Annotated in this window: 109 protein-coding genes and 1 tRNA gene (2 of these 110 cut by a window edge); 28 read left to right on the forward strand and 82 right to left on the reverse strand. The window is 69.8% G+C overall.

The genetic code is table 11. The annotated features are described in order from the left end of the window. Positions 1-1,195, reverse strand: partial view of a dipeptidase gene (locus H7694_RS09615; protein ID WP_193596308.1) — the 5' portion only. 221 nt of this gene lie to the left of the window's left edge; the window shows 1,195 of its 1,416 coding nt (coding positions 1-1,195); its start codon is at positions 1,193-1,195; its stop codon lies beyond the left edge, outside the window. A gap of 44 nt (positions 1,196-1,239) precedes the next feature. On the opposite strand from H7694_RS09615, the gene H7694_RS09620 reads away from it, so the two are divergent. Continuing rightward, complete coding sequence (locus H7694_RS09620; protein WP_193596309.1) at positions 1,240-1,800, forward strand: DUF3043 domain-containing protein; 561 nt, start codon at positions 1,240-1,242, stop codon at positions 1,798-1,800. A 74-nt stretch (positions 1,801-1,874) separates the two neighbouring features. Here the strand turns inward: H7694_RS09620 and H7694_RS09625 are convergent, their stop codons facing one another. The 5 genes from H7694_RS09625 to dnaE form a co-directional block, all read right to left on the reverse strand. Then, complete coding sequence (locus H7694_RS09625; protein WP_193596310.1) at positions 1,875-2,897, reverse strand: quinone-dependent dihydroorotate dehydrogenase; 1,023 nt, start codon at positions 2,895-2,897, stop codon at positions 1,875-1,877. Between the two features lie 10 nt (positions 2,898-2,907). Continuing rightward, positions 2,908-3,384, reverse strand: coding sequence for a transcriptional regulator NrdR (gene nrdR / locus H7694_RS09630; RefSeq protein WP_193596311.1), 477 nt, complete (start codon positions 3,382-3,384; stop codon positions 2,908-2,910). Positions 3,385-3,395: 11 nt separating this feature from the next. Further along, the gene (gene hisD / locus H7694_RS09635; RefSeq protein ID WP_227468054.1) at positions 3,396-4,727 is read right to left on the reverse strand and encodes a histidinol dehydrogenase; all 1,332 of its coding nucleotides are present in this window, start codon (positions 4,725-4,727) and stop codon (positions 3,396-3,398) included. Between the two features lie 4 nt (positions 4,728-4,731). Then, positions 4,732-6,060: a hypothetical protein gene (locus H7694_RS09640; protein ID WP_193596313.1), complete on the reverse strand. Its 1,329-nt coding sequence runs from the start codon at positions 6,058-6,060 to the stop codon at positions 4,732-4,734. Between the two features lie 100 nt (positions 6,061-6,160). Further along, a complete protein-coding gene (gene dnaE / locus H7694_RS09645) occupies positions 6,161-9,679 on the reverse strand; it encodes a DNA polymerase III subunit alpha (protein ID WP_193596314.1) in 3,519 nt (1,172 codons plus the stop codon). A 92-nt stretch (positions 9,680-9,771) separates the two neighbouring features. Between dnaE and H7694_RS09650 the strand changes: the two genes are divergently transcribed. Next, on the forward strand, positions 9,772-10,254 hold the full coding sequence (locus tag H7694_RS09650; protein ID WP_193596315.1) for an NUDIX hydrolase: 483 nt from the start codon (positions 9,772-9,774) through the stop codon (positions 10,252-10,254). Positions 10,255-10,257: 3 nt separating this feature from the next. Here H7694_RS09650 and H7694_RS09655 read toward each other — a convergent pair whose 3' ends face one another. The 20 genes from H7694_RS09655 to H7694_RS09750 form a co-directional block, all read right to left on the reverse strand. After that, on the reverse strand, positions 10,258-10,833 hold the full coding sequence (locus H7694_RS09655; protein ID WP_193596316.1) for a GNAT family N-acetyltransferase: 576 nt from the start codon (positions 10,831-10,833) through the stop codon (positions 10,258-10,260). 46 nt (positions 10,834-10,879) lie between these two features. Next, positions 10,880-11,812, reverse strand: a complete 933-nt coding sequence (locus tag H7694_RS09660; protein ID WP_193596317.1) for an RluA family pseudouridine synthase — start codon at positions 11,810-11,812, stop codon at positions 10,880-10,882. Between the two features lie 2 nt (positions 11,813-11,814). Continuing rightward, a complete protein-coding gene (gene lspA, locus H7694_RS09665; protein WP_193596318.1) occupies positions 11,815-12,390 on the reverse strand; it encodes a signal peptidase II in 576 nt (191 codons plus the stop codon). A gap of 7 nt (positions 12,391-12,397) precedes the next feature. Next, positions 12,398-12,976, reverse strand: coding sequence for a DivIVA domain-containing protein (locus tag H7694_RS09670; RefSeq protein ID WP_193596319.1), 579 nt, complete (start codon positions 12,974-12,976; stop codon positions 12,398-12,400). A 144-nt stretch (positions 12,977-13,120) separates the two neighbouring features. Continuing rightward, on the reverse strand, positions 13,121-13,420 hold the full coding sequence (locus H7694_RS09675) for a YggT family protein (RefSeq protein ID WP_227468055.1): 300 nt from the start codon (positions 13,418-13,420) through the stop codon (positions 13,121-13,123). Positions 13,421-13,422: 2 nt separating this feature from the next. Continuing rightward, on the reverse strand, positions 13,423-13,896 hold the full coding sequence (locus H7694_RS09680) for a cell division protein SepF (protein ID WP_193596320.1): 474 nt from the start codon (positions 13,894-13,896) through the stop codon (positions 13,423-13,425). Between the two features lie 44 nt (positions 13,897-13,940). Further along, positions 13,941-14,636 (reverse strand): YggS family pyridoxal phosphate-dependent enzyme, encoded by a 696-nt coding sequence (locus H7694_RS09685; protein ID WP_193596321.1) that lies wholly within the window; start codon positions 14,634-14,636, stop codon positions 13,941-13,943. After that, the gene (gene ftsZ / locus H7694_RS09690) at positions 14,633-15,772 is read right to left on the reverse strand and encodes a cell division protein FtsZ (RefSeq protein ID WP_193596322.1); all 1,140 of its coding nucleotides are present in this window, start codon (positions 15,770-15,772) and stop codon (positions 14,633-14,635) included. The genes H7694_RS09685 and ftsZ overlap by 4 nt, the downstream gene beginning before the upstream one ends. Positions 15,773-16,001: 229 nt before the next feature. Beyond that, a complete protein-coding gene (locus H7694_RS09695) occupies positions 16,002-17,018 on the reverse strand; it encodes an FtsQ-type POTRA domain-containing protein (protein WP_193596323.1) in 1,017 nt (338 codons plus the stop codon). Positions 17,019-17,020: 2 nt separating this feature from the next. Next, a complete protein-coding gene (gene murC, locus H7694_RS09700) occupies positions 17,021-18,421 on the reverse strand; it encodes a UDP-N-acetylmuramate--L-alanine ligase (protein ID WP_193596324.1) in 1,401 nt (466 codons plus the stop codon). A 12-nt stretch (positions 18,422-18,433) separates the two neighbouring features. Beyond that, complete coding sequence (locus H7694_RS09705) at positions 18,434-19,507, reverse strand: UDP-N-acetylglucosamine--N-acetylmuramyl-(pentapeptide) pyrophosphoryl-undecaprenol N-acetylglucosamine transferase (protein WP_193596325.1); 1,074 nt, start codon at positions 19,505-19,507, stop codon at positions 18,434-18,436. Then, complete coding sequence (locus H7694_RS09710) at positions 19,504-20,721, reverse strand: putative peptidoglycan glycosyltransferase FtsW (protein ID WP_193596326.1); 1,218 nt, start codon at positions 20,719-20,721, stop codon at positions 19,504-19,506. Before H7694_RS09710 ends, H7694_RS09705 begins: the two co-directional genes overlap by 4 nt. Beyond that, complete coding sequence (gene murD / locus H7694_RS09715; RefSeq protein ID WP_193596327.1) at positions 20,687-22,225, reverse strand: UDP-N-acetylmuramoyl-L-alanine--D-glutamate ligase; 1,539 nt, start codon at positions 22,223-22,225, stop codon at positions 20,687-20,689. The genes H7694_RS09710 and murD overlap by 35 nt, the downstream gene beginning before the upstream one ends. Positions 22,226-22,230: 5 nt before the next feature. Next, entirely contained in the window at positions 22,231-23,340 is a 1,110-nt protein-coding gene (mraY, locus tag H7694_RS09720; protein WP_193596328.1) for a phospho-N-acetylmuramoyl-pentapeptide-transferase, read from the reverse strand. Continuing rightward, positions 23,337-24,749: a UDP-N-acetylmuramoyl-tripeptide--D-alanyl-D-alanine ligase gene (locus H7694_RS09725; RefSeq protein ID WP_193596329.1), complete on the reverse strand. Its 1,413-nt coding sequence runs from the start codon at positions 24,747-24,749 to the stop codon at positions 23,337-23,339. The genes mraY and H7694_RS09725 overlap by 4 nt, the downstream gene beginning before the upstream one ends. Before the next feature lie 30 nt (positions 24,750-24,779). After that, a complete protein-coding gene (locus H7694_RS09730) occupies positions 24,780-26,558 on the reverse strand; it encodes a peptidoglycan D,D-transpeptidase FtsI family protein (RefSeq protein ID WP_193596330.1) in 1,779 nt (592 codons plus the stop codon). Positions 26,559-26,582: 24 nt separating this feature from the next. After that, the gene (locus H7694_RS09735; protein ID WP_193596331.1) at positions 26,583-27,155 is read right to left on the reverse strand and encodes a hypothetical protein; all 573 of its coding nucleotides are present in this window, start codon (positions 27,153-27,155) and stop codon (positions 26,583-26,585) included. Further along, on the reverse strand, positions 27,152-28,090 hold the full coding sequence (gene rsmH / locus H7694_RS09740) for a 16S rRNA (cytosine(1402)-N(4))-methyltransferase RsmH (RefSeq protein ID WP_193596332.1): 939 nt from the start codon (positions 28,088-28,090) through the stop codon (positions 27,152-27,154). Before rsmH ends, H7694_RS09735 begins: the two co-directional genes overlap by 4 nt. 98 nt (positions 28,091-28,188) lie before the next feature. Continuing rightward, positions 28,189-28,620 (reverse strand): division/cell wall cluster transcriptional repressor MraZ, encoded by a 432-nt coding sequence (mraZ, locus tag H7694_RS09745; RefSeq protein ID WP_193596333.1) that lies wholly within the window; start codon positions 28,618-28,620, stop codon positions 28,189-28,191. Positions 28,621-28,862: 242 nt separating this feature from the next. Continuing rightward, positions 28,863-29,249, reverse strand: a complete 387-nt coding sequence (locus tag H7694_RS09750; RefSeq protein ID WP_193596334.1) for a DUF3040 domain-containing protein — start codon at positions 29,247-29,249, stop codon at positions 28,863-28,865. A 95-nt stretch (positions 29,250-29,344) separates the two neighbouring features. Here H7694_RS09750 and H7694_RS09755 point away from each other — a divergent pair, with 95 nt between their 5' ends. Beyond that, positions 29,345-30,433 carry a polyprenyl synthetase family protein gene (locus H7694_RS09755; RefSeq protein WP_227468056.1) on the forward strand — a complete coding sequence of 363 codons (1,089 nt, stop codon included), beginning with the start codon at positions 29,345-29,347 and terminating at the stop codon, positions 30,431-30,433. A 57-nt stretch (positions 30,434-30,490) separates the two neighbouring features. Here H7694_RS09755 and H7694_RS09760 read toward each other — a convergent pair whose 3' ends face one another. Continuing rightward, complete coding sequence (locus H7694_RS09760) at positions 30,491-30,832, reverse strand: Rv2175c family DNA-binding protein (RefSeq protein ID WP_227468057.1); 342 nt, start codon at positions 30,830-30,832, stop codon at positions 30,491-30,493. Between the two features lie 170 nt (positions 30,833-31,002). Here H7694_RS09760 and H7694_RS09765 point away from each other — a divergent pair, with 170 nt between their 5' ends. Together H7694_RS09765 and pknB are read left to right on the forward strand one after the other, a co-directional pair. Beyond that, a complete protein-coding gene (locus H7694_RS09765; RefSeq protein ID WP_193596335.1) occupies positions 31,003-32,190 on the forward strand; it encodes a LysM peptidoglycan-binding domain-containing protein in 1,188 nt (395 codons plus the stop codon). 82 nt (positions 32,191-32,272) lie between these two features. Then, the gene (pknB, locus tag H7694_RS09770) at positions 32,273-34,216 is read left to right on the forward strand and encodes a Stk1 family PASTA domain-containing Ser/Thr kinase (RefSeq protein ID WP_193596336.1); all 1,944 of its coding nucleotides are present in this window, start codon (positions 32,273-32,275) and stop codon (positions 34,214-34,216) included. A 90-nt stretch (positions 34,217-34,306) separates the two neighbouring features. Here pknB and H7694_RS09775 read toward each other — a convergent pair whose 3' ends face one another. After that, on the reverse strand, positions 34,307-35,644 hold the full coding sequence (locus H7694_RS09775; RefSeq protein WP_193596337.1) for a class II 3-deoxy-7-phosphoheptulonate synthase: 1,338 nt from the start codon (positions 35,642-35,644) through the stop codon (positions 34,307-34,309). Positions 35,645-35,718: 74 nt separating this feature from the next. Continuing rightward, positions 35,719-36,417 (reverse strand): lysophospholipid acyltransferase family protein, encoded by a 699-nt coding sequence (locus tag H7694_RS09780; protein ID WP_193596338.1) that lies wholly within the window; start codon positions 36,415-36,417, stop codon positions 35,719-35,721. A 116-nt stretch (positions 36,418-36,533) separates the two neighbouring features. Here H7694_RS09780 and H7694_RS09785 point away from each other — a divergent pair, with 116 nt between their 5' ends. Continuing rightward, on the forward strand, positions 36,534-38,360 hold the full coding sequence (locus tag H7694_RS09785) for an AMP-dependent synthetase/ligase (RefSeq protein WP_193596339.1): 1,827 nt from the start codon (positions 36,534-36,536) through the stop codon (positions 38,358-38,360). A gap of 78 nt (positions 38,361-38,438) precedes the next feature. Here H7694_RS09785 and H7694_RS09790 read toward each other — a convergent pair whose 3' ends face one another. Genes H7694_RS09790 through H7694_RS09800 form a run of 3 tightly spaced genes read right to left on the reverse strand, consistent with a single transcriptional unit; the run spans position 38,439 to position 44,461 of the window. Then, positions 38,439-38,930, reverse strand: a complete 492-nt coding sequence (locus H7694_RS09790) for a peptide deformylase (RefSeq protein WP_193596340.1) — start codon at positions 38,928-38,930, stop codon at positions 38,439-38,441. Then, entirely contained in the window at positions 38,930-41,008 is a 2,079-nt protein-coding gene (locus tag H7694_RS17680; RefSeq protein WP_227468058.1) for a MinD/ParA family protein, read from the reverse strand. The genes H7694_RS09790 and H7694_RS17680 overlap by 1 nt, the downstream gene beginning before the upstream one ends. Positions 41,009-41,053: 45 nt before the next feature. After that, on the reverse strand, positions 41,054-44,461 hold the full coding sequence (locus tag H7694_RS09800; RefSeq protein WP_193596341.1) for a pyruvate carboxylase: 3,408 nt from the start codon (positions 44,459-44,461) through the stop codon (positions 41,054-41,056). Between the two features lie 93 nt (positions 44,462-44,554). Between H7694_RS09800 and H7694_RS09805 the strand changes: the two genes are divergently transcribed. Next, a complete protein-coding gene (locus tag H7694_RS09805) occupies positions 44,555-45,367 on the forward strand; it encodes a ParA family protein (RefSeq protein WP_193596342.1) in 813 nt (270 codons plus the stop codon). Between the two features lie 138 nt (positions 45,368-45,505). Here the strand turns inward: H7694_RS09805 and H7694_RS09810 are convergent, their stop codons facing one another. The 3 genes from H7694_RS09810 to H7694_RS09820 form a co-directional block, all read right to left on the reverse strand. Further along, the gene (locus tag H7694_RS09810) at positions 45,506-46,051 is read right to left on the reverse strand and encodes a MerR family transcriptional regulator (RefSeq protein WP_193596343.1); all 546 of its coding nucleotides are present in this window, start codon (positions 46,049-46,051) and stop codon (positions 45,506-45,508) included. A 100-nt stretch (positions 46,052-46,151) separates the two neighbouring features. Then, complete coding sequence (locus tag H7694_RS09815; protein ID WP_193596344.1) at positions 46,152-46,841, reverse strand: MerR family transcriptional regulator; 690 nt, start codon at positions 46,839-46,841, stop codon at positions 46,152-46,154. Next, entirely contained in the window at positions 46,841-47,305 is a 465-nt protein-coding gene (locus H7694_RS09820) for an FHA domain-containing protein (RefSeq protein ID WP_227468387.1), read from the reverse strand. The genes H7694_RS09815 and H7694_RS09820 overlap by 1 nt, the downstream gene beginning before the upstream one ends. A 142-nt stretch (positions 47,306-47,447) precedes the next feature. On the opposite strand from H7694_RS09820, the gene lpdA reads away from it, so the two are divergent. Further along, the gene (gene lpdA, locus H7694_RS09825; RefSeq protein WP_193596346.1) at positions 47,448-48,845 is read left to right on the forward strand and encodes a dihydrolipoyl dehydrogenase; all 1,398 of its coding nucleotides are present in this window, start codon (positions 47,448-47,450) and stop codon (positions 48,843-48,845) included. 85 nt (positions 48,846-48,930) lie between these two features. Here the strand turns inward: lpdA and H7694_RS09830 are convergent, their stop codons facing one another. The 7 genes from H7694_RS09830 to H7694_RS09860 form a co-directional block, all read right to left on the reverse strand. Further along, on the reverse strand, positions 48,931-50,037 hold the full coding sequence (locus H7694_RS09830; RefSeq protein ID WP_227468059.1) for an FAD-dependent oxidoreductase: 1,107 nt from the start codon (positions 50,035-50,037) through the stop codon (positions 48,931-48,933). After that, complete coding sequence (locus H7694_RS09835; RefSeq protein ID WP_193596348.1) at positions 50,024-50,785, reverse strand: methyltransferase domain-containing protein; 762 nt, start codon at positions 50,783-50,785, stop codon at positions 50,024-50,026. Before H7694_RS09835 ends, H7694_RS09830 begins: the two co-directional genes overlap by 14 nt. After that, positions 50,775-51,938, reverse strand: coding sequence for a type III polyketide synthase (locus H7694_RS09840; RefSeq protein WP_193596349.1), 1,164 nt, complete (start codon positions 51,936-51,938; stop codon positions 50,775-50,777). The genes H7694_RS09835 and H7694_RS09840 overlap by 11 nt, the downstream gene beginning before the upstream one ends. Positions 51,939-52,055: 117 nt before the next feature. Next, the gene (locus tag H7694_RS09845; protein WP_193596350.1) at positions 52,056-52,688 is read right to left on the reverse strand and encodes a CYTH domain-containing protein; all 633 of its coding nucleotides are present in this window, start codon (positions 52,686-52,688) and stop codon (positions 52,056-52,058) included. Between the two features lie 4 nt (positions 52,689-52,692). Further along, positions 52,693-52,923, reverse strand: a complete 231-nt coding sequence (locus H7694_RS09850) for a response regulator (RefSeq protein ID WP_193596351.1) — start codon at positions 52,921-52,923, stop codon at positions 52,693-52,695. A gap of 54 nt (positions 52,924-52,977) precedes the next feature. Next, positions 52,978-53,448, reverse strand: coding sequence for a prepilin peptidase (locus tag H7694_RS09855; protein ID WP_193596352.1), 471 nt, complete (start codon positions 53,446-53,448; stop codon positions 52,978-52,980). A gap of 51 nt (positions 53,449-53,499) precedes the next feature. Further along, positions 53,500-53,790, reverse strand: a complete 291-nt coding sequence (locus H7694_RS09860) for a DUF1905 domain-containing protein (RefSeq protein WP_193596353.1) — start codon at positions 53,788-53,790, stop codon at positions 53,500-53,502. A 103-nt stretch (positions 53,791-53,893) separates the two neighbouring features. Here H7694_RS09860 and H7694_RS09865 point away from each other — a divergent pair, with 103 nt between their 5' ends. From H7694_RS09865 to H7694_RS09880, 4 genes are all read left to right on the forward strand, one after another. After that, positions 53,894-54,649 carry a hypothetical protein gene (locus H7694_RS09865; protein ID WP_227468060.1) on the forward strand — a complete coding sequence of 252 codons (756 nt, stop codon included), beginning with the start codon at positions 53,894-53,896 and terminating at the stop codon, positions 54,647-54,649. After that, a complete protein-coding gene (locus H7694_RS09870; protein ID WP_193599164.1) occupies positions 54,649-56,241 on the forward strand; it encodes a DNA polymerase Y family protein in 1,593 nt (530 codons plus the stop codon). The genes H7694_RS09865 and H7694_RS09870 overlap by 1 nt, the downstream gene beginning before the upstream one ends. Next, the gene (locus tag H7694_RS09875; RefSeq protein ID WP_193596354.1) at positions 56,241-59,756 is read left to right on the forward strand and encodes an error-prone DNA polymerase; all 3,516 of its coding nucleotides are present in this window, start codon (positions 56,241-56,243) and stop codon (positions 59,754-59,756) included. The genes H7694_RS09870 and H7694_RS09875 overlap by 1 nt, the downstream gene beginning before the upstream one ends. A 129-nt stretch (positions 59,757-59,885) precedes the next feature. Then, a complete protein-coding gene (locus H7694_RS09880; RefSeq protein WP_193596355.1) occupies positions 59,886-61,553 on the forward strand; it encodes a GspE/PulE family protein in 1,668 nt (555 codons plus the stop codon). A 6-nt stretch (positions 61,554-61,559) separates the two neighbouring features. Here H7694_RS09880 and H7694_RS09885 read toward each other — a convergent pair whose 3' ends face one another. The 11 genes from H7694_RS09885 to H7694_RS09935 form a co-directional block, all read right to left on the reverse strand. Beyond that, on the reverse strand, positions 61,560-62,795 hold the full coding sequence (locus H7694_RS09885) for a type II secretion system F family protein (protein ID WP_193596356.1): 1,236 nt from the start codon (positions 62,793-62,795) through the stop codon (positions 61,560-61,562). A 2-nt stretch (positions 62,796-62,797) separates the two neighbouring features. Next, the gene (locus H7694_RS09890) at positions 62,798-63,913 is read right to left on the reverse strand and encodes a type IV pilus twitching motility protein PilT (protein ID WP_319805249.1); all 1,116 of its coding nucleotides are present in this window, start codon (positions 63,911-63,913) and stop codon (positions 62,798-62,800) included. Next, positions 63,913-64,626 carry a hypothetical protein gene (locus tag H7694_RS09895; protein WP_193596357.1) on the reverse strand — a complete coding sequence of 238 codons (714 nt, stop codon included), beginning with the start codon at positions 64,624-64,626 and terminating at the stop codon, positions 63,913-63,915. Before H7694_RS09895 ends, H7694_RS09890 begins: the two co-directional genes overlap by 1 nt. Continuing rightward, positions 64,623-65,294, reverse strand: coding sequence for a hypothetical protein (locus H7694_RS09900; RefSeq protein ID WP_193596358.1), 672 nt, complete (start codon positions 65,292-65,294; stop codon positions 64,623-64,625). The genes H7694_RS09895 and H7694_RS09900 overlap by 4 nt, the downstream gene beginning before the upstream one ends. Next, complete coding sequence (gene pilM, locus H7694_RS09905) at positions 65,291-66,322, reverse strand: type IV pilus biogenesis protein PilM (RefSeq protein WP_193596359.1); 1,032 nt, start codon at positions 66,320-66,322, stop codon at positions 65,291-65,293. The genes H7694_RS09900 and pilM overlap by 4 nt, the downstream gene beginning before the upstream one ends. A gap of 64 nt (positions 66,323-66,386) precedes the next feature. Next, a complete protein-coding gene (locus H7694_RS09910; RefSeq protein ID WP_193596360.1) occupies positions 66,387-67,262 on the reverse strand; it encodes a prepilin peptidase in 876 nt (291 codons plus the stop codon). 3 nt (positions 67,263-67,265) lie between these two features. Then, on the reverse strand, positions 67,266-68,801 hold the full coding sequence (locus H7694_RS09915; RefSeq protein WP_193596361.1) for a hypothetical protein: 1,536 nt from the start codon (positions 68,799-68,801) through the stop codon (positions 67,266-67,268). Continuing rightward, positions 68,798-69,331, reverse strand: coding sequence for a PilW family protein (locus H7694_RS09920; RefSeq protein ID WP_193596362.1), 534 nt, complete (start codon positions 69,329-69,331; stop codon positions 68,798-68,800). The genes H7694_RS09915 and H7694_RS09920 overlap by 4 nt, the downstream gene beginning before the upstream one ends. Beyond that, positions 69,328-69,699, reverse strand: coding sequence for a type II secretion system protein (locus tag H7694_RS09925; protein ID WP_193596363.1), 372 nt, complete (start codon positions 69,697-69,699; stop codon positions 69,328-69,330). The genes H7694_RS09920 and H7694_RS09925 overlap by 4 nt, the downstream gene beginning before the upstream one ends. 86 nt (positions 69,700-69,785) lie before the next feature. Then, positions 69,786-70,226, reverse strand: a complete 441-nt coding sequence (locus tag H7694_RS17845; RefSeq protein WP_319805250.1) for a type IV pilin protein — start codon at positions 70,224-70,226, stop codon at positions 69,786-69,788. A gap of 183 nt (positions 70,227-70,409) precedes the next feature. Beyond that, positions 70,410-70,778, reverse strand: coding sequence for a hypothetical protein (locus H7694_RS09935; RefSeq protein WP_193596364.1), 369 nt, complete (start codon positions 70,776-70,778; stop codon positions 70,410-70,412). A gap of 127 nt (positions 70,779-70,905) precedes the next feature. Between H7694_RS09935 and H7694_RS09940 the strand changes: the two genes are divergently transcribed. From H7694_RS09940 to H7694_RS09955, 4 genes are all read left to right on the forward strand, one after another. Next, positions 70,906-73,149 (forward strand): MMPL family transporter, encoded by a 2,244-nt coding sequence (locus tag H7694_RS09940; RefSeq protein WP_193596365.1) that lies wholly within the window; start codon positions 70,906-70,908, stop codon positions 73,147-73,149. Between the two features lie 10 nt (positions 73,150-73,159). Continuing rightward, positions 73,160-73,597 (forward strand): pyrimidine dimer DNA glycosylase/endonuclease V, encoded by a 438-nt coding sequence (locus H7694_RS09945; RefSeq protein ID WP_193596366.1) that lies wholly within the window; start codon positions 73,160-73,162, stop codon positions 73,595-73,597. 43 nt (positions 73,598-73,640) lie between these two features. Beyond that, complete coding sequence (locus H7694_RS09950) at positions 73,641-74,075, forward strand: pyridoxamine 5'-phosphate oxidase family protein (RefSeq protein WP_193596367.1); 435 nt, start codon at positions 73,641-73,643, stop codon at positions 74,073-74,075. Between the two features lie 100 nt (positions 74,076-74,175). Then, on the forward strand, positions 74,176-74,436 hold the full coding sequence (locus tag H7694_RS09955) for a Rho termination factor N-terminal domain-containing protein (protein WP_193596368.1): 261 nt from the start codon (positions 74,176-74,178) through the stop codon (positions 74,434-74,436). Positions 74,437-74,515: 79 nt separating this feature from the next. On the opposite strand, the gene H7694_RS09960 is transcribed toward H7694_RS09955, so the two are convergent. Then, positions 74,516-75,115 carry an NADPH-dependent FMN reductase gene (locus H7694_RS09960; protein ID WP_193596369.1) on the reverse strand — a complete coding sequence of 200 codons (600 nt, stop codon included), beginning with the start codon at positions 75,113-75,115 and terminating at the stop codon, positions 74,516-74,518. Between the two features lie 97 nt (positions 75,116-75,212). Here H7694_RS09960 and H7694_RS09965 point away from each other — a divergent pair, with 97 nt between their 5' ends. After that, a complete protein-coding gene (locus tag H7694_RS09965) occupies positions 75,213-75,923 on the forward strand; it encodes an NADPH-dependent F420 reductase (protein ID WP_227468061.1) in 711 nt (236 codons plus the stop codon). Positions 75,924-75,979: 56 nt separating this feature from the next. On the opposite strand, the gene H7694_RS09970 is transcribed toward H7694_RS09965, so the two are convergent. Further along, positions 75,980-76,435 carry an anthrone oxygenase family protein gene (locus H7694_RS09970; RefSeq protein ID WP_193596371.1) on the reverse strand — a complete coding sequence of 152 codons (456 nt, stop codon included), beginning with the start codon at positions 76,433-76,435 and terminating at the stop codon, positions 75,980-75,982. Between the two features lie 87 nt (positions 76,436-76,522). Here H7694_RS09970 and H7694_RS09975 point away from each other — a divergent pair, with 87 nt between their 5' ends. Beyond that, positions 76,523-77,083 carry a TetR/AcrR family transcriptional regulator gene (locus tag H7694_RS09975; protein WP_193596372.1) on the forward strand — a complete coding sequence of 187 codons (561 nt, stop codon included), beginning with the start codon at positions 76,523-76,525 and terminating at the stop codon, positions 77,081-77,083. Between the two features lie 75 nt (positions 77,084-77,158). Here H7694_RS09975 and H7694_RS09980 read toward each other — a convergent pair whose 3' ends face one another. Further along, positions 77,159-77,533 carry a hypothetical protein gene (locus H7694_RS09980; protein ID WP_193596373.1) on the reverse strand — a complete coding sequence of 125 codons (375 nt, stop codon included), beginning with the start codon at positions 77,531-77,533 and terminating at the stop codon, positions 77,159-77,161. Positions 77,534-77,609: 76 nt separating this feature from the next. Continuing rightward, positions 77,610-78,203, reverse strand: a complete 594-nt coding sequence (locus tag H7694_RS09985; RefSeq protein ID WP_193596374.1) for a vitamin K epoxide reductase family protein — start codon at positions 78,201-78,203, stop codon at positions 77,610-77,612. Between the two features lie 88 nt (positions 78,204-78,291). Between H7694_RS09985 and H7694_RS09990 the strand changes: the two genes are divergently transcribed. The 4 genes from H7694_RS09990 (at position 78,292) to H7694_RS10005 (ending at position 85,945) form a co-directional block, all read left to right on the forward strand. Then, positions 78,292-79,590 (forward strand): amidohydrolase, encoded by a 1,299-nt coding sequence (locus tag H7694_RS09990; protein ID WP_193596375.1) that lies wholly within the window; start codon positions 78,292-78,294, stop codon positions 79,588-79,590. After that, the gene (locus H7694_RS09995; protein ID WP_193596376.1) at positions 79,587-81,119 is read left to right on the forward strand and encodes an MFS transporter; all 1,533 of its coding nucleotides are present in this window, start codon (positions 79,587-79,589) and stop codon (positions 81,117-81,119) included. The genes H7694_RS09990 and H7694_RS09995 overlap by 4 nt, the downstream gene beginning before the upstream one ends. A 67-nt stretch (positions 81,120-81,186) precedes the next feature. Further along, positions 81,187-81,597 carry a VOC family protein gene (locus tag H7694_RS10000; protein ID WP_193596377.1) on the forward strand — a complete coding sequence of 137 codons (411 nt, stop codon included), beginning with the start codon at positions 81,187-81,189 and terminating at the stop codon, positions 81,595-81,597. 778 nt (positions 81,598-82,375) lie between these two features. Beyond that, entirely contained in the window at positions 82,376-85,945 is a 3,570-nt protein-coding gene (locus H7694_RS10005) for an SIR2 family protein (protein WP_193596378.1), read from the forward strand. Positions 85,946-86,035: 90 nt separating this feature from the next. Here H7694_RS10005 and H7694_RS10010 read toward each other — a convergent pair whose 3' ends face one another. Next, on the reverse strand, positions 86,036-87,385 hold the full coding sequence (locus H7694_RS10010; RefSeq protein WP_193596379.1) for a hypothetical protein: 1,350 nt from the start codon (positions 87,383-87,385) through the stop codon (positions 86,036-86,038). Positions 87,386-87,580: 195 nt separating this feature from the next. Between H7694_RS10010 and H7694_RS10015 the strand changes: the two genes are divergently transcribed. Then, the gene (locus tag H7694_RS10015) at positions 87,581-88,339 is read left to right on the forward strand and encodes a hypothetical protein (protein ID WP_193596380.1); all 759 of its coding nucleotides are present in this window, start codon (positions 87,581-87,583) and stop codon (positions 88,337-88,339) included. Positions 88,340-88,349: 10 nt separating this feature from the next. On the opposite strand, the gene H7694_RS10020 is transcribed toward H7694_RS10015, so the two are convergent. The 6 genes from H7694_RS10020 to H7694_RS10045 all read right to left on the reverse strand — a co-directional run bounded on the left by H7694_RS10020 (position 88,350) and on the right by H7694_RS10045 (position 92,436). Next, positions 88,350-90,074, reverse strand: coding sequence for a DUF2326 domain-containing protein (locus tag H7694_RS10020; RefSeq protein ID WP_193596381.1), 1,725 nt, complete (start codon positions 90,072-90,074; stop codon positions 88,350-88,352). Beyond that, positions 90,074-90,304 (reverse strand): ABC-three component system middle component 6, encoded by a 231-nt coding sequence (locus H7694_RS10025; RefSeq protein WP_193596382.1) that lies wholly within the window; start codon positions 90,302-90,304, stop codon positions 90,074-90,076. The genes H7694_RS10020 and H7694_RS10025 overlap by 1 nt, the downstream gene beginning before the upstream one ends. Further along, entirely contained in the window at positions 90,297-91,085 is a 789-nt protein-coding gene (locus tag H7694_RS10030) for an ABC-three component system protein (protein ID WP_193596383.1), read from the reverse strand. The genes H7694_RS10025 and H7694_RS10030 overlap by 8 nt, the downstream gene beginning before the upstream one ends. Before the next feature lie 366 nt (positions 91,086-91,451). Beyond that, positions 91,452-91,694 carry a hypothetical protein gene (locus H7694_RS10035; RefSeq protein ID WP_193596384.1) on the reverse strand — a complete coding sequence of 81 codons (243 nt, stop codon included), beginning with the start codon at positions 91,692-91,694 and terminating at the stop codon, positions 91,452-91,454. Between the two features lie 222 nt (positions 91,695-91,916). Continuing rightward, positions 91,917-92,180, reverse strand: a complete 264-nt coding sequence (locus H7694_RS10040) for a helix-turn-helix transcriptional regulator (RefSeq protein WP_227468062.1) — start codon at positions 92,178-92,180, stop codon at positions 91,917-91,919. Between the two features lie 182 nt (positions 92,181-92,362). Beyond that, positions 92,363-92,436 (reverse strand) — tRNA-Pro (locus H7694_RS10045). 143 nt (positions 92,437-92,579) lie between these two features. Here H7694_RS10045 and H7694_RS10050 point away from each other — a divergent pair. The 5 genes from H7694_RS10050 to H7694_RS10070 are packed head-to-tail and all read left to right on the forward strand — an operon-like array spanning position 92,580 to position 96,505. Beyond that, entirely contained in the window at positions 92,580-93,161 is a 582-nt protein-coding gene (locus tag H7694_RS10050; RefSeq protein WP_193596385.1) for a GNAT family N-acetyltransferase, read from the forward strand. 22 nt (positions 93,162-93,183) lie between these two features. Next, entirely contained in the window at positions 93,184-93,639 is a 456-nt protein-coding gene (locus tag H7694_RS10055; RefSeq protein WP_193596386.1) for a hypothetical protein, read from the forward strand. After that, positions 93,636-94,352 carry a lysoplasmalogenase gene (locus tag H7694_RS10060; RefSeq protein WP_227468063.1) on the forward strand — a complete coding sequence of 239 codons (717 nt, stop codon included), beginning with the start codon at positions 93,636-93,638 and terminating at the stop codon, positions 94,350-94,352. The genes H7694_RS10055 and H7694_RS10060 overlap by 4 nt, the downstream gene beginning before the upstream one ends. Beyond that, on the forward strand, positions 94,349-94,726 hold the full coding sequence (locus H7694_RS10065; RefSeq protein ID WP_193596387.1) for an RNA-binding S4 domain-containing protein: 378 nt from the start codon (positions 94,349-94,351) through the stop codon (positions 94,724-94,726). The genes H7694_RS10060 and H7694_RS10065 overlap by 4 nt, the downstream gene beginning before the upstream one ends. Before the next feature lie 48 nt (positions 94,727-94,774). Beyond that, complete coding sequence (locus H7694_RS10070) at positions 94,775-96,505, forward strand: HNH endonuclease signature motif containing protein (RefSeq protein ID WP_227468064.1); 1,731 nt, start codon at positions 94,775-94,777, stop codon at positions 96,503-96,505. 51 nt (positions 96,506-96,556) lie between these two features. On the opposite strand, the gene H7694_RS10075 is transcribed toward H7694_RS10070, so the two are convergent. The 18 genes from H7694_RS10075 to H7694_RS10160 form a co-directional block, all read right to left on the reverse strand. Continuing rightward, positions 96,557-97,498 (reverse strand): NUDIX hydrolase, encoded by a 942-nt coding sequence (locus H7694_RS10075; protein ID WP_193596388.1) that lies wholly within the window; start codon positions 97,496-97,498, stop codon positions 96,557-96,559. Positions 97,499-97,622: 124 nt separating this feature from the next. Then, on the reverse strand, positions 97,623-98,693 hold the full coding sequence (locus H7694_RS10080; protein ID WP_193599169.1) for a Glu/Leu/Phe/Val dehydrogenase family protein: 1,071 nt from the start codon (positions 98,691-98,693) through the stop codon (positions 97,623-97,625). Between the two features lie 178 nt (positions 98,694-98,871). Then, positions 98,872-100,392, reverse strand: a complete 1,521-nt coding sequence (gene der, locus H7694_RS10085; protein WP_193596389.1) for a ribosome biogenesis GTPase Der — start codon at positions 100,390-100,392, stop codon at positions 98,872-98,874. Continuing rightward, positions 100,385-101,104, reverse strand: coding sequence for a (d)CMP kinase (gene cmk / locus H7694_RS10090; RefSeq protein ID WP_193596390.1), 720 nt, complete (start codon positions 101,102-101,104; stop codon positions 100,385-100,387). Before cmk ends, der begins: the two co-directional genes overlap by 8 nt. Beyond that, positions 101,097-102,230: a prephenate dehydrogenase gene (locus H7694_RS10095; protein ID WP_193596391.1), complete on the reverse strand. Its 1,134-nt coding sequence runs from the start codon at positions 102,228-102,230 to the stop codon at positions 101,097-101,099. The genes cmk and H7694_RS10095 overlap by 8 nt, the downstream gene beginning before the upstream one ends. After that, entirely contained in the window at positions 102,227-103,024 is a 798-nt protein-coding gene (locus H7694_RS10100) for a pseudouridine synthase (RefSeq protein WP_193596392.1), read from the reverse strand. Before H7694_RS10100 ends, H7694_RS10095 begins: the two co-directional genes overlap by 4 nt. Continuing rightward, positions 103,021-103,629 carry an SMC-Scp complex subunit ScpB gene (scpB, locus tag H7694_RS10105; RefSeq protein ID WP_193599170.1) on the reverse strand — a complete coding sequence of 203 codons (609 nt, stop codon included), beginning with the start codon at positions 103,627-103,629 and terminating at the stop codon, positions 103,021-103,023. The genes H7694_RS10100 and scpB overlap by 4 nt, the downstream gene beginning before the upstream one ends. Positions 103,630-103,693: 64 nt before the next feature. Continuing rightward, positions 103,694-104,566 (reverse strand): segregation and condensation protein A, encoded by an 873-nt coding sequence (locus H7694_RS10110; RefSeq protein WP_193596393.1) that lies wholly within the window; start codon positions 104,564-104,566, stop codon positions 103,694-103,696. After that, positions 104,550-105,440, reverse strand: a complete 891-nt coding sequence (locus tag H7694_RS10115) for a ParA family protein (protein WP_193596394.1) — start codon at positions 105,438-105,440, stop codon at positions 104,550-104,552. The genes H7694_RS10110 and H7694_RS10115 overlap by 17 nt, the downstream gene beginning before the upstream one ends. 92 nt (positions 105,441-105,532) lie before the next feature. Continuing rightward, complete coding sequence (xerD, locus tag H7694_RS10120; protein ID WP_193596395.1) at positions 105,533-106,435, reverse strand: site-specific tyrosine recombinase XerD; 903 nt, start codon at positions 106,433-106,435, stop codon at positions 105,533-105,535. Position 106,436: 1 nt separating this feature from the next. After that, positions 106,437-107,006: an NUDIX domain-containing protein gene (locus H7694_RS10125; protein WP_193596396.1), complete on the reverse strand. Its 570-nt coding sequence runs from the start codon at positions 107,004-107,006 to the stop codon at positions 106,437-106,439. Continuing rightward, positions 106,999-108,687, reverse strand: a complete 1,689-nt coding sequence (locus H7694_RS10130; RefSeq protein ID WP_193596397.1) for a CTP synthase — start codon at positions 108,685-108,687, stop codon at positions 106,999-107,001. Before H7694_RS10130 ends, H7694_RS10125 begins: the two co-directional genes overlap by 8 nt. 17 nt (positions 108,688-108,704) lie before the next feature. Beyond that, the gene (gene recN / locus H7694_RS10135; protein WP_193596398.1) at positions 108,705-110,393 is read right to left on the reverse strand and encodes a DNA repair protein RecN; all 1,689 of its coding nucleotides are present in this window, start codon (positions 110,391-110,393) and stop codon (positions 108,705-108,707) included. Continuing rightward, positions 110,390-111,295, reverse strand: coding sequence for an NAD kinase (locus tag H7694_RS10140; RefSeq protein ID WP_193596399.1), 906 nt, complete (start codon positions 111,293-111,295; stop codon positions 110,390-110,392). The genes recN and H7694_RS10140 overlap by 4 nt, the downstream gene beginning before the upstream one ends. Continuing rightward, entirely contained in the window at positions 111,292-112,089 is a 798-nt protein-coding gene (locus tag H7694_RS10145) for a TlyA family RNA methyltransferase (RefSeq protein ID WP_193596400.1), read from the reverse strand. The genes H7694_RS10140 and H7694_RS10145 overlap by 4 nt, the downstream gene beginning before the upstream one ends. After that, the gene (locus H7694_RS10150; RefSeq protein ID WP_193596401.1) at positions 112,086-112,262 is read right to left on the reverse strand and encodes a hypothetical protein; all 177 of its coding nucleotides are present in this window, start codon (positions 112,260-112,262) and stop codon (positions 112,086-112,088) included. Before H7694_RS10150 ends, H7694_RS10145 begins: the two co-directional genes overlap by 4 nt. Positions 112,263-112,305: 43 nt before the next feature. After that, the gene (locus H7694_RS10155; protein ID WP_193596402.1) at positions 112,306-113,343 is read right to left on the reverse strand and encodes an HAD-IIA family hydrolase; all 1,038 of its coding nucleotides are present in this window, start codon (positions 113,341-113,343) and stop codon (positions 112,306-112,308) included. Then, positions 113,343-113,706: the end of a hypothetical protein gene (locus H7694_RS10160; protein ID WP_193596403.1), read on the reverse strand. Its footprint extends 419 nt past the window's final position; only the last 364 of its 783 coding nucleotides appear in the window; the start codon falls outside the window, past its right edge; it ends in the stop codon at positions 113,343-113,345. The genes H7694_RS10155 and H7694_RS10160 overlap by 1 nt, the downstream gene beginning before the upstream one ends.

Here is a 113,706-nt window from a genome sequence, read left to right on the forward strand (position 1 = left end):
CGTACCCGTCGGCCATCGCACCGCGGGTCAGTTCGACCGCCCACCCCGCCGTGTCGACGAGGAAGCCGTCGCCGAGATCGACATCGCTGAAGGTCAGCTCCGCCCCGAAAGGCGCATGGGCGCGCAGGTGCGTCTCCAGCGCGGCGTAGGCTTCGGCGGCGCTCTGGCCCGGTGCGACGCGGGCGCTGATGACGACGCTCACCTCGGGCAGCAGCGTGTTCGAGGCCTGGGCGACGCTGGTCGCGTCGATCCCGGTGATGGTGATCGAGGGCTTGTTCCAGATGCGCCCGAGGATGTCATCCCGGCCGACCGGAGAGGTGCCGGGCAGCAGGCCGGCCTCTTCGCGGAGCGTCGCCTCGGCGTACTCCGGCGTCTCCCCCGTGCGGCTGGTCATACCGTCGACGGCGACGGCGCCGTCGGCATCCCACAGGGTCGACAGCAGCGTCACGGCGGCCATCATGGCGTCGGGTACCGCACCGCCGAACATGCCGGAGTGCGAGGCGTGCTCGAGGGTGCGGATGCGGAGGGTGAACCGGGCGTTGCCTCGCAGCGAGACGGTGAGGCCAGGAGTGCGGGAGTCGAGGTTGCCGGAGTCGGCGACGACGATCGCATCCGCACGCAGCGCGTCGGCGTTGTCGCTGAGGAAGCGGGCGAACGAGCGCGAGCCGTACTCCTCCTCCCCCTCGATGAACAGCGCGACGCCGAGGTCGAGGTCGTCGCCGAGCACCTCGGAGACCGCGCGCAGCGAGGCGATGTGCGCCATGATGCCGGCCTTGTCATCGGCGGCGCCGCGCCCGTACAGCCGTCCGTCGCGCACAGTCGGCTCGAACGGCGGCGTCTCCCACAGCTCGTCGTCGCCAGGGGGCTGCACGTCGTGGTGGGCGTAGAGCAGGATGGTGGGTCGTCCGTTGCGAGCGGCGCGGGTCGCGAGCACGGCGGGTTGCCCGAATTCCTCGGTGTCGTCGATGTGCGCGCGAAGGACGTGCACCTCGTCGAACACGCCGGTGCCGCGGGCCAGCTCGGCCACGGTATCCGCACTGCGCTCGAGCTGCGACTGATCGAACGCGGGCCACGCGATGCCCGGGATGCGCACCAGCGCTCCGAGATCGGCGAGGGCGGCGGGGATGCCGAGGGCGACGGCCTCGGCGATGGCGGATTCGGCTGCCGGCGGAACCGGCGATACGGGCGAGGTCATGCGAGTAATCTTAAGGTGAACCCGATTCCGAACTGAGGTCGAACGTGCCCAAGCCCACCCCCTCTGCCGACGACGCCCCCGAGACGCCCGCCGCGGGCAAGGGTCGCGCGACGCCCACTCGCGCCGAGCGCGAGGCCGCCAACCGCCGCCCCCTGGTCGCCAACACCAAGGAGGCCCGCGCCGCGGCCAAGGCCGACCTGCAGGCGCGTCGTGAGCGTGCGCGGATCGGCATGGAGCAGGGTGAGGACAAGTACCTGCCCGCCCGCGACAAGGGCCCGCAGCGCCGCTGGGTGCGCGACTACGTCGACGCCGGCTGGCACCTCTCCGAGTGGGTGATGGCGGCGATGCTGCTGGTCATCGTGCTCAGCCTCATGCCGTTCCAGAACGTCCAGCTGTGGTCGATGGCCGCCCTGTGGGCGTACATGCTGCTGGCCGTCCTCGACATGGTGCTGCTCAGCATCCGGGTGAAGAAGAAGGCTGCGGCGAAGTTCGGCGCCGAGCGTCGCGAGCGCGGCCTCGGCTGGTACGCCGCGATGCGCGCACTGCAGATGCGCTTCATGCGCCTGCCGAAGCCGCAGGTCAAGCGCGGTCAGTACCCGGCCTGACCCCCGTACGATCCAGAAAGGCCGCTCGCGCTCAGCGCGGGCGGCCTTCTCGCATGCCGTTCTGTGCTCGCGGCTCAGCGTCGGCGCAGGCCGCGGTTGATCTGGCGCGCCCACAGCGGGCCGCGGTACAGGAACGCGGTGTAGCCCTGCACGAGCGTGGCACCGGCCTCGAGCCGGCGCTGCACGTCGTCGGGCGTCTCGACCCCGCCGACGGCGATCACGCAGAAGTCCGCGGGAACGGCGGTCCTGACGAGGGCGAGCACGTCGAGCGAGCGCTGCTTGAGCGGTGCACCGGAGAGTCCGCCGGCGCCGGCGGCCTCGACGACGGCCGGGTCGGTGCGCAGTCCCTCGCGGGAGATGGTCGTGTTGTGCGCGATGATGCCCGCGAGTCCCTCATCGACCGCGAGCCGGGCGATCGCGGTGATCTCCTCGTCGGGCAGGTCGGGGGCGATCTTCACCAGCAGGGGCGTCGCGCCTGCGGCATCCTTCACCGCGCGCAGCAACGGGGCTAGGGTCTCGACGGCCTGCAGCCCGCGCAGGCCGGGGGTGTTCGGTGACGACACGTTGACCGCGAGGTAGTCGGCCAGCGGGGCGAGCGTGGTGGCAGACGCGACGTAGTCGCCGATCGCATCCTCGACGGCAACGACCCGGCTCTTGCCGATGTTCACGCCGATGACCGCCTTCGGCGCACGGCGGCGCAGCTTGCGCAGCCGGCGGGCGACGACCTCGGCGCCGTCGTTGTTGAAGCCCATCCGGTTGATCACCGCCCGGTCGGCGATGAGGCGGAACAGCCGCGGCTTGGGGTTGCCGTCCTGCGGGATCGCGGTGACCGTGCCGATCTCGACGTGCCCGAATCCGAGGGCATCCAGCCCGCACACGCCGACGGCGTTCTTGTCGAACCCGGCGGCGACGCCGAATGCGGACGGGAAGGTCAGGCCGAGGGTGTGCACCGCCTGCTCGGGACGCGGGGCGCTGATCGCCCGCGCCGCCCACGAGAACGGCGGGACGCCGAGCACGCGGATGACCGCCATGGCGGCGTGATGGGCGAACTCGGGGTCGAGGCGCGACAGGACGGTGCGGAAGAGCAGCGGGTACATTCCTGCCAGGTTACCGCTCGGCGGCGGGCTCCTCCGACCGCGCGTGGTCGGCGCGCAGCTCGCTGATCGACCGCTCGAAGTCCTCGAGCGAGTCGAACTCCTGGTACACGCTGGCGAAGCGCAGGTAGGCGACCTCGTCGAGCTCGCGCAGGGGCCCCAGGATCGCCAGGCCGATCTCGTTGGTGTCCAGCTGCGAGACGCCGGTCTGGCGCACGGCCTCTTCGACCTGCTGGGCGAGCACGGCCAGATCGGCGTCCGTGACGGGACGCCCCTGGCAGGCCTTGCGCACGCCGGCGATGACCTTGTCACGGCTGAACGACTCGATCACGCCCGACCGCTTGATGACCATCAGGCTGGCCGTCTCGGTGGTCGAGAATCGTCCTCCGCACTCGGGGCACTGACGTCGGCGACGGATCGACAGACCGTCGTCGCTGGTGCGCGAATCGATGACTCGGGAATCCGGATGCCGGCAGAAGGGGCAGTGCATGATCTTCCAGCCTACTCGGCGGCCTCCGCGTCGGCGTCGCGGTCCGTGAACCGCGCCTCGACGGCGTCTCCGTGTGCGGGGAGGATCTCGGCGTTCGCCAGCGCCACGACCCCTTCGCGCACGAGGGTGAGTGCAGCGTGGTCGTACTCGATCACCTGCTGCGGGCGCAGGAAGGTGTAGGCGCCCAGGCCCGCGGCGTAGCGCGCCTGTCCCCCGGTCGGGAGCACGTGGTTGCTGCCGGCCATGTAGTCGCCGAGGCTGACCGGCGTCTGGTCGCCGACGAACACCGCGCCGGCGCTCGTGAAGCGCGCGGCGGCGGATGCCGCATCCGTCAGGTGCAGTTCGAGGTGCTCGGGGGCGTAGGCGTTGCTGAACGCCTCGGCCATCGTCCGGTCGTCGACGAGCACGATGGCCGACTGCGGCCCGGCGAGGGCTGCGGCGACGCGCTGCGCGTGCGTGGTCGTCCCGGCGCGCTCGGCGACACGGGCGGCGACCCGGTCGGCGAGCCCGGGCGAGTCGGTGACGAGCACGGCTGACGCCTGCTCGTCGTGCTCGGCCTGGCTGATGAGGTCGGCGGCGATGAGGTCGGCATCCGCGGAGTCGTCCGCGACGATGAGGATCTCGGTGGCGCCCGCCTCGGAGTCGGTTCCGACGACGCCTGCGACAGCCCGCTTCGCGGAGGCGACGTAGTTGTTGCCCGGCCCCGAGACGACATCGACCGGGTCGAGGCCGAGGCCTGCGACGCCGTGCGCGAGCGCCCCGATGGCGCCGGCTCCGCCGAAGGCGTAGACCTCGTCGATGCCGAGCAGCGCGGCCGCGGCGAGGATCGTGGGGTGCACGCGCCCGTCGTGGTCGGCCTGCGGCGGCGAGGCCAGGGCGATGCTGCCCACGCCCGCCACTTGGGCGGGGACGACGTTCATCACGACGCTGGACGGGTACACGGCCTTGCCGCCGGGGATGTACACCCCCGCTCGGGTCACCGGCTGCCAGCGCTGCGTGATGGTCGCTCCGGGGCCCATCTGCGTGATCTGCGGGTCGGGCACCTGGGCGGCCGACGCACGTCGCACCCGGTCGATGGCGGACTCGAGCGCGTGACGGACCTCGGGGTCGATCGATGCGGCGGCCTCGGCGAGGTGCTCGGCGGGCACGCGGATGGCGTGGTCCTCGACCTTGTCGAAGGTCGCCGCCTGCTCGCGCAGCGCTGCCTCTCCCCTGGTCCGCACGTCCTCGACGATCCGGGTGGCGACGGCGAGGGCCTCGGCGCGGGCCTGGGTGGCGCGCGGAACGGCGGCGAGCATGTCGGCGGGTGCCAGGTGCCTGCCGCGGAGGTCGATGGTGCGCACGGGGTCAGCCCTTCGTGATGTCGGTGATGTCGTGGAGGTATCCGATGCGTCCGTCGTCATGGCGGACGACGTACGCGCCGCCGCGGTCCTCGATGACGAGGGCCCAGGCGTGCGGTCCGATGCGGAACAGCGCATGCCCGTGCTCGTCGAGCACGTCACGCTCGGTGGGCGCGAGGATCCAGAATGGTCCGGTCCCGGGCACCGCGGGCTGGGCCTGGTCGCCGCGGTTGCGGCGCAGCGGCGCCTCGACCACCGTCGAGGGCGTGTCAGGCTCGGATTCGACCGCTGTCGCGGGCGGCTCGGGCGCGGATTCGAAGATCTCGTGAAGGGCGCCGATCGGGTCGGTGTGCAGCATGGCGTCCTCGCGCCGGTCCGCCGCCGCGGCACCCGGCCCCGGGGTCGCCGCGGCATCCGAGACTGCACCATCCGAGACCGCGGCATCCGACAGTGCGCCGTCCGAATCTGCGGCGTCCGGCCCCGCACCTGTCGGTGCGGCCTCGGGCGGCGGGATCACCTCGATGGCGCGCGTGGCGTCGGGGTCGTCGGCCGGCGCGGGCTCGATGGCGAAGGACCGCGGTGCGCTCTCGGGGGCGACGGACGGGATGCCGATGCCGTCCTGGGCGCTCGGCGCGGGCTTGGCGTCGGTGGCGGCACTGTCGGTGGCGGCCCTGTCGGTGGCGGCACTGTCGCTGCCTGCGCTGTCGGTGGCGGACCTGTCCGTGGCGGCACCGGCGTCGACCGGCGCGGGTGCCGCGGCGCGGGGTCGGGTGACCACCGGACGCACGGGATTGGCGCTGCGGTGCGCGAGCGTCTCCATGCGGCCCTCGAAATCGTCGCGCAGCCGCGGGATGAGCGGGGCGGCGACGGTGGCGGCCACGAGCGCCAGGCAGGCGAGCAGCGCGACGACGGGTACCCAGCCGATGAGGAGCGCACCGGTGTCGACGGTGGCTGCGACCTGGTGCCACAGCAGCTGCCCCCAGGCGACGGCGGCGACGGATGCCGCGACGGAGGCGAACTGATCGATGCCCAGCGAGCCGACACGGCGGATGCCGTCGGGCGAGAACCGGCGCAGGACGATCAGGAACACGGCCGCCGTGGGCACGCCGATGGTGAGGATCCAGTCGACCCCGCTGCCCCAGACCGCGCGTGCGCCGGGCGAGACCGGGAAGAACGACACCAGGAACGCGAGCGCCCAGGCGCCCAGGATGATCAGCTCGCGCAGGGTGAACCCGAGGATGCCGTACTCCGGCTGCACCTGGTAGTCGTAGAGCACGGCGTCGCCGGCGGGGTCGGGCACGCCCGGTGCTCCGCTGCTCTCCTGCTCGGTGCTCATCAGAGCGGATCCTTTCGTCGCTGATGCTTTCCCACGCGAGTCCCGATCCTACCGACGCCGTCGGCAGCATCCTGTGAGGTGTCTTCGCGACGTGCTCGGGTCAGCCGAGGCAGGTGGGCCCGAGCAGGGACTTGAGGTCGCCGAACAGGTCGGCGGACACCTTGACCGGCATCGGCACCTCGAAGACCTTCGCGGAGCCTCCCCGGTGCACGCGCAGCAGCACCTCGGTGTCGCCGGCGTGACGCCGGAGGATGTCGGCCAGGTCGTTCATCGCCCGCTCGGTCGCCCGCTGCTCGGCGACCAGCAGCGAGAGTGGTCCGGCGGCGTCGAACGAGCCGACGTCGGGCGCGAACGCCGACTGGGCATGCAGGTTCAGCCCGTCGTCACGGCGCGAGACCCGTCCGCGCACGGCGAGGATGGCGTCCTGCTGCAGCGTGTGCTGGAACTCGGTGTACGTCTTGCCCATGAACATGATCGTCACCTCGCCGTTGAAGTCCTCGACGGTGATCATGCCGTAGGGGTTGCCGCTGGCCTTCGCGACGCGATGCTGCACGCTGGTGACCAGACCCGCGACGGTGACCTGGTCGCCGTCCTGCAGATCCTCCGAGGTGAGCAGATCGTTGATCGAGATCGACGCGTGCTTGGCGAGGGGCACCTCGAGCCCGGCGAGGGGATGGTCGGAGACGTACAGGCCGAGCATCTCGCGCTCGAAGGCGAGCTTGTCCTTCTTGGTCCACTCCGGACGATCGGGCACCTTCGCCGGGGCGGCCTCCTCCATCCCGTCGTAGAGGCTGTCGAAGTCGAAGCCGATGGCGCCCTGGGCCTCGTTGCGCTTGCGGTCGACGGCAGCCTCGGTGGCATCCTCGTGGATCTCCATGAGCGCACGGCGGGTGTCGCCCATCGAGTCGAACGCGCCGGCCTTGATCAGCGACTCCACGGTGCGCTTGTTGGCGACGTGCAGGGGGACCTTGTTCAGGAAGTCGTGGAACGAGGTGAACTTCTCGTCCTTGCGGGCCTGGATGATCCCGTCGACGACGTTGCCGCCGACGTTGCGGACCGCCCCGAGGCCGAAGCGGATGTCCTCGCCGACGGCGGCGAAGAAGTTGATCGACTCCGAGACGTCCGGCGGCAGCACTCGGATGCCCATGCGACGGCATTCGTTCAGGTACAGCGCCATCTTGTCCTTCGAGTCGCCGACGCTGGTCAGCAGCGCGGCCATGTACTCGGCCGGGTAGTGCGCCTTGAGGTAGGCGGTCCAGTACGACACCAGTCCGTATGCGGCCGAGTGCGCTTTGTTGAACGCGTAGTCCGAGAAGGGCAGCAGGATGTCCCACAGCGCCTTGATCGCGGCCTCGCCGTAGCCGCGCTCCTTCATGCCGCCCGAGAAGCCCTCGTACTGCTTGTCGAGCTCGGACTTCTTCTTCTTGCCCATCGCGCGGCGCAGGATGTCGGCCTGGCCGAGGCTGAACCCGGCGACCTTCTGCGCGATGGCCATGACCTGCTCCTGGTAGATGATCAGACCGTAGGACTCCTGCAGGATGTCCTTGAGCGGCTCCTCCAGCTCGGCGTGGATCGGCGTGATCGGCTGCTGGTCGTTCTTGCGCAGGGCGTAGTTGGTGTGCGAGTTCGCACCCATCGGGCCGGGACGGTAAAGCGCGATGAGAGCCGAGATGTCGCCGAAGTTGTCGGGCTTCATCAGGCGCATCAGCGACCGAAGCGGCGGGCTGTCGAGCTGGAACACGCCCAGGGTGTCGCCCCGTGCGAGCAGTTCGTAGACGGCGCGGTCCTCAAGGCCGAGGTGCTCGAGGTCGAGCTCCTCGCCGCGGTTGAGGCGGATGTTGTCGAGCGCGTCGGAGATGATCGTGAGGTTGCGCAGCCCCAGGAAGTCCATCTTGATCAGGCCGAGCGACTCGCAGGACGGGTAGTCGAACTGCGTGACGATCTGGCCGTCCTGCTCGCGCTTCATGATCGGGATGATGTCGAGGAGCGGATGAGACGACATGATCACACCGGCCGCGTGCACGCCCCACTGGCGCTTCAGCCCCTCGAGCCCGAGCGCCCGGTCGAAGACCGTCTTCGCCTCGGGATCGGTGTCGATAAGGGCGCGGAACTCGCTGGCCTCCTTGTACCGCGGGTGGGCCGAGTCGTACATGCCGCTGAGCGGCATGTCCTTGCCCATCACCGCAGGCGGCATCGCCTTGGTGAGGCGGTCGCCCATGCTGAACGGGAAGCCGAGCACGCGTCCGGCATCCTTCAGCGCCTGCTTGGACTTGATCGTGCCGTAGGTGACGATCTGGGCGACGCGCTCGGAGCCGTACTTCTCGGTGACGTACTCGATCACCTCGCCGCGGCGGCGGTCGTCGAAGTCGACGTCGAAGTCGGGCATCGAGACACGATCCGGGTTGAGGAACCGCTCGAAGATGAGGCCGTGCTCGAGCGGGTCGAGGTCGGTGATCTTCATAGCGTAGGCGACCATCGATCCGGCACCGGAGCCTCGGCCGGGACCGACGCGGATGCCGTTGTCCTTGGCCCAGTTGATGAAGTCGGCGACGACGAGGAAGTAGCCGGGGAAGCCCATCTGCAGGATGATGCCGACCTCGTACTCGGCCTGCTTGCGCACCTTGTCGGGGATGCCGCTCGGGTAGCGGTAGTGGAGGCCCTTCTCGACCTCCTTGACCAGCCAGCTGTCCTCGGTCTCGCCGTCGGGCACCGGGAAGCGGGGCATGTAGTTCGCGGAGGTGTCGAATTCGACCTCGCAGCGCTCGGCGATCAGCAGCGTGTTGTCACACGCCTCGGGGTGGTCGCGGAACATCTGGCGCATCTCCTGCGCGGTCTTGATGTAGTAGCCGTCGCCGTCGAACTTGAACCGGTTCGGGTCGTCCATCGTCGAGCCGGACTGCACGCACAGCAGCGCCTCGTGCGCGTCGGCCTCGTGCTGGTGCGTGTAGTGCGAGTCGTTGGTCGCGACCAGCGGGATGTTCAGGTCCTTCGCCAGGCGCAGCAGGTCGGTCATGACCCGTCGTTCGATGGACAGACCGTGGTCCATGATCTCGGCGAAGTAGTTCTCCTTGCCGAAGATGTCCTGGAACTCCGCGGCCGCAGCGCGCGCCGCGTCGTACTGGCCCAGCCGCAGCCGGGTCTGCACCTCGCCCGAAGGGCACCCGGTGGTGGCGATCAGGCCCTTGCCGTAGGTCTGCAGCAGCTCGCGGTCCATGCGCGGCTTGAAGTAGTAGCCCTCGATGCTGGAGAGCGAGCTGAGCCGGAAGAGGTTGTGCATCCCCTCCTTGCTCTGGCTCCACATCGTCATGTGGGTGTACGCACCCGAGCCGGACACGTCGTCGCTCTTCTGGTCGGGTGATCCCCATGCCACCCGCGACTTGTCGCTGCGATGCGTGCCGGGGGTGACGTAGGCCTCGAGGCCGATGATCGGCTTGACCCCGGCGGCGCGGGCCGCGTTGTAGAACTCGAAGGCGGCGAAGGTGTTGCCGTGGTCGGTCACCGCGATGGCGGGCATGCCGTAGTCGGCGGCCGCCTGGGTCATCGCCCCGATCTTCGCGGCACCGTCCAGCATGGAGTATTCGCTGTGGACATGCAGGTGCACGAAGGAGTCGGAGGCCATGCATCGAGTCTACGTTCGACCACCGACAGGGGCGGCCCCGGCGCCGGGTCCGGAGGCGGGTTCAGCCCACGCCGCCGGATACGCTGAACGTCATGCCCACCCCTGACTTCGTCCTCGCGCTGCGCGAGCACATCGGAACCGAACCGCTCTCCCTCGTCGGCACGACCGCGGTCGTGTTCCGCGACGAGAAGGTGCTGCTCGGCAAGCGCGCCGACAATGGCGCCTGGCAGACGATCGCAGGCATCGTCGAGCCCGGTGAGGAGCCGGCGGATGCTGCGGCACGCGAGTGCCTGGAGGAGGCGGGCGTGGTCGTCTCGGTCGACCGCCTCGCACTGGTGCAGCAGCTGCCCCGGATCACCTACCCGAACGGCGACCAGGTCGACTATCTCGACATCGTGTTCCGCTGCACGTGGATCTCGGGCGAGCCGCACCCGGCCGACGGCGAGCTGACCGAGGTCGGCTTCTACGACCTCGCCGCGATGGGCGACGTGGATGACGCGCACGTGCGCAAGATCGCCCTGGCCATGGCCGAGGACGACCCTGCGCACTTCCGTGGCGGTCGCGTCAGGCGCTGAGCCTCACGGGCGCAGGTCCAGCCTCATGAGCACGCGCGGGAAGCCGTCGAGCACCGAACCGGTGTCGGCTGCCTTCTCGAAGCCGGCACTCTCGAACAGTGCTCGCGTGCCGACGTACGCCATCGTCTGATTCACCCTCTCGCCCCGGTTGTCGACCGGGTAGCCCTCGACGACGGGAGCCCCGCGCTCGCGGGCGTACCCGACGGCGCCGCCGATGAGGGCATGCATGACCCCCTGCTTCCGATGTCCGGGGCGCACGCGGAAGCACCACAGCGACCACACATCGAGATCGTCGACGTGCGGGATCAGCCGGTTGCGCGCGAAGCTCGTGTCACGGCGCGGATGCAGGGCCGCCCAGCCGACCGGCTCGCCGTCAAGGTAGGCGATCACGCCGGGAGGCGGATCGTGGTCGCAAAGCTCGCGCACGCGATCCGCCCGCGCCTGTCCCCGCAGGGCGACGTTCTCCTTGTTGCCGATGCGGTAGCTCAGGCAGAAGCACACGTTCGATGCGGGATTCTTCGGCCCCACCACGGCCGCGACGTCGTCGAACCGTGTCGCCGCTCTTACCTCGATGCTCACCAGCGCAGTCTTGCGCAGGGCACCGACATCCGGTGCAGCGACGCGCTCAGCCTGCCCTGCGGCCGGGGTCGAGCACCTCGAGGGCGTGCTGGAAATCAGCGGGGTACGGCGACTCGAACTGCACCCACTCCCCCGTCGCCGGGTGGGCGAACGCGAGCCTGTGCGCGTGCAGCCACTGCCGGGTCAGGCCGAGCCGCGCCGACAGCGTCGGGTCGGCCCCGTAGAGCGGGTCGCCGACGCACGGATGCCGGTGTGCGGCCATGTGCACGCGGATCTGGTGCGTGCGACCGGTCTCGAGATGGATCTCCAGCAGCGATGCCGAGGGGAACGCCTCGAGCGTCTCGTAGTGGGTCACCGACGGCTTGCCGTCTGGAACGACGGCGAACTTCCAGCTGTGGCTAGGATGCCGCCCGATCGGCGCGTCGATGGTGCCCGACAGCGGATCCGGGTGCCCCTGCACGACCGCGTGGTAGATCTTCTCGACCGTGCGCTCCTTGAACGCGCGCTTGAGCGCCGTGTAGGCGCTCTCGGTCTTCGCGACCACCATCAGGCCGCTCGTGCCCACGTCCAGCCGGTGCACCACGCCCTGGCGTTCGGGGGCGCCGCTGGTCGCGATGCGGAAGCCGGCTGCGACGAGGGCTCCGACGACGGTCGGCCCCTCCCATCCCAGCGAGGGATGCGCCGCCACACCGGTCGGCTTGTCGACGACGACGATGTCGTCGTCGTCGTGCACGATGCCGAGTTCCGGAACCGCGATCGGGACGATGCGCGGTTCCTCCCGGGGCGTCCAGCTCACCTCGAGCCAGCCGCCCGCCCGCAGCCGGTCGGACTTGCCCAGTGGCGCGCCGTCGAGGCTGACTCCGCCGGCTTCGGCGACCTCGGCCGCGAAGGTGCGCGAGAAGCCGAGCATCTTCGCGAGGGCGGCGTCGACGCGCGCCCCGTCCAGGCCGTCCGGGACGGGCAGGCTGCGGTGCTGCACGCTCAGGCCTCGCTCGGCGCGGCGGCGGTGTCAGCGGCAGAGGCGTCCTCGTCGTGCTTGACGTGATCGCGCTCGCGCGTGCCGTCCAGGCGCAGGCCGAGCACGACCATCAACGCGACCGCGATCATGCCGGTGACGATGAAGATGTCGGCCACGTTGAAGATCGCCGGCATCATCCACGGCATCGAGATCATGTCGATGACCTCGCCGACGGCGAAGCCGGGCTCACGGAACAGCCGGTCGGTGAGGTTGCCCAGCACTCCCCCGAGAAGGCAGCCGAGGATGACGGCCCAGAGACGCGAATGCACGCCCAGCGTCTTCCAGACGATCACGCAGGCCACGATCGCCAGGGCGATCGTGAAGATCCACGTCATGCCCGCGCCGATCGAGAACGCGGCGCCGGGGTTGCGGATGTGGAACAGCTGGAGGAACTCCCCCAGCACCGGGACGGCCTCCCGGTAGGGCAGGTGCTCGATGGTGAGGTACTTCACAAACTGATCGGCGGCCAGTACGAGCGCCGCGAGAATCGCGACGATCGCACCGGCCGCCGACCGACGAAGTGGACGACGTCCCGCCAAGGTCGACCTACAGGCCGATGGCGGAGACGGGGGTCGAGTCCGTCGACGACTTCTGGTCGAGGTCGCGCAGCTGGCCCTCGATCATGGCGCGCAGCTTGCTGCGGTAGTCGCGCTCGAACTCGCGCAGCTCGGTGATACGACCCTCGAGCGTGTTGCGCTCGCGCTCGAGACGAGCGGACTCCTCGCGCTGCTTGGCCTGAGCCTCAGTGCGGATCCGGGCGACCTCGGCCTCGGCCTCGTCGATGAGCTCCTTGCGCTTGGCCTCGCCCTCGGCGACGTGCTCGTCGTGCAGGCGCTGCGCCAGCTCGATGATGCCCGCGGAGGTGCCCGTGGCAGACGCGTCGGCGGCAGCGGCCGGGGCGGCCGGCGCAGGAGCGGCCGGGGCGGGAGCCGCGGCGGCCGGGGCGCTCTGACCCGACTCGAACGCGGCGAGCTTGGCCTTCAGCTCGTTGTTCTCCTCGATGGTCTTGCGCCACTCAACCACGATCTCGTCGAGGTAGTCGTCGACCTCTTCCGGGTCGAAGCCGTCCTTGAATCGGACGTGCTGGAACTCCTTGTGGACGACGTCATCCGGGGTAAGTGCCATGGGTGGCTCCTCTTTCGATGAGTTCTTTCGGCCAGTCGTTGAATGACGGCGCAGTGTTTCAGTCGACGCGTACCCGGGGCGCGCGCCTGGGAGCCAAGCATAGCCCCCCAGTCTGTGCGGCGCGACGAGAAGCGCCGCGATCGATCAGGTCAGCCCGCGGACCACGGACATCAGGATGAGCACGACCAGCATCGTCAGGGCGAACCCGAAATCCAGTGAGATGGTGCCCAGGCGCAGGGGCGGAACGAGCCGCCGGAAGAACCGGATCGGCGGGTCGGTCAGCGTGTACGCGAGCTCGGCCAGCACGAGCCCGGCGCCCTTGGGACGCCACTGCCTGTTGAACAGCGGGATGTAATCCAGCACGAGCCGTGCGATGAGCACGAGCACGTACAGCGTCAGCACCAGTTCGACGATGCCGCCGATGATGCCGAGCACGTCCCCCAAGGTCAGGAGTCGAACGACGCGGATTCGGCCTGGGCGAGACCGCCCTGGCCGGAGACCGCGATGTTCTCGGGCGACAGCAGGAAGACCTTGCTCGTGACCCGCTCGATGCGACCGTACAGACCCAGCGAGAGACCGCTCGCGAAGTCGATGAGGCGGCGCGCGTCGGCGTCGCTCATCTGCGACAGGTTGATGATCACCGGCACGCCCTCGCGGAAGTTCTCGGCGATGATCTGCGCGTCGCGGTACTGCTTGGGGTGAACGGTGAGGATCTCGTTGACCGCGCCCGCGGAGGGCTGACGCACGGCGGTGGGCCGGCGCAGCGGCGTGACCGGTGCGGGCGACTGCTCCTCGCGCTCGCGTTCGCGCTCGCGCTCACGGGGCGCGCGGGCGGGCGCCTGCGACGCCTCCTCCTGGTAGACCTCTTCCTCGTCGGCGAGGCCGAGATACACCATGGTCTTCTTCAGCGGGTTACCCATCGTGTCCTCCGGTTCGAACGTTGCGGGCTGGTCTGGTTGAAAGGTTAACCCCGGTCGGGGCGCGGTCCTGTGATTGCCGAACCGATGCGCAGGTGTGTCGCCCCCGCGTCGATCGCCTCGACGAAGTCGCCGGTCATGCCGGCGGAGATCCAGGTCGCCTCGGGGGCGATACGGCGGATGCCGTCGGAGACGTCCCGCAGCCGCGCGAACGCGGCGGCGGGCTCCTCGTCGAGCGGCGCGACGGCCATGACGCCGCGCAGCCGCAGCGAGCCCAGCCCCAGCACGTGCTCGGCGAGTGCCTCGGAATCCGCGAGCGTGGTGCCGCCGCGGCCGGCATCCTGCGTGAGGTTCACCTGCACGAGGACGTCCAGCACCCGGTCGTCGTCCGCCGCACGGTGAAGCGCGTCCGCCAGGCGGATGCGGTCCACCGAGTGCACGGCATCGGATGCCCGCCGGATGGCGCCGGCCTTGTTGGTCTGGGCCTGTCCGATGAAGTGCCAGCGCAGGTCGTCGTAGCCGGATCCCTCCGACTGCTGAAGCTCGGCGCGCTTGGCCGTCATCTCCTGCTGGCGGTTCTCGCCGACGTCCCTGACGCCCAGCGCGTGCAGGTCGCGCACGAGCTGGGCGGGGTGGAACTTCGTGACCACGATGCGGGTGATCTCATCCGGATCGCGGCCCGCCCGGCGAGCGGCGTCGGCGATCCGCTCGTCGATCGCCGACAGCCGGGCAGCGAGGGTCACTTCAGGAACTCGGGGATGTCGATGTCGTCGTCCGAGAAAGCCGGCTCGAGGCTCGGCGCCACGGGTGCGGCGACGACGGGCTTCTCGGCCTCGGCGCGCGGCTCGGGGGCCTTCTCGTCCAGGCGCACCTCGGGCAGCGGCGTGCTCGCGGGACGCTCCACGACCATCGGCTCCAGGCGGGGAGCGGGCTCGCCGCCGTCGAAGCCGGCCGCGATCACGGTCACGCGCACCTCGTCGCCGAGAGTGTCGTCGATGACCGTTCCGAAGATGATGTTCGCCTCGGGGTGCGCGGCCTCCTTGACGAGGTCTGCCGCGTCGTGGATCTCGAAGATGCCGAGGTTCGAGCCACCCTGGATCGACAGCAGCACGCCGTGCGCACCCTCGATCGAGGCCTCGAGCAGCGGAGATTCGACGGCGAGCTCGGCGGCCTTGATGGCCCGGTCGGCGCCGCGGGCGGAGCCGATGCCCATGAGCGCCGATCCGGCACCCTGCATCACCGACTTCACGTCGGCGAAGTCGAGGTTGATCAGGCCGGGGGTCGTGATGAGGTCGGTGATGCCCTGCACACCGGCGAGCAGCACCTGGTCGGCGGTGGCGAAGGCCTCGATCATCGAGATGCCGCGATCGCTGATCTCGAGAAGGCGGTCGTTCGGCACGACGATGAGGGTGTCGACCTCTTCCTTCAGCTTCGCCACGCCGGCTTCGGCCTGGCTCTGGCGGCGGCGACCCTCGAACGAGAACGGCTTGGTCACGACGCCGATGGTCAGCGCGCCGATGGACTTCGCGATGCGCGCGACGACCGGCGCGCCGCCGGTGCCGGTGCCGCCACCCTCTCCGGCGGTGACGAAGACCATGTCGGCGCCGGTGAGGGCCTGCTCGATCTCCTCGGCATGGTCCTCCGCGGCACGGCGTCCGACCTCGGGGTCGGCTCCCGCACCGAGTCCGCGGGTCAGTTCGCGGCCCACGTCGAGCTTGACATCAGCGTCGCTCATGAGCAGAGCCTGAGCGTCGGTGTTCACGGCGATGAACTCGACTCCGCGGAGCCCGAGTTCGATCATGCGGTTCACGGCGTTGACGCCGCCACCGCCGACGCCGACGACCTTGATCACGGCGAGGTAGTTCTGGTTCTGGCTCATGGCCGGCCTCCGATATTCGAGCCTGACGAGGGATAAACCTTAAACCTCAACGAGAGGGTTAAACTATTTCCCGGTATTGCGTTCTCGAGATCGACGGTATGCGCAAGCCCCGCCTGCGCGCGCAGCGACACGGCGTGTCGTCGCGATCCCCCGCGGATGCCGTCCATCGGGGCCTCGAACCGGCATTCCGCGGGTCGTCGCAGCACCGGCCGACGAGGTCGGCGCACGCTCAGCGCACGACGGGAACGCTCGGCGCCGAGACGTCGAAGTTGCGCGCGTCAGGCGCGTTCTTGATGAGCGCGACGAGCACGAGCGCCTTCTCGGAGGAGTCGCGCTCACTCCCCCACACGATGGTCTTGCCGTCCTGAAGCGCGAGGGTGACGTCATCGGCCGACGACGCGTTCACCTCGGTCACCTGCGCACGCAGTTCGGCGGGCAGGGAGCGCACCACCAGCCCCGCGCTGCGGAAGGCCGCGGAGTCCGTGCCGCCGGAGATCGAGAGCTCCGGCTGACCGTCGGGTCGCTGCGGTGTGGTGGCCAGCGCCACCCCGGCGGCGTCCACGAGCGTGAATCCGTCGTCGGAGCGGATGACACCGATGGGGGTGCGCTCCACGATGCGCACGAGCAGTTCATGCGGCGGTCGCGCCTCGAGTGCGTACGACTCGATCATCGGGAACTCACTCAGCGCGCTTCTGACCGCACCGGCGTCCACGAGCGCGAGCGGTGCGCCCAGCTGCCCCTCCAGCGCCGTCTGCACGACGGCCGGGTCGAGGCTGCGCACGCCCGCGACGGTGATCTCCCTGATCGCGAACAGCGGGCTGTACGCGGCGACGACGCTGCCGAGGATCAGCGCGACGACGGCGCCGAACGATCCCCACCACACCAGCCGACGCCGGCGGGAGCGCTGCGTGAACCGCCGGATCTCGGCGCGCAGCGCCTTCCGGCGGGCTCGCGCGGCGCGCCAGACGTCGCCGGTGCGCACGGCATCCCTATGGTCTCCGGCATCCTGCGCACCCTCGGCGATGTCGCGGACGGCATCGTCGAGCACGGCCGTGTCCGCATGCGCGTCAGCGCCGGCGCTCTCCGCGCGCTCGGCATCCGACGGCGCCTCCCACGTCGCGTCCGCGGCATCCGCCCGGTCCGTATCGCGCGCGAAGCGCGAGCGGATGCTGCGCGGACGCGGGGCCGCGGGCTCGACGCTCTCGGGCTTCTGCGCGGAAGCCGGGAGCGGTGCCGGACGACGCATGCTCAGGCCCCGGGGGTGCGCCGCAGGGAGTCGAGGACCTGGGGGATGATCTGGTAGACGTTGCCGCAGCCCAGCGTCACCACGAAGTCGCCCTCGCGTGCGATCGAGGCTGTGTAGTCCGCCGCCTCCTGCCAGTCGGGCACGTAGTGCACCTTCGCGGGGTCCGCGAAGGCTCCGCTGACCAGCTCGCCGGTGACGCCGGGCACCGGATCCTCGCGCGCGCCGTACACGTCGAGCATGACGGTGTGGTCGGCGAGCCCCTCGAGCACCTCCGCGAACTCGCGGTACATGTGCTGCGTGCGCGAATAGGTGTGCGGCTGCTGGATGGCGATGACACGTCCCCCGCCGGCGACGCCGCGCATCGCCTCGAGGGCGGCGCGCACCTCGGTGGGGTGGTGCGAGTAGTCGTCGTAGACGTGCACGCCGCGCTCCTCGCCGTGCAGCTCGAGCCGGCGGACTGTGCCCGCAAATCCCTCGACGGCGCGCACCGATTCGGCGAGCCCGTGGCCGAGGGTCAGGAGCACGGCGACGATGCCCGCGGCGTTGACCGCGTTGTGGGCGCCGGGGACCGCGAGCTGCATGCGCACGGACTCGCCGCCGCGGCTGAGCGTCGCCGCGACCGAACCCACGGTGGAGATCTCGTCGATGCGCAGGTCGGCGTCCTGCGCCTGGCCGAAGGTGATCACGTTGCGGTGGCTCAGCCCGGCCCGCACACGCTGCGCACCCGGATCGTCGCTGGAGATGACCACGGCCTCACGAGCCTCGTCGCCGAAGCGGACGAACGCGTCGTAGAAGGCGTCCTCCGAGCCGAAGAAGTCGAGGTGGTCGGGGTCGACGTTGGTGATCAGCGCGACCGAGGTGTCGTAGAGCAGGAACGTGCCGTCCGACTCGTCGGCCTCGATGACGAAGAGGTCGCCGCCGCCGGTCGCGCTCGAGGTGCCGAGCTGCTCGATCACGCCGCCGTTGACGAAGCTCGGGTCGGCGCCCAGCGCCTGCAGCGCCGTGACGAGCATGCCCGTCGAGGTCGTCTTGCCGTGCGCGCCGGCGACCGAGACGAGGCGTCGCCCGCCGATCAGCCAGTACAGCGCCTGGGAGCGGTGGATGACATGCAGCCCGCGCTCCTTGGCCGTGACGAACTCCGGGTTCTCGGGCCAGATCGCCCCGGTGTGCACCACCGTGTCGGCGTCGCCCAGGTGGGCGGCGTCATGGCCGACGTGCACGGTCGCGCCGGCGGCGGCCAGGGCGCGCAGGTTGTCGCTGTCGGAGCGGTCGGAGCCGGAGACGCGGATGCCGGCATCCAGGAACATCCGCGCGAGTCCGCTCATGCCGGAACCGCCGATGCCGATGAAGTGCGCGCAGGTGATCGTCTCGGGGATCGGGAGACTGAGGTCGGGTCTGATCATTTGTCTGCCAGTCTACTTTTCCGCGAGGGCGCGATCGATGAGCGCCACCAGGTCCTCGGTGCCGGTGCGGCTGCCGACGCCCTGCGCCGCCTGCGCCATCCGGTCGATGCGGGCACGGTCACCCAGCAGCGGCACGATCTGCGTACGGACGACGTCACCGTCGAAGCTCGCGTCGTCCAGCAGCTGTGCCGCACCGGCGGACACCGCGGATGCCGCGTTCAGCCGCTGCTCGCCGTTGCCGACCGCGTACGGCACGTACACGGCAGGCATCCCGAGCGCGCTGATCTCGCTGACTGTCGCGGATCCTGCGCGCGAGACGGTGAGGTCGGCGAGGGCGAAGGCCAGGTCCATCCGGTCCACGTAACGCCGCATCGTGTATCCGTCCGCTCCGGGATCCGCCAGCTCGCTGCGCTCGCCCGTGACGTGCAGCAGCTGCCAGCCGGCGGCCAGCACATCGCGCCAGGCGTCGGCGAAGGCCTCGTTCAGGCGCAGTGCGCCCAGCGACCCGCCGAACACGAGCAGCACGGGGCGCTCGGCATCCAGGCCGAACTCCTCCGCCGCCTCCGCGCGCAGCGCGGCGCGGTCGAGTTCCACGACCTCGCGGCGCAGCGGCATCCCGACCACCTCACCGCCACGCAGCGGGGTGCCGGGGAACGCGACGCCGACGGCGGCCGCGCGGCGCGCACCGAGCACGTTGGCCAGGCCCGGCCTGGCGTTGGCCTCGTGGACGACGAACGGCACGCGCTCACGGCGCGCGGCGACGTAGGCGGGTGCGGAGGCGTATCCCCCGAAGCCGACCACGACGTCCACGCCATGGTCACGGATGTGCGCACGCACCTGCGCGACCGCACGACGGAACCGCAGCGGGAAGGCGGCCGCAGCCCGGTCGGGGCGGCGCGGGAACGGCACCTTGTCGACGGTGAGCAGCTCGTAGCCGCGGGCGGGGACCAGACGCGACTCGAGCCCCTCCTTCGTGCCGAGCACGAGGACCGTGTCGCCGTCGCGCTCGCGCAGCAGATCGGCGACGGCGAGCAGCGGATTGACATGGCCGGCGGTTCCTCCGCCGGCCAGAAGGTAGGTGGTCACTTCGACTTGCTCCGCTCGCTACGCACTTCGCCCTGAGCGACCCTATCCTTCGCGGCTGCGGGAATGGTGCGAGCGAAGGCGAGCAGCACGCCGCAGGCCAGCATCACCGAGAGCAGCGAGGTGCCGCCCTGCGACATGAACGGCAGCGGCACGCCCATCACGGGGAAGATGCGCAGCACGACGCCGATGTTGAACAGCGCCTGGCCGAGGATCCAGACGACGATGCCGCCTGCGGCGATCCTGACGAACGGATCGGAGGTCTTGCGGATGATGTGGAAGGCGCCGACGGCGAAGCAGCCGAACAGCACGAGTACGAGCAGGCAGCCCAGCAGCCCCAGCTCCTCGCCCACGATCGCGAAGATGTAGTCGTTCGCCGCGGCAGGCAGCCAGTACTTCTCCTGGGAGTTGCCGAGCCCGACGCCGAAGAAGCCGCCGGTGGCCATGCCCCACATGCCGTGCACGGCCTGATAGCACTCGTTGGTCGGGTCGCAGGCGTCGGGGTCGAAGGCGGCGAGGATGCGGGTCATCCGGTTCTCGCTGGTGAGGGCGTAGCCGAGGATGGCGGCCAGTCCCCCCAGCAGCGGCAGGATGAACAGGCGCAGCTTGGCGCCGGAGAAGAACAGGCAGCCGAGCACGACGAGCACGAGCACCATGACGGTTCCCAGGTCGTTTCCGGCGATCACGGTGCCGATCGCGAGTATCGCGACGGGCACGACCGGGATGAACACCTGGTGCCACGTGCCCAGCCTCGCGTGCTTGCGCGCCAGCACCAGCGCGATCCACAGTGCGAGGGCGAGCTTGAGGAACTCCGACGGCTGCAGCTGCATGCCGCCGACCTTGATCCAGTTCGTGTTGCCGTACGAGGTGATGCCGAGCCCCGGCACGAAGACGAGCAGCTGGAACAGCACGGCGAGGATCAGCACGGGCCAGGCGAGCTTCGCGAAGAAGCCGACCGGCAGCCTGCTGACGACGAACATCAGCGGGATGCCGATCACGGCGAACGCACCCTGACGCAGGGCGGTGTCGAAGGGGGCCGTGGGGTGGGCGCTGGTCGCCGAGAGCACCATCACGACGCCGAAGATCGTCAGCAGCACCGCGGTCGACGCGATCAGGATGTACTCGGTCGAGGGCGGAGCGAACAGCTTCCCGAGCGAGACGCGAGCCGCGAGACCGCGCGGTTCAGCGCGGCGCGGAGGGTGAGCCGTCTGCGTCATCGGCGGTCCCCCGTTCGATCCATGCGCGCACCGCCCGGGCGAAGCGCTCTCCCCGGTCCGCGTAGCTGCTGAACTGGTCGAAGGATGCTGCGGCGGGAGCCAGAAGCACCGTCCCCTCGCCGTCGATCATCCCGGTGGCCAGTTCCACCACGCGGTCCATGACCTCTCCAGTGTCGCCAGCGACGACCTCCAGGAGCGGCACCTGCGGCGCGTGTCGCCGGAATGCGGCCAGCACCGGCTCACGGTCGACGCCGATCACGATGGCGCCGCCGGCGGTGCCTCCGGCCGTGGCCACCAGGTCGCTGAGGTCCACGCCCTTCAGATCGCCGCCGACGACCCACACCGCGCCCGGGTGGGCGCGCAGCGACGAGGCGGCTGCGTGCGGGTTGGTCGCCTTGGAGTCGTCGATCCACCGGATGCCGAGGTGCTCGGCGACGAGCTGGATGCGGTGCGCGTCGAGCTCGAAGCCCTGCAGCGCGTCGTGGATGGCGGCGGGGGCCACGCCCAGCGACCGCGCGAGGGCGGCGGCGGCGAGGATGTTCTGCACGATGTGGGGCGCGGCCAGTCCTGCGGCGCGCAGCTCGGCGACGGTCGTGAGCTCGAGGGCGCTGTGCCGGCGGTCGTCATGGAACGCGCGGTCGACGAGGATGCCGTCCACGACGCCGAGATCGCTGGGCCCCGGTGTGCCGAGGTCGAACCCGATCGCGCGGGCTCCCTCGACGACGTCGGCCTCCTCGACCATCCGCATGGTGGCGGCGTCGGACTTGTTGTACACGCATGCCACGCGGGTGTGCCGGTAGACGACGGCCTTCGCGTCGCGGTACGCCTCGGCGCTGCCATGCCAGACGAGGTGGTCGTCGGCGAGGTTCAGGCAGGTCGCCGCGTAGGGCACGAGCTGCCCTGCGGGCTGCGACTGGCCGATGTACCAGAGCTGGTGGCTGGAGAGCTCGACGACGAGCACGTCGAAACCGCCGGGGTCGCGCACGGCATCCAGCACCGGGATGCCGATGTTGCCGCAGGGCGCCGCACGCAGGCCGCCGGCGTTCAGCAGCGTCGCGGTGAGCTGGGTCGTGGTGGTCTTGCCGTTGGTGCCGGTGATCAGCACCCATTCGGCGGGTGTTCCGTCCGGACGCACCACCTTGTCGCGTACGCGCCAGGCCAGCTCGACGTCTCCCCACAGCGGGATGCCGCTCTGCAGCGCCCACGCGATGACGGGGTGGGCGGGCGCGAAGCCGGGAGAGGCCACGATGACCTCGGGTGCGAAGTCGCGCAGCGTCTCGGGCACCTGCTCCAGCGAGCCCAGTTCGAGGCGGGCGCCGATGACGGGCACCAGGCGCGCGTACTCCTCCGAGGCGGCCTCGGAGAGCACCAGCACCTCGGCGCCGAGCTCGGTCAGCGTGTCGGCGGCGGAGAAGCCGGTCACCGAGAGTCCGAGCACGGCGACGCGCAGTCCGCGCCAGTCGGCGTGCCAGCTGGTGAGACCGTCCAGGCGTGATGTGGTCATGGCGATCAGCCGACCGAGGCCTGGGCGAACCAGTCCACGTAGAACAGTCCGACGGCAGACGCGGCGAGCAGACCCGCGATGATCCAGAGGCGCACGACGATCGTGACCTCCTGCCAGCCGCGCATCTCGAGATGGTGATGGAACGGGCTCATCAGGAACAGCCGCTTGCCGCGGGTGATCTTGAAGTAGATCCGCTGCAGGATGACCGAGCCGGACGAGATCACGAAGATGCCGGCGATGATCAGGAGCAGCAGCTCGGTGCGGGTGAGGATCGCCATCGCGGTGATCACGCCGCCGATGGCCATGGATCCGACGTCGCCCATGAAGACCTTCGCCTTGGGCGCGTTCCACCACAGGAAGCCCACCAGGCCGCCGGCGAACGCCGCGGCGACGGTGGCCAGGTTCAGCGGCTCGCGCACCTCGTAGCATCCCGGGATCGCCCAGCCCTCACCTACGCACGACTGCTTGAACTGCCAGAACGCGATCAGGCCGTAGGCGCCGACCACGAGCACGCCCGCGCCGGCGGCGAGGCCGTCCAGGCCGTCGGTGAGATTGACGCTGTTCGAGGTCGCCACGCCGATGATCGAGACCCAGATGAGGTAGAGGATCCAGCCGACCACGGCGCCGAAGGCGAACAGGTTCAGCCAGGAGATGTCGCGGAACAGTGAGACGTAGCCGCTGGCAGGATACTGTCCGAGCGAGTTCGGGAAGTTCAGCGCGACCACGCCGAACGGGATGAGCACGAGCAGCTGCCCGACGACCTTGCGCCACCCGGACAGGCCGAGGCTGCGCTGGCTGCGCACCTTCATGTAGTCGTCGATGAAGCCCACGATGCCGAAGCCGACCATCAGCCAGAGCACGAGGATGGCCGACAGCGCCGGGGTGGTGCCGCCGAAGTAGGTGCCGGCGAAGTAGCCGATGATGGTGCCGAGGATGAAGATGACGCCGCCCATGGTGGGGGTGCCGCGTTTGGCCTCGTGGTTCGGGTTGGAGATGTCCTCAGGGGTGCGGATGACCTGCCCCCACCCGATCCTGCGGAATCCCTTCAGGAACACGGGGGTCAGGAAGAGCGAGAAGGCGAGCGATATCGCCGTCGCCATAAGCAAGGACCTCACGAGAACAATTCTCCCAGACGATCGCCGAGATGCCTGAGCCCGACGGAGTTGGACGACTTCACCAGGACGCGATCGCCGTCGCGCAGCTCGTTCTTCAGGTACTCGAAGGCGGCATCCTGATCGGGAAGGTGCACGGCCTCGCTGTCCCACGACCCCTCGCCCACGGCCGAGACGTAGAGGCGACGTGCCTCGGGCCCGACCACGACGATGCGGCGGATGTTCAGGCGCACAGCGAGCAGTCCGATGCGGTCGTGCTCCTCGCCGGCGGCATCGCCCAGTTCACTCATCGCGCCGAGGACGGCGACGGTGCGCTCACCGGGACCGGTGATCTGCGCGAGGGTGCGCAGCGCGGCCGCCATCGAGTCGGGGCTGGCGTTGTAGGCGTCGTTGATGATCCGCACGCGGTCGTTGCCCAGCGGCTGCATGCGCCAGCGCTCGGCGAGCTGCACGGTCTCCAGTCGCTCGACGGCCGCCGGTACGGGCACACCGAGAGCCTGCGCCGCGGCGATGGCGGCGAGGGCGTTCGAGACGTGATGGGCACCGAGCACGTGCAGTCGCAGCGGGGTGCGCTCGGTGCCGTGCACGATCGTGCAGCTCGTGCCCGATGCCGACACCACGACATCCTCGGCGCGCACCTCGGCCGCGGAGCCCTGGCCGAACGCCACCACCGACATGCCGCGCTCGGCGGCGATGTCGCGCATCGCCCACACGCGGGGATCGTCGATGTTGAGCACGGCGACCCCGCCGGGACGGGCGGCCTGGACGAGCTCCGCCTTGGCACGGGCGGTCGCCTCGATGCCGCCGAACCCGCCGGCATGCGCGAGGCCCACCATGAGCACGACGGCCACGTCGGGCTCGACGAGCCCCGCGAGCCGCGCGATGCTGCCCGGCCCATCGGCGCCGAACTCGCTGACCAGGAAGCGGGTGCTCCCGGTGACGCGCAGCATGGTCAGCGGAGCGCCGACCTCGTTGTTGTACGACCGGATCGGGGCGACCGTCTCACCCTCGTCGGCGAGGATGCGCGCCAGGAAGTTCTTGGTCGTGGTCTTGCCGTTCGAGCCGGTGATCCCCACGATCCGCAGGCCGCCCGCCTCGCGCACGCGCGCGACGACGGCGCGGGCGAGATCCGCGAGAGCGCCGACGGCATCCGCCACGACGATCTGCGACACGGCGACGTCGACCGGACGCTCCACGATGGCCAGCACCGCGCCGGCTTCGACGGCGGCGCCGACGAAGCGGTGGCCGTCGGTGGTCTCGCCGGGCTTGGCGACGAAGATCGATCCGGGTGCCATCTCACGGGAGTCGGTGTCGACGGTGCCGTCGACCAGGGTCTCGGGGGTGTCCGAACCGGCCGGACGTAGCTCGCCGTGCAGGATCTCGGCGATCTCAGCGAGCGACAGGGCGATCATGTTCCATCTCCAGGCGCGGCAGAACGCCGACTAATCGAATTTGGGAAGCAGCTCGCCCATCGGCTCCGACGACGGTGCGACGCGGTAGGTCTTCAGCACCTGGGTCATGGCCTGCTGGAAGGCGACGGCTGTTGCTGCCGACGTCCTCATCTTAGTCGGCTCGTCCAGAGTCACCACGACGACGTACTTCGGATCCTCGACGGGGGCCATGCCCACGATGCTGGTGAAGTACACGCCCTTCTTGTAGCCGCCGTTGTTGTCGGTCTTCTGCGCGCTTCCCGTCTTGATGCCGATCCGGTAACCGGGAACCTTGACGGTCTTCGACAGCCCGCCCTGGACGGCGACGTTCTCGAGCATCCGCCGCACATCCTGCGCGGTCTCGGGCTTGATGATCTGCTCGCCCGCGGAGACGGTCACCTCGTGGACCGTGCCGTCGGCGTCGGTGCACGACTCCACCAGTGACAGGTCGATCTTCTTTCCGTCGTTGGCGAGCGCCTGGTACGCCCCGGCCAGCTGGGCGGTGGTGACCGTGAACGCCTGGCCGAAGGTGGTGGTGTACAGCGTCTGGTTGTCCCACTTCGCGGGATCGTTGATCAGACCCTTCTGCTCGGCGGGGAAGCCGATCGCGGTGCGTTCGCCGACGCCGAAGCGCTCGAGGTAGTCGGCTCGCGTACGGGGATCCACGAGCGTGCCGAACTTCGACAGCGACACGTTCGACGAATCGATGAGCGCGCCGGCCAGGGTGTACTCGTACACCGGGTGCGGGAACGGGTCGTTGATGACCGCGCCGTTGGGGAAGGTCTCGCGGCTGCGGGCAGTGACGTGCGAGGTGGGGGTGGCCTTGCCCTGATCGATCACGGTGGCCGCGGTGATCGCCTTGAAGGTGGACCCCGGCTCCCACGCGTTGGAGAAGATCTGCGACTTCCAGTACTTCTGGTCGACCGTGTCGATGTCATTGGGGTCGACGGAGGGCCACTCGGCGGCCGCCCTGATCTTTCCGGTCTCCACCTCGACGACCGTGACGGTGCCCGCCTTGGCCCCCTGGCGCTTGCCCTCCTCGGCGATCATCTGCTGCAGGTACCAGTTCAGGTCGCTGTCGATCGTGAGCTGCACGGTGCCGCCGTCGACGGCCGGCACGGTGCGCTCGCTGCCGGGGATCCGCACGCCGCCCTGACCGCGCTTGTAGGTGCTCGATCCGTCGGTCGCGGCCAGACACTGCTGCTGCATCCGTTCGATGCCGTACTGCGGCTCACCGGCGCCGTTGAGGAAGCCGACCATGGTGCCCGCGACGGCGCCGTTCGGGTACACCCGGACCGGTCGCGGGGAGTTGTGCAGGTAGGCGAGGTTCAGGTCGCGCAGCTCGAGGTACTGGTCGGTGGTGAGACCGTTCTTGAGCGGCGCGTACTGGGAGTTGCGGTCCTTCGCCAGGGCTGCGGCGACGACCCCGCGCACCTGGTCGCCGGTCATCCCGACGATCTCGGCGATCCGCTCGCTGGCCTCGGCCCACGGCATCGACGGCTTGCGGTTCTTCTCCTTCTGCTCCTCGTAGTCCTGGATGAGCTTCGGATCGAGGATGGAGTCGTACACCAGCGTGCCGAGCGCGAGCACCGTGCCGTTCGCGTCGACGATGTCACCGCGGGCACCGGCGATGGTGCGCGTCGCCCCGAGGTTGGAGTCGGCGATGTGGTCGTCGGCGTGCACGACCTGGATGTCGACCAGCCGGAAGACGAAGGCCGAGAGCACCGTGAGGATCACGGCGAGTGCGACGACAGTGCGCCGTCGCGTTCCGCGTGTTGCTCGCGTGGTCATGCGGCGGTCTCCATCCTGGCGGCTCTATCGGGTGGTCGGCGAGGGCAGCCCGTCGGTGAGGACGGGAGGCTTGTCGGGCTCGGTGCTCTGCTGGGCTGTGGCGTCGGCAGGTGTCTGCTCCTGCGCCGCCGAGGGCGGGGGTGCGGGCGGCAGCAGGAGCGCGTTGCCGACCGTGGTGGAGCCGTTGGGTGTGACGGTCGAGTTCCAGTCGGCGCCGTGGCCCTCGCCGAGGACGACCCCGTCGCTGAGGCGCAGGTACGAGGCGGAGCCGGTGACGACCAGCCCCAACGCATCCGCGCGCTTGGCCAGGGACTGCGGCGAGTTGAGACCGGCCAGGTCGTCGTTCAGCGCCTGCTTCTGCAGCGAGAGCTCGTGCTGCTGGCTGTTGAGCTCGGCGAGGGCGAAGGCGTCCTGGGTCGAGGCGAGCGAGATGCCCATCTGCGCGATGCCGATGGCCAGCGCCCCGCCCACCGCGAGCAGAGCGTAGGCGATTCGGGGCCGGCGGCGCGACGAGGGCTCCGTGACAGGACGGAGTCGTCGTGCCGGCGCCGGGCGGGGGTCGGTGTGCGGCGCGACGCGCGCATGCTGCAGGCTCATGACCTCTCCCTCAGCTTCTCGGCGGCGCGCAGTCGCACCGGGATCGCGCGCGGGTTGCGAGCCCGCTCCTCGTCACCTGCGAGCTCGGCGCCCTTGGTCAGCATCCGGAACCGCGGTGCGTGCTCGGGCAGTTCGACGGGCAGGCCCGCCGGCGCCGTCGAGGCGGATGCCGCGGCGAACGCCTGCTTGACCAGGCGGTCCTCGAGCGACTGGTAGGCCATCACAGCGATGCGACCACCGACGATGAGTGCGTCCATGGCCGCGGGAATCGCGTCCGCCAGCACGCTCAGCTCGGAGTTGACCTCGATGCGCAGCGCCTGGAAGACGCGCTTGGCCGGGTGCCCTGCGCGCTGGGCCGCGGCGGGGGTGGCGGCCACGAGCAGGTCGACGAGTTCGCCGGAACGGGTGAGCGGCTGGGTCTTCCGCGCCTCGACGATGAAGCGCGCGTAGCGGCCGGCGAGCTTCTCCTCGCCGAAACGCTCGAAGATGCGCCGCAGCTGCCCCTCGCTGTACTCGGCGAGGATCGTCGCGGCGGTGCGCCCCTTGGTCTGATCCATCCGCATGTCCAGCGGCGCGTCCTTGGAGTACGCGAAGCCGCGCTCGGCCTCATCGAGCTGCAGCGATGAGACGCCCAGGTCGAACAGGATCGCCGAGGCCCCCTGCGCGTGCAGCCCGATCTCGTCGTACACGGTGTGCACGAGCTTCACCCGGTCACCGAACGGCGCCAGCCGCTCCCCCGCGATGCGCAGCGCGTCGGTGTCGCGGTCGAGCCCGACCAGGCGGATGTTCGGGAAGCGCTCCAGGAACGCTTCGGAGTGCCCTCCCATGCCGAGGGTGGCGTCGACGAGGATCGCGCCGTCCTGCTGCAGCGCGGGGGCGAGCAGTTCGATGCAGCGCTCGAGGAGCACCGGGGTGTGGATGTCGCGGAGGCTCATGATCGTCTATCCCGTGACCTCCGGCTCTGATTCCTCTCCGCTCGACCCGGCACCGGGGAAGTGTGTCGGGGCGGAGCGGCGAGGCATCACAGCCGTGGTCAGAACAATCCGGGAATCACCTCCTGTTCCAGATCTGCGTAGGACTCTTCATTGCTCTCCAGGTACGCGTTCCATGCGGACGCGTCCCAGATCTCGGCGTGGGCGCCGACTCCCGTGACCACCAGCTCCTTCTCCAGCCCCGCGTACTGCCGAAGGTGCGCGGGAAGGGTGATGCGGTTCTGGCTGTCGGGCATCTCGGCGCTGGCGCCGGAGAGGAACATCCGCAGGAAGTCACGGGCCTGCTTGTTGCTGAGGGGCGCCTGCCGGATGCGGTCGTGCATCGCCTCGAATTCGGCCGTGCTGAACACGTAGAGGCAGCGCTCCTGCCCTCGAGTGACCACGATGCCGCCGGCGAGGTCCTCGCGGAACTTCGCAGGGAGGATGACCCTCCCCTTGTCGTCCAGCTTCGGAGTATGCGTTCCCAGCAGCATCGGCCATCACCCCCTCTGTAGTTCCGGCCAACTCGAGGTGCGCACCACTTTACTCCACTTCCCTCCACTTTCCTACGAGTTTCTCCCGCACCGGCACGGTGAGCCGCGTCCAGAACGCGAAAACCCCCGTGATCCTGCGGAATCACGAGGGTGGAGTGAAGTGGAGGAAAAGTGGAGGGGAAAGGGCGCGCGGGCAAGAGAAAAGCCCGGATGCCATGCATCCGGGCTTCGTGACGGTCAGATCAGCGCTCGTCCTGGCGCCGATCCCAGCGATCGTTCATGCGGTCCATGAAGGAGGAGTCCCGCGGCTTCGGGCTCCGGGGCGGGGCACCCGAGACACCGCCTGACGGGCGTCGAACCGGGGTGAAGGCGAGCATCGCGCCGCCGAGCATGGCGAGGAAGGCGATGACGCCGATGATGATGCTGCCCACGGGACCGAGGTCGCCGCCGGCGGCTACGGCCGCGATGAGCCCGCCGACGCCGGCGAGCAGCAGCAGGGCGCCGTAGATCAGATTGCGGTAGCTGAGCGCACGGTCACCCGACGGTGCGGTGACGACGTCCGCATCGTGCTGAAGGAGATGGCGCTCCATCTCGTCGAGCATGCGCTGCTCTTGCTCTGAAAGAGGCATGTCCAACCCCCTTGGTTCGTTCTATCCACTCTACTCGCGCGCGGGGCGGGCGGCTAGCCGGACGCCGGGGAAATCCTGCATCTAGGCTGGGAATCGTGCCCTCCTCACTCGTGATCGACGCGGTCGCCGCCCGCCTCGAGACTTTCCTCGCCCGCATGTACGCGGAGAGCACCGACTACGGACCCGAGGGGACGCTGTTCCTCGACGCGGCGCGCAGCACCCTGACCGGCGGCAAGCGGCTGCGCGCCCGGTTCTGCCACGCCGGCTGGCAGGCGGCATCCGGGCCGGGCCACGACCATGCGCGGACCGGCCTCGACGCACTGTGGGGCCTGTGCGCGGCGCTGGAGATCTTCCAGTCCGCGGCCCTCGTGCACGACGACCTCATCGACAACTCCGACACCCGCCGCGGTCGCCCCGCCTCGCATCGGGCGCTGGAGGCCGCGCACCGCGCGGCCGGCTGGGCGGGCGACGCCGAGGATTTCGGCCGCTCCTCGGCCGTGCTGCTCGGCGACCTGCTCGTCGCGTGGAGCGACGATCTGCTGGAGGAGTCGCTGCTGCGGCACCCGCACGCGGCGGCGACGCGTGCGGAGTACGCGCGCATGCGCCGCGACGTCACGGTCGGCCAGATGCTCGACATCACCGAGGAGTCGGCATGGAGCGTCAGCCCGCCCGAGGCGCTGCTCGAGCGCGCCCTGCGAGTGGCGTCGCTCAAGTCGGCCCGGTACAGCGTCGTCGAGCCCATCGTGCTGGGCGCGACGCTGGCGGGAGCCGACGAGTCGCTGCTGGCCGCGCTGCGCGCGTTCGGGCATCCGATCGGGATGGCGTTCCAGCTGCGCGACGACATGCTGGGCGTCTTCGGAGATCCGGAGCTCACCGGCAAGCCCGCCGGCGACGATCTGCGTGAGGGCAAGCGCACGGCGCTGATCGCCGTCGCGCGCGAACGGCTGCCCGAGGCGCGTCGCGCCGAGCTGGATGCCGCGCTGGGCGACCCCGCACTCTCCCCGGACGACGTCGGCGCGCTTCAGCGCCTGATCCGCGACACCGGCGCCGACCTGCGCGTCGAGGAGATGATCACCGGGTACACGGCTGAGGCCGAGACCGCGCTCGCTTCGCCGGTGATCGAGCCGGCCGCGGCAGCACGGCTGCGGGTGCTGGGCGAAGCCGCCATCACGCGCACGACCTGACGCACGGCCGCGGCGCCGCTGAACGGCGGCACCTGCCGCCGTCGAATCGGAGCCGGTTCAGGCGAGGGCGCGCGCGACGCGGCGCACTTCGCTCTTGTGCCCGGCGAGCAGCGCCGCGATCGGCGTGCGTCCGAGGCTCTCCTCCTCGGCGAGCAGCCAGTCGATGACCTCGTCGTCGCTGAAGCCGGCATCCTGCAGCGCGATCACGGTGCCGCGCAGCGAGGGCAGCGGGCGACCGTCGACGAGGAAGACCTCGGGCACCGCGAGGGCGCCGCCGCGCCGCGAGCCGATCAGGTAGTGCTCGTCGAGCAGCCGGCGCACCCGGCCCGGAGTCTCGTGCAGCACCTCGGCGAGCTGGGGGATCGTCAGCCAGGTGATTTCGGTCGCGTTCTCAGACACGACTCCACTATCTCATCCGCACCGGTGCCTCATCTGCACCGGTGCCTCATCTTCGCCGGCTCGGAGAACGCCTTCCGGATGCCGCGAATCACACCAGTCACACCCGTCACTTCTGTTGACATCTCTTTACATCCGTGTCAGCGTGTCCTATGCAGAAACAGGGGGCTCCCATGCATACTCACTCCGCCCGCAGCCGCGCCATCCGATTCGCAACGCCGACCGCCGTGATCGGCACGCTCGCCGCCGTCCTGACCGCCGCACCGGCCGATGCCGACGAACTGCGGCGCACCGAGGTGGCACCGCCGCGACTGCATGTCACTCCGCCGCCCGTCGCCCAGACCGCACCGGTGCGTCACGCCTCCACCAGGCCCACGACGTACACCGTGCGGCCCGGCGACACCGTGTCGGCGATCGCGATCCGCAACGGCCTGCGACCGGCCGATGTGCTCGCCTGGAACGGGCTCGGCTGGCGCTCTGTCATCTACCCCGGCCAGACGTTGCGGCTCACCGCCCCGGCGGCTCCGAAGCCCGCGGCTGCACCCGCCGCGAAGCCCGCCCCGCAGGCGGCGGCGAAGACGCACACCGTGGTGCGCGGCGACACCGTCTACGCCATCGCCCGCAAGTACGGCACGACCGTCGCGAAGGTCATCGCTGCGAACGGCCTCGGCAGGTCGGCGACGATCTTCCCCGGGCAGAAGCTCAAGGTCGGCGGTGCGGCCGCCGCCGCACCGGCACCCGCCGCAGCCCCAGCCGCGCCCGCCGCACCCGCCGCCTCGGCGAAGCCGGCCGCGCACACCGTCGTCGCCGGCGACACCCTGTTCGCCATCGCACGCAAGTACGGCACCACGGTCGCCGTCCTCCTCCAGGCCAACGGGCTCGGCAACGGCAGCATCATCTATCCGGGCCAGAGCCTGCGCCTGACGCCCCCGGCTCCCGCGCAGCGCTTCGCGAGCCTGGATGCCGTCCAGCGCGGCCACGCGCAGCACATCATCCGGGTCGGGCGCGAGCTCGGCGTGCCCGATCGCGGCATCGCGATCGCCCTGGCCACGGCCATGGTCGAGTCGTCGATGCGCAACCTCGACTTCGGCGACCGCGACTCGCTGGGCCTGTTCCAGCAGCGCCCCAGCCAGGGCTGGGGCACGCCCGCGCAGATCATGGATGCCGACCGCAGCATCCGGGTCTTCTACGGCGGACCGCACGACCCCAACGGCGACGTCACCCGGGGGCTGCTCGACATCTCCGGCTGGCAGACGCGGGCGTTCACCGCGGCCGCGCAGGCCGTGCAGGTCTCGGCCTTCCCCGATCGCTACGGGCAGTGGGAGCAGCAGGCGAACAGCTGGCTCGCGTCGCTGGGATGACGCGCGCGTCGTCACCGGATCGAAACCTCCCGCAGGTGCGCCGCTGTCCGGCCTCCCAGTCCGTTCTTCATAGACTCTCTCTGTGAGCACTCCGCAGGCCGACCCCCTCATCGGGCGGCTTGTCGACGGCCGGTACCGGGTGCGCGCGCGCATCGCCCGTGGCGGCATGGCGACCGTGTACGTCGCCACCGACATGCGGCTCGAGCGGCGCATCGCGCTCAAGGTCATGCACGCGCACCTCAGCGACGACTCGGCGTTCCAGAGCCGGTTCATCCAGGAGGCGCGGTCCGCGGCACGTCTGGCCGACCCGCACGTCGTCAACGTCTTCGACCAGGGCCAGGACGGTGAGCTCGCCTACCTGGTGATGGAGTACCTGCCCGGGATCACGCTGCGTGAGCTGATGCGCGAGCAGAAGCGGCTGACCGTGCCGCAGACGATCACGATCATGGATGCGATCCTCTCCGGGCTCGCCGCGGCGCACCGCGCAGGCATCGTGCACCGCGACGTGAAGCCCGAGAACGTGCTGCTCGCCGAGGACGGCCGGATCAAGATCGGCGACTTCGGGCTCGCGCGCGCGACCACGGCCAACACCGCCACCGGCGCCCAGCTGCTCGGCACCATCGCCTATCTCGCCCCCGAGCTCGTCACCCGGGGAACGGCGGATGCCCGCAGCGACATCTACGCGCTGGGCATCATGCTCTACGAGATGCTCGTCGGCGAGCAGCCCTATCAGGGCGAGCAGCCGATGCAGATCGCCTTCCAGCACGCGACCGAGCAGGTGCCGCGCCCGAGCGTGCGCAATCCCTCCGTTCCCGAGCAGCTCGACGAGCTGGTGCTGTGGGCGACCGAGAAGTCGCCGGATGAGCGCCCCCTGAACGCGCAGGAGATGCTCGACCGGCTGCGCGAGATCGAGCGCGACCTCGGCGTCACCCCGGTTCCGACCGCCACGACTGTCGCGATCGCCGAGCACGACTCCGGCGCGGTGACCAAGATCCTCCCCGGCACGGCGGTCATGACCGCCACGGCACCGGTCGCCGCCGAGACCGCCGACAACGGCGCACGGCTGCGGCGGCGCACGGCGCGCCGTCGCGCACGCGGCGCACTGCTGCTCTCGCTGGTGCTGCTGCTCGCGGTCGCCGCGGGCGGCGTCGGCTGGTGGTTCGGCTCGGGCCCCGGGTCCCTCATCGCCGTCCCCTCCGTCGCGGGGATGCCGCTGGCGGATGCCGAGAAGGCCGTCACCGCCGAGGGGCTGGTGCCCGCGAGCACCACGCAGTCGTCGATCGACGTGCCGGCCGGGGATGTCATCGAATCCGACCCCGGTGCCGGCGAGCGGGTCGAGAAGGAGAGCACGGTCACCCTGATCGTCTCGTCGGGACCGGCTCAGCACACCCTCGGCAAGCTCAGCGGTCTCAGCGAGGACCAGGTGCGCGAGACGCTCACCGCGAACCGCGTCAACATCGACGAGACCGTCGAGCAGTACTTCGCGAACCTCGACAAGGGGCTCGTGCTGAACGTGCGGATCACACCGCGTGCCGGCGGCGAGGCCTACGCCTGCGGTGACGGCTGCGAGGTCTTCGAGGACGACACCGCCCTCATCCAGGTCTCGCTCGGTGCGTTCCCGAACGTCGTCGGCAAGCCGGTCGACGAAGCCGTCGGCATCATCGAGGATGCCGGACTGAAGGTCGCCGACGAGCGCCCGGAGGACTGGAGCGACAGCGTCGCCAAGGGCAGCGTCATCGCGCAGACCACTGAGCGACCGGGCGGCGGCAGCTGGCGCCCCGGTGACGCGGTGACCCTGACTGTGTCGAAGGGCCCGCAGCCGGTCGACGTGCCCGATGTGGTCGGCGACACCCTCAACGAGGCGAAGCAGAAGATCAGCGCGGTGGGGCTGAAGGCGTCCTACGCCCCCTGGGGGGACCTGCCCGGTTTCGGCGACATGGCCGTCGTCGTGGGACAGAGCCCTGGTGACGACAGCACCCTGCCCAAGGGCGGCACGGTCGAGCTGACGATCCAGCTCAGCGGCTGAGCTGCGCCGACAGCATCCTCCGCAGACGACAGAAGCCGGATGCGGTTCTCGTGAGTGAGAACCGCAGCCGGCTTCTTCCGGATCCTGAGGTCAGCGCTTCTCGAGCTCTTCGGCCACGAGGAAGGCGAGCTCCAGGCTCTGCATGTGGTTCAGGCGCGGGTCGCACAGGCTCTCGTAGCGGGTCGCGAGGGTGTCCTCGTCGATCTGCTCCGAGCCGCCCAGGCACTCCGTGACGTCGTCGCCGGTGAGCTCGACGTGGATGCCGCCGGGGAAGGTGCCGATGGCACGGTGCGCTTCGAAGAAGCCGCGCACCTCGTCGACCACGTCGTCGAAGCGGCGGGTCTTGTAGCCGGTCGAGGTGGTGATGCCGTTGCCGTGCATCGGGTCGGTGACCCACAGCGGGGTGGCGCCGGAGTCCTTGACGGCCTGCAGCAGCGGGGGCAGCGCGTCGCGGATCTTGCCCGCGCCCATGCGCGTGATGAAGGTGAGGCGACCCGGCTCGCGCTCGGGGTCGAGCTTGTCGATGAGGGCGAGCGCCGTCTCGGGCGTCGTGGTGGGCCCGAGCTTGACGCCGATGGGGTTGCGGATGCGCGAGAAGTAGTCGACGTGCGCGCCGTCGAGGTCGCGGGTGCGCTCCCCGATCCACAGGAAGTGCGCCGAGGTGTTGTACGGGTTGAACGTACGCGAGTCGATGCGCGTCATGGGCCGCTCGTAGTCCATGAGCAGGCCCTCGTGACCGGTGAAGAACTCGACGCGCTTGAGCTCGTCGAAGTCGGCGCCGGCCGCCTCCATGAACTTGATCGCGCGGTCGATCTCGGCCGCCATGCGCTCGTAGCGCTGGTTGGCCGGGTTCTGCGCGAAGCCCTTGTTCCAGGAGTGCACCTCGCGCAGATCGGCGAAGCCGCCCTGGGTGAACGCGCGGATGAGGTTCAGGGTCGACGCGGCCGTGTGGTAGCCCTGCAGCAGCCGGCCGGGATCGGCCTGGCGCGACTTCTCGGTGAAGTCGTAGCCGTTGACGATGTCGCCGCGGTACGCGGGCAGGGTGACGTCGCCGCGGGTCTCGTTGTCGCTGGAGCGCGGCTTGGCGAACTGCCCCGCCATGCGGCCCATCTTCACGACCGGCATCGAGGCGCCGTAGGTGAGCACGACGGCCATCTGCAGCACCGTCTTGATGCGGTTGCGGATCTGATCGGCGGTCGCCCCCGCGAACGTCTCGGCGCAGTCGCCGCCCTGCAGCAGGAAGGCGTTGCCGGATGCCGCGCGCGCCAGGCGCGTGCGGAGATTGTCGACCTCGCCGGCGAACACCAGCGGCGGCAGCGAGGCGATCTGAGACGACACCGATGCGACCCGTTCGGCATCCGGCCACTGCGGCTGCTGCTTGATGGGAAGGGTGCGCCACACGTCGAGGTCAGGATGCGAGGGAAGCATCCACCCAGCTTACTGGGCGGCGACGCGCCGGGACGGCGCTGTGACGGGCAGCGGATGCCGCGCACGCACCGCGTTCAGCGGCGTCGCGAGGCCTTCTGCGGGAGCCTGTCCTTGACGGTCGAGGCGTACACGTCGTCGTACTCCTGCGCGCCCAGTCGCTGCAGGGCGATCATGATCTCGTCGGTCACGGCCCTGAGGATGTAGCGGTCGTTCTCCATCCCCTCGTACCGCGAGAAATCCAGCGGCTCGCCGATGACGATGCCCACCCGCATGATGTTGGGGATGCGCTGCCCGATCGGCATCGCCGTATCCGTGTCGACCATCACCACCGGGACGACCGGCACCTTGGCCTCGAGGGCCATCCTGGCGATGCCCGTGCGGCCCCGGTAGAGCCGGCCGTCGGGGCTGCGGGTGCCCTCGGGGTAGATGCCCAGCAGGTCTCCCCTGCCGAGGATCTGCAGGCCGGTGTTCAGGGAGGCCTCGGATGCCTTGCCGCCGGAGCGGTCGATGGGGATCTGGCCGGTGCCCTTCATGAACATGCGGGTCGCCCAGCCCTTGATGCCGCGGCCGGTGAAGTAGTCGCTCTTGGCGAGGAAGGACATCGGGCGATCGATCAGCAGCGGGAGGAAGATCGAGTCGGCGAAGGAGAGATGGTTGCTCGCCAGGATCGCGGCCCCTGTGGCGGGCACGTTGGCGCGCCCGACGATCCAGGGTCGGAAGATCGCCTTGACCAGCGGCCCGATCGCGATGTACTTCATCAGCCAGTAGAACATCGTCTGGAAGTCTAGCGCCGGGGCCCACCAAGCGACCGAGTATCGAATGCCATGCGACTGGATCTCATGTCTTAGACTCAGACCATACCCGTCCGTCCGGTATCGAAGGAGCTGCCGTGGTCCAGTTCGAAGTCCCCGCGATCGTCCCAGCCGACCCCGAGGCAAACACCTCCGATCTGCTCGCCATCCGTGCGCGTCAGACACCCGATCTCGCGCTGTTCTCCGTGCCGGAGGGCGCGGGCTGGCGCGACATCACCGCCAGGGACTTCGAGACCGCGGTCATCGCCCTGGCCAAGGGTTTCGTGGCCGCAGGCATCCAGCCCGGCGAGAAGGTCGGCTTCCTCGCCCGCACCACCTACGAATGGTCGCTCATCGACTTCGCGCTGTTCTACGCCGGTGCGGTGATGGTGCCGATCTACGAGACCAGCTCGCCCTCCCAGATCCAGTGGATCATGGAGGACTCCGGCGCGATCGCCCTGATCGTCGAGTCGACCGAGCACTACGCCCGCGTCGACGAGGTGCGCGGCGACCTGCCTCTGGTGCGCGAGGTGTGGCAGATGCACCTGGGCGCGATCGACACCCTCACCGCGCAGGGTGCGCAGATCGAGGATGCCGAGATCGAGCGCCGCCGCAACCTCGCGGTCGGCTCCGACATCGCCACCCTGATCTACACGTCCGGCTCCACCGGCCGCCCGAAGGGCTGCGTGCTCACGCACAGCAACTTCGTCGAGCTCTCACGCAACTCCGCCAAGGCGCTCGACGCGGTCGTGTCGATGCCGGGCGCATCGACACTGCTGTTCATCACCACGGCGCACGTGTTCGCGCGGTTCATCTCGATCCTCTGCGTGCACGCCGGCGTCCGCACCGGCCACCAGCCCGACACCAAGCAGCTGCTGCCCGCGCTCGGCTCGTTCAAGCCCACCTTCCTGCTCGCCGTGCCGCGGGTCTTCGAGAAGGTCTACAACTCGGCCGAGCAGAAGGCCGAGGCCGGCGGCAAGGGCAAGATCTTCCGTGCGGCCGCCGCCGTGGCCGTCGAGCACTCCACACTGCTCGAGGAGGGCAAGAAGGTGCCGCTGATGCTGCGCCTGAAGTTCGCGCTGTTCGACAAGCTCGTCTACGGCAAGCTGCGTGCGGCCATGGGCGGCAACGTCGCCTACGCGGTCTCGGGATCCGCGCCGCTCGGCGCGCGCCTGGGCCACTTCTTCCACAGCCTCGGCGTGGTGATCCTGGAGGGCTACGGGCTCACCGAGACCACCGCCCCAGCGACCGTGAACCTCGCCGACAAGTCGAAGATCGGCACCGTCGGCCCCGCGCTGCCCGGCGTGGGCCTGCGCCTGGGCGAAGACGGCGAGATCGAGGTCCGCGGCATCAACGTGTTCAAGGAGTACTGGAACAACCCCGAGGCCACGGCCGAGTCGTTCCACGACGGCTGGTTCCGCACCGGCGACCTCGGCAGCTTCGACTCCGAGGGCTTCCTGACGATCACGGGCCGCAAGAAGGAGATCATCGTCACCGCGGGTGGCAAGAACGTCGCCCCGGCCCAGCTCGAGGACCCGATCCGCTCGAACCCGATCGTGGGCCAGGTCGTCGTGATCGGCGATCAGAAGCCGTTCATCGCGGCACTGATCACCCTCGACCCCGAGATGCTGCCGACCTGGCTCGCCAACAACGGCCTGCCCGCCGACATGACCCTCGAGGAGGCCAGCCGCAACGCCGCCGTCCGCGACGAGGTGCAGCGCGCGGTCGACCGGGCGAACAAGACGGTCTCGCGGGCCGAGTCGGTCCGCAAGTTCACCATCCTGCCCACGGAGTGGACCGAGGCCAGCGGCCACCTCACCCCGAAGCTGTCGATCAAGCGCGCGGTGATCATGCAGGACTTCGCCGACCAGGTCGCGGAGATCTACGACACCCCGGTGCACACGTCCACGACAGCGCTGGGTTGACGCTTCGACAGGCTCAGCGACCCAGAATGGGTCCCTGAGCCGGTCGAAGGGCCGAGCCTGTCGAAGGGCCGGTCCGTATCAAAACCAGCTGCTCTCGCGCACCTGGCGCATGGCGAGCTTGCGGGTCTCGCCCTCCAGGCGGCTGAGGTAGACGCGTCCATCGAGGTGGTCGGTCTCGTGCTGCAGGGCCTGGGCGAGCAGCCCCTCCCCCTCCAGCACGACCGGGTCGCCGTTCAGGTCGATGCCCTCCACGCGCGCCCAGGGGTGGCGCGGGGTGTCGTGCCAGAGACCGGGCACCGACAGGCATCCCTCACCGGTCGGCTGCGGCTCTCCGCGCACCTCGGTGAGCACCGGGTTGAGGATGTACCCGATGTCGCCGTCGATGTTGTAGCTGAATGCGCGCAGCGCGACGCCGATCTGATTGGCGGCCACGCCGGCGCGCCCTGGCAGCTCGACGGTGTCGATCAGATCGGTCACCAGGGCGCGCACGCCCTCGTCGATGCTGTCGATCGGCGCGCACACGGTGCGCAGCACGGGGTCGCCGTACAGGCGGATCTCCCGCACCGCCATCAGGCGGCCTTCGCGCGCAGGCCCTCGATGAGGGTCGCGGCGACCTCACGGGCGGCGCGGCGGGTCTCGGGCTGCAGGCTGGCGAAGTCGATCGCACCGCCGCCGGCGATCTGCGGGTCGTACGGGATGCGCAGCACGTGCGCGACCCGGGTGGAGAAGTGCGATTCGAGCTCGCCGAGTCGCACGAGCGGGGCCCCGGGGGTCGACTGGTTGAGCACGACGATCGCGTCACGCGCGAGCGCGGCGTGACCGTTGGTCTCCAGCCAGGTGATGGTCTCGGATGCCAGTCGCGCCTCGTCGACGCTCAGGCCCGACACGATGACGAGCTGGTCGGCGAGGTCGAGCGTGGCGCCCATCACCGAGTGCACGATGCCGGTTCCGGAATCGGTGAGCACGAGCGAGTAGTACTGGGCGGCGACCGAGGCGACGTCGCGGTAGTCGGCATCGCCGAACGCCTCCGAGACCCGGGGGTCGGAGTCCGATGCCAGCACGTCCAGGCGGGTCTCGTCGCGGGCGACGATCGCGGACAGGTCGTGGAAGCCGCGGATGTCGTGCTGCGCGCGCACCAGGTCACGCACCGACCGGGTGTGGCTGCTGCCGACGATCCGCTCGGCGAGGGTGCCGCGGTCGGGGTTCGCGTCGACGGCGATCACGCGGTCCTCGCGGGCATCGGCCAGAGCCATGCCGAGCAGCGCGGTGACCGTCGTCTTGCCGACGCCGCCCTTGCGGGAGAGCACCGGGATGAAGCGCGCGGTGCCGGCCATGGGCGCGGCGATGCGTGCGCTGAGCTCCTTGCGGGCACGGGCCTTGCGGCCGTCTCCGACGTTGATCCGGCCGCCCGAGATCGCGTACAGCAGGTGGCTCCAGGTGCCCTCCGGCTCGGGGCGGGTCATCCGGGCGGGGTCGAGCAGGCGATCGGCGGTGAGCAGATCGGCGCTTTCGCGGCCGCCTCCGCCGAGGTCGTCGAGCCGCTTCGAGGCCAGCACCATCTCGGGACGCGCGGGCTCGGGTGCCGGGCGGGCGGGGCTGTCGGCTCCGGCGCGCGCGGCGGGCACGTTCTCGTTCGTGGCCACGGGACGGGTCTCCTCTGCGGTGTCGGCCGCACGCGGCCCTGCTGTCTCGGCCGCTCGCGGCCCTGCTGTCTCGGTCGCGCGCGGCTCTGCTGTCTCGGCTGCTCGCGGCCGCGATTCGGTCGGCGTCTTCCGGCGCGTCGGCGACATGGCCTCGCGCAGCTCGGCCTTCGCCGCCGCGACGGCCGACAGCAGGTCGGCGGTCGGCTCGACCGCAGTGGATGCCGCTGCAGTCGCGGGTTCGGCGGCATCCGCCTGCTCGGCGACGGACGGCGTGCTCGGCTGCTCCGCAGCGGTCGCACGTCCCTTCGCGGCCGACGCGCCGGTCTTGCGCGCGGCGTTCTTCTTGCGCGCGGGCGTCTTGCGGACGGCCGACGCTGCGGCAGCAGATGCGTCGTTCACGGTGGCGGGCGCGTCGGCCGCGGCATCCGGCTTCCCGGCCTCCCGGGCGGCCTGATCTCCCGCGGCCTCATCCCCCGCGGCCTCGTCCGTCGGAGCCGCCGCCTCAGCGGCGGGCTCCTCGTCGGTGACGATCACGGCATCCTCGATGCCGGCGGCATCCGGGTCACCGGCGGTCGCCGAGGCGGCATCCGAGACAGCGGCAGCCGCGTCGGCGCCCGCCGTATCGGATGCATCGGCGTCAGCGGTCTCCTCATCGGGGACGATCTCCGCCTCGGCCGCGGCATCCGGCTCGGCGACCTCGGTCTCCGGCTCGGGGGCGGGCTCCTCGGCGGGCAGCTCGATCACGATGTCGGGGGCGTCCTGCTGGATGCGCGCGAGAGTGTCGGGGTCGGCGACGGCCGAGGTGTCGATGATGAGGTCTGAGACGATCTCGCCGTCGACCACCTCGCCGTCGAGGTCGTCGTCCTCGCCGCCGGTGGGCAGCGCGACGTTGACCTGCGCGGTTCCCCCGAGCAGGCCGATCGCCGACGTGTCCGACGACGTCGTGTCATCGAGCACGCCCAGCGATTCGTCGCCTTCGGGGTCGACGTTGTTCTTCGGCGTCACGTTTCTGGCACTCCAAGCTCGGCGCACAGGGGCGCCCGCCCAAGATTAGTGGGCGGGGCGGATGACGACCAAAAGATCGCCGGCGTCCACCTGCTGCGTCGAGCCGATCGCGAGCCGCTCCACGACGCCGTCGACGGGGGTGGTGATCGCCGCCTCCATCTTCATCGCCTCGATGGATGCCACCGGGTCGCCGGCCTGCACCGTGGTGCCCTCCTCGACCTTCAGCGTCACCGCTCCCGAGAACGGCGCCGCGATCTGGCCGGGCTTGGAGGTGTCGGCCTTCTCGACCTCGTGCGCGTCGACCGCGATCGACCGGTCGCGCACGGCCACCGGCCGCAGCTGGCCGTTGAGCGTCGTCATGACGGTGCGCATGCCCTTCGGATCGGCCTCGCCGATCGCCTCCAGGCCGACGTACAGGCGCACGCCGCGCTCGATCTCGACCGCATGCTCGGCGCCGGGGACGAGGCCGTAGAGGTAGTCCGGGGTCTCGAGCACCGAGAGGTCGCCGTACTCCTCGCGGCTCTGCCGGAACGCCTTGGTCGGTGCGGGGAACAGCAGCTCGTTGAGCATGCCGCGGCGCTGCTCGGAAGAGCCCTCCAGCGCCGCCCGCTGCTCGTCGCTGATCGGGGTGATCCCGGCCTTGGCCGCACGGCCCGCGAGCACCTTGCTGCGGAACGGCTCGGGCCAGCCGCCCGGAAGGTCGCCCAGCTCGCCGGCCATGAACCCGACGACCGAGTCAGGGATGTCGTACCGCTCGGGGTTGGCCTCGAAGTCGGCGGGGTCGGCCTTGACGGCCGCCAGGTGCAGCGCCAGGTCGCCGACGACCTTCGACGAGGGGGTCACCTTGGGCACGCGCCCGAGGATGCCGTTCGCCGCGGCGTACATGTCCTCGATGAGCTCGAAGTCCTCGGCCAGGCCCAGCGCGATGGCCTGCTGACGCAGGTTCGACAGCTGGCCGCCGGGGATCTCGTGGTGGTAGACGCGTCCGGTGGGGCCGGGCAGGCCCGACTCGAACGGCCGGTACAGGTGGCGGGTCGCCTCCCAGTACGGCTCGAGGTCGGATGCCGCCTGCAGGTCGATCCCGGTGTCGCGCTCGGTGTGGGCGAGGGCCGCGATCAGGGCCGACAGCGACGGCTGACTGGTGGTGCCCGACATGGGAGCCGACGCGACGTCCACGGCATCCGCGCCGGCCGCACTCGCCGCCAGCAGCGTGGCGAGCTGTCCGCCCGCCGTGTCGTGCGTGTGGACGTGCACGGGCTGGTCGAAGCGCTCACGCAGCGCGGTGACGAGCTTCGCCGCGGCCGCGGGACGCAGCAGACCCGCCATGTCCTTGATGCCGATCACGTGCGCACCGGCCTCGACGATCTGCTCGGCCAGGCGCAGGTAGTAGTCCAGCGTGTACAGGTCCTCGGCGGGGTTGAGCAGGTCGCCGGTGTAGCACAGCGCAGCCTCGGCGACCGCGGTGCCCGTGCCCAGCACGGCGTCGATCGCGGGGCGCATCTGCGAGACGTCGTTGAGCGCGTCGAAGATGCGGAAGATGTCGATGCCGGTCTCGGCGGCCTCGCGCACGAACGCGTCGGTCACCTCCGTCGGGTACGGCGTGTAGCCGACCGTGTTGCGTCCGCGCAGCAGCATCTGGATGTTGATGTTCGGCAGCGCCTCGCGCAGTGCGGCCAGGCGCTCCCACGGGTCCTCGCCGAGGAAGCGCAGCGCGACGTCGTAGGTCGCCCCTCCCCAGGCCTCGACCGACAGCAGCTGCGGGGTCATCCGGGCGACGTACGGTGCGACCGCGACGAGATCGCGGGTGCGGACGCGGGTGGCCAGCAGCGACTGGTGGGCGTCGCGGAAGGTCGTCTCGGTGACGGCGAGGGCCGTCTGGGCGCGCAGCGCCTCGGCGAAGCCGGCCGGTCCCTTCTCCAGCAGCAGCTGCCTGGATCCGGCGGGCGCCGCCGTGGTGAGATCCAGCGGCGGCAGCTTGAGCGACGGCGAGATCGCGACCGGGTTCTCACCGTGCGGCTTGTTGACGGTGACATCGACCAGCCAGCGCAGGATCTTCGAGCCGCGGTCCTTCGACACGCGTCCGCGCAGCAGCTCGGGACGCTCGTCGATGAACGAGGTCGACAGGTCGCCCGCCGCGAAGGACGGGTCGTCGAGCACGGCCTGCAGGAACGGGATGTTGGTGGATACGCCGCGGATGCGGAACTCCGCCAGGGCCCGGCGGGCGCGCGAGACCGCGCTGCCGAACGAGCGGCCGCGGCAGGTCAGCTTCGAGAGCATCGAGTCGAAGTACGGGCTGATCTGCGCGCCGGCGGCCGTGGTGCCGCCGTCCAGGCGGATGCCGGCGCCGCCGGGCGAGCGGTAGGTGGTGATCTTGCCGGTGTCGGGCCGGAAGCCCTGCGTCGGGTCCTCGGTGGTGATGCGGCACTGCAGCGCGGCACCGCGCAGCTGGATGTCGTCCTGGCGCAGGTCGAGCTCGGCGAGGGTGGCGCCGTCGGCGATCTGCATCTGAGCGCGGACGAGGTCGACGTCGGTGACCTCCTCGGTCACGGTGTGCTCGACCTGGATGCGCGGGTTCATCTCGATGAAGACGATCTCGCCCGCACGCGGGCCCGCCGTCTCGAGCAGGAACTCCACGGTTCCTGCGTTCTGGTAGCCGATCGAGCGGGCGAAGGCGATCGCGTGCCGGTGCAGGTCGGCGCGGGTGTCGTCGTCGAGGTTGGGCGCCGGGGCGATCTCGATGACCTTCTGGTGCCGGCGCTGCACCGAGCAGTCGCGCTCGAAGAGGTGGACGGTCTCGCCCTGGCTGTCGGCGAGGATCTGCACCTCGATGTGACGCGGGCGCAGCACGGCCTGCTCGAGGAACATCCGCGGGTCGCCGAAGGCGGCACCGGCCTCGCGCATGGCCTCGGCCAGGGCCGGCGCCAGCTCTGCCTTGGTCTCCACACGCCGCATGCCGCGGCCTCCGCCGCCGGCGACGGCCTTCGCGAACAGCGGGAAGCCGATCTCGTCGGACTGCGCCACGAGGGCGTCGACGTCATCGGATGCCTCGGTCGAGCGCAGCACCGGCACGCCGGCCTCGACCGCGTGCCGCTTGGCCTCCACCTTGTTGCCAGCCATCTCGAGCACCTGCGCGGGCGGGCCGATGAAGGTGATGCCGGCGGCTGCGGCCTTCGCCGCGAGCTCGGGGTTCTCGGAGAGGAACCCGTAGCCGGGGTAGATGGCATCCGCACCGGAGTCGACGGCGACCTTGATGATCTCGTCGACGTCGAGGTAGGCCTGCACGGGGTGTCCCCGCTCGCCGATCTCGTAGGCCTCGTCAGCCTTCAGCCGGTGCAGCGATCCGCGGTCCTCGTACGGGAAGACGGCGACGGTTCGCGCACCCACCTCATACGCGGCGCGGAATGCGCGGATCGCGATCTCGCCACGATTGGCCACCAGGATCTTCTGGAACATGCACACCTCTTCAGAGGTTGTTGCGCGCCGAACAGCACGCGCAGGGCGGGGGCTGAGTGTCTCCCCAGACTAGGGCACGGTAACGTGTAGGACGTGCACGTACTCAGCGTCAGCTCCCTCAAGGGAGGCGTAGGCAAGACGACCGTCACCCTCGGTCTCGCCTCCGCCGCCTTCGCCCGCGGCATCCGCACCCTCGTGGTCGACCTCGACCCGCAGTCGGACGTCTCCACCGGCATGGACATCCAGATCGCGGGCAGACTGAACATCGCCGACGTGCTCGAGAATCCCAAGGAGAAGATCGTCCGTCAGGCGATCACCACCAGCGGCTGGGCGAAGGTGCACCCCGGCACGATCGACCTGCTGATCGGCAGCCCCTCCGCGATCAACTTCGACGGCCCGCACCCGAGCGTGCGCGACGTGTGGAAGCTGGAAGAGGCTCTGGCCACCGTCGAGAGCGAGTACGACCTCGTGCTCATCGACTGCGCCCCGTCGCTGAACGCCCTGACCCGCACGGCGTGGGCCGCCAGCGACCGTGTGATGGTCGTCACCGAACCCGGCCTGTTCTCGGTCGCCGCCGCCGACCGCGCGCTGCGCGCGATCGAGGAGATCCGCCGCGGCCTCTCCCCCCGGCTGCAGCCGCTGGGCATCGTCGTGAACCGCGTGCGCCCGCAGTCGATCGAGCACCAGTTCCGCATCAAGGAGCTGCGAGACATGTTCGGCCCGCTGGTGCTCGCACCGCAGCTGCCCGAGCGCACCTCGCTGCAGCAGGCTCAGGGCGCGGCCAAGCCGCTGCACATCTGGCCCGGCGACTCCGCTCAGGAGCTCGCGGCCGACTTCGACCTGCTGCTGGATCGCATCATCCGCACCGGCCGCGTGCCCGTTCCCGAGTCCGGCGCCCAGGCCTGACGCATTCCCGGGCCCCTGAGGGCGAAGCCCCGCAAGGTGGCTCACCTGAGCAGGGGCCACGCGCCCCGGAGGCTCCGGGCGGCGCGAAGCGACGGCCGGAGTGGGGCGTGGGGATGGGTCCCTGAGCGTGTCGAAGGGCTACGCGGTGCGCTTGGAGCGGCGTGCCGCCAGCTCGTCGACCGGGTCCGGAGCCGTCGGGTCGAACTCGACCAGCGTCGACTCGACCTCGCGCAGCACCTTGCCGACGGCGATGCCGAACACGCCCTGGCCGCGGCTGACCAGGTCGATGACCTCGTCGTTCGAGGTGCACAGGTACACCGAGGCGCCGTCGCTCATGAGCGTGGTTCCGGCGAGGTCGCGGATGCCCGCTGCCCGCAGCTGCTCGACCGCGGTGCGGATCTGCTGCAGCGAGATGCCGGTGTCGAGCAGGCGCTTGACGAGCTTGAGCACGAGGATGTCGCGGAAGCCGTAGAGGCGCTGCGAACCCGAGCCGCTGGCGCCGCGGACGGTCGGCACGACCAGCTCGGTGCGCGCCCAGTAGTCCAGCTGACGGTAGGTGATGCCCGCTGCGCGAGCGGCGACAGCACCGCGGTAGCCGACCTCGTCATCCATGGCGGGGAGTCCGTCCGTGAAGAGGAGCTCGGTCACGAACCGCGGGTCGCCTGCCAGCCCATCCGCATTCATACGTCTGTCCTCTCCTGAACGGTTACCTCAACGCTAGAGCAGCACCCCCTGCCCGGCAACGACATCCGCGCCGCACCGAAGGTGTGTCGCAACCGGTTCGTTACGAAAGCGCTCGGTCGAGGGTCTGCCGCACCATCACCCGGCGCACGTCGTCGATGTGCGATGCCAGCTCCGGTGCCAGTTCGGCGGCGCGTCCGCGGGAGGCGGCGTCCGTGCGGCGCATGAGAGTGGACAGTGCGGACTCGATCAGGGCGACCTCGCGCTCGGCGTTCTGGCGCAGCGTGCGCAGGTGACGCGGTTCGATGCCGTGACGGGCGAGGGAGACGAGACCGGACAGCAGCGACGAGACCTGCTCGGTGTACGTCTCGGATGCGGTGATGAGTCCGGCGCTGATCGCGTCGTTGAGCAGCTGCGGGGTCGCACCGGTGCGCGAGAGCAGTTCGTCGCGACGATGGGTCCGTGCGGCCGGGGTGATCGAGCGCGGCACGATGTCGCTCCAGCCCTGCCCCTTCGCCTCGGCCTCGTCGAGCTGCTCGCGGATCACGCTCAGCGGAAGGTAGTGGTCGCGCTGCAGGATGAGCGCGGTGCGCAGGCGCTCGACGTCGGATGCCGAGAACTTGCGGTATCCCGACTCGGTGCGCGAGGGGGTGACGATCCCCTGCACCTCGAGGAAGCGCAGCTTGCTCGAGGTGAGCTGGGCGAATTCGGGGGTGAGACGTGCCAGAACCTGGCCGATGCTGAGAAGGCCCGTGGGCGCGGAGCGCTCCCGGGCGGCGCCGGCCGGCGCCATCAGTCGGTCGCCGTTGCGAGATCAGCCGGTGAGGCGAAGAAGTTCATGCGGAACTTGCCGATGCGCAGCTCGTAGCCGTTGGCCAGCTCGCTGCGGTCGACCCGCTCGCCGTTCACATAGGTGCCGTTGAGCGACCGCTGGTCGATGATCTCGAAGACCGACCCCGTGCGGGTGATCTCGGCGTGACGGCGTGAGACGGTCACGTCGTCGAAGAAGATGTCGGCCTCGGGGTGGCGGCCGACGGTCGTCACGTCGGCGTCGAGCAGGTAGCGCGCACCGGCCAGGGCCCCCGCACGCACGAGCAGCAGCGCGGAGCCGGCGGGCAGGGCCGAGATGGCCGAGCTCTCCGCCTCGGTGAGGTCCGCGCCGAAGGGCACGAAGGAGAGGTCGGATTCGTGGCCGAACGTCTGCGTCACGTCATGACGCAACTCGCCGTTGCGGTGGATCGCGCCTCCGGGGCCGATCGTGCTGTCGTCTGTCACGGGTCTCCCTCCTCCGGCCTTACAGCCTATCGGATGCGATCGGCCGCCCGGGAGGGGATTCGCGTCTTCTTTTCGGCATCCATCGGCCCTCTCGCGGGTGTGCGCAGACGATAGGCTTGACGACATGCCACACTACGATGTCGTCATCCTCGGCGCGGGCCCTGGCGGCTACGTCGCCGCCGTCCGCAGCGCGCAGCTCGGCCTGTCCACCGCGATCATCGAGGAGAAGTACTGGGGTGGTGTCTGCCTGAACGTGGGCTGCATCCCCTCCAAGGCTCTCCTGAAGAACGCCGAGCTGGCCCACACCCTCAAGCACAAGGCCGACTTCTTCGGCATCTCGGGTGAGTTCACGCTCGACTTCGGCAAGGCGTTCGACCGCTCGCGCGAGGTCGCGGACGGCCGCGTCAAGGGCATCCACTTCCTGATGAAGAAGAACAAGGTGACCGAGTACAACGGTCGCGGCACCTTCACCGGCCCGAAGGCGATCTCGGTCGCCAAGGCCGACGGCTCCACCGAAGAGGTGACCTTCGACAACGTCATCATCGCCACCGGTTCGAAGGTGCGCCTGCTCCCCGGCGTGCAGCTGAGCCAGAACGTCGTCACCTACGAGGAGCAGATCCTCACCCGTGAGCTGCCCGAGTCGATCGTCATCGTCGGCGCGGGCGCCATCGGCATGGAGTTCGCCTACGTGCTGTCGAACTACGGCGTGAAGGTGACCATCATCGAGTTCCTCGACCGCGCGCTCCCCAACGAGGACGCCGACGTGTCGAAAGAGATCACCAAGCAGTACAAGAACTACGGCATCGACATCCTCACCTCCACCAAGGTCGAGACGATCGTCGACAACGGCTCGTCGGTCACCGTGACCTACACCGGCAAGGACGGCAACCAGGCCTCGATCGACGCAGGCAAGGTGCTCATGTCGGTCGGCTTCGCCCCGAACATCGAGGGCTTCGGCCTGGACAAGACCGGCGTGAAGCTCACCGAGCGCGGCGCGATCGACATCGATGACCACATGCGCACCAACGTCGAGGGCATCTACGCGATCGGCGACGTGACCGCCAAGCTGCAGCTCGCCCACGTGGCCGAGGCGCAGGCCGTGGTCGCCGCCGAGACCATCGGCAAGGCCGAGACCATGACGCTGGGCGACTACCGCATGATGCCGCGTGCCACGTTCTGCTCGCCGCAGGTGGCCTCGTTCGGCCTCACCGAGCAGCAGGCCAAGGACGAGGGGCGCGAGATCAAGGTCGCGACCTTCCCGTTCATGGCCAACGGCAAGGCGCACGGCCTGGGCGAGCCGGTCGGCTTCGTCAAGCTCATCGCCGACGCCGAGCACCTCGAGCTCATCGGCGCGCACATGATCGGCCCCGACGTGTCGGAGCTGCTGCCCGAGCTGACGCTGGCTCAGAAGTGGGACCTCACCGCGCTCGAGCTGGCCCGCAACGTGCACACCCACCCGACGCTGTCGGAGGCGCTGCAAGAGGGCTTCCACGGCCTCGCAGGCCACATGATCAACTTCTGATCCGAGAGGTTCACGGCAGGGCCCGGTCCGCGAGGACCGGGCCCTGCGTCGTCTGCGTCGTCTTCAGTTGCCCAGGCCTGACGGCTCACAATCCGCCCATGGTGACCAGGCGCGCGGCGGCACCGCGCGCCGGCCGCGCTCCGAGCGAGCGGATCAGCGCCTCCCGCGCGACCTGCACGGGCGGGGAGGCGGGCGCGCCCATCGCCATGTAGAAGGCCGAGCGGCGCTGCGCGCGTGCCGCCCGGCGCGTCACGCGCCGGTGAAGGTCGCCGAGGTCGTCGTCGCCGCGCGCGAGGGCGTCCAGCAGCCGGGGTGCGAGCAGCACGGCATCCGACCAGCCGAGGTTCATGCCCTGCCCGCCGATCGGGCTGGTCTCGTGCGCGGCGTCGCCCAGCAGCACGACCCTCCCCCGCACGATGCGGTCGGCCCGGTGCTGCGACGCCGTGAATGACACGGGGGCGTCGCCGTCGGGGATGCGGATGGCGGTTCCCGTGCGCGCCAGGACGGTCTCGGTGAAAGACCGCGCCGTCACCGGCTCGCGATCGGTACGGCGGATGACCCAGCGGCGCCGGCCTCCGGGCAGCGGGAACGATTCGACCAGGCCCGTCGGCTCGCAGTGGATGCACGCGACGAGTGGGCCACCGTCGTCGGAGATGTCGATCATCGCGTAGTGCGCCGGGTGTCCGCGCCGTGTCCACCCGACCTCCTCGGCGGCCCGCAGGGCGCTGCGCACCCCGTCGGCGGCGATGAGGAAGGATGCCGGATGCTCGCCCCCGTCCGCGGTCACCGCCACCACGCCGTTCGCCGTGCGGCGGATGCCGGATACCGGGCCGCCCGTGCGGAGCTCACCGCCGAGTTCGTGCAGCCTGCCGCGCAGCAGCGCATCGGTGCGGGGCTGCGGCAGGGCGAGCACCGGCCGCGCGGCGCCGAACGGCACGGATGCCAGCATCCGCCCGCGCGCGTGCACCTCGCCGCGTTCGAGGGCGACGGCCTCTGCGCGCACGGCATCCTCGATCCCGGCCGCGCGCAGCGCCGCAAGGCCGGGCGGATGGATGCCGATGGCGCGGGTGCGCTCATCGGGGCCGGTGCGCGCCTCGCACAGGAGCACCTGCGCTCCCCCGCCGGCGAGCAGGCAGCCCAGCAGCAGGCCGACCGGCCCCGCCCCGGCGATGACCACGTCAGCCATGCGCATCGCCGTCCTCCCTCCGGGCGGAGCCGGTCCGCGGCGCCTCCGCCCGCCGGGCGGTCAGCAGCAGCCGGAACGGCATCCGGCTCTCGACGCGCCAGCCCTCGCCGGCCGCGGCCGCCAGCTCCCCCGCCGTGTACGCCCGACGGATGCTGGTGAGCCCGTCCGGCCGGATGAACGACCCCGCCAGCAGGGTGCGCGCGAATGGCCAGGTCGCGGCGGCGAAGAGCGCGTAGGCGGCACGGCTGCGGGCGATGTCGCTGTGCAGCACGACCCCGCCGGGCGCGGTCAGGCGCAGCGAGTCGTCCAGCACCGTGCGCAGCTCGCCGGAACTCAGGTGATGCAGCACGTGATTGGACAGCACCACGTCGAACACCGCCCCCTCGCGCACGAGGTCGGAGGTGGAGGCGCGCACCCACCGCACCGGCGACGACGCCTGCTGCGTCGACGCCCACCGGATCGCCCGCGCATCGACATCCAGCCCCGTGACCCGGGCATCGCAGCCATCGCGCTGCAGCCGTCGCGCCAGCGCCCGGGCGACGTCGCCGCCGCCGGTGCCGACGTCGAGCACGCGGAGCGTTCCGCGGCCCGCGAGCGGGCGGATCTCGCGCCGGTAGACGCCCCGCCACCCCGAGACGACGGCGTTGACCGCCGGGAACAGCGCGTAGGTGCGCTCCAGCATCCGCTCGTCGGCCGCCGGATCGTCCATCAGCTCGCGTGCGCGAGCCTCCCGCACGCTGAGATCAGGGCGCATCGGCGGTGTCGAGCACCGTCAGCAGTGCGCTCTCGGCGGTCAGCCCCGGCCCGAAGGCCATCGCGGCGACCCGGTCACCGGGGCGGGAATCGCCCTGCTCGAGGATGCTGCACAGCACGAACAGCACCGTCGCACTCGACATGTTCCCGAAGTCGCGCAGCACCTCACGGGCGGGCTGCAGCTGGTCGTCGCTGAGCCGCAGCCGCTCCTGCACCCGGTCGAGGATGCTGCGCCCGCCGGGGTGGATCGCCCAGTGCGCGACGGGTTCGCCGATGCGTTCCTCGTCGAAGGCCTCCGCGAGCTCGGGATCCGCCGACCACAGGGGGCGCAGCGCGGTCTGAATGGTCTCGCCGATGATCTGCGGCACCGCGGTCGACAGCACCATCTCGAATCCGCCGTCGCCGATGGTCCACGCCATGTCCTTCTCGCCCTGCGGGGCGAGGGCGGTGTGGAACCGGTCGAGGGAGTACGCCGGGGCCGGCGTCGCGAGAGACCGCGCGGTGACCAGCCCCGCGGCCGCGCCGTCGGAGAACAGCGACGAGGCGATGATCGAATCGGGCTCCTCCGAGGAGCGCAGATGCAGGGTGCACAGCTCGACGCTCGCCACCAGGACGACCGCGTCGGGGTCTGCCAGGCAGAACTGACGCGCGGCGCGCAGCGCCGGCATGGCCGCGTAGCACCCCATGAATCCCAGGTGGTAGCGCTGCGCCGAGTCGGGGATGCCGAGGGCGCGGACGATCTCGTAGTCGGGGCCTGGCGCATGGAAGCCCGTGCAGGAGACCGTGACGACGTGGGTCACATCCGCGGGGGTCAGATCGGGATCGGCATCCAGAGCGCGGCGGGCCGCCTCGACGAACAGCCGGTCGGCCTCGCGGATGTAGATCTCGTTGCGCGTCTTCGTGCCCGGCATCAGCAGTTCACCCGAGGCACGGTCGTGGAAGACCGGATCGTCGACCTCGACGGTCAGGTCGAGCTCGGTCAGCACGGTGTGCCGGGTCTGGACGCCCGCTCCGTCGAAGGAGGCCGTGACCAGCCGCTGGGCGAGGCGGCCCAGCCCCGGCTGGGCGGCGAAGACGTCCCGCACGGTCCGCTGCTCGAGGATGACGTCGGGTACGAGGGTCTGAAGGGAGCGGAGCTGCACGGTTCGGCTCATGCGCAGACTCAATCACGCCGAGTGCTCCGGCGGAAGGGGGGTTGCGCTTGCGGGCGGTCGTCAGGATGGCGGATGCTGCCGGCGCGACAGTTCAGAGCGGCAGATCAGGGCAGCGGCTCAGAGGCCGAGTGCGCGGGCGAGCTTCGAGCCCGACGACGGCGGGCGTCCTCCTGCGGCGAAGACGGCCTGCTCGACCGCCTCGAAGAAGGCGGCACGTCCGGTCTCGTCGGCGGGTGCCGCCGGGCCCAGCTCCATCTCCCACTCCCGCCAGACGCGTTCTGCACCCGAGCGCAGGTCGGTGGCGCGCACCCGGTCATCGACGAACTCGGCGAGCACGCCGTCCGCCGACTTCAGGAAGTACGCGGTGCGGGAGTTCTCGATGCGGGCGATCGGATGCAGCTCATCCGAGGTCCACTGCGCGAGGGTCTCGGCCACGGCATCCGGAATCCTGCCGTCTTCGTCGAGCGGCCAGCCGAGCTCGAGCCGGCCGTCGCCCTGCCGCGGCCCCTTGATGTGCCAGCCGGCGTCGGGCCCGCCGGTGCGGCGGCGCAGCGCGACGCCGTTGCGGGCCAGCGCGGCATCCGCGGTGTCGAGGTAGCGGGCGTCCAGTTCTCGCTGCTCGCCCTCGCTCACCGAGAGCACGCCGGGGACGCCGGTCAAGTCGGGCAGGGCGGTGTCGGCGTCGGCGTCGTACTTGCGCTCGATCTCGAAGGTGCGCTGCGGCTCACCGGTCTCGGGTGCGGTCGCCACGGACTCAGTCGTCGCGGTTCTGATCGGCGCTGGGCGAGATGTCGTCCTCGGACTCGAGGAACCGGAAGGCCACCTCGGTCGGGCCGTCGTGGTCGCCGGTGTTGGTCGCGTCGCCGTCGCGCCGGTAGGTCAGCTGGGTCTCGCTGTAGGGCAGGATCAGCGAGTCCTGATCGGCGCTGTCGAGCGGGATGATCTGCCCGTCGAGCGGGCCGCCGTGAAGTCGTGCGAGTGCCATGTGCTCACCATAGTCCTCCCCGGGGACGACGACGTGAGCGGATGCCGCCCGTCGTCATGTCGCCGCGATCGCGAGGGCGGCACCGAGGATCATCCAGGGGCCGAACGCGATGCGCGTCGACCGGTTCGCGCGGCGCATCAGCATCAGCACGATGGCGAACAGCGCCCCGAGCACGAAGGCCGCTGCCGCGCCGATCACCAGCGTCTGCCAGCCGTGCCAGGCGAGCACGAGACCGATCACGGCGGCGAGCTTGACGTCGCCGCCGCCCATCCCCTGACGGGAGGCGAGGTGCATGATCGCGTAGAAGGCGCCGAGCGCAAGGCCGCCCAGCAGCGCGCGCAGCATCCGCCCCGCATCCCCCGTCACCGCCGCCTCCGCGGCGACGAGCACGATGAGCGCGGCCAGCGTGGGCAGCACGATGCGGTTCGGCAGCCGGTGCGTGCGCGCGTCGATGACGATCAGCCACACTCCGACGCCCGCCAGCGCCAGGTGCGCGATGAGCACGGCGACGTCGTGAAGGGACATGCTCGCAGAGTAGGCCATGGCGGGCGGCCCCGCCGGGGCGCTGTGGACAACTCAGACGTCGAGGATGTCGAGGTCGACGGTGACGATGTCGCCCTCGGTGATCCCCTGCGCCTCGCGCACCTGCTTCTTCAGCGGCAGCACGAAGGCGGATCCGCTGAAGAAGATCGAGGTGGTCCAGGTGGTCAGCCCGATCCGCGCCTGCACGCGCAACGATCCGAATCCGCGTGGCGGGGCGGGCAACTCCCTGATCTCGAGCGAGAGCTCCTCGGGAAGCGTCGCGAAGAACCAGGACTCCACCCGGGCGTCCCAGCGGGTGACCTCGCTCTCGAACTCGATGCGCATGATCACAGAGTAACCTGATGGAGCCGCGCCGCCGATGTCGGATGTGCGAACTAGTCTTCGAAGTGGACTTGAATTATTCGAATCTTTCTTCGAGGATGGATGCATGGGGATCGGATCGATCGCGGCGCTCTCCCCCGCCGACGAGAAGGCCGGGGAGATCCTCCGGCTGCGCCGGGAGATCGGGCGGATGCAGCGTCGCCGCAGCGACGACGCGGTGCTGCCGATGCACACCGCCCTGCAGGGCCTGCTGCCCGAGGGCGGGCTGCAGACCGGCACGACGTACTCGGTCTCGCCGTCGCCGAGCCTGATCTTCGCGCTGATGAGCGCGGTGTCGCAGCGCGGCGGCTGGTGCGCTGCCGTGGGCATGCCCACGCTGGGCCTGGAGGCCGCGGCGTCATTCGGCATCGAGCTGTCGCGGCTGATCCTGGTCCCCTCGCCGGGCGAGAGATGGCTGGCGGTCGTCTCGGCGCTGGCCGAGGTGGTGCCGCTGATCGCGGTCAGCCCCGGCACGCGGGTGCGCGATGCGGATGCCGCCCGCCTGGCCGCACGACTGCGCGATCGCGGCTGCACGCTGCTGACCACCTCGCCGTGGCCGCAGAGCGAGGGGATGATCACCCTGCACGACCCGCACTGGGAGGGGCTCGGCGAGGGCTGGGGCCTGCTGTCGGATCGCACGGTCACGCTCACCGCGCAGACCCGCTCGACTCCCCGCCCGCAGAGCCTGCGTGTGCGGCTGCCGGGCGGTCTCGGCGGCGTCGAGGCCGCGCCCGCCCAGATGCCCGCACAGACTCCGGCATCGACGCAGAATCTGGCATCGACGCCGAACCTGGCGACGCACCCGCGCTGGGCGGTGGCGTGATGGACGCCGCGGCCACCCTGCGCATGCACGTGCTGTGGTTCCCGGACTGGCCGTTGCGCGCCGCGCTCGGGTCCGCCCCGCCGCATCCGCCCACCGCGCTCGTGCACGGCGGGGTCGTCACGGCCTGCACGGAGTCCGCGCGGGCGCTCGGGGTGCGCGTCGGGCAGCGCCGCCGGCTCGCGCAGGGCAGGGCGCCGTCGCTGCGGATGCTTCCACACGACCCCGCCCAGGACGAGCGTGCCTTCCTGCCGGTGCTGCGCCTGATCGAGGAGCACGCCCCGGGGGCGCACCTGCTGCGCCCGGGGCTGGCCGCGCTGCGCTCGCGCGGCATCTCGCGCTACCACGACGGCGAGGAGGGCGCGGCCGCGGCGCTGCGCCGGATCCTCGCCGAGGCCGGCTACCCTGAGGTCAGGATCGGCGTGGCCGACGGCATGTTCACCGCCGAGCTGGCCGCGCGCGCCGCCGCCGCCGCCGGCACGGACGCAGAGAATGCGGATGCCGCCGGCGACGGTCCCGCCGGATGGGCGGTGATCCCGCCCGGTCAGGCGCAGGCGTTCCTCGCCCCTCTCCCCCTGCAGGTGCTGAACGAACCCGAGCTGGCCGACCTGCTCAGACGCCTCGGCATCGCCACGCTGGGCGAGTTCGCCGCGCTCGACGCCCTCTCGGTGCGGAGCCGGTTCGGCGAGCACGGTGCACGGCTGCACGCCCTGGCCCGCGGCGCCGACTCCCGGCCGCTGACCCCGCGGCCGCCCGACCCGCAGCTGGCGAGGGAGATCGCGTTCGAGACGCCGCTCGGGCAGTCCGATCAGATCGCCTTCGCGGTGCGTCAGACGGCGGATGCCGTGATGCTCGCCCTCGCCGACGCCTCGGCGGTGTGCACCGAGGTGCGCATCGACCTCACCGACGACGACGGTGCGGTCTTCTCGCGCACCTGGCTGCATCCGACCTGCTTCGATGCCGGCGACCTCGTCGACCGGGTGCGCTGGCAGCTGGAGTCGCTCGTCACCGAGACCCCCGACGAGGCCGATGCCGCGCACGCCTTCCGCGGGATCGTCGGGGTGCGGATCGCCCCGGTCGCCGTCGACGACGCCGCCCACCACCAGCCCGGGCTGTTCGGCTCGGGCACCGACGAGCGCCTGCACCATGCCGTCTCGCGGGTGCAGACCATGCTCGGGCATCGCGGCGTCGCCACCGCATCCGTGGCAGGCGGGCGCCTGCTCGCCGACCGTCAGGTGCTCACGCCGTGGGGCGAGCGGCCGGTCGTCGAACGCGACCCCGCCCAGCCCTGGCCGGGGAGCCTGCCCGACCCGCTGCCCGCCGAGGTGTTCACGCCCCTGCGTCCGGTGCGGGTGAGCGGAACCGGGGGGCAGGAGATCGCGATCGGGGCGCGCGGCGAGCTGTCGTGCCCGCCGGCCCTCATCGACGACAGCGAGGTGATCGGCTGGGCGGGCCCCTGGCCGGTGCGCGAGCACCGGTGGGATGCCGAGCGCAGCCGCACCGGGCACCGCTTCCAGCTGCTCGACGCCAGGCACCGGGCCTGGCTGGTGCTGCACTCCGAGGGCGCCTGGTGGGCGGAGGGGCGGTACCGCTGATGGGCTGGCACAACCCGAAGCTGACCTGGTCCGAGCTGGAGCGCACGCTGAACGCCCCGGCGAATCCAGCACCGACGGATCCAGCCCTGACGGATCCGGCGCCGACGGATCCAGCGCCGGTATCCGCCGAGCCGCCGGAGCGCCGTACCGATCCCGGACCGCTGAGCAGGCACCGGCCCCCGGCATCCCGTCCCGCCGTCACCCGGCCCGCGGATGCCGTGCCCTACGCCGAGCTGCACGCACACAGCTCGTACTCCTTCCTCGACGGGGCCTCCTCCCCCGAAGAGCTGCTGGCAGAGGCCGAGGCGCTGGGACTGTCCGCACTGGCGATCACCGACCACGACGGCTTCTACGGCGCCGCGCGCTTCGCCGAGGCCGCCGAGTTCACCTCGGTGCGCACCGTGTTCGGCGCCGAGCTCTCGCTGGGCGAGGAGCCGGCCGAGGGGCTCCTGTCCGCAGGTGGCGGCAGCCGCGCTCCGGGCCCCGCCCGCTCACCGGGGCGCACGGGCATGCCCGATCCGCTGGGCGATCATCTGCTCGTGCTGGCGAACGGGGTCGAGGGGTATCACCGCCTGTCCGGGGCTATCACCCGCGCCCAGCTGCGCGGCGGCGAGAAGGGGCGTCCGCTCTACGATCTGGACGATCTCGTCGCCAGCGCCGGAGGCCACTGGACGATCCTGACCGGATGCCGCAAGGGCGGCGTGCGCCGGGGCCTGGACCGGGGCGACGCCGAGACCCCGCTGCGCCGGCTGATCGACCTGTTCGGGCACGACCGGGTGGCCGTGGAGCTCATCGATCAGGGTGATCCGCTCGACAGTCGCCGCAACGACGCCCTCGCCGAGCTGGCGGCGCAGCTGGGACTGCCCGTCGTCGCCACCGGCAACGTGCACTACGCCGCCCCCGAGCGGGCGGGTCTGGCCGAGGCCATCGCCGCGGTGCGCGCCACACGCAGCATGGACGACCTCGACGGCTGGCTGCCCGCGCACGGCGGCGCGCACCTGCGCAGCGGCGCCGAGATGACCGAGCGCTTCCGCCGCTACCCCGGCGCCATCGCCACCGGACTGCGCCTGGCGGAGGAGTGCGCCTTCCCGCTGCGGCGGGCGAAGCCCGCCCTGCCCCGGCAGGAGGTGCCCGAGGGTGAGACGCCGATGAGCCACCTGCGCACCCTGGTGTGGCGTGCGGTGCCCGCCAAGTACCCGCGGCTCGACGATGAGGGCCGGCGGCGCATCGAGCGGGAGCTGGATGTCATCGAGGAGAAGGACTTCCCCGGCTACTTCCTCATCGTGCACGGCATCGTCGAAGAGGCCAGGCGCCGCGGCATCCTGTGCCAGGGACGCGGATCGGCTGCGGCGAGCGCGGTCTGCTACCTGCTGGGGATCACCGCGGTCGACCCGATCCTGTACCGACTGCCGTTCGAGCGGTTCCTCGCCACCACGCGCAATGAAGAGCCCGACATCGATGTGGACTTCGACTCCAGCAGGCGTGAGGAGATCATCCAGTGGGTGTACCGCACCTACGGCCGCGAGCGCGCCGCGCAGGTGGCGAATGTGATCCAGTACCGTCCGAAGAACGCGGTGCGCGACATGGCGCGGGCGCTCGGGCACGCCCCCGGCCAGCAGGACGCCTGGTCGAAGCAGGTCGACGGGTGGAGCGCCGGGATCGAGGCTCCGGAGGGCAACGACATCCCCGCCGATGTGCTCGCCTATGCCGGCGAGCTGCTGAAGGCGCCGCGGCACCTGGGCATCCACTCCGGCGGGATGGTGCTCACCGCCCAGCCGGTGGGCGAGGTGGTGCCGGTGGAGCATGCCCGCATGGAGAACCGCACGGTCATCCAGTGGGACAAGGATGACGCGGCCTGGATGGGGCTGGTGAAGTTCGATCTGCTGGGGCTCGGGATGCTGTCGGCCCTGCGGCACAGCTTCGACATGATCGCCGAGGCCACCGGTGAGGTGTGGACCCTGGACGGCATCCCGAAGGAGGAGCAGGCGGTCTACGACATGCTCTGCCGTGCCGACTCGATCGGCGTGTTCCAGGTGGAGTCCCGCGCGCAGATGGGGCTGCTGCCGCGTCTGCAGCCGCGACGCTTCTACGAGCTGGCGATCCAGATCGCGCTGATCCGGCCCGGGCCCATCCAGGGCGGTGCGGTGCATCCGTTCGTGCGACGCAAGCTCGGTCAGGATGCCGTGACCTACGCGCACCCCGCCCTGGAGGATGTGCTGGGCCGCACCCTGGGCATCCCGGTGTTCCAGGAGCAGCTGATCCAGATGGCGACGGTGCTGGGCAACTGCACGGCCGACGAGGCCGACCTGCTGCGCCGGGCGATGGGCTCCAAGCGCGGGCTGGAGCGGATCGACCGGATCCGCGACTCGCTGTACGAGGGGATGCGCGAGAAGGGGATCAGCGACGAGACGGCCGACCGCATCTACGAGCAGATCCAGGCGTTCTCGAACTTCGGCTTCGCCGAGTCGCATTCGCTGTCGTTCGCGCTGCTCGTCTACGCCAGCTCCTGGGTGAAGCTGCACTATCCGGCGGCGTTCCTGGCCGGGCTGCTGCGCTCGCAGCCGATGGGGTTCTACTCGGCGGCATCCCTCACCGCCGACGCCCGCCATCACGGGGTGCGGGTGCTGCGCCCCGACCTGCACGCCTCGGGGGCCCTGGACGGGCTGGAGCTGCTGCCAGGGGACGACGGCCCTGCCGCGCAGCTCGGCCCCACCGGCCTGGACTCCTGCCTCGCCGTCCCGCAGCCCCCGATCGGCCCCTTCGACCGGACCGCGCCGGACGAGTCGGCGGCGCACCGCCGCGACGGCCGGTTCGCCGTGCGCCTGGGGCTCAGCGGTGTCCGCGGCATCGGCACGGCGCTGGCCGAGCGGATCGTGGCCGCCCGGGAGGAGCACGGGCCGTTCCGGGATCTGCACGATCTCGTGCGGCGCACGGATGCCACGGCGGCCCAGCTGGAGGCCCTCGCCACGGCCGGGGCGTTCGAGTGCCTCGGGCTGAGCAGGCGCGAGGGGATCTGGCTGGCCGGCGCCGCAGCCGAGGATCGGGCGCGCTTCCTGCCCGGCACCGCCATGGCCGTGCAGCCGCCGCTGTTCTCCGACCAGACCAGCTTCGAGCGTCTGACCGCCGATCTGTGGGCCACCGGCGTCTCGACCGACGACCATCCCCTGGCGCACTTCCGTGCGGCGCTGCAGGAGCGGGGCGTGCTGACCTCCGACCGGCTGCGCGATCACGAGGAGGGGCGGCGCATCGAGGTCGCCGGGCTCGTCACGCACCGGCAGCGGCCCGCCACGGCCAGCGGCATCACCTTCCTCAACCTCGAGGACGAGCACGGGCTGGTGAACGTGGTGTGCTCCACGGGGGTGTGGAACCGCTACCGCCGCGTCGCACGCGACTCCCCCGCCCTCATCGTCCGCGGGATGCTGGAGCGCTCGGCGGAGGGCGTCGCCAACGTGATCGCCGACGGCTTCGAAGACCTGCGCGTGGGCGTCGCGCACCGCTCCCGCGACTTCCGCTGACCGCATCCCCGGCATCAGCCACCGCGCCCCACCCGTGCCGGCCACCGTGTCGACGACTCGTGTCAACCACCCCGGCGCGCGCGGTCGCCGCCGGTAGGATCGACCCACGCAACCACAGGAGGTAGCGCAATGCGAGGACTCCCCCAGACCCTGGTCGTGACCGGCGCCCTGCGCGCCGACCAGCTCTCCCCCGCCCTCGACGTCTACGGCGACACCCCCGAACTGCAGCGGCATCTGGTCGAATCCGGCGTGCTGTCGGAGGCCCGCCTGGCCCAGGCCGTCGCCGCCCACACCGGCCGCCGGTACTACGACCTGAACGACGTCGCCCTCGACCCCGACGTCATCTCACTGGTGCCGGGGGCGCTCTGCCGCCGGTACAGCCTGCTGCCGCTCGAGAAGGTGCGCAGCCACCTGATCGTCGCGATGGTCGATCCTACCGACATCATCGCCCTCGACGACATCTCCAGCATGACCGACCTGCGCGTCGAGCCCGTCGTCGTGGCCGCCGACGCGCTGCAGCAGGCCTTCGACCGCTACCTGCGCTCGGATGACGAGCTCAACGACCTCTCCGAGCAGATCGGCGCGTCGCTGACCACCTCCGGGGTCGCGTTCACCGCGAACCTCGAGGAGCAGGATGCCGACGCGCCGGTCGTCCGCTTCGTGAACCTGCTGATCGCACAGGCCATCAGCGACCGCGCCAGCGACATCCACATCGAGCCCGGCGAGCACCAGCTGACCGTCCGGTTCCGCATCGACGGCGTGCTGCACGAGATGCAGCGCGCCGACCGCAGCATCCAGGACGGCATCATCTCCCGCCTGAAGATCATGTCGTCCATCGACATCGCCGAGCGGCGCCGCCCCCAGGACGGACGGCTGTCGGTGCAGCACGAGGGCAGGCAGATCGACCTACGCGTCGCGACCCTGCCGACTGTGTGGGGCGAGAAGATCGTGATGCGCATCCTCGACACCTCGGGTCAGGCGATGGCCATGAGCGACCTGATGTTCTCGCCGATCAACGACAAGCGCTTCCGCGAGGCGATCTCCCGCCCGCACGGCATGGTGCTCGTCACCGGCCCGACCGGTTCCGGCAAGTCGACCACCCTGTACACCGCGCTGCAGGAGGTCGCCGACCCGCGCGTGAACGTCATCACCGTCGAGGACCCGGTGGAGTACCGGATGGCCGGCATCAACCAGGTGCAGGTCAACCAGCGCGCCGGTCTCACCTTCCAGTCGGCGCTGCGGTCGATCCTGCGCTCCGACCCCGACGTCGTGCTGGTCGGCGAGATCCGCGACGCGGAGACGGCGAACATCTCCATCGAGGCCTCGCTCACCGGGCACCTGGTGCTCTCGACACTGCACACCAACGATGCACCGAGCGCGCTGACCCGGCTCACCGAGATGGGTTCCGAGCCGTTCCTGGTGGCGACCGCCCTCACCGCGGTCGTCGCGCAGCGCCTCGCCCGCCGGCTGTGCACGCGCTGCCGCGAGCCGCTCGCCGAGCCGCCCGAGGTGCTCGTCTCGCTCGGCTTCCCCACCGACCGCTTCGACGCCTCGGGGCTGCACCGGGCAGTCGGCTGCACGATCTGCTCGGGCACCGGCTATCGCGGCCGGCTCGCGCTGCACGAGGTGATGACGCTGACCGAGGAGATCGAGCAGCTGCTGGTCACGCATGCCACGGGCACCGAGATCCGCCAGGCGGCGCTCGATCAGGGCATGGTGGCGCTGCGCGACGACGGCTGGCGCAAGGCCGCGCAGGGCCTCACCACGATCGAAGAGGTGCTGCGCGTGTCGGTGTGAGCGCCGTCATCCGGCTCCCAGCTCGCCGTACAGCGTGAAGATCGGCAGGTAGAGGGTGATCACCATGCCGCCGACGATCACGCCGATGCCGACGATGAGGATCGGCTCGATCGTCGCCGTCAGCTGCGAGGTGGCCGTATTCACCTCGTCCTCGTAGAAGTCGGCGACGCTGGCGAGCATCTCCGACAGCGTTCCGGCCTCCTCTCCCACCGAGACCATCTGCGCCACGATGGGCGGGAAGACGGCCGCCTTCGCCAGTGGCACCGAGAACGAGCGCCCTTCGCGCACCGACTCCTGCACGTCTTCGAGTGCCTTCTCGATCGCCCAGTTGTTCGCCGCCTGCCCGACGATCGACAGTGCCTGCAGAAGCGACACTCCTGCGTCGAGCATCATCGACAGGTTCCGGGCGAACCGCGCCACGGCCACCTTGGTGACCAGCGACCCGAAGATCGGCAGCCGCAGCTTCACCGGGTCAACGATGCGGCGGACCCGCTCGCTGTTGCGGTTGCGCACCCACCAGATCCAGCCGATGAACGCCACCGCGAGCAGCAGCGGCAGCACCCAGACCATGTTGTGCGAGATGGTGACGAGAAGCTGCGTCGGCGCGGGCAGCGCGGAGCCCATCCCCGAGAACATGCCCTCGAACACGGGCACGACGAAGGTGACCATGGCCAGCACGCCGAGGACGGCGATGATCATCACGATGATCGGGTAGGTCATGGCCGATTTGACCTTGTTCTGCAGCTCGGCCTCATCGGCGTAAGTGCGGGCCACCGACGACAGCGCCTGCCCGAGGAAACCGCCGAGCTCGCCGACCCTGATCACGCTCACCATCAGCGGCGGGAAGACATCGGGGTGATTGGCCAGTGCGACCGAGAAGGCCGAGCCGGACTGCACCTCGCTCTGCACGGCGGCGAGCGCCGCCCGCAGCGGCTTGTCCTCGGTCTGCTCGATGAGAATGGTCAGGGTGCGCATGAGCGGGAGCCCGGCGTTGATCAGCCCGGCCATCTGCTTCGCGAACACGGCGAGCGCCTTGGTCTTCACCCGCTTCTCGAAGCCGGGGATCGAGACGTCCTGGTTGAGCCCGGTCTTCGACACCGCCCGCACATCCAGCGGGGTGAGTCCCTGCGCCTGCAGCTTGGCGACGACCGCACTGGGTCCGGAGGCCTCCATGCTGCCCTTGATCACCCCGCCGCCGGTCCTGTCGACAGCGCGGTAGGTGTACTCCTCGATGAGTGCCATGATCAGCTCCCCCAGTCATCCGAGCCGCCCGACCAATCGCCGTCACGGATCTGCACGCGTACGCCGTCGAGGTTCTTCGGGTCCAGGGCGTGGGCGCGCGCGACCTGCGACGAGACGGTGCCCTCCGAGACGAGCCGGACGAGGTCCTGGTCGAGGGTGTGCATGCCGACCGCGGAGCCGGCCTGCATGGCGGTGTACAGCTGGGCGACCTGCCCCTCGCGGATCATGTTGGCCACGGCGGGGGTGTTGATGAGCACCTCGGTCGCGATCGTGCGTCCGTTGCTGTGCGCGAGCGGCAGCAGGGTCTGGCTGATCACCGCCTGCAGGGTGTCGCCCAGCTGGCTGCGGATCTGATCCTGCTGCTCGGAGGAGAACGCGTCGACGATGCGGTTGATGCTCTTGGCCGCGCCCTGCGTGTGCAGGGTGGAGAGCACCAGGTGCCCGGTCTCGGCGGCCGACAACGCGGTCGAGATGGAGACCGGGTCGCGCAGCTCTCCGATCAGGATCACGTCGGGGTCCTGCCGCAGGACGCGTCGCAGCGCCTCGGCGAACGAGGCGGTGTCCGATCCGATCTCGCGCTGGTGGATCAGGGAGCGCCGGCTGGTGTGCTGGAACTCGATCGGATCCTCGACGGTGATGATGTGCGCGGGGCGGGTGCCGTTGATGAGATCGACCATGGCCGTGAGGGTGGTCGACTTGCCCGATCCGGTCGGCCCGGTGACGAGCACCAGTCCGCGCGGCTTCAGTGCGAGGTCGCGGATGATCTGCGGCGCACCGAGCTGCTCGAGCGTGTACACCTTGCTGGGGATTAGCCGCAGGGCCGCGGCGACCGCACCGACCTGCCGGAACACGTTCACGCGGAAGCGGCCGATCCCGACGGCGCCGTACGACAGGTCGACCTCGCCGTGCGCGCGGAAGTCCTGCTCCTGGCTGGGCGACATGATCGCGTGCATCGCCGGTTCCAGCCAGCCTCCTGGTGTCGGATCCGGGAATCCGGGGATCGGCACCATGGCGCCGTCGACCCGCATCAGAGGCGGATGCTCGCTGGTGAGGTGCACGTCGGATGCTCCGGCGGCGGCCGACGCCGCGAGCATCGCATCCAGGGTCGTCTCGGTCATCATTGCTCCGTCCTGACGAAGGCGAGGGCGTCGAGGGTGAGGGTGTACCCGTCGGTCGCGCTGGTCATGTTGGCGTGGGTGATCCCCAGCAGGCGGGGCCCGTCGCCGAGTGCCTCGGCGAATCGGGCGGCGGATGCCGTGTCACCGGCGACGACCACGATCGAGACGGGCACCTGGGTCTCGGGTGCGGTCTGCGCTGCGGCGGGTGGGATGGCCGCAGCATCCGCCCCCTCCGGCGCCGTCGCGCCGGCGGCGGGATCGACCGGAGCCGCCTCACCGGACGCGTCTGCGGCTCCGGCGGGCTGGTCCGGTGCGGCCGGCGCGGCGGGCGCGGCCGGGTCCGCCCCCGGGGCGGTCCGCTTCGTCCACGGCTCGGGATCGGACGCCATGGCGCTGCTGATCGTCACGCCGGCGGACTGCGCGGCACGGTTGACCAGGGCGAAGACGTCGTCCAGGCGCGGATCCGCGGGGATCTGCGCGCGCAGCGCCGCCAGGTCGGCCTCGATCTCGTCGATCCGCTCGGCATCCCGCCGCAGCGCCTGCACCTGCACCTCCTGCATCTCGCTGGCACGGGCGACCTCGTCGGCCTGCGCCTGCGTGGCCCGCGATTCGAAGTAGAGCGGCATGGCGCCGAGCAGGATGCCGGCGGCGAGGATCGCCGCCACGACGACCACGCCGAGCAGATTGATGATCTGCCTGTTGAGCTGCATCATTCCTCCTCCGGTGCTGCGGTGTAGAGCGACTGGTCGAATGTCACGGTCAGCAGGTAGCCGTACCGGGTCGGCTCGCCCTCGCCGCCACTCGTCCCGCCGGCGGAGGTGAGCTCTCGTCCGTCGGCATCCATCACGCCGGGCAGCTGACGGTAGGCGCGGATCACGTCGACGATCTCCACCGGCCGCGGGCTGGACAGCATCACCTGACCGGTGAGCCCGACTTCGGCCGCCGGCTCCTCCCCCTCGGGCACCCCGCCGGTCGTGAGGTCGAACCCTTCGAGCACGACGCCGTCGGGCAGGCCCGAGGTGAGGGCGCGATGCAGGGCCACCCAGTCGAGGTCGACGGCCGTGGCCGAGGTGCGGAACGCCTCGAGTGCGCGCTGCGTCGCGAGTGCTCCCGAGACCTCGGACAGCTCTGCCAGCTCGGCCAGCACCGCGGTGTTGCGCTCCTGCTCGGCCATCAGCCGCTGCCCCGCCACCAGCCGCAGCGCGGCGGCGCCGCCGATGAGCAGCACGACCACCAGCAGCGCGCCGAGCAGTCCGGTCGCCCACCGCAGCATGAGGCGGATACGCCCGCGGCGCTCGAGCTCGCCCTGGGGCATGAGGTTGACGCGCGCGACCCCGCCGACGGCGAGCACGGTCTGGTCGCTCTTCGGGGTGAGTCTCATGATCGTCCCTCTCCCAGGACAACCCCGATCGTCGTGACGAAATTGAGGTCGTGGTCACCGTGTGGTTCGAAGGACTGTTTTTCGAAGGGCTGCTTCGACGCGATCACGTCGGACAGCCGCAGCGGGGTGAGTTCCGAGGGCAGTTCGGACGTGAGCGCCGCCATCATCCCCGGCACGGCGATGCCCGCCCCGCTGATGTGCACCGCCGTGACCGGTTCCGAGCTGCGCCTGTCGCGGTAGAACGAGATTGTCGAGTTCAGCCTCTCGACGAGATCGCGGACGGCGGGTTCGAGCGATGCTCCCCGGCCGAACCGCGAGCGCAGCGCGGGCGCGAAGACGCCGCCTTCGTCGTCGGGTTCGACGGCCGGCACCGTCTCGGGCGAGCGCTCGCGCACGGCGGCGGTGGGCAGATCCAGGGCGATGATGCGCACGAACCGCGGCACACCGGCGGCGGCGACGACGACATAGGTGGTGTGGTCGCCGACGTGGATCATCCCGACGGGCTCCCCGCCGGGTGCGATGGCATGCGCGACCCGGGCCAGGCCGAACGGGGCGAGGTCGACGCGCTCGACGGTCAGCTTCGCCTTGGTCGCGGCGGCGATCAGCTGCTCGACTGTCTCGGACACCGCGGCGACCAGCAGCCCGCTCACGCGGTCGTCGGTCTGCGTAGCCGGGTAGAAGTCCAGCACCGCCTGCTCGACGGGCACGGGCAGCAGATCCTGCACCTGATACGGCAGCGCCTGGCGCAGCAGGTCGGCGCGCATCACCTCGGTGCTGTACTCGCGGACGAGGATGCGGCGGTTGCCGATGCCGAGCACGACCCGGCGGCCCTTGATGCCGGCGCGGGTCCAGAGCTGACGCAGCGCCATGGCCACGGCATCCACGTCGAGCACCTCGGAGTCCTTCGCCGCCCCGGGCGGCAGCGGCACCTCGCCGCGAGCGAGCAGCACCGGGTTGCGGCCGGCGGTGATCTCGACCGCCCGCACGCTCTCCTCGGTGATCTCGAGTCCGATGTGCGTGTTGGCCATGCTCACTCCTCCTTCTGCCTCGTGATGTCGATCTGGGTTGTGCTGTCGTCGCTCTGGAAGCCGTTCATGCCGGGATCACCAGCCGCAGGTACCAGTCCGACAGCGGCTGCCCGAACACGATTCCCGTCCACGCGCCGAGCAGCATCCACGGGCCGAATGGGATCGCCGTGCGCCTGCTCGCGCGTCGCAACAGCATCAGCACCGCCCCGTACACCCCGCCGAGCACGAACGCCGCGAACACCCCGACCACGACCACGCCCCAGCCGAAGCCGATTCCGCCTGGGCCGATCCAGCCGAGGTGAAGGCCGATCAGCGCCGCGAGCTTCACATCGCCGCCGCCCATGGCATCCGGTCGCAGCAGCCGCACCAGCTGGTAGGCGAGAGACACGGCGGCCGCCGCGGCGAGCGCGCGCAGCAGGCGTGCCCAGTCCGCGCCGAGCAGGCACGCGAGCGTGAGCAGCCCGATGCCCACGGCCAGGGCGGGCAGCACGATCGCTTTCGGCAGCCGGAAGGTGTCGAGATCGATCACCGCCAGCACGATGGATGCCGCGGCGAAGCTCAGGTAGGCGGCGGCGACCGCGACCGTGGCACCCCAGCTGCCGCCGCCGGTCAGAGGTCCGGTCAGTGACCCGGTCGCGACGAGCAGGGCCACGCCGATGAACGCCGCAGCCGTGAGCGCCTCGATCAGGGGGTATCGGGCCGCGATCCGGCCGCTGCACTCCCGGCAACGGCCGCGCAGGCCGACCCACGACGCGACGGGGATGTTCTGCCACCAGCGCACCGGTGCGTCGCAGCGCGGGCAGCGGCTCTCCCTGGCCAGCGGGATGCCCGCGGGCACCCGGTACGCGACGACGTTGAGGAAGGATCCGATGGCGAGGCCGAGCAGCCCCACCCAGATCAGCACGACCCAGATCGGCACGACCGGCAGCACGGGAGTCATGGGTCACCTCTCCCGCTGGGTGATGAGCGGACCCAGCTGCTGCGTCGGCGGAGGCGGCGGGGTCTCGTCCTCCGCGGCGTCCTTCACGCTGCAGCCGAGTCCGAGGATAGGCTCCCAGGCCATGTTCTGGCAGGTGAACTCGGGGTGCACCCACTTCTCGTCGCCGTCGTAGTTCGAGTAGAACTGGCCGTTGAAGTTGATGTGGCTGACCGAGCCGAGACCGCACGGCGAGTACAGCATCATCCGCACCTGCGCGGTGGCGGGAAGGCTCAGGCTGTCGGTCGACGAGCCGGTGATGCAGTCGGGTGCGTCGTTGCCGAGCACCGCGTCGCCGTGGATGAAGAACAGCTGCGGCTGCGGCACGAGCACCGAGGTGAGGCTGCCCGAGATCACGATCGACATGGTGGATGCCGGTGGCACGAGGAAGAGCGCATCATGCGCCACCTGTCCACCGGACAGGCGCACGGTGACGGGTCCCGTGCAAGCGGTGTAGTCGATGCCGACCCGCGTGTACGGGGCCGTCAGTGGCTGCTTCAGCGCGGTCATCACGTCGGTGCCGTTGCACGGCCCCTCGAACCAGCGCACGTCGCCGCCCCAGGTCGCCCGGTCGATGGGCACGTCCAGCCACCGGGTCATGTCGAAGACCTTCTCGAGCGTGGGGTTGAACACCGCCGGGGTGCCCGCGTTGGCCGTGACCGTTCCGGCGACCGTGCCGGGCGCGACGCTTGCGGCGCCGCCCGCCGTGGCATTGCCTGCGGCCGACCCCGCGGTGGTGTTGATGGCGCCGTTGGCGGTCAGGCTGCCGCCGACGATCGCCTTGTTCGAGGTCATCGAGATGGAGCCGCCCGCGACCACGTCACCGGTGATGCTGACGTCGGCGCCGTTGCCGAGATTGGCGTTCCCGCGCACGTAGACGCTGCCGTCGATCACGCATTTGGCGCTGACGCTGAAGTCGCCGCTGGTGAGCCACAGGTCTCCGGTGATCGTGCTCTGCGCATTGCACTCGTAGTTGCCCGAACGCATCACGAGGTCGCCCTCGTACTGCGACTGGGTGGCGGTGAACGCGCCGTCGAAGTAGGCCATGGTGCCGCCCGGCTGCCCGGGGTAGAAGACCTGCCAGGTGTACACCGACGTCACCACGGAGGTGGCGCCCGCCGGCCCCGTGCCGGTGGATTCGATCACGACGAAGCGCGAGTCGATGGTCGGGCAGGCGCTCACGAGCCCCGGGTCGTCGAAGCTCGCGGGCTGCGCGCCGGTCGTCGTCTTCACCCGGAACGTGTAGTCGGGGTCGGTTCCCGATCCGCTGGTGACGCAGGCGCCCTGGGCGATCGCGGCGACTGCGGCGTCGCGCCCGGATTCGGCGGCGACGAAGGCGCCGGTGCGGTCGCGGTTGGTCTGGTTGGCGCCGATCGTGAACACCACGGCGGCCGCGATCGACGCGACGACGATGAAGCCGACGAGCATGACGATGAGCACCGTGACCAGCACGGCGCCGCGGTCGTCGTCGCGCCGGCCGCGCCATCCTCTCGTTCGGATCACCAGCATGTTCTCGCCTGTCCGGTCGAGATGGAGCGCAGCGACGCCTCTCCGGTGAAGAGCACGGGCGTCGCGTCTGTGGTCATGTCGAAGGCGTAGACCACGCCGCGACCGGCGCGCGCGACGAAGGGGTCGGAGCCGTGCGCGGCGACGCCGTCCTGCCACGCCGGCCACAGGGCCGGGTCGCCGAGCGGGGTGCTGCGCAGCGTCATCCGGATCGTGTCGCCGTCGAGGTGGAATCCCTGGCAGGTCAGCGCGCCGCCGAGCGAGGTCTGCACCTGGAGGGTGCGCTGATCGGCCGAGACGTCGATGAAGTCGGCGTTGCGCACAGCCCGCTCGATGGTGGATGCCACGATCTGTCCCTCATTGGTGGCCTGCGTGACCGAGGTGACTGTGGCCTGGGTCTGCAGGGAGTTGGCGAAGATGAGCACCGAGACGCCGAGCACCACGGTGCCGATGAGCATCCCGATGATGAGCTCGACGAGGGTGACGCCCGCGTCGCCGGTGGTCTGGTGCACTGCGGATGCGGTCATGGCACGTACACCAATGCCGACACGCTCGCGAGCGTGCCGCTCGAGTGCTGGGCCACGACGTCCACGGGCACCGAGGCCTCGGAAGCGCAGGTTCCCACCGTGACCGTCGCGGTGAACAGGGTGCGGCCCGAGGCGTCGAGGTACGGATGCGCGCCGGCCAGCGCCGCCAGATCCGCGCAGCTCGGCGTCTCACGGGCCTGCTCGACCAGCGCGTTCACCTCACGTGTCGCGGTGGCGACGGTGGACTGGCGGTCGGCGAGGCTGAGACCCTGCCAGAGCAGGGGCACCAGCGAGATGGCGACGAGCCCGAGCAGGAGCATCGCCACGATCACCTCGACCAGGCTGAACCCTTCTTCGCGTCCGGTCATGCCGCCCCTCCTCTCCGCTGGCAGGAAGAACCGGCGATCCGGGGTCGACTGAGTAACCCGTCGACCCCGGAGCGTCTCAGCCGAGATCAGGGCGTCGTCGTCGGCGTCCCCGCGCAGCCGGGCCCGGAAGTCGCCGTGGTCACGCCCGTCTTCGTGCCGGTGACGCAGATGTCGTCGAGCGTCGCACCGGTCGCAACCAGGTTGATCCCGTCCTCCTCGAGGTTCGTCAGGTCAACACTGCCTGCATCGGTGATCGTCGGATCCTGCGCCATCTCTGCGGCGACCTGCGATGCACCGTTGGCGGTGACTGCGGCGAGCGCGTTGTCTGCCGCATCCTGCTGGATGTTGAGGAAGATCGGAATGGCGATGGCGGCCAGAATGCCGAGGATCACCACCACGATGATGAGCTCGATCAGCGAGAAGCCCTTCTCGCCGTTCTCCTCACGGCGGGCCTTCTCTGCAGCGATCCAATTGCGGATGAATGTTCTCATGACGCGATCCCTTCTCTGAATCAGATGACATGACATCCCTGATCAGACCGCGTTTTCCCCAGTCGCCCAGCCTGGCCGGGGAAACGATCCGCCGGCCGCTCTCACCGGTTCGGCGATTCGTTCCGCCACCCAACCTAGGCGGGTGCTCTCGTTCGCTCCTGGGGGTGGCAGCACCTCATCCAGAGGGGTAAGATCACGCGTTGATGCGCCCCGAACCGGTCACCAGAACCGCTCCGGCGTCTCGGCCGGCGGGCGGTCGGCGCCGCCCCAGCGGTCGGACTCGGCCTTCGCAGCCGCCGCGGCGGCATCCGCTTCGGTGAGCGCCTCGGCCGCATCCTCCGCAGCGTCGACGGCGAGCATGGTGAGGGTCGTCCGCGCCCCGCGCGGAGTGTCGGCGACGGTACAGTCGCGCACTGTCGCCCGCCAGACGTCGACCTCGTCGCGGGGCAGCTCGCGCAGGCGGTAGCGGATGCCGCGCTCCAGGTCGTGCACGGCGATGACGGCGCCGTCGGCACGGGACTGCGTGATCTCGACGCGGTTGCCGCGCGGCACCGGTGCGGACGCCGCGATCACCAGCGTTCTCTCCATGACCACACTCTAGGTGCCAGAAGGATGATAGGCGCCAGAAGGATGAGCAGCACCGGCTGCCTCCCGCTGCCGGGGATTACCTTCCTCGGCTAGTAACATCTGAGACTAGCCTCCTGAAGGGACCGATATGACGACCAGGGCGGAAGTCCGCAGCGCACGGCCGAAGCGCAGACCCGTCCTTCGAGGTCTTCTGTCAGCGGCGGTGATCCTGCTGTGGCTGGCGGGCGCAGGTCTGGGCGGCCCGCTGTTCGGCAAGGTCGACGAGGTTTCGTCGAACGACCGCACCTCGTATCTGCCGGATTCCGCGGCGGCCACCGAGGTGCAGGGCGTGCTCGACGACTTCCTCGGTTCCGACACGATCCCCGCGGTCGTCGTCTTCGAATCGGATGCCGAGATCGACGACCCGCTGCTCGAGCAGCTCGGCAGTGCCCTGGAGTCGGCCGTCGAGGCTGAGGGCGTGCAGGACGGATCATCGCCGGTGATCGTCTCGGACGACGGCCTCGCCGCGCAGGCGTTCGTGCCCATCGACACCGAAGCGGGTATCGGCGACGTCGTCTCGGCGCTCTCCGACGATCTGCGCGAGGCTGTGCCCGACGGCGTCACCGCGCACGTGACGGGACCGGCCGGCTTCACCGCCGACCTGGCGGCCGGCTTCGCCGGGATCGACGGCCTGCTGCTGGGCGTGGCGCTGCTGGCGGTGATGGTGATCCTCGTCATCGTGTACCGGTCGCTGCTGCTGCCTGTCGTCGTGCTCAGCACGAGCCTGTTCGCCCTGTGCGTGGCACTGCTGGTGGTGTGGTGGGCGGCCAAGCTCGACATCCTGCTGCTGAGCGGTCAGACCCAGGGCATCCTGTTCATCCTCGTGATCGGCGCGGCCACCGACTACTCGCTGCTGCTGGTCGCCCGGTTCCGTGAAGAGCTGCGATCCACTGCAGACAAGGGCGCCGCGCTGCGCGCAGCCTGGAAGGGATCGTTCGAGCCGATCCTCGCCTCGGGCGGCACCGTGATCGCCGGCCTGCTGTGCCTGCTGCTGAGCGATCTGAAGTCCAACAGCACGCTGGGACCGGTGGCCTCGATCGGCATCGTGTTCGCCATGCTGTCGGCGCTGACGCTGCTGCCGGCGCTGCTGCTGCTGTTCGGTCGCGCCGCCTTCTGGCCGCGCCGGCCGCTCTTCGAGCCCGGGCACACCGCCGACGAGAACCCGCTCGACGCGTCAGGGGCCTGGCCGCGGCTGGCTCGTCTGATCAGCCGCCGTCCGCGTCTGATCTGGATCGCCACCACCGTGGTGCTCGCCATCGCCGCCGCCGGTGTCGTGCAGCTGCAGGCGAGCGGTGTGCCGCAGTCCGATCTCGTGCTCGGCCAGTCCGAGGCGCGCGATGGGCAGCGGGTGCTCGGCGACCACTTCCCCGGCGGTTCGGGCAGCCCGGTCTACGTGCTCGTCGACGAGTCGCGGATGCAGGCCGCCGCCGACGTGCTGCTGGCCGACGACGGCGTCGACGCCGTGTCGGTGACGGCATCCGAGGCAGCATCCGGTTCCGCGCCGATCACCGAGGACGGTATCCAGGCGTTCGGCCCTCTGGGAACTCCGGCACCCGAGCCGACCGTCGTCGACGGCCGTGTGCTGCTGCAGGGCACCCTGACGGATGCCGCGGACTCGGCCGATGCCGAGGACACGGTGAACGCGCTGCGTGGTGAGCTCGATGACCTCGACGCGCTGGTCGGCGGGGTGACGGCCACCTCGATCGACACGAACGAGGCGTCGATCCACGACCGCAACCTCATCATCCCGGTCATCCTCGTGGTGATCTTCGTGATCCTCATGCTGCTGCTGCGCGCGATCCTCGCCCCGCTGCTGCTGATCCTCACGACGGTGCTCTCGTTCGGGTCGGCGCTGGGTGTGGCGGCACTCGTATTCAACGGCGTGTTCGACTTCCCCGGTGCCGACCCGGCCGTGCCGCTGTACGGCTTCGTCTTCCTCGTCGCGCTCGGGATCGACTACAACATCTTCCTCATGACGCGGGTGCGCGAGGAGTCGCTGCGACACGGCACCCGCGAGGGCATCCTGCGCGGACTGTCGGTGACCGGCGGCGTGATCACCTCGGCGGGCCTCGTGCTGGCCGCGACGTTCGCGGCGCTGTCGGTGATTCCGATCCTCTTCCTCGTGCAGATCGCGTTCATCGTCGCGTTCGGTGTGCTGCTCGACACCTTCGTCGTGCGGTCGCTGCTCGTGCCGGCGCTCAGCTACGACATCGGCCGGAAGATCTGGTGGCCGTCGAAGCTGTCGCGCGCACAGCAGTCAGGGAGCACGGAGCAGCCGGACGGCACGGAGAAGGCTGCCGAGCCGGACACAGCCGAGGCAGCCTCGAAGTGAGCCTGCGGCCGTGAGGATCTGGTCGCTGCACCCGCGGCAGCTCGACAGGGCGGGCCTGGTGGCCTGCTGGCGCGAGACCCTGCTCGCGCAGGCGGTGCTCGCCGGGCGCACCCGCGGCTACCGCAGTCATCCGCAGCTCGAGCGCTTCCGCACTCAGCCGCAGCCGGTGGATTCGGTCGGCGTCTATCTCGCCGGCGTCGCCGCCGAGGCCGACCGGCGCGGGTACCGGTTCGACCGCGGTCGCATCATCGCCCCGGATGCCGTCGTCGGGCAGATCCCGGTGACCGATGGGCAGCTCGCACTCGAGTGGGCGCACCTCGGGCGAAAGCTCGCCGGGCGCAGCCCCGAGTTCGCCCGGGTCTGGGCGGAATCGGCCCCGCAACCGCATCCGCTGTTCGTCGTCGTTCCCGGCGACGTCGAGCCGTGGGAACGCGCCACGCCGGACTGAGAAATCCCTCGCGCGCGGGCCTCCGGAAGCGTAACGTCGTGACATGAGCATCGATGCCGGCGACCGCGCCGCCGTGGCGCACTTCATCCGCGTGTGCGGGTCGGGAGTCGTGGCGACCGTGGGCGCCGACGGCGAACCGCAGGCCGCCTACGTCGGACTCACCGTCGCACCCGACGGCGCCGTGCTCTTCGACGCTCCCACCGACTCGCGCAAGGTCGGCAACATCGAGCAGCGCCCGCGCGTGGCGATCGCCGTGACCGGTGCGGACACGACCCTGCAGATCGAGGGCAGGGCGCGCATCACCTGGGACGACGAGCGCACCCGCCTGGGCGAGGAGTACGCCAGGCACTTCCCCGACTCCCGGGCACTCGACGACGGCTTCACCCTGCTGGCCGTGGAGATCGACTGGGTGCGGGTGTACGACGCGGGCGTGCGCCCGGCGCGCGTCTCGGAGTCGCGCTGGGACGCGGCGTCGTAAGAGCCGCCTCGGGGCTGTCAAGGCCATTCGGGTCCGACTCCGCCGTGCGTAGGGTCGTGACCGTCGCCCAACGCGACGTCCGACGAACGGAGGAGGCATCGTGCCCGATCAGCCGGAGCTGAAGGACGAGGAGCTGTACGAGAAGCTGCGCGACGACGGCGCGTCGAAGGAGAAGGCCGCACGGATCTCGAACGCGGCCGCCCGTGACGGCCGATCCGAGGTGGGTCATCGCGGAGGATCCGCGGAGGACTACGAGGATCGCACGGTCGACGAGCTGCGCGAACGCGCGAAGGAGCTCGACCTGGAGGGATACTCCGACAAGAACAAGGACGAACTGATCCGGATGCTGCGCGACCACTGACTTGTCGCTGACGGGTCAGAGTCGCCTCGATCCCGCAGCCGCCGCGACGCGGCGGCTGCGGGATCGAGTGCGTCGGCCATCAGTGCATGACATCCGGGTCGGAGTCGCCGACGTGCCCGGGCAGCGCACTGGACAGTACGCGCTCGACGAACGCGGCGTATTCCTCCATGTAATGGCGCAGGAACTCCTCGGTGCTGCTGTCGTGCACGGCACCGTCGTCGCCGTAGACCTCGGGATCGAACGTGATGTACGCCTCGGGGGCGTTGAGCTGCGGTGCGTCGAGAAAGCTCAGCACCCCGCGCATCGACGACTGCATCACCGCCGTGCCGATGGAGCCGATCGAGGCGCCGATGATGCCGGTGGGTTTGCGGGCGAAGGAGTTCTGGCCCCAGGGCCGGGATCCCCAGTCGATCGCGTTCTTCAGGGGCGCGGGGATGGAGCGGTTGTACTCCGGCGAGACGAACAGCAGCCCGTCAGACTGCTCGACCGCCTGCTTGAACGCGACGATCGGCGCGGCCAGGTCGCCTTCGTCGTCACGGTTGTAGAGGGGCAGATCGCGGATGGGGATCTCGGTCAGTTCCAGACCGTCTGGTGCGAGGCGCACGAGCGCCTTGGACAGCACGCGGTTGATCGAGTCGCTGGACAGGCTGCCGACGAGGTAGCCGATGCGGTGAGCCATGCTCTTTTCTCCTTCGGTTCGGTCCTGCCCAGAGGTCTACACCCCGCCCGGAGCGCTATCAAGTGGGTTGCGTCGGGGCCGGCCGTACGATGAGACCGTGACGGATGAGGCATCGCGGATCGGCGTTCTGGGCGTGCTGGGCGCCGGCCGGCTGGGCTCGGTGCTGGCCCGCCTCGCCGCCGATTCCGGCCTGCGCGTCCTCGTCGCAGGTTCCGGCGACCCGGCGCTGATCGCTCGCCCGATGGCGGCGATCGGAGCGCACGCCACGACGCTCGATGAGATCGTCGCGGAGGCGGATGCCGTGGTGCTGGCGCTCCCGCTCGGCAGGGTGGCGACGCTGCCGGCGGATGCCCTGGCGGGGATGCTCGTGATCGACGCGACGAACTACTGGTGGGCCGCCGACGGCATCCGCCCCGATCTCGACGATCCGCGCGGTTCGACGAGCGAGCTCGTGCAGGCGCACCTGGTCGGCGCCCGCGTGGTCAAGGGTCTCGGGCACATGGGCTACCAGGATCTCGAGGACGAGGCACGCCCCTCCGGCGCCGCCGAGCGCAAGGCGATCGCGATCGCCGGCGACGACGCGCACGACGTCGCGACGGTGGCGGCGCTGGTGGACAGGCTCGGGTTCGACCCGGTCGTCGCGGGTCCGCTCGCCGCAGGGATCATGCTCGAACCGGGAGCGGAGGCGTTCGGCGCCGACGTGGACGCCGCCGAGCTGCGGGCGATGCTGGACCGTTTCCCGTCCTCGCAGCGTGGGATCGTGGTGGCCAGGGCGCGCGGCGGCCGGCTTTTCGACGCCCCCGGCTGACGGCATCCGCTGGTCGGTGCGCCCCTCGGCGGCGCGTGCCGTCTCGACGTGCCGGGTCAGACCAGCAGCACCGCGACGACGACGCAAACGAACGCGGCGACGATGATCGCCACGCGCGCATAATGGATCGCGAGCCAGCGACGCTGCTGGTCGCGCCAGTCGGCCGGATGGTCATCAGGGGTCCAGGCCATCGCGCGGTTGTTGATGGGGACGAGCAGCGTGAGCGAGACCACCACGCTGACGACCAGCAGCGCTGCGGCCACGACGGCGGGTCCGGCGGCCGGTTCTCCCCAGGCGACGACCGCGACGCCGGCCGTGAGGATCAGCGAACCGAAGTACCAGAACGGCATGACCCGCCCCAGCACCCGCGCGAAGATCGGGCTCGCCGTCAGCGACTGCTGCGCCGGCAGCCGCAGCAGTATCGGGCTGACGAATACCGACACGCAGAACTCGACGCCGACCATCACACCGACGACCGTCGCGGTGATGACGGCGAGTGACTCAGCGAACATGTTGACTCCCCCACTTTTCTAGCGTTGCTAGTTTTTCTAGCAGTGCTAACCTAGAGGGTGTTCGCACCGTCATGCAAGGGGGTCTCCGTGAATGACAGGAACGTCCGCGCGCAGCGGGTCGCAGAGCGCCGACAGCAGATTCTCGATGCCGCCCGCGCAGCGGCGGAGTCGGGTGGATGGGCTGCGGTCACGCTCCGTCACCTCGCCGACACGATCGGCTACACACAGCCGGTGATCTACTCGCACTTCCCCGACGGCAAGACCGAGATCATGCGGCACGTCGCGCTGGGAGGGTTCGCCGAACTGACGAAGGCGACACGTGCCGCTGCCGCCGACACGACCGGCGCGCCGGCGATCTCGGCGGTGGCCGAGGCGTACCTGGGCTTCGCCGTCGCGCACCCCGCGCTGCACGACGCGATGTTCCAGCTGGCGATCGATGCGCGGTTCGCCCACGACGACGCCGAGGCCGAGCTGCAGGCCGGATTCGCGGCGCTCTCCGCGGCTCTCGGTGAGGCCGGCACCCCGACGACGACGGAGGTCTTCTGGAGCGCGCTGCACGGTATGAGCCTGCTCGAACGCTCCGGCCGGATGCTGCCGCAGGATCGCTCATCCCGAGTCGCCGAGCTCGCCGCGCGCTTCGCGGGCTGACGGCATCCGGCTTTCGTGTCGCCGGCACAGCTCGGTGGGTCCGGTGGGTCCGGTGGGTCCGGTGGGTCAGGTGGGTCAGGTGGCGAGGAACGGGACGAACACCGACGGGACGGTGACGTTGGCGGGGATGCCGGCGAACAGCGGCCCCACCTGGGCGGGCGTGTAGCCGGCGATGCCGCAGCCCACCGGTGTCAGCAGGAACCGCAGAGCGGGATGCTCACGGGCATAGTCGATGAACGTCCGCGCCTCTTCGGCGAGGACGTCGAGTCCGCTCATGGTGTCGATGGCGTAGGTCTGGCCATGATGGCCGTGCCCCTCTCCCCAGACCGCACCGAACCTGCGGTACGCCGTGCGGGCGGCGCCGCCGCCGTGCTGGCCGGACGCGTTCGATCCGAAGACGAAGATCTCGTCGGGGGCGAGATCGTGCACGTCGTGCGGAGTGATCTCCATGCGGGCACTCTATGCGCTCGGAGCGCGCGGGGCGAGCCTCAGTTCCGGGCGGTGATCCGCTGGCCGAGGACGGTGCTCACAGCGAGCCGAGCACGTCCAGGCGCAGCTGGGCGGCGACGGCGATGATCGCGTAGTCGACCACGACGATCGCCGGCATCCAGGACGAGATGATCGCGCCCAGGCGACGCGGCGCCTGACCCCAGACGCCCTCGCGCAGCGTCCAGCCGGTCACCGACCAGAACAGCGGGATCGTCATCAGCCAGACGACCATGCACCACGGACAAAGCGACCCGAACTCGAACACGCTGCGGTACGCGAGCACGTGCACGAACACGAAACCGCCGAGCACGAACAGCGCATATACGCGCCAGTACCAGGCGCGCATGCCTCGGGGAGCGGCGAGCGCGCCGACGCCGGCGAACACCGGACCGGTGAACAGCACGATCCCGATGATCGAGTTGGTGAAACCCAGCAGGTTGCCCGCAGGCGAGAGCAGGTTGGGGCCGCACGTGACGATCGGGCTGATCGAGCACGACACGAGCGGCGCCGCGCCGTTGAGCTGGCCGATGTACTCGAGGTACAGCAGGAAAGACACGATCCACGCGATGACCGCGGTCACCATCCAGAGGGTGGCGGTGCCCGCGCCAGGGCGGTAGGTGCGCTCAGCCATACTCGATTCTCACCCGCAGGCCTCGCCGATGCACGAGATCGTGGCCGTGAATTTCTTCACGGCGTACCGTGGAGGCGGAGGTCGACCGATGGCACAGGAAGACGACGTGACGATGGTGCTGGCGGGCCAGCCCGGCATCCGCGACTGGCAGGAGGGCGTCTACCGCGACCTGCATCAGCATCCGGAGCTCGGCCACCAGGAGGTGCGGACGGCGGCCGCTGTCGCCGCCGAGCTGCGGGCGCGCGGCTTCGAGGTCTCCGAGGCGGTGGGGTCGACCGGCGTGGTCGGCATCCTGCGCAACGGTGACGGACCGGTCGTGCTCATGCGTGCCGACATGGACGCGCTGCCGATCCAGGAGAGCACCGGACTCCCCTACGCCAGCGTCGAACGCGCGACGGATGCCGGCGGCAACGAGGTGCCGGTCATGCACGCCTGCGGGCACGACGCGCATGCCGCGTGCCTGCTGGGCGCGGCACGGCTGCTCGCCGAGAGGACGGATGCGTGGCGCGGCACATACATCGCGCTCTTCCAGCCGGCCGAAGAGCTCGCCGACGGCGCCGAGTCGATGCTGCGCGGCGGCCTCGCCGATCTCATCCCGCAGCCCGATGTCGCGTTCGCCCAGCACGTGCTGCCGTTCCCCGCGGGCCAGGTCGGCACTCTGGCCGGGCCCGTGCTGTCCAGTGGCGACAGCCTGCGGGTCACCGTGTGGGGCCGCGGAAGCCACGGGTCGATGCCGCAGTTGAGCGTCGACCCCGTCGTGCTGGCATCGACGATCGTGCTGCGCCTGCAGGGGATCGTCTCGCGCGAGGTCACGCCGGGCGAGTTCGCCGTGCTCACTGTGGGGCGTCTGGTGAGCGGCTCGAAGAGCAACATCATCTCCGACCGTGCCGTGCTGGATCTGAATATCCGCACGTTCAGCGAGACCACACGCGCGACGATCATCGACGCGGTCCATCGCATCGTGGAGGGCGAGTGCACGGCATCCGGGTCGCCCCGGCCGCCGGAGTTCGAACTGTACGATCACTTTCCGCTGACCCGCAACGATGCCGCGACGACGCAGCGCGTCGCCGCGGCCTTCGGCCGGCACTTCGGCGACCAGGCCGTCGCGCTGAAACGCCAGTCGGCCAGCGAGGACTTCAGTGCGATCCCGGATGCCCTCGGCGTGCCCTACACGTACTGGGGCGTCGGTTCCGTCGATCCCGAGCGGTACGCGGCGGCCGCCGAGGCCGGCACCGTGTCCACGGACATCCCCGCCAACCACTCCCCCGAGTTCGCTCCCGTGATCGGCCCGACGCTGAAGACCGGCACCGCCGCCGCGGTGGTCGCCGCGCTGGCCTGGCTCGGTGCAGGCGCAGCAGCAGGCGATCCAGCGGAGGAGCCGAGATGACGAACGACACGGCATCGGCGCCGCCGGCGACGGGCTGGAAGCCGAACGATCTCTGGCTGCTGGGCATCGTGCTCGCGGTCATCAACTTCTGGCTGTTCGCGCAGACCCTGCTCAACGTCATTCCGGGCATCCAGGGTGAGCTGAACGTCACGCGATCCCTTGCGAATCTGGCCGTGGCGGTGACCTCGCTGTTCTCGGGCATCTTCATCGTCGTGGCCGGCGGGCTGGCCGACCGCGTCGGCCGGGTCAGGATCCTGTATGCCGGTATCTACCTCAGCATCCTCGGATCGGTGATCATCGCCCTCACGCCGGCGGACGCGGGCGGTCTCACCTCGGCGATGCTGCTGGCGGGCCGCGCGATCCAGGGGTTGTCGGCGGCGTGCGTGATGCCGGCGAGCCTCGCGCTGGTGAAGAAGTACTACGAGGGTACGCAGCGTCAGCGTGCGCTGTCGTTCTGGTCCATCGGGTCGTGGGGCGGCTCGGGATTCTGCTCGCTGTTCGGCGGGCTGATGGCCACGTCGTTCCTCGGCTGGCGGTCGATCTTCTGGATCTCGATCGCCCTGTCGATCGTGGCGCTGTTCCTGTTGAAGGGGACTCCCGAGTCCAAGGCGCCGCCCGAGCCGGGCGCGGCCGGGGCGCGTTTCGACTGGACCGGCCTGATCTGCTTCGTCATCGCACTGGTCGCGGTGAACGTGTACATCTCGCAGGGGCCGAGCATCGGCTGGCTGAGCGTCACCGGGATCGTGCTGATCGTGCTGTTCGTGGTGTTCGGCATCCTGTTCTTCCAGGTCGAGACGTCCAAGAGCGCACCGTTCGTTGACCTCACCGTCTTCCGCAACTCGACGTTCACGGGTGCCACCGTGTCGAACTTCCTGCTGAACGGGGCGGCGGGCACGCTGATCGTGGCGCTGGGACTGGTGCAGGTCGCCGCCGGATTCACGTCGCTGCAGTCGGGTCTGCTGACGCTGGGGTACCTCATCGCGATCCTGGCGACCATCCGGGCCGGCGAGAAGCTGCTGCAACGGTTCGGGCCGCGCAAGCCCATGATCTGGGGCAGCATCATCACCGGCGTCGGGATCCTGCTGTGCTCGATGACCTTCGTACTGGTTGGACAGTACATCGTGCTGGCGTTCATCGGCTTCACGCTGTTCGGCATCGGTCTCGGCTTCTATGCGACGCCGTCGACGGATGCCGCCCTGTCGAACGTGCCCGAGGAGCAGGTCGGCGCGGCTGCAGGCATCTACAAGATGGCGTCGTCGCTGGGCAACGCGATCGGCGTGGCGATCTCGGCGGCGCTGTACCTGGCGGCGCAGTCGGTCGATCCCGAGCTCATCCGCAGTCTCGGGCTGTTCATCGGCAACCAGGAGAACGTCGCGCTGAGGTTCGGCGGTTCGATCGGCCTGCTGTTCAACCTGCTGATGGTGGTGATCGCGATCATCTCGATCATCCTCACCGTGCCACGCCAGCGCACGAAGGAAGAGGACGAGGCCCGGCCCGAGGTGCCGGCTTCGCCGCACTTCGGGAACTGAGCAGCCGGGTGGCGCGCGCTCTCGAGAACCACTGGAAATGCGGATGCCACAGGCGCACCATTGCGTCATGAGCGCATTCAAACCGGAACGGGTATTCAGCGGGTTCAGCGTCGACGATCTCGACGCCGCCCGCACGTTCTACGGCGAGACGCTCGGCATGCAGGTCTCGAGCAACCCGATGGGCTTCCTCGAGATCGGCCTGCCGAAGGGCGGCTCGCTCCTCGTGTACGACAAGCCGGATCACGTGCCGGCGACGTACACCGTTCTGAACTTCGCCGTATCCGACGTCGACGCCGCCGTCGACGATCTGAACAGCCGCGGTGTCGTCACCAAGATCTACACCGACCCCGACTTCGGCACCGATGAGAAGGGCATCGCCCGCATGGGACCTGACGGCGCGACGGGGCCCGAGATCGCCTGGTTCAGGGACCCGGCCGGGAATGTGATCTCGGTGCTGGCGGAGCCGGAGGGGGTCTGATGCAGAGGAGGGCCCCGATCCTTGCGGATCGATGCCCTCCTCGTGCGTCTACGTCGGGCTGCGTCCCCACGGCGCCCTCCACACGCCGCTCGTCATCGAGGCGGGTCACGTTGCGAGCAGAAGCGGCGCGCGGAGCCTCTCGGCGCCGCGTGGCCCCTCTTCACAGGTGCGAGTAGACGCAGAGGAGGGCCTGCCGATCCTTGCGGATCAGCAGGCCCTCCTCTGCGTCTACGTCGGGCTGACAGGATTTGAACCTGCGACCCCTTGGAGGATCCGGTCGATTTCCGGTCTCCACCGATCGTCTCGGGAACTCGCGGATTCCCTTGTGTTTACAGGGAACCGGGCGGTTCGCTTGGTCTGAGTGTAGCCGGTTGATGGCGGGTCTTGGCGGGTGATTGAGATGGGTAAACGGTGAAGCGTCACCGTTTCCTCCGTTGCGGCGCCAGGAGAGCGGTCTTCGCGCAATCCCCATACATTTTCACTCCGAGATGCGGCCTCTTGACCCGCGACTTTGTGAGCTTCTCCGTGTGACCGGCCGCAGGCTCAGACGACGCACACCTGAGCTCGCGCACAACTGCTGAACTGCGGGACACTTGTAGTCAGCGAGCGACACCGAAGCGCTCAGCCAGAGGGTACAAGGAGACGACGTGGCGTTCGCCCGGACTACTACAGGGGACCTAGACCTTGCCTCGCTCGGCGAGTTGTTTCGAGGTCTTCGACGGCGCCCTCGAGGCGCGTCGGTGAACATGCTCAACGGCGACACCGAGGTCGGGACCTGATGTGGATCACCGGCGACGTCGAGCTGCCTGACGGAATCCTCGACGCTCATGAGCGCGGCGAGCTCGTGTTCTTCGTCGGTGCAGGAGCTTCGCTTGGCAAGCCTTCAAACCTTCCCCTTTTTGACAGCCTTGCGAAGAAGCTTGCGCGACTGGCGTCGCACCCGTTCTCGAAGCGCGGTGGACTGGATTTTTTCATTGGACAGCTGGAGTCGCTGCCTCAGGGATTTGACGCGCATGCCCACGCACACACCCTTATTTCCAATCCGAAGTCGAGATTCAATCCGCTCCACAGTGCGATTGTCGACCTCGCGGGAATCGGAGGAGCGTTCCGCGTGGTGACCACCAACTACGACGATCACCTTGCTTCTGCTGCCGGCGGCGGGTCGATCACGGTCCCGGACACCTGGTATGCCCCGGCGTTGCCACTCGGGCATGACTTCGCTGGGCTCGTGCATCTGCATGGTTCAGTACGGCGTCCGAAGGAGGAGATGATCCTCACCGACCGGGACTTCGGCCATGCATACATCACCGATGCGTGGGCAGCGCGGTTCCTTCTCCCCATGTTCGATCGGTTCACGGTGGTGTTCATCGGCTACAGCCACGACGACGTGATCATGCGGTACCTCGCGCTTGGGCTGCCGTCGAGCGGCAAGGGCATGGCCTCTAAGCGGTTCGCGTTCACGAGCGACCCGACGAACAGCAAGTGGGGCTACCTAGGGATCCGGCCAATCAACTACACGGTCGTCGGGCGCGACCATCAAGCGCTCGTGGCGGCGCTTACCGCGTGGGCCGACCGCGCCAAGATGGGACAGACCGACCACCAGGCGCGTGTGCAGGAGATCATCGGCGGCGGAACCACACTGCCACTGCCGGATCGCGACTACCTCCATGCTCGTCTCCGGACTACTGACGGCGCCCGCTATTTTGCGATGGCGACGGAATCACTACCCGACGAAACCAAACTCGAATGGCTGACGTGGCTGGAGGATCTCGCTGAGTTCAAAGCCCTGTTCTCGCCGCCGGACGTGCCGGACGCGACAGCGATCCTGGGCACCTGGTTCGCTCGGACCTTCATCGACTCCACCACGCTGAACGGTGCAGCCCTCGGGACCATGCAACGACTTGGGCAGTCAATGACGCCTTCGCTCTACCGGACCGCCACCTGGGCCGCCGTCGACCTGAGCAAGCAGGATGCGGCGGCCGGAGAACAGTGGCAGGCACTCCTCGCGACCTCGATCTACGGACAGACGGCACCGCTCGGAACCGACTTTCTCATGCCGTTTCTGCCCGATTCGGCGGCACCCAGCATCGCGGTGCTGCGGACAGCGCTGCGGCCGTTCCTCAAGCTGGAGCGGCGATGGTTCGTCGACGATTCCGCGGAACGCACGATCCATCCCGATGCGAAGGTCACCTGGAACTCGGAGGACTACGCACTGACCCAACACGTCCTGCGCGCCGTGCAAGAGTCCGACGCCGGGGATCGCTCACTCGGCGTTGCCCTGGAGGACGCCATCATCGCGGCGTACGATCTGCTCGACGCATATCACGGCGCGCGGGGCTGGGACCCGCTCGTACATCACCGATCCGCGATCGAGCCACACGCCCAGGACGAACTGCGGGAGCCCCTCGACGCAGTCATCGACGGCCTCCGCGAATACGGGACCAAGGCGCTGTCCGTCTGGCCGGACCTGCCCGATCGATGGTGGAACCTCGACCGAGCACTCATGCAGCGCCTGGCCCTGCATCTGGTAGCCAACGATCAGGAACGGAGTCCCGACGACAAGCTCTTGTGGCTCCTCGATCGCATTGGGCTCTACGCAGACGATCTGAAGCATGAGACGTATCAGGTACTTGCCGCCGCGGTCGGTACTGCGTCGCCGTCGCTCAAGCAGCGGGCCTTGGACGCCGCCGCCGCTGGACCGGACTACCCCGAAGAGATTCCCGATCGCGACCGCCACTTCGCCTACGCGAAGTACAACTTGCTCGCATGGCTAACGCATGCCGACCCTGACTGGGCTGAGGCGCGGACCGCGTTCGACGCGATCAAAGCTGAGAATCCTAGCTTCGAGGTGCGAGAGCATCCTGACTTCGACACCTGGATGACAAGTGGGACCTGGGGTGGGAAGCCGCCGATGGACATCGAGGAGTTCATTCAGGCGCTCGATCAGAACGTGAGTGTTGCGCTCGATGAACTGCTGTCCCACGACTACTCCGAACGCCACTTCGATCAGCCCGACTGGCGAGATGCACTCGGACTTGTCCAGCAGGCTGCTGAGCGACGCCCGGACCTTGGGGTGCAGCTTTGGGACGCTGTCCTCGGTCGCGAGGAACTTGACGAGAAGCAGGTCGACCCGTGGCGCGCGATCGCCGAAGGCTGGGGGAAAGCCGAGCTCGGAAATTCGGGACTCGGGGCTGTCTACCGCCTCAACGCATTGCTGGCGGATAAGGACTCCGCCTTTGCGATCGGGCGTTTCCTGCTTGATCAGATTCGACAGCAGATCGACGAAGATGAGTCGCCGGTGCTCGCATCCATGCGCGAGCTGGCTCGATCACTCTGGCGCGAGCAGGGCACAGGATTCACGCACCGGGAAGATTCGACTCCCCTGTCGTTCGCACCGTTGTATCTGAACTCGTGGCCGGGCTTCCTAGCCCAGTATTGGGGCGGTGAGGTCGATCGTCGCTGGCGACACTCGCGCGAGGAGTGGGTTGGACTCAGCGACGAGGAGTCGGACGCCCTCGTCGAGCTGCTCAGCGGCAACAAGGATGCACTGGACGCTACTCAGCCTGCAATTGCTGGAGAGTTGTTCTTCTACTTCGCCGCGGACGCTGACTTCGCGGCGGGGCACTTGCTTCCGCTCTTTAGCGACCCACAGCGGCACGCCTTTGGCTGGTATCCGTTCCTGCATCATCCGAGGTGGAATGACCGGATGCTCGCAGCCGGCCTGTTCGACAGCATGGTCTCCGAGCTCAGTCGTCTCGACGAGCTACCAGACCAAGACCTGCATCGCATCTTCCTGGGATTTATCACTTCCGTCGTGTCATACGCGGGCATCACGAGCACCGACCGGAAGCGCCTGCTTGATCAGACAGTGCTCGCGCTAGACGGCTCGCACGCCGCTGGCTTCGCTGAAGCGGTAGCCCGATTCGTCCGTGAGGACGGCGTCGACGGCGCTGAGGTGTGGCGTCGGTGGCTCGGCAAGCATTTGGAACGCCGCCTCAGTGGGCAGCCGCGAGTCGCATCCGCCGAAGAGCTTGCACGCTGGGCGGACGCCGTCCCCGCCGTGGGTGAGTTCGTCCCTGCCGCCGCGACGCTTCTCGGCGGGCACGGCATCGGTCTGGGCGAGCGGTTCTTCAACCGGGAGTTCCCGGATGGCGTCCTCGCCGCCTACGGCCCTGAACTCGTTGCCTTCTTCGCCGAGCGCGTCCGGAACACGACCGGCTCAGACCACATGGTGAGGTACCGGGTACGGCAGCTAGTAGAGACGATACGAGGAGCGGCCGGCGATACCGTTGCCCAGCCACTAGTCCAAGCGGCGACGGAGAGAGGGTTTCTCGATGCTGCCGAATGAATACGACCTCAAGCAATAGAACCTCGACTTCGTCGAGGAGCTCGGCTGCGCGCGGGGGTGAAGCGTCGTCAGCAACGACAACCGGTCCATTTAGTCCCCGTCAGCATTACGCTCGATGGCTCGCGTCAGGTCACGCAACCACGCTGCCGCTTCCTTCAACCGCTCCGGGGGGACGTCCGCCCCCTTCCCGTGAACGACACGGTTGCGCAATTCGCGCATGATGGTCAGCTCTGCGTGCTGCTCGGGCGTGATCAGTTCTCGCGTCACAAGCTGCCGAAATAGCACTGGCAACGGCGGCAGCTTTGCGTCGTCTAATTGCGCGAGGTCTTTCAGCAACACCTCCAGCAGTACCCACGCCGTGACGAACTCGCCGAGTGCCAGCGTCTGTGGCGCGTCATCCTTCAAACTCGAGACAGTCGTGCGTCGACGACTCGACGGATGACGCGAAGTTGACATAGCTCGTAGATACGCGTTGTAGTGCGACTGGTTCCCGGACAGCATCAGATCCGCAAGTTGAGCGGCGACTGGCCGGTGCTCGAAGTCCCGCTCGAGCATGTCAAGATAGGGCTCGACAGAGGACGCGGTTGCAGAGTGTTGTTCAGCGAGGTAGTCGAAGAGCACGTCAACCCGGCCTAGGGTCGCGTCAGTGAGATCCACATCCCGAGCTGATAGCCGGGAACGGAGGAACTCAGCTAGTTCGTAATGGTTGCGGAACGGCGTCGCGGCGATCGTAACTCTTGCGTCCCCGGCCTTTTGAAGCTGCTCAAGTGCGATCTCGCCAGCGAGGACGAGTCCGTTGAGCTGGTCGAGAAGTGCGTACTCCGACGATGACAGCTCGCCCTCCAGCGGCTTGTACACGAGGTCATGCTCGACCTCGGACCACGCATGCATAAGCACGGAAGCTACCTGGACCTCGACGAGAGCTGACGCGTAGCGATCTTGCCCGGCGCTTAGGCGCGAGTCGGGAATGAGGGCACGAAAATGCCGAGCACCATAGCCTGAGAATCGCTGCAGGTGAGCAGATGCACCCGCCGAGGTTGATTCCCCACCTGTGGCCATGCCCGGGTCAGGAGTACGCGCCTTCGAACCGGCCGACGCCCTATCAGGTGGGAAGCGCTTGTCCTGCTGCACATCAAGCGTTGCGCGGATGACCCGTTCCGCCTCGTCCATCTGCCCGGGGAAGTACAGCGCCACCCGAACTCCAGCGAGGTCAGCGATGTCTTTTCGGATCTGAGCAACAGACGTGTACGGCTTCTCGCGATTGCGGGCGTGCAGCTTGTCAGCCAGACGATCAACGGACTTGGCCCGGCTGGTAACGATGGCGCGCAGGCCCGAGCTCGCGAGCGCAGCCTCCAGTAGGCCGCGGGCCATGCGCGCCGACGCATCCCAGAAGTCGAATTGGCGCTCATACTCGCTTACGAAGTCATCGATGACACCCACGTCTGCCCTCTTTCGTCCCCTACGGCGAAGTCTAGGGTTCAACTCAGCAAGCTCGGCTCCGATGTTCAGGACGGACGACGCTGCACGTCGACAGCGACAACGGATCGGTCCATCTGAACCGATGGCCGATTAGCAGAGTCAGAGGTTGCTCTCCCGGCAGCTGCGGGCGTGGTCGATGACAGGTAGCGTCGTTGTGTGAGCGGCAGCCGAGCGAAGAAGCAGCGCCGGACGCAACGCGAACGTCCGGCTCGAATTGTCAACGCCGACTTCGTCGCGCGATCAGCGGATGCCGTGCTCGCGGTAGACCTCGGCGATGTGGAGTTCCGCAGTCGCACAGACCAGGTGGTGGTCGGCTTGTGTCGCGCCGCGTTCACACAAAGCAAGGTCATCGCCGCGCTCGCGAAGGCCGACATGTTGTCCGCAGCAGCCCCGAACCGACGTCTCGTTTTGGAGATCGCGCTGCGCCTGCATTGGCTGCAGGGGCTATCTGCCGAGGACCGCCACAAGGCTGTGGACACGATGCTCGCGAAGGATCGGCAGGACACGAATCGGCTGCTGGCCTACCTGCGCGACGCGGGGCACAAAGCAGATTTCGATCCGACGGAGATGGACGCATTCGAACTAGACGATGAGACGAAGGGTTCTATTCATCAGCAGTCGACGAGGCTGAACGCGGCTGTTGATTCAAACGAAGTGAAGCCCTGGTCCATCTACTCCATGTGGCTCGGAGAGACGCAGTTCTCCCACGCCTCCGGCAACCTCGCGGGCAAGTACGCGCCAACGCTCGACAACCTTCACATGTCAAGCGGTGTGCCTGAACCGATGGACCCAGACCTCGAAGCCCACCGCCTCCTCCAGCTACACATCGTGATGATGACGGGATACCTGCTCACCGACGAGGGGCTACCGGAGGAGTTCGCTGGCCGCATCGCGGCGGCGTTCTTCGCCGTCTAGCCCCTCAGCCCTAGAACTCTCGCCCAAGGAGACCGCCGACTTCTGTGTCCAAAACGGTGCGCACGACGCCGGCCTTGAACCACTCCTGATCGAGCACCTCGTCCGGCACATCGTTGCTGTTGATAGTGCAGATGTACTGCCCACCAGTGGCCTCGACCATTGCCTGCGCGAAGTGAAGCGCCCCTGCTCGTTGACGGGGATCGACGCCGTCGAAGACGGAAGAATCGTGCACGAGGAAGTCGGGGTGGTGCGCGGTCGTGATGCCTTCTTCGAGCATCGTGAGGTCGAAGCAGAACAGGGTCATCCGATCGACGCCGCTGCTCCCTGAGCCGGACGCGCGGATCGCAAACTTGTATCCTGCGTCATCGACGGACACCGTGAGGGCGGCGTCCTTCCCGTATAGCTGTCGCATCTTCTGGCTGAACCGGTCGCTGATACGGTCCAATTTCTCACGAGAGGTGGTCAGGTAGCGGGTCGCCTCGTTCCGCTTCGTGGACTGCTCGAGCTTAAGTTCTTCGCGGCGGGTCACGAGTTCGCGTGCTTGCTCGATCTGGAGATCCAATGCGGCCATGCGAGCTTCGATGTCGCTGAGCTCAGCGCGCATCTCGTTCAACTCGTCGAGTGCGCCCCCGGCGTCAAGTGTCCGCAAGACGCCGTCGCGCTGCTCGTCGAGCCGCGATAGTTCCGCTGCTCGGGCGGCGATGCGCTCGTCGAGTGCGTCAATCTCGCCACGTAGGAACGAGCGGCGGTTCTCCAGAAGTGCGGCATGGAAGTCACGAACCTGGCTGGCCTGGCGTTTGAAACCGTCGGCGAGAATCGCACCCGCCGCGCTGAAGAGTTCCTCCACCGGCAATGCGTTGGCGTCTGAATCCTGTGTTTCCGATAGGGATGAGACGTACAGTTCGCGCATGCGCCGGTCTACGACCGCTTCGTCCCGTAGACGGCTAATCTGCGCTGTCAGCTGATCAGCACGAGAGACCAGCGAGTTCGGGTCCTCGAGGATACGGAACCCCGAGATGCGTTGCCTCCACTCGTCGGCCTCGTTCTTCAGAGCAGCACGCTCCAGAACGAGCTCGTCTTCGGGGCGGAGGGTCGCGACCAGGCCCTCCTTGGTTGCCGCGGTGATTGCTTTCAGCTGATCTAAGCCCTTTTTCACAGTGGCCAGCTCGTGGATCACTTGCCAATCCAGCCCCAGCAGAAACGCGACGTGCTCACGGCTGCTGGTCGCGCTCTGCTGCGCGATCACCTTCAAGGGATCCTTGGGTGTATCGGTCCGGATCACGTATGAGAGAAGCGTTCGCACGGACAGCCCGCCACTTGTTTCTTGCTCGGCGGGCTCCAACCAAAAAAGCGAGAGCCCTAGCAGTTCCTTCCAGCTGTCTACCGTGATCTGGCCTTCCGAGAGCCACGGGCCGATCACGTCACGTGCAGGGCCGTCCGCCGAAATCGAGAGTCTACGACCGCTCGCCAGCGAGCGCGTCGCGGCGACCGTGCCACCGAACATCTCCAGCGTCAGGGTGATCTCCCACCCGTCATCGGCGAGCGGGCGCAAGCTGCTGGGGAGATTGCCAGCCAGCACGTAATTCATCAGCATGAGCATCGTCGACTTGCCGCGGGCATTGCGGCTGTCCTGGTCCGTCGAGTCCTGTGCGCGGTCGGCCACAATCGCGTTGAACCCGGGCCGGAAGTTGATCGACTGGAACTCGTCACGGTTCGCGCTCAGGCGGATGAACACTAGGCGATCCTCACCATCTGGTCTTCGTAGTCGAGCGCACCCGCGCCATAGAGGAGCGTCAGCGCTGCGACGAAACCGTCGTATGCCGACGCGGTCGCCGTCTGCCGATACTCGATGTACAGCTGCCCGACGCTCAGGCTTCGGCCACCCAAGAGAGCCAGCAACGCAGCCGCCTCGCCGACGATGGTGCGCTCCAAGGGCGTGAACTTGTCCGGGAAGAACTCACTCACGCTCGAAGATCTCGCAGATCTCGAAGAGGTAAGCGATCACCGCGAGCGCGGCTGCGCGGATCTGGGGAGTGTCGCGCGGCCCGGCGTTCTCGATGGCGGTCTCAACGAGATAGTCGAACACCGCATCCGGCTCGAGATCCTCCGCGCGCGCAGCGAAGTAGTCGCTCTTGAACCGCGCGACCAGCCTGCGCCCGAACGAGGGCGCGACGGAGCTCTGGAAGCCGATGAACTCTTCGACACGTGCCGCCTGCGATAGACCATCAGTGATTCGCTGCACCGATGTCGCACCCAGCTTGTTCAGCTCGATCTTCTCCTGCAGCGGCAGGGCCAGCTCGACGCCGAATTGCAGGGGAGCCACCGCGGTACTGGCGATCACTGTGCACACCACCGTGAGCTCCTCGTAGGTCACCTCGCCAAGAGCGTTCCGGACGGCCCGCTCCACGGCGACCTCGTGAGCGCGCTTCGCTTCCAGGAGAAACTCGCGTGTGTGGTACTCCAGCTGCGTGTCCACAGCATCGTGATGCGGACCGCACAAATAGACCAGATTCTGCGCCGAGCCTCGCTCCTCTGGCGTCATGCTCGCGTCGTAGCGAGGGCCGCCAGGGCTCGCCGCAGCGATGTGCGCGACCTTGCCCGTGGCCTTGGGGCGATCACCGTGGGCCTTCGGATCGATCGTCAGATCCAGACCGCAGCCAGGGTAAGCGCACTTGTTACCGCTTCTGGCAATGACAACCTTCTCCTGGGCGACAGGAGCGCGATCCCGTAGCGAAGTCTGAGCCATGTTCAAACAGTACCGACCTCGTTCAAACAGTACCGACCTCGTTCCTCCTGCGACCGCCGGTGCTTCACCGTGTCGCTCTCTCAGCACACCACCTCGATCAGCCAAACGGTCCCCGCGCGCAATCAAGACATCTGCGATGGCGAGCGCCTAACCCACACGAGATTTCGAAGCGGCCGCCGACTACCGATCTTGCATCCCGGAACTACACATCAGAATTACTAGGGTCTGAGATGTTTCGCAAGCACCGCTCCCTGAACGACCACCAGACGTGGCCCCATAGATCCGCCCGTCGCCGTCGGAAGTACATAAATCCACCTACATCTGCTGTCGGGGACTCACCGCCGCACTTCGTCTCTTCGCGATTGTTCAGGCACCACCACGGCCGTAGCGCATCCAGTCGTAGGCCACGGCGGCCTTCCCGTACTGGGTGGCCCACCAATCCTGGCTCCGCCTAGTCTTGACGCGGATGAGGAAATCCCGAAGTCCATCAACGTCGTCGGTGAGCGACGGCAGATTCATAGCGCTGTTCAAGATTCCCTCCACGCCTCTGTCTGCTTCCAACTCAGCCACTGTCAATAGCGTCGGCTCTAGCTCAAGTTTGTTGAACATCGCCGCATAACTGTCCGCGCGCTTCTTAGCTGCGGCGTTTGCCCTGACCTTGGGGAGCCACTTGCCATCTTTCCAAAGACCAGCCCCGCTCAGTGGACGTCCGTGTGTCCCCGGTCGCCTGAACGAGCCGGGTCTTGCCGTCCCAGTCGCGGTAGCGGGCGCGCGCGACAACACGGCCGCTGGGGCTCACGAGGTGGCCGATCTCCCCGAAGGTCCCGATGGTCAAACGTTGCCGGCCCACCGGATCACCTCCCCTCGGGAGAGGCTGGCGGTTCGGGGTCGCGCTGCTGCTCGATCCAGATCCGCACGTCCGAGAGCGCGAACTTCAGATGCTTCCCGAAGGCGATACGCGCGCGGACCGAGGCCGCGGGTGCGCCAGTCGTAGACCGTGGAGACGGGCACGCCCAGGTACGCGGCGAGCTCGCCGACGTCGAGCAGGGGCTCCAGACCCCAGGGGTTGCCCGCCGGGCTGTGTTCGGTGTCCATACCGAACAGGTGCGTCCGGCTCCCACCCACGAATCGGAAGCAACCGGCACGGTCGCTCCCCTACCGGAGCGCGGCGGCCCGAGCGGGCCGTGAGAGCGTCAAAGTGATGGGTTTTCGATGACCGGATCACATCTCACCAACTAGAAAGTCCCGGAAACCCTTGAGTTTCCGGGACCTCTCGGTCGGGCTGACAGGATTTGAACCTGCGACCCCTTGACCCCCAGTCAAGTGCGCTACCAAGCTGCGCCACAGCCCGTGGACGACCGCGCTTTCGCGCGGGCAACTCAACCATCCTAGCCCACGGGACCAGCCACCGCGAACCGCGACAGCCGGGCGTGGCGCCTGTCCCGGCGCGAGGCGTCGTTGCCGATGTCGGACGCCGCGCGTAGCGTTCCAATCATGGCGACGATCACCACGGAACGCGCGACGATCGGCCGCTGGGATGACGTGCAGCACTCGCTCTCCGGCGGCGGAGACGGACGCAGCTGCCAGTGCATCTGGCCGGTCGTGAGCAACAAGGAGTGGAACTCGACGAACGTCGAGCAGCGACGCGAGATGCTGCATGACGAGATCGCATCCGGTCCCCCACCGGGGCTCGTCGCGTACGTCGACGGCGAGGCGGCCGGGTGGATCCGCGTCGGACCGCGCAGAGACCAGACCCGCATCGTCCGCACGCGCACGATCGTCTCCGCGACCTCCGAGCCGCTCGACGACCCGACTGTCTGGGCGGTGACGTGCTTCGTCGTCCGCCGTGAGCACCGCGGCAAGGGCCTGAACGCGCAGCTGCTGAGCGCGGCGATCGACTACGCGCGCGAATCCGGCGCCCGCCTCATCGAGGCGTATCCGGTCGACACGACCGAGGGCGACCACCGCTCCAACGACCTGTACCACGGCACGCTGTCCACATTCCTCGCCCAGGGCTTCCGCACCACCGCCGAGCTCACCCGCGGACGCGTGCTCGTCGTTCGCGAGCTGAGCTGACCCGCCGCGCTACGGTGAACCCATGAGCGCGCAGCATCCTTCCATCGACGATCCCGACCTCGGCGCGCTCATCCGCGCCGAGAGCACGTTCGACGACGGCACAGTGGCCGTCCACGACTGGTACGCCGGCAGCATCCCCGACGGCGACGGCGAGATCGAGCTGATGATCGACGGCACCGGACCCGAGAGCGTCGAGGCCCGGCTCCCCCGCCTGCGTGCGGTCGTCGCCGCGCTCGACAGCATCCGCCGCACGGCATCCGATGCCATCGTCACGCGTTTCAGCGACATCGAACCCGAGCAGCACGAACTCGACGACGGTGCGGACGATCTGCGCCTCGAGGCGATCGAGGCGTCCGAGGACGACGAGATCGTGCTGCACTTCGTCGACAGCTGCGGTCAGCACTTCCCCGACGGATACTGGCCGGCCGCCCACCTCGACACCGACGGACGTGTCACCGCGGTGACGATCGAATCGTGAACGCGGCATCCGCTCCCGTGGCCGGCACCGGCCGCGGTGACCGGGCGCGGGCGGGCGCACGCGTCCTCGGCATCGCGATCTGGATGCCGTACATCGCACTCGCGATCATCCACGTCACCGCACTCGCCGTCGGCAGCGACATCGCGCAGCCGACGAAGCTGACGCTCATGCCACTGCTGGCGCTCCCGGTGCTGTATGCCGCACGGCACCTGCGCCCGCGGGCCGTCATCGCGTTCCTGCTGGGCGCGCTGCTGTTCTCGTGGCTGGGCGACGGCGCCGGCGCGTTCTTCCCGGCCGCTCCCGAGCTTCCGCTGATGCTGCTCTTCTTCGGCATCGCGCACATCGCGTACATCGTGCTGTTCCTGCGGTTCGCACGCCTCCGCCGGATGCCGTGGTGGACGCTCGCGTACGTCGCCTGGTGGATCGGGATGCTGTGGCTCCTCGGCCCGCACACCGGCGGGCTCCTCTTCGCGGTCGCGGCGTACGGACTCGTCCTGGCGGGCACCGCGGCCACCTCGGCGCGGTGCCATCCGATCGTCGCCATCGGCGGCGCCTTCTTCCTCGCCAGCGACTCGATCCTCGCGCTGCGCCTCTTCCTCCCCGAGGGCCTGCCGGGCTGGATGGGCCCCGCGGTCATGCTCACCTACACGCTCGGCCAGGGACTGATCGTGTACGGAGTACTCCGCTCGCTCTCACGGAACGAGAGACGATGACGGATGCCATCGGCACGGCGCGCATCGACAGCTGGCTCTGGGCTGTTCGCATCTACAAGACCCGCTCCGCGGCGACGACCGCCTGCCGCGCCGGTCACGTGCGAGTGAACGGCGAGCGGATCAAGGCCGCACAGACGGTCAAGCCCGGCGACGAGGTGCGCGTGCGCATCGCAGGATTCGATCGCATCCTCATCGTGCGCCAGCCGCTCTCGAAGCGGGTCGGCGCACCGGTCGCGGCGACGGCCTACGACGATCGCACGCCGCCGCGCGAGCCGACCGCCATGCTCGCTGTCCGCGACCGTGGCGCCGGCAGGCCGACCAAGCGCGAGCGTCGGGAGATCGACCGGCTGCGCGGTCGCGACTACGAAGATTGAATCGGCCGAAACCCTTGCACATTCGAAGTTTTGTTCTATACTGGAGGTATGGCTTCCACCGTTGAGGGTCTCGCTGAGCAGCGACTGGCGCTGCTCGACGCGTGGCGAGCCACGCAGCGCGAGATCGCCACCTTGCAGGCGAAGTCCGCCGCTCTGCTGGCTGAGCGGTGCGAGCTGATGAGTGAGGAGATCGCGCAGGCTCCCCTGCATCGCGACGCCATCGAGCGATCAATGGTGGCGGAGTACTCCGCGGCAGGGCACATCTCCAGGGGCTCGATCGAGTACGCGTTCACCGACGCCCGGATGCTGCATGACGAGTTCTCCCTCCTGCGCGAATCTCACGAAACCGGGCGCGTGACCGCCGCGCACGTGCGAGAGGTCATCCGGGAATCGGATGCCGTCCGCGAGGCCGTCGCCTCCGGCGCCGTCGCAGCCGACACCCTGGTGCTGTATCAGGCGGCGGTGCTCGAGGTCGCCGAGACCGACACCCCGGCTCGCACGCGTGCGCACGCGCGGCAGGTCGCCGCTGCTCTGGCCGGCGAGACGGTCACGGAGCGGCATGAGCGCGCCGCTTCCGAGCGGACGGTCACGGTCCGTTCGGTCGGCGACGGACTCGCACTGCTGCAGGCGGTGCTGCCCGAGTACCTCGCCCTCGCCATCCTCGATCGCCTGACGGCGATGGCCCGTCACGTCAGCCGCCATCCTGACGACCGCTCCCCCGTCCTGCCACCCCTGAACCCCGAAGAATTCGGCTTCTATCCCGAAGACGACCGCGAGCCGCCGGAGGCCGCCGAAGACCCGGAAGGAGCGGATGCCGCCGACGCGGCGATCTTCTCCACCAGCACCTTCGCCACCGACCCCTTCACTGACCCGTTCGCTGATGCCATGTCGATCGATGAGAACGATCCGTACATCCAGGATCTGCTCCGTGAGGTCCCGGATCGCCCGCTGCCGCTGGATCCGATGTTCCACGACGACAGTCCGTGCATCATCCACCTCCCCGGCGACTCGCGCACGATCGACCAGATCCGCGCCGACCTGTTCACCGACCTGCTGCTGGCGGCCGACCCGGGTGCGGTGCACGGCGCGGGCCTCGAGAACATCCGCGCCACGGTCCAGGTCACCGTCGCCGCCACCACCCTCACCGGGCAGGACGATCGCCCCGCCGAACTCGACGGACACGGTCCGCTGCACCCCGACGCCGCCCGCACCCTCGCCGGCAACCACACCGGGTGGACGCGACTGTTCCTCGACCCGACCGGCATGGTCACCGAGACCGACACCTACACGCCGACGGCCGGGATGCGCCGCTTCCTCACAGCGCGCGACCAGCACTGCCGGTTCCCGGGATGCCGCCAGCCGCTGCACCGCTGCGACCTCGACCACACGCAGGACTGGGCCCTCGGCGGGAAGACCTCCCTCGACAATCTCGCGCATCTCTGCAAGACCCACCACGTGCTGAAGCATCCCGACATCCCCGATGCGCATCGGTGGACGGCGCGCCAGCTACCCGACTGGACACTCGAGTGGAGCAGCCCCGACGGAAACCGGCACGCCGACCGACCGCCCCGGCGCGTGATGTTCGTTCCCAGTGGACCGCCCGACCCCGGCGGACCACCCGATCCCGCTGACCGGGAGCAGTTCGACGCGCCTCAGCATTCCGATGGGATCTGGACGCCAGCCGGGAGTCCGCCACCACGGCCTGCACGCCCCGGACAGCGTGAGAGCGTGTTCTCGGCTCAGGGGCCGACCGCCGCCGCTGTGGGATCGCCCTTCTGACTCGAGCCTGCGGCGCCTGCTCGGTGCAGCAAGCCCAGGGTGTGCTCTGGACTAGAGCTGGGCGAGCAGCCAGCCGGACGACTCCACGCGGCCGCCCTCGTGCTCGACGCACGAACGCAGTCCGCGATCACTGGTGACGACGGTCACCGTGGCGCCTTCACCGATCAGCCGGCGTGTCTCGTCGACGATGGCGTCATCACCACTCCCGTCCGCGCGCACGACCGCGACCCGCGCCGCCGCATGATCAGGCACCTGCCCGGCCGAACGGTCACCGGCAGCAGCATCCGCGATCGTCCGGGCTTCGCCCTCGACGACCATCGACACGGCCGGGTACCAGCGGTCGGCATCCAGCCCCAGGTCCGATGCGGCGACCCCGGCGGCGCCCCATGCAGCCAGGCGATCACGCAGACGTCCTGCCGCTCCGGCCCTGTCCTTCCACCATCCATCGGGCACCGAACCGACGACGTTCGCAACATCCACGACGATCGCCGGACGCACCGGCAGCAGCGCACGCAGCGTGGGCCACGCGGCGGCGAATCCTGGATGCAGGGCGCGATGGTCGACCTGGTCCACCGGCACCCATTCCAGCGCCAGGCTCTCGGGATCGCTGATCACAGGCTCGAACGGCTCGACGACATCTGCGATGACGGTCGTGTACGACCAGATCGTCAGGTCGAGCACGCTCGCGAAGCGGGCGTGCACGGCACCGTCGGGGATGCCGGCCTCCTCCTGCGCCTCGCGCAGCGCGCCGTGCAGCGCCGTCTCGCCCTCATGCAGGGCGCCGCCGGGCAGGCCCCAGGTGCCGCCGAAGTGGCTCCAGCCCACGCGGTGCTGCAGCAGCACGCCCTTCCGCGCGTCCACGGCGAGCAGTCCGGCAGCGCCGTAGCGGCCCCAGTACTTCTCCCCCGTCGGGGCGACCACCCAGGCGTCTCCGCTGTCGCGCGGGCCGAGCGGACGGCGCGGCTCTCCGGGCTCGGGAGGGATGATGGTCACCCCTCCAGCCTTTCACAGCCGCGCCGTCCCCTGCGGCAGGAGTCGGTGCATTACCCGCATCCGGACGCGAGCATCCACGGAAGAACCGCGGTACGACGCCCGCCGCCCCGGAACGGAGCGCGTCTCAGCGGACGCCGGTGCTCGCTCCCGCGCGCAGCCGCGACGCGGCCAGCTCCTCCGCGGCCTGCAGCGGAGTGATCCCCCGCGCCTCCGCGTCGCCGAGGATCGTGCGGACCGTGTCGCCGATGGCCGACACGCGCGCCATGATCTGCTCACTCGAGCCGATCTGCTTGGCCTCGAGATCCAGGTAGATCACACCACCCGCGTTCACGACGAAGTCGGGGGCGTACAGGATGCCGCGCCCGGCCAGCCGGTCGGCACAGGAGTGGTCCGCCAGCGGGTTGTTCGCCGGGCCGCACACGGCCTTCACATCCAGCGCGTCGATGACCTCGTCGGTCAGCACGCCGCCGATCCCGGCGGGCACGAACACGTCACCCGTGACCAGGTGCTCCGAACCCGGCTCCACCCAGGTGGCCCCGAGCTCCTCGGCGAACTCGCGCCGGGCCGGGTTGATGTCGGTGACCGTCAGCTTCGCGCCCTCTTCGGCGAGGCGCTGCGCGAGCCGTCCGCCGACCTGACCGAGCCCCGAGATGGTGATGCTCCGGCCCGCGGCATCCGCCGACCCCGTGATGCGCTCGAGCACCGCCTGCAGCGACGCGTGCACGCCGAGGCTCGTGGGCCCTGCGGGCTCACCGGAGCCGCCCACCGTCGAGGGCAGGCCGACGACGTGCTGAGTGCGCTCGCTGACCGTGAGCATGTCATCCGTGGTCGAGCCGACATCCTCCGCGGTGCGGTACAGACCGTCCATGAGCTCGACGGCATCACCGAGGTCGAGGAACGCGGCGCGGCGCCGATCGGCATCCAGGGTTTCACCGGGCTCCAGGCGGATGACCGACTTCCCGCCGCCCGCGTCGAGACCGGCCGCCGCGTTCTTCAGCGTCATCGCGGCCGAGAGCCGCAGCGCGTCGCCGAGGGCGTCGCTCCAGTGCGGATACGTCCACAGTCGCGCGCCGCCGAGGGCGGAGCCGAGCACGGACGAGTGCAGCGCGACGGCGATGAACAGGCCACTGCGGCGGCCCGTGATCACCTCCACGCGTTCGTGGGCGAAATCGGGCAGGGGCAGGGTGTGCGTCATCGCAGTCTCCATCGCGCGGGCCTTGTGGGCGGTGCTGGGGATGCCGCGGTGTTGCGGCATCCGTCCCATCATCCCACCGTTCCGCACCCCCGCGGACCAGCGTGCGAACCCGCCGCCGGACCAGCGCCGCGGCCGGCCCACGGCCGGCCCGCGACCCGCACACGGCCGCCGCGCACCGCTACCGCTGGCGGCGCTCCCGCACCCGCATGTTGATCACTATCGGGGTGCCCTCGAACGAGTACAGCTCGCGCAGCCGTCGCGTGACGAAGCGGCGGTAACCCGGGTCGAGGAAGCCGGTCGTGAACAACACGAACGTCGGCGGACGCGTCGACGCCTGCGTGCCGAACAGGATGCGCGGCTGCTTGCCACCGCGCAGCGGGTGCGGGTGGGCGGCGACGAGCTCGGTGATGAACGCATTGAACTTGCCGGTCGGAATGCGGCGGTCCCAGTTCTCCAGGGCGCGCTCCAGCGCGGGCACGAGCTTGTCGAAGTGCCATCCGGTCTTCGCCGAGATGTTCACGCGCGGCGCCCAGGCGACGTGCGCGAGGTCCTGCTCGATCTCGCGCTCCAGGTAGCGGCGACGGTCGGCATTCTCCATGTCGTCGTCCGACAGGCGATCCCACTTGTTGAACGCGAGCACCAGGGCGCGGCCCGACTCGAGCACCATGTCGATGATGTTCAGGTCCTGCACGCTGATCGGCTGGCTCACGTCGAGGACGACGATCGCGACCTCGGCCTTCTCCAGCGCCGCCGAGGTGCGCAGTGACGCGTAGAAGTCGGCGCCCTGCTGCAGGTGCACACGACGACGGATGCCGGCGGTGTCGACCAGGCGCCACATCTTGCCGCCCAGCTCGACGATCTCATCGACCGGGTCGCGGGTGGTGCCGGCGAGGTCGTTGACGACGACCCGCTCCTCCTTGGCCGCCTTGTTCAGCAGCGATGACTTGCCCACGTTCGGGCGTCCCAGGATCGCGACGCGGCGCGGCCCGCCGATCTCGGCCTTGGCGACCGCCGACACGTCGGGCAGCTTCTCCATGACCAGGTCGAGCAGGTCGGCGACGCCACGGCCGTGGATGGCCGAGACCGGGTGCGGTTCGCCCAGGCCCAGGTTCCACAGGGCCGCGGCCTCGGGCTCCTGCCGCGCATCGTCGATCTTGTTGGCGACGAGGAACACCGGCTTGCCGCTCTTGCGCAGCAGCTTGACGACGTACTCATCGGTCGAGGTCGCGCCGACCTTCGCGTCGACGACGAACAGCACCAGGTCGGCAAGATCGATCGCGACCTCGGCCTGGGCTGCGACCGAGCGGTCGATGCCCTTGGCGTCGGGCTCCCAGCCGCCGGTGTCGACGAGCGAGAACCGCCGGTCCATCCACTCGGCCTTGTACGTGACGCGGTCGCGGGTGACACCCGGGGTGTCCTCGACGACGGCCTCGCGGCGGCCGAGGATGCGGTTCACGAGCGCCGACTTGCCCACGTTCGGGCGTCCCACGATCGCGACCACCGGCAGCGCCGGCATGTACTCGATGCCGTCCTCGCCGAGGGTCACGCCCTCGAGCAGGTGCGCGTCGTCCTCGTCCAGGTCGTAATCGGCGAGCGTGGCCCGCATGAGGTCGGCCCGCTGGTCGGCGAGCTCCTCATCCAGGTTCTCCATCTTCTCGGCGAGGTCGTCGGGACGACCCTCGTACTCTTCCTCAGCCATGTTCGGGCTTCCTCTCCGCATCGCGGCGGCGCTCGATCACGGCGAGCACGGCGTCGATGGTCTGCATGAAATCAAGTTCTGTGGTGTCGACGACCTCGACGCCGGGGGCGGCGTTGAGAAAGTCGACGACGCCGCTGTCGGAGGCGTCGCGCTTGTGCATCGCCTCCGCGACGGCCGCCGCGTTCTCACCGGCGAGCTCCGCCGCCCGGCGCGCGGCGCGCACCTCGGGTGCTGCGGTCAGCAGGATCCGCACCGGAGCATCCGGGGCCACGACGGTCGTGATGTCGCGACCCTCCACGATCACCGCCGGGTAGTCGGCCTCGGCGACGATCCGGCGGAACATGTCGTTCACCTGCACGCGCACCTCGGGTACGCGCGCCACGCCGCTGACCGCGGCCGACACCCGCGGCTCGCGGATCGCGTCGGTCACCTCGACATCGCCGACCAGCACGCGCCGATCGTCGGGGTCGAGCCGCTGGTTCAGCGGGAAGCCGGATGCCGCGGTGCGCACTGCGTCGGCATCCGCGGTGTCCGCTCCGCCCTCGAGCACGAACCAGGCCAGCGCGCGGTAGGCGGCGCCGGTGTCGAGGTAGCCGTAGCCGAGCCGCCGTGCGATCTCCTTCGAGACGCTGGACTTGCCCGACCCGGCCGGGCCGTCGATGGCGATGAACTTGTCGGCGCGCGTCGCCGCATCCGTCGAGAGATCAGTCATTGGTGTTCCCCGCAATCCGCCAGCCGCGTGCTTCCAGGCCCTCGATGGCGCCGCGCAGCGCGGCCGGCGCCACACTGATGTCGGCGAGGCCGAACTGCGCGCCCGGAGAGTGCTCCAGGCGCAGGTCCTCGACGTTCACGCCCAGCTCACCCAGCTCGCCGAACAGGCGACCGAGCTGACCGGGGGTGTCGTCGACCATGACGACCAGCTGCTCGAAGCGACGGTTCTGCCCGTGCTTGCCCGGTAGCCGTTCGACTCCCTCGTTGCCCTGCCGGATGGCGTCGGCCACGGCACGTCGCGCACCGGCGGCATCCGGCTCGCGCAGGGCGCTCGCGACCTGCTGCAGGTCGGCGGCGAGGGCGTCGAGCACGTCGACGACCGGCTCGGCGTTGGCGCTGAGGATCTGCACCCACAGTTCAGGGGCGGATGCCGCGATGCGGGTCGTGTCGCGCACACCCTGGCCCGCCAGGCGCAGCGATCCCTCATCGGCCGCTGCGAGGCGTGCGGCGAGCAGGCTCGCCACCACCTGCGGCACGTGCGAGGTCAGCGCGACGGCGCGGTCGTGCTCCTCCGGCGTCATCTCCAGCGGCATGGCGCCGACGTCGAGCGCGAGCGCCTCGACCAGAGCGAGGTCGGAGGCGCGGGTCTCCTCGTCACGGCACACCACCCACGGCCGGCCGATGAACAGGTCTGCCCGCGCGGAGATCGCCCCACCGCGCTCGCGTCCGGCCAGCGGATGCGAGCCGATGTAGCGCGTCAGATCGACGCCGCGACGGCGCAGCTCGTCGAAGGGGGCGAGCTTGACGCTCGCGACGTCGGTGACCACGGCGTCCGGGAACGCCTCCAGCTCGGCCTGGATGACGTCGGCGGTGACATCCGGCGGGACGGCGACCACGATCAGCGACGGCGCATCGCCGTCGCCGGCGGCGCGGCCGGCGCCGTAGTCGATCGCCAGGCGCAGCTGCGACGGCGAGGCGTCGGCCAGCACGACGTCGACGCCCTTGACCCGCAGCGCGTGCCCGATGCTCGCGCCGAGCAGGCCGGCGCCGACGATGCGCACGGTACCCGAGACGCGCGACGCGGGGCCCGGCGCGCGTGCGGCGCGGGCGTTCGTCGAATCGCTCACTCGGTCTCCTGCTCCTCGTCCACTCCTGCGGTCGCAGGGGAATCCTGGCGCGACAGAGTCAGCAAGGCGCCGCGTTCGATCTTAGTCAGCTCCCTTGCCCTGCCCACCGGGAGAGTTCCCAGGTGCAGGGGGCCGAACTGCCGGCGCACCAGCTCTTCGACCGGGTGGCCGACCGCGGCCATCATGCGGCGCACGATCCGGTTGCGTCCCGAGTGCAGGGTCAGCTCGACCAGGCTGGAACTCTTTCCGGTCGCTGAGCCTGTCGATGCGTCCAGCAGCCGCGCCTTGTCGGCGGCGATCGGACCGTCCTCGAGCTCGACGCCACGGGTGAGCTTCGCGATCGTCTGCGCGGTGACCGTGCCGGTCACCTTCGCGATGTACACCTTGGTGACGCCGAACGACGGGTGGGCGAGCACATGGGCGAGCTCGCCGTCGTTGGTGAGGATGAGCAGGCCGCTGGTCTCGGCATCCAGCCGGCCGACGTTGTACAGCCGCTCGGGCCAGTCCTTCGTGAAGCGGCGCAGGTCGGGCCGGCCCTTCTCGTCGCGCATGGTGCTGTAGATGCCGGTCGGCTTGTTGAGCATGACGTAGCGCTTCGAGACGTCGAGCTGCACGGCGGTGCCGTCGACGTCGATCAGGTCGTGCTCGGGGTCGATGCGGGTGCCGAGTTCGGTGACGGTCCTGCCGTTGACGCGGATGCGGCCCTCGACGATGTACTGCTCGATCACGCGGCGCGAGGCGACCCCGGCGTTGGCCAGCGCCTTCTGCAGCCGGATGCCGTCGGTCTCGGTCATCGGATGACTCCCTCATCGAAGCCGTCGGCCCCGTCGTCGAGCAGCGGTGAGATCGGGGGCAGCTCGTCGATCGAGTTGATCCCCAGGTGCTGCAGCAGCTGGTCGGTGGTGCCGTAGTTGATGGCGCCCGTCTCGGTGTCGGCGAACAGCTCGGTGATCAGGCCCCGGGCCAGCAGCGTGCGGACCACCGAGTCGACGTTCACGGCGCGGATCGACGCGACCTGTCCACGGGTGACCGGCTGCTTGTAGGCGATCACGGCGAGGGTCTCCAGCGCCGCCTGCGACAGTCGTGCGGGCGCCTGACCGCCGATGAAGTCGGCGATCAGGTCGTCGTGGTCCTCGCGAACGTACAGCCGCCAGCCGCCGCCGACCTCGCGCAGCTCGAAGCCGCGGCGCGGTCCCCTGCCCCGGCCGTCGTAGTCCTCGGCGAGAGTCTCGAGCGTCTGCCGCACGGCGGGAACCGGTGCGTGCACGGCGGCGGCCAGCGCCACCAGCGCGATCGGCTCGTCGACGATGAGCAGGATCGCCTCGACCCGCTCCGCCAGGGGCGTCTCGAGCGTGTCCTCGACGGACACGGACGTCTCGGCACCGGCATCCGGCGTCATGATCTCTCCTTCGAACGTCACAGTCGGCTCATCGGTCGCTGTCTGCTCATCGGTCATAGTCTGCTCATCGGTCATAGTCTGCTCCCAGCGTCGCGAGCTGTTCATCCGACCAGCTCTCCGCCGACCAGCGCAGGGTCAGCTCGCCGAGGGGCTCGAGCTGCTCGAACGAGAGCGCGGCGTGCCGGTACAGCTCGAGCACCGAGATGAACCGCGCGACGACGATGCCCGGCTCGCTCACGCCGCTGACCAGCTCGCGGAACGTCAGCGCCTCGGTGCTGCGCAGCAGGGTGACCACGACTGCGGCCTGTTCCCGGATGCTGACCAGCGGGGCGTGCAGGTGGTCGAGGCCGACGGTCGGGATCTCCTTCGGCGCGAAGGCGAGCAGGGCGAGAGCGGCGAAGTCGTCGGCCGACAGCGACCAGACCAGCTCGGGCGTCTTGCGGCGGTGCTTCTCGTCCAGCGGCACGGCGCGCACGTGACGGCGCTCCTCACGCTGCAGGCACCGGGCGAACCACGACGACACCTCCTTGAACGCGCGGTACTGCAGCAGCCGCGCGAACAGCAGGTCGCGTGCCTCGAGCAGGGCGACGGCCTCGGCGTCGACCAGCTCGCCCTGGGGCAGGAGCCCGGCGACCTTCATGTCGAGCAGAGTCGCGGCCACCACCAGGAACTCCGATGCCTGGTCGAGCTCCTCCTCGCCGTCGAGGTCGCGCAGGTACGAGATGAACTCGTTGGTGACCTTGCTCAACGACACCTCGGTGATGTCGAGCTCGTGCTTGGAGATGAGGTTCAGCAGCAGATCGAAGGGGCCGTCGAAGTTCGTCAGCGAGACGCGGAAGCCTGAGGCATCCGCGTCCTGGGTCACCGAATCCTGGGTCGCTGAGCCTGTCGAAGCGCCAGGCTCGACAGGAGGAGAGTCCTCAGGCGACGGCGCCACGGGCGACCAGCTCCCGCGCCAGTCGCAGGTAGGCCTGGGCGGCTGCGTGCTCCGGCGCGAACTCGGTGATGGGCACACCCGACACGGAGGCGTCGGGGAACTTCACGGTGCGGCCGATCACGGTCTCGAGCACGTCGTCGCCGAACGCCTCGACCACGCGCTCGAGCACCTCACGGGAGTGCAGCGTGCGCGGGTCGTACATCGTCGCGAGCAGACCGTCGAGCGTGATCGACGGGTTGAGCCGGTCGCGCACCTTGTCGATCGTCTCGATCAGCAGCGCCACGCCGCGCAGCGCGAAGAACTCGCACTCCAGCGGGATGAGCACGCCGTGCGCGGCGGTGAGGGCGTTGACCGTCAGCAGCCCGAGCGAGGGCTGGCAGTCGATGAGGATGACGTCGTACTCCCCCGCCACCTGGCGCAGCACGCGCGACAGAATGGTCTCGCGGGCGACCTCGTTGACGAGGTGCACCTCGGCCGCGGACAGGTCGATGTTCGCCGGCAGCACGTCGAGGTTCGGCGTGGCAGACGTCACGATCGCGTCATGCGGGTCGCGCTTGGTGTCCAGCAGCAGGTCGTACACCGTCGGGACATCATGGGTCGGGATGCCGAGGCCCGCCGAGAGCGCGCCCTGCGGGTCGAAGTCGACGGCGAGCACCTTGCGCCCGTACTCGGCGAGCGCTGCGGCCAGGTTGATCGAGGTTGTCGTCTTGCCGACGCCGCCCTTCTGGTTGCACAGCGCGATGATGCGTGCGGGCCCGTGCGAGTCGAGCGGTGCGGGGATCGCGAACCCCTGGTAGGGGCGGCCGGTCGGGCCGATGGGGGTGTCGTCACCCTTCGTCGCCTTCGACCTGGACTTCGTCGCCTTCTCCGCCACCGGTTCTCCTGCTCCTTCGTGCTTGCTCGATTGTAGCGGCCGGGTGAACGGGCGCCATCCCGGCGCGCGGCGCGGGCGGGATGCCGCGCGTGTCAGCGCGCCCTGGGGTGCGAGGTGATGTAGATGTCACGCAGCGTGTCGACCGAGACGTGCGTGTAGATCTGGGTCGTCGCCACGGACGCGTGACCCAGCAGCTCCTGCACCACGCGTACGTCGGCGCCGCCCTGCAGCAGGTGGGTGGCGAACGAGTGGCGCAGGGTGTGCGGAGAGACCTCTGCGCTGATCTGGGCGCGCTCGGCGGCGGCCCGGATGACCAGCCAGGCACTCTGCCTCGACAGCGGGGCTCCGCGTGCGCCGAGGAAGAGCCGTGCGGTGGCCCGACCCTTGGCGGCGAGCTCGGGACGCACCCGGGTCAGGTACGCGTCGACGGCGGCGCGCGCGTAGGAGCCGACCGGCACGATCCGCTCCTTGTCGCCCTTGCCGCGCAGGCGCAGCACGTCGCCGTACGCGAGGTCGTCGACGTCGAGCGAGACGGCCTCCGAGACGCGGGCGCCGGTCGCGTACAGCAGCTCGAGCAGCGCACGATCCCGGATGCCGATCGGCTCGTCCGGCGAGGGCGCCGCCAGCAGCCGCTCGACCTGTTCGATCGTGAGCGCCTTCGGCAGCCTCCGCGGCGTCTTGGGGGGACGCAGCCGTCCGGTCGGGTCGTCGGTCGTGATCGCCTCGCGGGCCAGGAACCGGTGCCAGCTTCGCACCGACGACTGCAGCCGCGCGAGGCTCGTCGCGGCGGGTGGCGGAACGGCGGCCGATCGTTCGGCGATGAACGCCGTCACGACCGCCGGGGTCACGGCATCCGTCGTCTCGATCCCCTGGGCGGCGAGCCAGTCGACGTACGCGACGAGGTCTCGCCGGTACGCGGCGATCGTGTGCTCCGAGAGGCCGCGCTCGATCGTGACGTGCCTGAGGTACGCGTTCAGCGCACGATCGAGCTGCACGTCAGCCCCGGCCGGCGCGCCTCAGCGAGGCGGCCATCACGCCGATGGAGAGGATGCCGTTGTGCATCCGCCCGTCCAGCACCGCGTCGACGGCATCCGCCAGGGGCACCCACTCGACGCGGATGTCGGCCTCCTCGTCCTCACGGGCGTGCGCGGCCTCCGCGGCCGAGATGCCGGTCGCGAGGTACACGTGGATCATCTCGTCGTTGCCGCCCGGTGTGGTCCACGACGACACGAGGTGCTCCCACTCGCGGGCGGTGATGTCGGCCTCCTCGGCGAGCTCGCGCTGCGCGGCGAGCAGCGGGTCCTCACCGGGGATGTCGAGCAGGCCGGCGGGCAGCTCCCAGTCGCGGTGGCGGATCGGGTGCCGGTACTGCTGGATCAGCAGCACCCGGTCCTGATCATCGAGGGCGACGACGGCGACCGCACCGGTGTGCGCCACGTACTGGCGCCGGATCTCCCCATCGCCGTAGCGCACCCGGTCGTCGCGGACATCCCAGACGGCGCCCGCGAACGCGAGGTCGCTCGAGAGCACCTCGGGTTCGAAGGGCTCGTCGTGAAGGCTAGTCATCTTCGCTGAACAGCTCGCTGGAGCGGTGCCGCTCGATGGCGGCCCCGACCAGTCCGCGGAACAGCGGGTGCGGTGCCGTCGGGCGCGAGCGCAGCTCGGGGTGCGCCTGGGTGGCGATGTAGAACGGGTGCACGTCGCGCGGCAGCTCGACGTACTCGACGAGGTCGAGCTCGGGGTTCAGCCCCGAGAACACCAGCCCCGCCTCGGCGAGACGGCCGCGGTAGGAGTTGTTGACCTCGTAGCGGTGACGGTGGCGCTCGGATGCCGTGGCCGAGCCGTACAGCTCGCGGGCCAGCGATCCCTCGGCGAGGGCCGCCTCGTACAGGCCCAGGCGCATGGTGCCGCCCAGGTCGCCGCCGTCGAGGATCTCGACCTGCTCGGCCATGGTCGCGATGATCGGCTCGGCCGTCTCGGGATCGAACTCGGTCGACGAGGCGCCGGCGATGCCGGCGACGTTGCGGCCGTACTCGATGACCATGCACTGCAGACCCAGGCACAGGCCGAGGGCCGGGATGCCCTGCTCGCGGGCGAACCGCAGCGCACCCAGCTTGCCCTCGATGCCGCGGATGCCGAAGCCACCTGGTACGCAGATGCCGTCCAGGTTGCCCAGCTCGCGAGCCGCGCCTTCGGGGGTCTCACAGGTGTCCGAGGCGATCCAGCGGATGTTGACCTTGGTCTCCTGCGCGAAGCCGCCCGCCTTGAGGGCCTCGGTGACCGACAGGTACGCGTCGGGCAGGTCGATGTACTTGCCGACCAGGCCGATGGTGACCTCGTGCTTGGGGTTGTGCACGGCGTGCAGCACGGTGTTCCAGCGCGTCCAGTCGACCTCACCGGCACGGTCGGACAGACCGAGGCGGCGGATGATGTAGGCGTCCAGGCCCTGCTCGTTCAGCGTCGACGGGATGTCGTAGATGCTGGGCAGGTCGACGGTGTTGATGACGCCCTCGGTGTCGACGTCGCACATCAGGGCGATCTTGTTGCGGTTGCTCTCGCTGACCGGACGGTCGCTGCGCAGCACGAGCGCGTCGGGCTGGATGCCGAGCTGGCGCAGGGCTGCGACCGAGTGCTGGGTGGGCTTGGTCTTCTGCTCGCCGGAGGCGCCCATGAACGGCACGAGCGAGACGTGCGCGAAGAACACGCTGTCGCGGCCGAGCTCGTGGCGCAGCTGACGCGCGGCCTCGAGGAAGGGCTGCGACTCGATGTCGCCGACCGTGCCGCCGACCTCGGTGATGATCACGTCGGGACGGGGATCCTCGGTCGCCTGCAGGCGCATGCGGCGCTTGATCTCGTCGGTGATGTGCGGGATGACCTGCACCGTCGCACCGAGGTAGTCGCCGCGGCGCTCCTTGGCGATGACCTGCGAGTAGATCTGCCCGGTGGTCACGTTCGCAGCGCGCGACAGGTTGATGCCGAGGAAGCGCTCGTAGTGTCCGATGTCGAGGTCGGTCTCGGCGCCGTCGTCGGTGACGAAGACCTCACCGTGCTCGAACGGGTTCATGGTGCCCGGGTCGACGTTCAGATAGGGGTCGAGCTTCTGCATCACGACGCGCAGTCCGCGGGCGGTGAGCAGGTTGCCCAGGCTCGCCGCGGTGAGGCCCTTCCCCAACGACGAAACGACACCGCCTGTCACGAAGATGTGCTTGGTGGTGTCGTTCTTGGGCCCCGCAACAGAAGAGTTCATCACGGGCTTCTATCCTATCAGTTCGTGTCGGAGCCGAGGCTCAGCAGTTCGCGGGCGTGGGTGAGTGCGGCGTCGGAATCAGCGAGTCCGGAGAGCAGTCGCGCCATCTCGGCCTCGCGCTGCTCGCCCGCGAGCCGGGTGACACTGGATGCCGTGACCGAGCCGTCGTTGGACTTCACGACGGAGAGGTGGTTGGTCGCGAACGCCGCGACCTGGGCGAGGTGCGTGACGGCGATGACCTGCGAGCTGCGGGCCAGTTGTGCGAGGCGCCGGCCGACCTCGATCGCGGCGGCGCCACCGATGCCGGCATCCACCTCGTCGAAGACGAACGTCGGCACCGGGTCGGTTCCTGCGATGACGACCTCGATCGCCAGCATGACGCGCGAGAGCTCGCCACCGGATGCCCCGCGCGAGACCGGGCGCGGCTCGGCGCCGGGGTGCGGGGCGAGCAGGATGCCGACGTCGTCGCGTCCGTGCGACGATTCGGCGCCCGGTGAGACACGGGCCTCGAGGCGGGCATCCGGCATGGCCAGGGCGTGCAGCTCTTCGGTGACGGCTGCGGACAGCCGGCCGGCGGCCTCGGTGCGGGCGGCGGTGAGCGTCTCGGCGGCGGCGTCGAGCGCCTCACGGGCCTGGTCAGCCTGTGCGGTGAGCCGCTCGATGCGGTCGCCGTCGTCGTCGAGCTCCGCCAGGCGCAGCGAACCGGTGCGCCACACCTCCAGGGCGCTCTCCAGCGAGCCGTGCTGTCGGATCAGCCCTCCCAGGGCCGCGCGGCGCTCTTCGACAGCGGCGAGTTCGTGCGGGCCCGACTCGTCGAGATCGGCGAGGTAGGTGGAGAGCTGCCCTGCCAGGTCCGCCGCGCGGTAGCCGAGGTCGACGACGGCCTCGGCGATGCCCGCGAGCTGGGGGTCGCTCACGCGCTCCAGCGCGCGGCGCGCCTCGGCGAGCAGCCCCGACACGTCGGGTTCGTCGTCCTCGGACGACAGGGCCGTCCGGGCGAGGGATGCCGACTGGCGCAGCTCTTCCGCATTCGCGAGACGCTCGGCCCTCTCGTTGAGGGTCACGTCCTCCCCCGCCTCCGGCTCGAGCTGCTCGATCTCGGCGAGCTGCTCGCGCAGCAGGGCCGCCTCGGCCGCCCGCCGGTCGCGGTTCTCGGTGAGCTCGGCGATCTCGGCATCCAGTTCGCGCCAGGCCCGGAAGCTCTCCTGGTAGCGGCTGAGCGCCTCGGCGACCCTCTCACCGCCGAAGCGGTCGAGCGCATCGCGCTGCGCGGCGGCGGAGCGCAGCCGCAGCTGGTCGGACTGCCCGTGCACGACCACGAGCTCGTCGGCGAGGGCCGAGAGCACGCCGGCAGGTGCGGCGCGACCGCCGACGCTCGCACGGCTGCGTCCCTCGGCGCTCAGGGTGCGCGAGACGTACAGCTCGGCGGCGTCGCCTGCAGGCTCGAGCTCGCCCCCGGCATCCGCCACGATGTCGGCGACCGGCCCCTGCTGCGGAACCAGCCACACCCCGGCGACCGAGGCCTGGGCGGCGCCGGCGCGCACCGCCGACGAGTCGGCGCGCGCGCCGAGCAGCAGGCCGAGGCCCGTGACGACCATGGTCTTGCCCGCTCCGGTCTCGCCGGTGACCGCGGTGAACCCGGGGCCGAGCGGCAGCACGGCGTCGTCGATGACGCCGAGACCGCGGATGCGCATCTCGTCGATCATGACGCTCCTCGCCATCCGGCGACGGGCAGGTGGAACTTGCGCACCAGACGGTTGGTGAACGCGGTCGGATGCAGTCGCGCGAGCCGCACGGGCCGCGAGGAGCGGCGCACGATCACGCGCGCGCCCGGCGGCAGGTCGTGCGAGCGGCGGCCGTCGCACCACAGGATGCCGGCGCCGAGGGTGCGCTCGAGCATCTCGATCGCGACCGTCGCCTCCGGGCCGACCACGAGCGGCTTGGCGAACAGGGCGTGCGCCGAGAGCGGCACGAGAGCGATGGCCTCGACCGTGGGCCAGATCACCGGCCCGCCGGCGGAGAAGTTGTAGGCGGTCGATCCGGTGGGGGTCGACACGACCATGCCATCGCATCCGAAGGTCGACAGCGGGCGGCCGTCGATCTCGATGACGACCTCGATCATGCGCTCGCGACTGGCCTTCTCGACGGTCGCCTCGTTCAGCGCCCAGGTCTCGTAGACGACGGTGCCGTCGGCATCCTCGACCTGCACCGACAGCGCCAGGCGCTCCTCGACCTCGTAGTCCCGGTCGACGACGCGCCGCACGGCGGCATCCATGTCGTCCCGGTCGATCTCGGCGAGGAATCCGACGTGACCCATGTTGATCCCCAGCACGGGTGCGCCGGACTCGCGCACCAGTTCGGCGGCGCGCAGGATCGTCCCGTCACCGCCGAGGACGATCGCCAGCTCCAGGTCTTCGGGGTCGACATCCTCGCCGAGCATGCTGAGTTCGGCGAAGGCCGGGTCGACGGCTGCGAGTTCGTCGCGGTCGGGCGAGGCGAGCACGGGAACCGCGCCGTCCTCCCGGAGCGCCTCGATGACGCGCAGGGCGGCGACGACGGTGTCCTCTCGCTTCGCGTGGGCGACGACCAGGATCCGGCGCTCGTTCATCGTCCTCCTGCCACGTGTGCGATCTGCTGCGTCCATTCTGTCGGATCCGTCCCGCGGCCGGGCGCGAGGTGCACCAGGTACTCGGCGTTGCCGTGCGTGCCGAGGATCGGCGAGGGCAGGATGCCGAGGATGCCGAGGCCGGCGTCGTGAGCGGCCCACAGCGTGCGCTCGACGGCGTCGACGCGCAGGGTGGGATTGGTGACCAGTCCGCCCTTGACGGCGGTGCGGCCGACCTCGAACTGCGGCTTGATCAGCAGCACCACGTCGCCGTCCGCGGCGACGACGTCGGCGACGGCGGGCAGGACGAGGGCGAGCGAGATGAACGACAGGTCGCCGACGACCAGGTCGGGGCGCGGGCTCTCCCCGGTCGCCTCGGTGAGGGTCGCGGCGGTCATGTGGCGGACGTTGAATCCCTCGACGACCGTGACCCCGGGGTCGGCCGCGACGGAGTCGGCGAGCTGTCCGTGCCCGACGTCGACCGCGAGCACCCGGCGGGCGCCCCGCTCGCGGAGCACCTGGGTGAAGCCGCCCGTGGAGGCGCCCATGTCGAGCGCGAGGCGATCCTGCACGGGTATGCCGAAGCCGTCGAGCGCGGCGATGAGCTTGTGGGCCGCTCGGCTGACGTAGTGGTCGCCGCCGTCTACGGCGATCTCGTCGTCGTCGGTGACCGGGGTCGAGGCCTTGACGACGGGGTGGCCGCCGACGCTCACCAGCCCGTCGGCGATCAGGGCGGCGGCGTGCGTGCGGGAACGAGCGAGCCCGCGCGCGGCGAGGGCGGCGTCGAGTCTCGTCATCGGGGCCCCGGTGCGGCGTCGCGGGCGTCGCCGCGTGGCGTGCTCTCGAGCCGCTTCATGAGCTCGTCGTGCACCGCCCCGTACGCGTCGGCGCGCGCCGCGAGCGGCTGGCCCTCGATGAGCCGCAGCCGGCTCCAGAGCGCGTCGGTCGGCTCATCGCGCGTGTGCTCCATCCGACCACTGTATCCCGGGCAGGGGACGGCTGCGGGGCGACGCTCAGGGCTTGTGGAAAGGATCGGCGTAGAGCTGCTCGGGCACGCGGAACGCGTAGATCGCGAGACCGGTGGCCCAGATCGCCGCAGCACCGGCGCGCAGCAGGTCGATCTGCGAATCGCCGGCGGCGATGATCTGCACGTCGGCGTCGACCACCCGCACCGAGGCGCCGTTGACGGTGAAGACGCCGTTCTTCTCCACGGTCTGCGGATACGGCTCGTGCAGCTCGCGCAGGTCGCTGAGGATGTAGTCGGGACGCGAGCCCTGCGGCGCCGCGAGCACGTGCTTCGGGCGGTCGATGCCGGTGAGCACGAGCGCCGAGGCGATGCCCGCGCGCACGGAGCCCATGATGTCGGTGTCGAGACGGTCGCCCAGGAACAGCGGGCGCTGCGCGCCGAAGCGCTCGACGGCGACCTCGAAGATCGGCTTCTCGGGCTTGCCCGCGACGGTCGAGAGCCGGCCGATCGCGGTGTGCACGGCAGAGACGAGGGTGCCGTTGCCCGGGGCGACGCCGCGCTCGCGCGGGATCGTCCAGTCGGTGTTGGTCGAGATCCAGGGGATGCCGCCCTCGTCCTCGGGCAGCTGCAGCGCGAACGCGGCCTCGGCGAGGTCCGTCCAGGCGACCTCGGGGGCGAAGCCCTGCACGACGGCGGCGGGGGCGTCCTCGGCGCTGCGCGTGACGGTGTAGCCGGCCTTCTGCGCCTCGACGACGAGCCCCTCTCCCCCGACGATGAGAATCGTCGCGGGAGGCGGGACGATGGACGCGAGCAGCCGCATGGCGGCCTGCGGGCTGGTGACCACGTCGTCGGCCGCAACGCTCAGGCCGAGGTCCGTGAGGTGCTCGGCGACGGAGGCGTCGGTGCGTGAGGCGTTGTTGGTGATGTACCCGAGACGCATGGTCTCGGCCGCCCGGTTGAGGTTCTCGACCGCGTGCGGCAGGGCACCGGGGCCGGCGTAGACGACGCCGTCGAGGTCGGCGAGCAGAGCGTCGCGGTCGGTCAGCGGGGTGGATGCCGGCTTCGCGCGGCGGAACAGCGCCATCAGGCCTCGGTCTCCTCGTCTTCCTGTGCGTCGGTGGGGGCTGCGGGTGTCTCAGAGCTCTCCGCGTCGGCGGCTTCGGCCTCCGATTCGTCCTCGAGCTCGTCGAGGTCATCTTCGGGATCAGCGTCGTCGTCGAGTTCAGCGTCGTCGAGCTCAGCGTCGTCGAGCTCGCCATCGTCATCGAGCTCGTCGCCGTCGAAGTCGTCGTCCTCGAGCTCGTGGTCTTCGCTGAGGCTGTCCTCGACGATGATCTCGTCGAACTGACCGTCAAGGCCGAGGGCGGATGCTGCGACCTCTGCGCGCTCATGCCAGAACGCGGCTTCGTCGGTGCGGCCGAGGTCTTCGAGCACCGCTGCGCGTGCC

The organism is Microbacterium sp. YJN-G (genome assembly GCF_015040615.1).
GTDB lineage: Bacteria > Actinomycetota > Actinomycetes > Actinomycetales > Microbacteriaceae > Microbacterium.

What these genes read in the sequence shown, in the direction of transcription:
- H7694_RS09625 (WP_193596310.1), bottom strand. Translation starts at nt 2,897, where the DNA reads ATGTACCCGCTGCTCTTCCGCACCGTCCTGTCGCGCCTCGACCCCGAG.
- nrdR (WP_193596311.1), bottom strand. Translation starts at nt 3,384, where the DNA reads ATGCACTGCCCCTTCTGCCGGCATCCGGATTCCCGAGTCATCGATTCG.
- H7694_RS09640 (WP_193596313.1), bottom strand. Translation starts at nt 6,060, where the DNA reads ATGAGCACCGAGCAGGAGAGCAGCGGAGCACCGGGCGTGCCCGACCCC.
- dnaE (WP_193596314.1), bottom strand. Translation starts at nt 9,679, where the DNA reads ATGGCCTCCGACTCCTTCGTGCACCTGCATGTCCACAGCGAATACTCC.
- H7694_RS09650 (WP_193596315.1), top strand. Translation starts at nt 9,772, where the DNA reads ATGCCCACCCCTGACTTCGTCCTCGCGCTGCGCGAGCACATCGGAACC.
- H7694_RS09670 (WP_193596319.1), bottom strand. Translation starts at nt 12,976, where the DNA reads ATGGCACTTACCCCGGATGACGTCGTCCACAAGGAGTTCCAGCACGTC.
- H7694_RS09680 (WP_193596320.1), bottom strand. Translation starts at nt 13,896, where the DNA reads ATGGGTAACCCGCTGAAGAAGACCATGGTGTATCTCGGCCTCGCCGAC.
- ftsZ (WP_193596322.1), bottom strand. Translation starts at nt 15,772, where the DNA reads ATGAGCCAGAACCAGAACTACCTCGCCGTGATCAAGGTCGTCGGCGTC.
- H7694_RS09695 (WP_193596323.1), bottom strand. Translation starts at nt 17,018, where the DNA reads ATGCGTCGTCCGGCACCGCTCCCGGCTTCCGCGCAGAAGCCCGAGAGC.
- murC (WP_193596324.1), bottom strand. Translation starts at nt 18,421, where the DNA reads ATGATCAGACCCGACCTCAGTCTCCCGATCCCCGAGACGATCACCTGC.
- H7694_RS09710 (WP_193596326.1), bottom strand. Translation starts at nt 20,721, where the DNA reads ATGACGCAGACGGCTCACCCTCCGCGCCGCGCTGAACCGCGCGGTCTC.
- murD (WP_193596327.1), bottom strand. Translation starts at nt 22,225, where the DNA reads ATGACCACATCACGCCTGGACGGTCTCACCAGCTGGCACGCCGACTGG.
- H7694_RS09725 (WP_193596329.1), bottom strand. Translation starts at nt 24,749, where the DNA reads ATGATCGCCCTGTCGCTCGCTGAGATCGCCGAGATCCTGCACGGCGAG.
- H7694_RS09730 (WP_193596330.1), bottom strand. Translation starts at nt 26,558, where the DNA reads ATGACCACGCGAGCAACACGCGGAACGCGACGGCGCACTGTCGTCGCA.
- H7694_RS09735 (WP_193596331.1), bottom strand. Translation starts at nt 27,155, where the DNA reads ATGAGCCTGCAGCATGCGCGCGTCGCGCCGCACACCGACCCCCGCCCG.
- rsmH (WP_193596332.1), bottom strand. Translation starts at nt 28,090, where the DNA reads ATGAGCCTCCGCGACATCCACACCCCGGTGCTCCTCGAGCGCTGCATC.
- mraZ (WP_193596333.1), bottom strand. Translation starts at nt 28,620, where the DNA reads ATGCTGCTGGGAACGCATACTCCGAAGCTGGACGACAAGGGGAGGGTC.
- H7694_RS09750 (WP_193596334.1), bottom strand. Translation starts at nt 29,249, where the DNA reads ATGCCTCTTTCAGAGCAAGAGCAGCGCATGCTCGACGAGATGGAGCGC.
- H7694_RS09765 (WP_193596335.1), top strand. Translation starts at nt 31,003, where the DNA reads ATGCATACTCACTCCGCCCGCAGCCGCGCCATCCGATTCGCAACGCCG.
- H7694_RS09775 (WP_193596337.1), bottom strand. Translation starts at nt 35,644, where the DNA reads ATGCTTCCCTCGCATCCTGACCTCGACGTGTGGCGCACCCTTCCCATC.
- H7694_RS09780 (WP_193596338.1), bottom strand. Translation starts at nt 36,417, where the DNA reads ATGTTCTACTGGCTGATGAAGTACATCGCGATCGGGCCGCTGGTCAAG.
- H7694_RS09790 (WP_193596340.1), bottom strand. Translation starts at nt 38,930, where the DNA reads ATGGCGGTGCGGGAGATCCGCCTGTACGGCGACCCCGTGCTGCGCACC.
- H7694_RS09800 (WP_193596341.1), bottom strand. Translation starts at nt 44,461, where the DNA reads ATGTTCCAGAAGATCCTGGTGGCCAATCGTGGCGAGATCGCGATCCGC.
- H7694_RS09810 (WP_193596343.1), bottom strand. Translation starts at nt 46,051, where the DNA reads ATGAATGCGGATGGGCTGGCAGGCGACCCGCGGTTCGTGACCGAGCTC.
- H7694_RS09815 (WP_193596344.1), bottom strand. Translation starts at nt 46,841, where the DNA reads ATGGCGCCGGCCGGCGCCGCCCGGGAGCGCTCCGCGCCCACGGGCCTT.
- lpdA (WP_193596346.1), top strand. Translation starts at nt 47,448, where the DNA reads ATGCCACACTACGATGTCGTCATCCTCGGCGCGGGCCCTGGCGGCTAC.
- H7694_RS09830 (WP_227468059.1), bottom strand. Translation starts at nt 50,037, where the DNA reads ATGCGCATGGCTGACGTGGTCATCGCCGGGGCGGGGCCGGTCGGCCTG.
- H7694_RS09835 (WP_193596348.1), bottom strand. Translation starts at nt 50,785, where the DNA reads ATGCGCCCTGATCTCAGCGTGCGGGAGGCTCGCGCACGCGAGCTGATG.
- H7694_RS09840 (WP_193596349.1), bottom strand. Translation starts at nt 51,938, where the DNA reads ATGAGCCGAACCGTGCAGCTCCGCTCCCTTCAGACCCTCGTACCCGAC.
- H7694_RS09850 (WP_193596351.1), bottom strand. Translation starts at nt 52,923, where the DNA reads ATGGCACTCGCACGACTTCACGGCGGCCCGCTCGACGGGCAGATCATC.
- H7694_RS09855 (WP_193596352.1), bottom strand. Translation starts at nt 53,448, where the DNA reads ATGTCCCTTCACGACGTCGCCGTGCTCATCGCGCACCTGGCGCTGGCG.
- H7694_RS09860 (WP_193596353.1), bottom strand. Translation starts at nt 53,790, where the DNA reads ATGCGCATCGAGTTCGAGAGCGAGGTCACCCGCTGGGACGCCCGGGTG.
- H7694_RS09865 (WP_227468060.1), top strand. Translation starts at nt 53,894, where the DNA reads ATGGGGATCGGATCGATCGCGGCGCTCTCCCCCGCCGACGAGAAGGCC.
- H7694_RS09870 (WP_193599164.1), top strand. Translation starts at nt 54,649, where the DNA reads ATGGACGCCGCGGCCACCCTGCGCATGCACGTGCTGTGGTTCCCGGAC.
- H7694_RS09875 (WP_193596354.1), top strand. Translation starts at nt 56,241, where the DNA reads ATGGGCTGGCACAACCCGAAGCTGACCTGGTCCGAGCTGGAGCGCACG.
- H7694_RS09880 (WP_193596355.1), top strand. Translation starts at nt 59,886, where the DNA reads ATGCGAGGACTCCCCCAGACCCTGGTCGTGACCGGCGCCCTGCGCGCC.
- H7694_RS09885 (WP_193596356.1), bottom strand. Translation starts at nt 62,795, where the DNA reads ATGGCACTCATCGAGGAGTACACCTACCGCGCTGTCGACAGGACCGGC.
- H7694_RS09890 (WP_319805249.1), bottom strand. Translation starts at nt 63,913, where the DNA reads ATGACCGAGACGACCCTGGATGCGATGCTCGCGGCGTCGGCCGCCGCC.
- H7694_RS09895 (WP_193596357.1), bottom strand. Translation starts at nt 64,626, where the DNA reads ATGATGCAGCTCAACAGGCAGATCATCAATCTGCTCGGCGTGGTCGTC.
- H7694_RS09900 (WP_193596358.1), bottom strand. Translation starts at nt 65,294, where the DNA reads ATGAGACTCACCCCGAAGAGCGACCAGACCGTGCTCGCCGTCGGCGGG.
- pilM (WP_193596359.1), bottom strand. Translation starts at nt 66,322, where the DNA reads ATGGCCAACACGCACATCGGACTCGAGATCACCGAGGAGAGCGTGCGG.
- H7694_RS09910 (WP_193596360.1), bottom strand. Translation starts at nt 67,262, where the DNA reads ATGACTCCCGTGCTGCCGGTCGTGCCGATCTGGGTCGTGCTGATCTGG.
- H7694_RS09920 (WP_193596362.1), bottom strand. Translation starts at nt 69,331, where the DNA reads ATGACCGCATCCGCAGTGCACCAGACCACCGGCGACGCGGGCGTCACC.
- H7694_RS09925 (WP_193596363.1), bottom strand. Translation starts at nt 69,699, where the DNA reads ATGACCGGACGCGAAGAAGGGTTCAGCCTGGTCGAGGTGATCGTGGCG.
- H7694_RS17845 (WP_319805250.1), bottom strand. Translation starts at nt 70,226, where the DNA reads ATGTCATGTCATCTGATTCAGAGAAGGGATCGCGTCATGAGAACATTC.
- H7694_RS09935 (WP_193596364.1), bottom strand. Translation starts at nt 70,778, where the DNA reads ATGGAGAGAACGCTGGTGATCGCGGCGTCCGCACCGGTGCCGCGCGGC.
- H7694_RS09940 (WP_193596365.1), top strand. Translation starts at nt 70,906, where the DNA reads ATGACGACCAGGGCGGAAGTCCGCAGCGCACGGCCGAAGCGCAGACCC.
- H7694_RS09950 (WP_193596367.1), top strand. Translation starts at nt 73,641, where the DNA reads ATGAGCATCGATGCCGGCGACCGCGCCGCCGTGGCGCACTTCATCCGC.
- H7694_RS09960 (WP_193596369.1), bottom strand. Translation starts at nt 75,115, where the DNA reads ATGGCTCACCGCATCGGCTACCTCGTCGGCAGCCTGTCCAGCGACTCG.
- H7694_RS09970 (WP_193596371.1), bottom strand. Translation starts at nt 76,435, where the DNA reads ATGTTCGCTGAGTCACTCGCCGTCATCACCGCGACGGTCGTCGGTGTG.
- H7694_RS09980 (WP_193596373.1), bottom strand. Translation starts at nt 77,533, where the DNA reads ATGGAGATCACTCCGCACGACGTGCACGATCTCGCCCCCGACGAGATC.
- H7694_RS09985 (WP_193596374.1), bottom strand. Translation starts at nt 78,203, where the DNA reads ATGGCTGAGCGCACCTACCGCCCTGGCGCGGGCACCGCCACCCTCTGG.
- H7694_RS09990 (WP_193596375.1), top strand. Translation starts at nt 78,292, where the DNA reads ATGGCACAGGAAGACGACGTGACGATGGTGCTGGCGGGCCAGCCCGGC.
- H7694_RS09995 (WP_193596376.1), top strand. Translation starts at nt 79,587, where the DNA reads ATGACGAACGACACGGCATCGGCGCCGCCGGCGACGGGCTGGAAGCCG.
- H7694_RS10000 (WP_193596377.1), top strand. Translation starts at nt 81,187, where the DNA reads ATGAGCGCATTCAAACCGGAACGGGTATTCAGCGGGTTCAGCGTCGAC.
- H7694_RS10005 (WP_193596378.1), top strand. Translation starts at nt 82,376, where the DNA reads ATGTGGATCACCGGCGACGTCGAGCTGCCTGACGGAATCCTCGACGCT.
- H7694_RS10030 (WP_193596383.1), bottom strand. Translation starts at nt 91,085, where the DNA reads ATGGCTCAGACTTCGCTACGGGATCGCGCTCCTGTCGCCCAGGAGAAG.
- H7694_RS10035 (WP_193596384.1), bottom strand. Translation starts at nt 91,694, where the DNA reads ATGTTCAACAAACTTGAGCTAGAGCCGACGCTATTGACAGTGGCTGAG.
- H7694_RS10040 (WP_227468062.1), bottom strand. Translation starts at nt 92,180, where the DNA reads ATGGACACCGAACACAGCCCGGCGGGCAACCCCTGGGGTCTGGAGCCC.
- H7694_RS10050 (WP_193596385.1), top strand. Translation starts at nt 92,580, where the DNA reads ATGGCGACGATCACCACGGAACGCGCGACGATCGGCCGCTGGGATGAC.
- H7694_RS10055 (WP_193596386.1), top strand. Translation starts at nt 93,184, where the DNA reads ATGAGCGCGCAGCATCCTTCCATCGACGATCCCGACCTCGGCGCGCTC.
- H7694_RS10065 (WP_193596387.1), top strand. Translation starts at nt 94,349, where the DNA reads ATGACGGATGCCATCGGCACGGCGCGCATCGACAGCTGGCTCTGGGCT.
- H7694_RS10070 (WP_227468064.1), top strand. Translation starts at nt 94,775, where the DNA reads ATGGCTTCCACCGTTGAGGGTCTCGCTGAGCAGCGACTGGCGCTGCTC.
- H7694_RS10080 (WP_193599169.1), bottom strand. Translation starts at nt 98,693, where the DNA reads ATGACGCACACCCTGCCCCTGCCCGATTTCGCCCACGAACGCGTGGAG.
- der (WP_193596389.1), bottom strand. Translation starts at nt 100,392, where the DNA reads ATGGCTGAGGAAGAGTACGAGGGTCGTCCCGACGACCTCGCCGAGAAG.
- cmk (WP_193596390.1), bottom strand. Translation starts at nt 101,104, where the DNA reads ATGACTGATCTCTCGACGGATGCGGCGACGCGCGCCGACAAGTTCATC.
- H7694_RS10100 (WP_193596392.1), bottom strand. Translation starts at nt 103,024, where the DNA reads ATGACCGAGACCGACGGCATCCGGCTGCAGAAGGCGCTGGCCAACGCC.
- scpB (WP_193599170.1), bottom strand. Translation starts at nt 103,629, where the DNA reads ATGACGCCGGATGCCGGTGCCGAGACGTCCGTGTCCGTCGAGGACACG.
- H7694_RS10125 (WP_193596396.1), bottom strand. Translation starts at nt 107,006, where the DNA reads ATGACTAGCCTTCACGACGAGCCCTTCGAACCCGAGGTGCTCTCGAGC.
- H7694_RS10130 (WP_193596397.1), bottom strand. Translation starts at nt 108,687, where the DNA reads ATGAACTCTTCTGTTGCGGGGCCCAAGAACGACACCACCAAGCACATC.
- recN (WP_193596398.1), bottom strand. Translation starts at nt 110,393, where the DNA reads ATGATCGACGAGATGCGCATCCGCGGTCTCGGCGTCATCGACGACGCC.
- H7694_RS10140 (WP_193596399.1), bottom strand. Translation starts at nt 111,295, where the DNA reads ATGAACGAGCGCCGGATCCTGGTCGTCGCCCACGCGAAGCGAGAGGAC.
- H7694_RS10145 (WP_193596400.1), bottom strand. Translation starts at nt 112,089, where the DNA reads ATGACGAGACTCGACGCCGCCCTCGCCGCGCGCGGGCTCGCTCGTTCC.
- H7694_RS10150 (WP_193596401.1), bottom strand. Translation starts at nt 112,262, where the DNA reads ATGGAGCACACGCGCGATGAGCCGACCGACGCGCTCTGGAGCCGGCTG.
- H7694_RS10155 (WP_193596402.1), bottom strand. Translation starts at nt 113,343, where the DNA reads ATGGCGCTGTTCCGCCGCGCGAAGCCGGCATCCACCCCGCTGACCGAC.